102 protein-coding genes, 1 tRNA gene, 1 pseudogene, 1 riboswitch and 1 other annotated feature (1 of these 106 running past the window's edge) are annotated in these 115,343 nt (G+C 51.8%); of the genes and pseudogenes, 47 read left to right on the top strand and 57 right to left on the bottom strand.

From position 1 onward, the window contains the following. The first annotated feature begins 149 nt into the window (after positions 1 to 149). Both FGI04_RS08790 and FGI04_RS08785 read left to right on the top strand, forming a co-directional pair. A complete protein-coding gene (locus FGI04_RS08790) occupies positions 150 to 554 on the top strand; it encodes a hypothetical protein (protein ID WP_038916246.1) in 405 nt (134 codons plus the stop codon). Positions 555 to 817: 263 nt separating this feature from the next. Further along, positions 818 to 1,240, top strand: coding sequence for a hypothetical protein (locus FGI04_RS08785; protein WP_407336578.1), 423 nt, complete (start codon positions 818 to 820; stop codon positions 1,238 to 1,240). Between the two features lie 114 nt (positions 1,241 to 1,354). Here FGI04_RS08785 and pyk read toward each other — a convergent pair whose 3' ends face one another. Beyond that, entirely contained in the window at positions 1,355 to 2,797 is a 1,443-nt protein-coding gene (gene pyk, locus FGI04_RS08780) for a pyruvate kinase (protein ID WP_342700742.1), read from the bottom strand. 184 nt (positions 2,798 to 2,981) lie between these two features. Next, positions 2,982 to 3,851, bottom strand: coding sequence for a MurR/RpiR family transcriptional regulator (locus FGI04_RS08775; protein WP_038904461.1), 870 nt, complete (start codon positions 3,849 to 3,851; stop codon positions 2,982 to 2,984). 365 nt (positions 3,852 to 4,216) lie between these two features. Between FGI04_RS08775 and zwf the strand changes: the two genes are divergently transcribed. Next, positions 4,217 to 5,692, top strand: a complete 1,476-nt coding sequence (gene zwf, locus FGI04_RS08770; protein ID WP_016941258.1) for a glucose-6-phosphate dehydrogenase — start codon at positions 4,217 to 4,219, stop codon at positions 5,690 to 5,692. Positions 5,693 to 5,846: 154 nt separating this feature from the next. Beyond that, complete coding sequence (locus tag FGI04_RS08765; RefSeq protein WP_016941259.1) at positions 5,847 to 6,488, top strand: bifunctional 4-hydroxy-2-oxoglutarate aldolase/2-dehydro-3-deoxy-phosphogluconate aldolase; 642 nt, start codon at positions 5,847 to 5,849, stop codon at positions 6,486 to 6,488. 95 nt (positions 6,489 to 6,583) lie between these two features. Here the strand turns inward: FGI04_RS08765 and purT are convergent, their stop codons facing one another. After that, positions 6,584 to 7,762: a formate-dependent phosphoribosylglycinamide formyltransferase gene (gene purT / locus FGI04_RS08760; RefSeq protein ID WP_342700743.1), complete on the bottom strand. Its 1,179-nt coding sequence runs from the start codon at positions 7,760 to 7,762 to the stop codon at positions 6,584 to 6,586. A gap of 277 nt (positions 7,763 to 8,039) precedes the next feature. Between purT and FGI04_RS08755 the strand changes: the two genes are divergently transcribed. Next, positions 8,040 to 10,085 (top strand): S9 family peptidase, encoded by a 2,046-nt coding sequence (locus FGI04_RS08755; protein WP_407336577.1) that lies wholly within the window; start codon positions 8,040 to 8,042, stop codon positions 10,083 to 10,085. A 543-nt stretch (positions 10,086 to 10,628) separates the two neighbouring features. Here FGI04_RS08755 and FGI04_RS08750 read toward each other — a convergent pair. Continuing rightward, complete coding sequence (locus FGI04_RS08750) at positions 10,629 to 10,859, bottom strand: DNA polymerase III subunit theta (protein ID WP_407273501.1); 231 nt, start codon at positions 10,857 to 10,859, stop codon at positions 10,629 to 10,631. Between the two features lie 161 nt (positions 10,860 to 11,020). Here FGI04_RS08750 and copC point away from each other — a divergent pair, with 161 nt between their 5' ends. The 3 genes from copC to ftnA all read left to right on the top strand — a co-directional run bounded on the left by copC (position 11,021) and on the right by ftnA (position 13,135). Further along, positions 11,021 to 11,401 (top strand): copper homeostasis periplasmic binding protein CopC, encoded by a 381-nt coding sequence (gene copC, locus FGI04_RS08745; protein WP_342700746.1) that lies wholly within the window; start codon positions 11,021 to 11,023, stop codon positions 11,399 to 11,401. 18 nt (positions 11,402 to 11,419) lie between these two features. After that, complete coding sequence (gene copD, locus FGI04_RS08740; protein WP_342700747.1) at positions 11,420 to 12,298, top strand: copper homeostasis membrane protein CopD; 879 nt, start codon at positions 11,420 to 11,422, stop codon at positions 12,296 to 12,298. A 327-nt stretch (positions 12,299 to 12,625) separates the two neighbouring features. Beyond that, a complete protein-coding gene (ftnA, locus tag FGI04_RS08735) occupies positions 12,626 to 13,135 on the top strand; it encodes a non-heme ferritin (protein ID WP_248587645.1) in 510 nt (169 codons plus the stop codon). Positions 13,136 to 13,343: 208 nt separating this feature from the next. Here the strand turns inward: ftnA and FGI04_RS08730 are convergent, their stop codons facing one another. The 6 genes from FGI04_RS08730 to FGI04_RS08705 form a co-directional block, all read right to left on the bottom strand. Continuing rightward, positions 13,344 to 14,615 carry an alanine racemase gene (locus FGI04_RS08730; protein ID WP_407336576.1) on the bottom strand — a complete coding sequence of 424 codons (1,272 nt, stop codon included), beginning with the start codon at positions 14,613 to 14,615 and terminating at the stop codon, positions 13,344 to 13,346. Between the two features lie 11 nt (positions 14,616 to 14,626). Then, positions 14,627 to 15,364, bottom strand: coding sequence for an amino acid ABC transporter ATP-binding protein (locus tag FGI04_RS08725; protein WP_016941268.1), 738 nt, complete (start codon positions 15,362 to 15,364; stop codon positions 14,627 to 14,629). Beyond that, entirely contained in the window at positions 15,361 to 16,005 is a 645-nt protein-coding gene (locus FGI04_RS08720) for an amino acid ABC transporter permease (RefSeq protein WP_407336575.1), read from the bottom strand. The genes FGI04_RS08725 and FGI04_RS08720 overlap by 4 nt, the downstream gene beginning before the upstream one ends. Further along, on the bottom strand, positions 16,002 to 16,742 hold the full coding sequence (locus FGI04_RS08715; protein WP_407273497.1) for an amino acid ABC transporter permease: 741 nt from the start codon (positions 16,740 to 16,742) through the stop codon (positions 16,002 to 16,004). Before FGI04_RS08715 ends, FGI04_RS08720 begins: the two co-directional genes overlap by 4 nt. Before the next feature lie 49 nt (positions 16,743 to 16,791). Then, positions 16,792 to 17,628: an ABC transporter substrate-binding protein gene (locus tag FGI04_RS08710; protein ID WP_016941271.1), complete on the bottom strand. Its 837-nt coding sequence runs from the start codon at positions 17,626 to 17,628 to the stop codon at positions 16,792 to 16,794. Positions 17,629 to 17,782: 154 nt separating this feature from the next. Further along, complete coding sequence (locus tag FGI04_RS08705; protein ID WP_016941272.1) at positions 17,783 to 18,175, bottom strand: RidA family protein; 393 nt, start codon at positions 18,173 to 18,175, stop codon at positions 17,783 to 17,785. 403 nt (positions 18,176 to 18,578) lie between these two features. Between FGI04_RS08705 and FGI04_RS08700 the strand changes: the two genes are divergently transcribed. Then, positions 18,579 to 19,331: an IclR family transcriptional regulator gene (locus FGI04_RS08700; RefSeq protein WP_342700751.1), complete on the top strand. Its 753-nt coding sequence runs from the start codon at positions 18,579 to 18,581 to the stop codon at positions 19,329 to 19,331. Between the two features lie 1,174 nt (positions 19,332 to 20,505). Here FGI04_RS08700 and FGI04_RS08695 read toward each other — a convergent pair. Further along, entirely contained in the window at positions 20,506 to 20,844 is a 339-nt protein-coding gene (locus FGI04_RS08695) for a YebY family protein (protein WP_407321361.1), read from the bottom strand. Between the two features lie 295 nt (positions 20,845 to 21,139). On the opposite strand from FGI04_RS08695, the gene FGI04_RS08690 reads away from it, so the two are divergent. Then, positions 21,140 to 21,535 carry a hypothetical protein gene (locus FGI04_RS08690; protein WP_342700753.1) on the top strand — a complete coding sequence of 132 codons (396 nt, stop codon included), beginning with the start codon at positions 21,140 to 21,142 and terminating at the stop codon, positions 21,533 to 21,535. 109 nt (positions 21,536 to 21,644) lie between these two features. Here the strand turns inward: FGI04_RS08690 and FGI04_RS08685 are convergent, their stop codons facing one another. Together FGI04_RS08685 and yeaG are read right to left on the bottom strand one after the other, a co-directional pair. Further along, complete coding sequence (locus FGI04_RS08685) at positions 21,645 to 22,922, bottom strand: YeaH/YhbH family protein (protein WP_033581676.1); 1,278 nt, start codon at positions 22,920 to 22,922, stop codon at positions 21,645 to 21,647. A 36-nt stretch (positions 22,923 to 22,958) separates the two neighbouring features. Then, positions 22,959 to 24,893, bottom strand: coding sequence for a protein kinase YeaG (gene yeaG / locus FGI04_RS08680; protein ID WP_038904445.1), 1,935 nt, complete (start codon positions 24,891 to 24,893; stop codon positions 22,959 to 22,961). A 449-nt stretch (positions 24,894 to 25,342) separates the two neighbouring features. Between yeaG and FGI04_RS08675 the strand changes: the two genes are divergently transcribed. Next, positions 25,343 to 26,092 (top strand): MipA/OmpV family protein, encoded by a 750-nt coding sequence (locus FGI04_RS08675; protein WP_342700755.1) that lies wholly within the window; start codon positions 25,343 to 25,345, stop codon positions 26,090 to 26,092. A 114-nt stretch (positions 26,093 to 26,206) separates the two neighbouring features. After that, on the top strand, positions 26,207 to 27,058 hold the full coding sequence (locus FGI04_RS08670; protein WP_407336573.1) for an aldo/keto reductase: 852 nt from the start codon (positions 26,207 to 26,209) through the stop codon (positions 27,056 to 27,058). 68 nt (positions 27,059 to 27,126) lie between these two features. Here the strand turns inward: FGI04_RS08670 and FGI04_RS08665 are convergent, their stop codons facing one another. Together FGI04_RS08665 and gapA are read right to left on the bottom strand one after the other, a co-directional pair. Beyond that, positions 27,127 to 27,999: a D-hexose-6-phosphate mutarotase gene (locus FGI04_RS08665; protein WP_407336572.1), complete on the bottom strand. Its 873-nt coding sequence runs from the start codon at positions 27,997 to 27,999 to the stop codon at positions 27,127 to 27,129. A 215-nt stretch (positions 28,000 to 28,214) separates the two neighbouring features. Continuing rightward, positions 28,215 to 29,210 carry a glyceraldehyde-3-phosphate dehydrogenase gene (gene gapA / locus FGI04_RS08660; RefSeq protein ID WP_012884832.1) on the bottom strand — a complete coding sequence of 332 codons (996 nt, stop codon included), beginning with the start codon at positions 29,208 to 29,210 and terminating at the stop codon, positions 28,215 to 28,217. Positions 29,211 to 29,560: 350 nt separating this feature from the next. On the opposite strand from gapA, the gene msrB reads away from it, so the two are divergent. Further along, on the top strand, positions 29,561 to 29,977 hold the full coding sequence (gene msrB, locus FGI04_RS08655; protein WP_342700758.1) for a peptide-methionine (R)-S-oxide reductase MsrB: 417 nt from the start codon (positions 29,561 to 29,563) through the stop codon (positions 29,975 to 29,977). A gap of 65 nt (positions 29,978 to 30,042) precedes the next feature. Further along, entirely contained in the window at positions 30,043 to 30,318 is a 276-nt protein-coding gene (locus FGI04_RS08650; protein WP_407273492.1) for a YeaC family protein, read from the top strand. Between the two features lie 64 nt (positions 30,319 to 30,382). Here the strand turns inward: FGI04_RS08650 and pncA are convergent, their stop codons facing one another. The 3 genes from pncA to sppA form a co-directional block, all read right to left on the bottom strand. Further along, a complete protein-coding gene (gene pncA / locus FGI04_RS08645; RefSeq protein WP_407321365.1) occupies positions 30,383 to 31,021 on the bottom strand; it encodes a bifunctional nicotinamidase/pyrazinamidase in 639 nt (212 codons plus the stop codon). 54 nt (positions 31,022 to 31,075) lie between these two features. Next, on the bottom strand, positions 31,076 to 32,095 hold the full coding sequence (gene ansA, locus FGI04_RS08640; protein ID WP_342700761.1) for an asparaginase: 1,020 nt from the start codon (positions 32,093 to 32,095) through the stop codon (positions 31,076 to 31,078). 118 nt (positions 32,096 to 32,213) lie between these two features. Then, positions 32,214 to 34,064 carry a signal peptide peptidase SppA gene (gene sppA, locus FGI04_RS08635; protein WP_342700762.1) on the bottom strand — a complete coding sequence of 617 codons (1,851 nt, stop codon included), beginning with the start codon at positions 34,062 to 34,064 and terminating at the stop codon, positions 32,214 to 32,216. Positions 34,065 to 34,310: 246 nt separating this feature from the next. Between sppA and FGI04_RS08630 the strand changes: the two genes are divergently transcribed. The 3 genes from FGI04_RS08630 to FGI04_RS08620 all read left to right on the top strand — a co-directional run bounded on the left by FGI04_RS08630 (position 34,311) and on the right by FGI04_RS08620 (position 37,308). After that, the gene (locus tag FGI04_RS08630) at positions 34,311 to 34,862 is read left to right on the top strand and encodes an NAD(P)H nitroreductase (RefSeq protein ID WP_016941286.1); all 552 of its coding nucleotides are present in this window, start codon (positions 34,311 to 34,313) and stop codon (positions 34,860 to 34,862) included. Positions 34,863 to 34,945: 83 nt separating this feature from the next. Then, on the top strand, positions 34,946 to 36,871 hold the full coding sequence (locus FGI04_RS08625) for a DNA topoisomerase III (RefSeq protein WP_407336571.1): 1,926 nt from the start codon (positions 34,946 to 34,948) through the stop codon (positions 36,869 to 36,871). A 152-nt stretch (positions 36,872 to 37,023) separates the two neighbouring features. Next, a complete protein-coding gene (locus tag FGI04_RS08620) occupies positions 37,024 to 37,308 on the top strand; it encodes a DUF1496 domain-containing protein (protein WP_407322234.1) in 285 nt (94 codons plus the stop codon). 36 nt (positions 37,309 to 37,344) lie between these two features. Here the strand turns inward: FGI04_RS08620 and xthA are convergent, their stop codons facing one another. Further along, entirely contained in the window at positions 37,345 to 38,151 is an 807-nt protein-coding gene (gene xthA, locus FGI04_RS08615) for an exodeoxyribonuclease III (protein WP_342700765.1), read from the bottom strand. A gap of 241 nt (positions 38,152 to 38,392) precedes the next feature. Next, positions 38,393 to 38,487, top strand: a riboswitch (glycine riboswitch). Positions 38,488 to 38,508: 21 nt separating this feature from the next. Here xthA and FGI04_RS08610 point away from each other — a divergent pair. Next, on the top strand, positions 38,509 to 39,129 hold the full coding sequence (locus FGI04_RS08610; RefSeq protein ID WP_342700766.1) for a trimeric intracellular cation channel family protein: 621 nt from the start codon (positions 38,509 to 38,511) through the stop codon (positions 39,127 to 39,129). A 197-nt stretch (positions 39,130 to 39,326) separates the two neighbouring features. On the opposite strand, the gene FGI04_RS08605 is transcribed toward FGI04_RS08610, so the two are convergent. From FGI04_RS08605 to FGI04_RS08595, 3 genes are all read right to left on the bottom strand, one after another. Further along, positions 39,327 to 39,411, bottom strand: a tRNA-Tyr gene (locus tag FGI04_RS08605). Between the two features lie 165 nt (positions 39,412 to 39,576). Continuing rightward, on the bottom strand, positions 39,577 to 40,428 hold the full coding sequence (gene purU / locus FGI04_RS08600; protein ID WP_342700767.1) for a formyltetrahydrofolate deformylase: 852 nt from the start codon (positions 40,426 to 40,428) through the stop codon (positions 39,577 to 39,579). Between the two features lie 77 nt (positions 40,429 to 40,505). Further along, positions 40,506 to 40,973, bottom strand: a complete 468-nt coding sequence (locus FGI04_RS08595) for a YchJ family protein (RefSeq protein WP_407321369.1) — start codon at positions 40,971 to 40,973, stop codon at positions 40,506 to 40,508. A 237-nt stretch (positions 40,974 to 41,210) separates the two neighbouring features. On the opposite strand from FGI04_RS08595, the gene rssA reads away from it, so the two are divergent. The 3 genes from rssA (at position 41,211) to galU (ending at position 44,497) form a co-directional block, all read left to right on the top strand. After that, positions 41,211 to 42,113: a patatin-like phospholipase RssA gene (rssA, locus tag FGI04_RS08590; RefSeq protein WP_342700769.1), complete on the top strand. Its 903-nt coding sequence runs from the start codon at positions 41,211 to 41,213 to the stop codon at positions 42,111 to 42,113. 59 nt (positions 42,114 to 42,172) lie between these two features. Then, positions 42,173 to 43,189: a two-component system response regulator RssB gene (gene rssB / locus FGI04_RS08585; protein WP_342700770.1), complete on the top strand. Its 1,017-nt coding sequence runs from the start codon at positions 42,173 to 42,175 to the stop codon at positions 43,187 to 43,189. Positions 43,190 to 43,585: 396 nt separating this feature from the next. After that, positions 43,586 to 44,497, top strand: coding sequence for a UTP--glucose-1-phosphate uridylyltransferase GalU (galU, locus tag FGI04_RS08580; protein WP_342700771.1), 912 nt, complete (start codon positions 43,586 to 43,588; stop codon positions 44,495 to 44,497). A 296-nt stretch (positions 44,498 to 44,793) separates the two neighbouring features. Here galU and hns read toward each other — a convergent pair whose 3' ends face one another. Next, entirely contained in the window at positions 44,794 to 45,201 is a 408-nt protein-coding gene (hns, locus tag FGI04_RS08575) for a histone-like nucleoid-structuring protein H-NS (RefSeq protein ID WP_029456333.1), read from the bottom strand. Between the two features lie 382 nt (positions 45,202 to 45,583). On the opposite strand from hns, the gene FGI04_RS08570 reads away from it, so the two are divergent. Next, on the top strand, positions 45,584 to 46,183 hold the full coding sequence (locus FGI04_RS08570; RefSeq protein ID WP_342700772.1) for a thymidine kinase: 600 nt from the start codon (positions 45,584 to 45,586) through the stop codon (positions 46,181 to 46,183). Between the two features lie 513 nt (positions 46,184 to 46,696). On the opposite strand, the gene adhE is transcribed toward FGI04_RS08570, so the two are convergent. Then, positions 46,697 to 49,390: a bifunctional acetaldehyde-CoA/alcohol dehydrogenase gene (gene adhE, locus FGI04_RS08565; protein ID WP_342700773.1), complete on the bottom strand. Its 2,694-nt coding sequence runs from the start codon at positions 49,388 to 49,390 to the stop codon at positions 46,697 to 46,699. Positions 49,391 to 49,947: 557 nt separating this feature from the next. Here adhE and FGI04_RS08560 point away from each other — a divergent pair. From FGI04_RS08560 to oppF, 6 genes are all read left to right on the top strand, one after another. Then, positions 49,948 to 50,592: a YchE family NAAT transporter gene (locus FGI04_RS08560; RefSeq protein WP_342700774.1), complete on the top strand. Its 645-nt coding sequence runs from the start codon at positions 49,948 to 49,950 to the stop codon at positions 50,590 to 50,592. A gap of 1,148 nt (positions 50,593 to 51,740) precedes the next feature. Further along, positions 51,741 to 53,384 carry an oligopeptide ABC transporter substrate-binding protein OppA gene (gene oppA / locus FGI04_RS08555; RefSeq protein WP_342700775.1) on the top strand — a complete coding sequence of 548 codons (1,644 nt, stop codon included), beginning with the start codon at positions 51,741 to 51,743 and terminating at the stop codon, positions 53,382 to 53,384. Positions 53,385 to 53,484: 100 nt separating this feature from the next. Then, positions 53,485 to 54,405 carry an oligopeptide ABC transporter permease OppB gene (oppB, locus tag FGI04_RS08550; protein ID WP_012884812.1) on the top strand — a complete coding sequence of 307 codons (921 nt, stop codon included), beginning with the start codon at positions 53,485 to 53,487 and terminating at the stop codon, positions 54,403 to 54,405. Positions 54,406 to 54,417: 12 nt separating this feature from the next. After that, positions 54,418 to 55,326, top strand: a complete 909-nt coding sequence (gene oppC / locus FGI04_RS08545) for an oligopeptide ABC transporter permease OppC (protein ID WP_342700776.1) — start codon at positions 54,418 to 54,420, stop codon at positions 55,324 to 55,326. 16 nt (positions 55,327 to 55,342) lie between these two features. Next, positions 55,343 to 56,329 carry an ABC transporter ATP-binding protein gene (locus tag FGI04_RS08540; protein WP_023639746.1) on the top strand — a complete coding sequence of 329 codons (987 nt, stop codon included), beginning with the start codon at positions 55,343 to 55,345 and terminating at the stop codon, positions 56,327 to 56,329. Then, entirely contained in the window at positions 56,326 to 57,330 is a 1,005-nt protein-coding gene (oppF, locus tag FGI04_RS08535) for a murein tripeptide/oligopeptide ABC transporter ATP binding protein OppF (RefSeq protein WP_342700777.1), read from the top strand. Before FGI04_RS08540 ends, oppF begins: the two co-directional genes overlap by 4 nt. Before the next feature lie 109 nt (positions 57,331 to 57,439). On the opposite strand, the gene FGI04_RS08530 is transcribed toward oppF, so the two are convergent. Continuing rightward, the gene (locus FGI04_RS08530) at positions 57,440 to 57,763 is read right to left on the bottom strand and encodes an HI1450 family dsDNA-mimic protein (RefSeq protein WP_012884808.1); all 324 of its coding nucleotides are present in this window, start codon (positions 57,761 to 57,763) and stop codon (positions 57,440 to 57,442) included. Between the two features lie 53 nt (positions 57,764 to 57,816). Beyond that, positions 57,817 to 59,277: a cardiolipin synthase gene (gene cls / locus FGI04_RS08525; RefSeq protein ID WP_407273488.1), complete on the bottom strand. Its 1,461-nt coding sequence runs from the start codon at positions 59,275 to 59,277 to the stop codon at positions 57,817 to 57,819. 207 nt (positions 59,278 to 59,484) lie between these two features. On the opposite strand from cls, the gene FGI04_RS08520 reads away from it, so the two are divergent. Continuing rightward, positions 59,485 to 59,661, top strand: a complete 177-nt coding sequence (locus FGI04_RS08520; RefSeq protein ID WP_012884806.1) for a YciY family protein — start codon at positions 59,485 to 59,487, stop codon at positions 59,659 to 59,661. A gap of 75 nt (positions 59,662 to 59,736) precedes the next feature. Here the strand turns inward: FGI04_RS08520 and FGI04_RS08515 are convergent, their stop codons facing one another. Further along, entirely contained in the window at positions 59,737 to 61,440 is a 1,704-nt protein-coding gene (locus FGI04_RS08515) for a methyl-accepting chemotaxis protein (protein WP_342700779.1), read from the bottom strand. Positions 61,441 to 61,568: 128 nt separating this feature from the next. Further along, a complete protein-coding gene (locus FGI04_RS08510; protein ID WP_342700780.1) occupies positions 61,569 to 61,865 on the bottom strand; it encodes a YciI family protein in 297 nt (98 codons plus the stop codon). Positions 61,866 to 62,040: 175 nt separating this feature from the next. On the opposite strand from FGI04_RS08510, the gene tonB reads away from it, so the two are divergent. Continuing rightward, on the top strand, positions 62,041 to 62,793 hold the full coding sequence (gene tonB / locus FGI04_RS08505; protein WP_342700781.1) for a TonB system transport protein TonB: 753 nt from the start codon (positions 62,041 to 62,043) through the stop codon (positions 62,791 to 62,793). A 78-nt stretch (positions 62,794 to 62,871) separates the two neighbouring features. Here the strand turns inward: tonB and yciA are convergent, their stop codons facing one another. The 4 genes from yciA to FGI04_RS08485 all read right to left on the bottom strand — a co-directional run bounded on the left by yciA (position 62,872) and on the right by FGI04_RS08485 (position 65,338). Beyond that, complete coding sequence (gene yciA, locus FGI04_RS08500; RefSeq protein WP_038908028.1) at positions 62,872 to 63,294, bottom strand: acyl-CoA thioester hydrolase YciA; 423 nt, start codon at positions 63,292 to 63,294, stop codon at positions 62,872 to 62,874. Positions 63,295 to 63,346: 52 nt separating this feature from the next. Continuing rightward, entirely contained in the window at positions 63,347 to 63,907 is a 561-nt protein-coding gene (locus tag FGI04_RS08495) for a septation protein A (protein ID WP_407273486.1), read from the bottom strand. 197 nt (positions 63,908 to 64,104) lie between these two features. Then, positions 64,105 to 64,857, bottom strand: coding sequence for a YciC family protein (locus FGI04_RS08490; RefSeq protein WP_038908025.1), 753 nt, complete (start codon positions 64,855 to 64,857; stop codon positions 64,105 to 64,107). A 112-nt stretch (positions 64,858 to 64,969) separates the two neighbouring features. Then, the gene (locus FGI04_RS08485; RefSeq protein ID WP_342700784.1) at positions 64,970 to 65,338 is read right to left on the bottom strand and encodes a YkgJ family cysteine cluster protein; all 369 of its coding nucleotides are present in this window, start codon (positions 65,336 to 65,338) and stop codon (positions 64,970 to 64,972) included. A 282-nt stretch (positions 65,339 to 65,620) separates the two neighbouring features. On the opposite strand from FGI04_RS08485, the gene ompW reads away from it, so the two are divergent. Beyond that, entirely contained in the window at positions 65,621 to 66,253 is a 633-nt protein-coding gene (gene ompW, locus FGI04_RS08480) for an outer membrane protein OmpW (protein ID WP_342700785.1), read from the top strand. Between the two features lie 70 nt (positions 66,254 to 66,323). On the opposite strand, the gene FGI04_RS08475 is transcribed toward ompW, so the two are convergent. The 6 genes and pseudogenes from FGI04_RS08475 to FGI04_RS08450 form a co-directional block, all read right to left on the bottom strand. Next, entirely contained in the window at positions 66,324 to 67,040 is a 717-nt protein-coding gene (locus FGI04_RS08475) for an oligogalacturonate-specific porin KdgM family protein (protein ID WP_248587622.1), read from the bottom strand. A 538-nt stretch (positions 67,041 to 67,578) separates the two neighbouring features. Then, the gene (trpA, locus tag FGI04_RS08470) at positions 67,579 to 68,388 is read right to left on the bottom strand and encodes a tryptophan synthase subunit alpha (protein WP_342700786.1); all 810 of its coding nucleotides are present in this window, start codon (positions 68,386 to 68,388) and stop codon (positions 67,579 to 67,581) included. Beyond that, entirely contained in the window at positions 68,388 to 69,581 is a 1,194-nt protein-coding gene (gene trpB / locus FGI04_RS08465; RefSeq protein WP_193744085.1) for a tryptophan synthase subunit beta, read from the bottom strand. The genes trpA and trpB overlap by 1 nt, the downstream gene beginning before the upstream one ends. A gap of 15 nt (positions 69,582 to 69,596) precedes the next feature. Then, positions 69,597 to 70,982 (bottom strand): bifunctional indole-3-glycerol-phosphate synthase TrpC/phosphoribosylanthranilate isomerase TrpF, encoded by a 1,386-nt coding sequence (trpCF, locus tag FGI04_RS08460; protein WP_342701284.1) that lies wholly within the window; start codon positions 70,980 to 70,982, stop codon positions 69,597 to 69,599. An 8-nt stretch (positions 70,983 to 70,990) separates the two neighbouring features. Continuing rightward, positions 70,991 to 72,586 (bottom strand): annotated as a pseudogene (gene trpD, locus FGI04_RS08455) (bifunctional anthranilate synthase glutamate amidotransferase component TrpG/anthranilate phosphoribosyltransferase TrpD). After that, positions 72,586 to 74,148: an anthranilate synthase component 1 gene (locus FGI04_RS08450; protein ID WP_342700787.1), complete on the bottom strand. Its 1,563-nt coding sequence runs from the start codon at positions 74,146 to 74,148 to the stop codon at positions 72,586 to 72,588. The pseudogene trpD and the gene FGI04_RS08450 overlap by 1 nt, the downstream one beginning before the upstream one ends. Positions 74,149 to 74,170: 22 nt before the next feature. Further along, positions 74,171 to 74,270, bottom strand: a sequence feature (Trp leader region). Between FGI04_RS08450 and FGI04_RS08445 the strand changes: the two genes are divergently transcribed. The 4 genes from FGI04_RS08445 to rluB all read left to right on the top strand — a co-directional run bounded on the left by FGI04_RS08445 (position 74,208) and on the right by rluB (position 77,321). Beyond that, positions 74,208 to 74,333, top strand: a complete 126-nt coding sequence (locus FGI04_RS08445) for a hypothetical protein (protein WP_268906970.1) — start codon at positions 74,208 to 74,210, stop codon at positions 74,331 to 74,333. (Overlaps the previous feature by 63 nt.) 189 nt (positions 74,334 to 74,522) lie before the next feature. Continuing rightward, on the top strand, positions 74,523 to 75,395 hold the full coding sequence (rnm, locus tag FGI04_RS08440; protein WP_342700788.1) for an RNase RNM: 873 nt from the start codon (positions 74,523 to 74,525) through the stop codon (positions 75,393 to 75,395). 190 nt (positions 75,396 to 75,585) lie between these two features. Further along, positions 75,586 to 76,206 (top strand): L-threonylcarbamoyladenylate synthase, encoded by a 621-nt coding sequence (locus FGI04_RS08435; RefSeq protein WP_342700789.1) that lies wholly within the window; start codon positions 75,586 to 75,588, stop codon positions 76,204 to 76,206. A 224-nt stretch (positions 76,207 to 76,430) separates the two neighbouring features. Then, complete coding sequence (gene rluB / locus FGI04_RS08430) at positions 76,431 to 77,321, top strand: 23S rRNA pseudouridine(2605) synthase RluB (RefSeq protein WP_023639728.1); 891 nt, start codon at positions 76,431 to 76,433, stop codon at positions 77,319 to 77,321. 92 nt (positions 77,322 to 77,413) lie between these two features. On the opposite strand, the gene cobO is transcribed toward rluB, so the two are convergent. Together cobO and FGI04_RS08420 are read right to left on the bottom strand one after the other, a co-directional pair. Beyond that, complete coding sequence (cobO, locus tag FGI04_RS08425; protein WP_407321380.1) at positions 77,414 to 78,004, bottom strand: cob(I)yrinic acid a,c-diamide adenosyltransferase; 591 nt, start codon at positions 78,002 to 78,004, stop codon at positions 77,414 to 77,416. A 33-nt stretch (positions 78,005 to 78,037) separates the two neighbouring features. After that, positions 78,038 to 78,799: a YciK family oxidoreductase gene (locus tag FGI04_RS08420; RefSeq protein WP_342700791.1), complete on the bottom strand. Its 762-nt coding sequence runs from the start codon at positions 78,797 to 78,799 to the stop codon at positions 78,038 to 78,040. 281 nt (positions 78,800 to 79,080) lie between these two features. On the opposite strand from FGI04_RS08420, the gene sohB reads away from it, so the two are divergent. After that, positions 79,081 to 80,127, top strand: coding sequence for a protease SohB (gene sohB / locus FGI04_RS08415; protein ID WP_226101602.1), 1,047 nt, complete (start codon positions 79,081 to 79,083; stop codon positions 80,125 to 80,127). Between the two features lie 471 nt (positions 80,128 to 80,598). Here sohB and FGI04_RS08410 read toward each other — a convergent pair whose 3' ends face one another. Together FGI04_RS08410 and FGI04_RS08405 are read right to left on the bottom strand one after the other, a co-directional pair. Next, positions 80,599 to 81,192, bottom strand: coding sequence for a YolA family protein (locus FGI04_RS08410; RefSeq protein WP_342700792.1), 594 nt, complete (start codon positions 81,190 to 81,192; stop codon positions 80,599 to 80,601). 375 nt (positions 81,193 to 81,567) lie between these two features. Then, positions 81,568 to 81,837, bottom strand: coding sequence for a YciN family protein (locus FGI04_RS08405; protein WP_342700793.1), 270 nt, complete (start codon positions 81,835 to 81,837; stop codon positions 81,568 to 81,570). Positions 81,838 to 82,277: 440 nt separating this feature from the next. On the opposite strand from FGI04_RS08405, the gene topA reads away from it, so the two are divergent. Then, a complete protein-coding gene (topA, locus tag FGI04_RS08400; RefSeq protein WP_342700795.1) occupies positions 82,278 to 84,899 on the top strand; it encodes a type I DNA topoisomerase in 2,622 nt (873 codons plus the stop codon). Between the two features lie 339 nt (positions 84,900 to 85,238). Beyond that, positions 85,239 to 86,213, top strand: a complete 975-nt coding sequence (gene cysB, locus FGI04_RS08395) for an HTH-type transcriptional regulator CysB (RefSeq protein ID WP_019845083.1) — start codon at positions 85,239 to 85,241, stop codon at positions 86,211 to 86,213. Between the two features lie 144 nt (positions 86,214 to 86,357). Here the strand turns inward: cysB and nth are convergent, their stop codons facing one another. From nth to ydgT, 8 genes are all read right to left on the bottom strand, one after another. Next, the gene (gene nth / locus FGI04_RS08390) at positions 86,358 to 86,993 is read right to left on the bottom strand and encodes an endonuclease III (protein ID WP_342700796.1); all 636 of its coding nucleotides are present in this window, start codon (positions 86,991 to 86,993) and stop codon (positions 86,358 to 86,360) included. Between the two features lie 16 nt (positions 86,994 to 87,009). Then, positions 87,010 to 87,705 carry an electron transport complex subunit E gene (locus FGI04_RS08385; protein ID WP_038904394.1) on the bottom strand — a complete coding sequence of 232 codons (696 nt, stop codon included), beginning with the start codon at positions 87,703 to 87,705 and terminating at the stop codon, positions 87,010 to 87,012. Then, positions 87,702 to 88,331 (bottom strand): electron transport complex subunit RsxG, encoded by a 630-nt coding sequence (rsxG, locus tag FGI04_RS08380; protein WP_342701285.1) that lies wholly within the window; start codon positions 88,329 to 88,331, stop codon positions 87,702 to 87,704. Before rsxG ends, FGI04_RS08385 begins: the two co-directional genes overlap by 4 nt. Before the next feature lie 12 nt (positions 88,332 to 88,343). After that, complete coding sequence (rsxD, locus tag FGI04_RS08375) at positions 88,344 to 89,396, bottom strand: electron transport complex subunit RsxD (protein ID WP_407336570.1); 1,053 nt, start codon at positions 89,394 to 89,396, stop codon at positions 88,344 to 88,346. Then, on the bottom strand, positions 89,397 to 91,652 hold the full coding sequence (gene rsxC / locus FGI04_RS08370) for an electron transport complex subunit RsxC (protein WP_407339896.1): 2,256 nt from the start codon (positions 91,650 to 91,652) through the stop codon (positions 89,397 to 89,399). Continuing rightward, complete coding sequence (gene rsxB, locus FGI04_RS08365; protein WP_226510662.1) at positions 91,645 to 92,235, bottom strand: electron transport complex subunit RsxB; 591 nt, start codon at positions 92,233 to 92,235, stop codon at positions 91,645 to 91,647. Before rsxB ends, rsxC begins: the two co-directional genes overlap by 8 nt. Next, entirely contained in the window at positions 92,235 to 92,816 is a 582-nt protein-coding gene (gene rsxA / locus FGI04_RS08360) for an electron transport complex subunit RsxA (protein WP_012884771.1), read from the bottom strand. Before rsxA ends, rsxB begins: the two co-directional genes overlap by 1 nt. Positions 92,817 to 93,213: 397 nt before the next feature. Further along, positions 93,214 to 93,429: a transcription modulator YdgT gene (ydgT, locus tag FGI04_RS08355; protein WP_407274754.1), complete on the bottom strand. Its 216-nt coding sequence runs from the start codon at positions 93,427 to 93,429 to the stop codon at positions 93,214 to 93,216. Positions 93,430 to 94,077: 648 nt separating this feature from the next. Between ydgT and FGI04_RS08350 the strand changes: the two genes are divergently transcribed. Continuing rightward, positions 94,078 to 95,790: a polysaccharide lyase family protein gene (locus tag FGI04_RS08350; RefSeq protein WP_407336569.1), complete on the top strand. Its 1,713-nt coding sequence runs from the start codon at positions 94,078 to 94,080 to the stop codon at positions 95,788 to 95,790. A gap of 145 nt (positions 95,791 to 95,935) precedes the next feature. Here the strand turns inward: FGI04_RS08350 and araA are convergent, their stop codons facing one another. Then, a complete protein-coding gene (araA, locus tag FGI04_RS08345; protein WP_342700800.1) occupies positions 95,936 to 97,447 on the bottom strand; it encodes an L-arabinose isomerase in 1,512 nt (503 codons plus the stop codon). A gap of 54 nt (positions 97,448 to 97,501) precedes the next feature. After that, positions 97,502 to 99,187 (bottom strand): ribulokinase, encoded by a 1,686-nt coding sequence (locus FGI04_RS08340; RefSeq protein WP_342700801.1) that lies wholly within the window; start codon positions 99,185 to 99,187, stop codon positions 97,502 to 97,504. A gap of 382 nt (positions 99,188 to 99,569) precedes the next feature. On the opposite strand from FGI04_RS08340, the gene FGI04_RS08335 reads away from it, so the two are divergent. From FGI04_RS08335 to FGI04_RS08305, 7 genes are all read left to right on the top strand, one after another. After that, complete coding sequence (locus FGI04_RS08335; RefSeq protein ID WP_012884766.1) at positions 99,570 to 100,553, top strand: arabinose ABC transporter substrate-binding protein; 984 nt, start codon at positions 99,570 to 99,572, stop codon at positions 100,551 to 100,553. An 88-nt stretch (positions 100,554 to 100,641) separates the two neighbouring features. Continuing rightward, positions 100,642 to 102,165 (top strand): L-arabinose ABC transporter ATP-binding protein AraG, encoded by a 1,524-nt coding sequence (gene araG, locus FGI04_RS08330; protein WP_038909571.1) that lies wholly within the window; start codon positions 100,642 to 100,644, stop codon positions 102,163 to 102,165. Between the two features lie 18 nt (positions 102,166 to 102,183). Further along, complete coding sequence (gene araH / locus FGI04_RS08325; RefSeq protein ID WP_016941342.1) at positions 102,184 to 103,170, top strand: L-arabinose ABC transporter permease AraH; 987 nt, start codon at positions 102,184 to 102,186, stop codon at positions 103,168 to 103,170. A gap of 69 nt (positions 103,171 to 103,239) precedes the next feature. Then, positions 103,240 to 104,193, top strand: coding sequence for an arabinose operon transcriptional regulator AraC (gene araC, locus FGI04_RS08320; protein WP_342700802.1), 954 nt, complete (start codon positions 103,240 to 103,242; stop codon positions 104,191 to 104,193). Between the two features lie 236 nt (positions 104,194 to 104,429). Next, positions 104,430 to 105,479 (top strand): oxidoreductase, encoded by a 1,050-nt coding sequence (locus tag FGI04_RS08315; RefSeq protein WP_407273478.1) that lies wholly within the window; start codon positions 104,430 to 104,432, stop codon positions 105,477 to 105,479. Positions 105,480 to 105,632: 153 nt separating this feature from the next. Further along, on the top strand, positions 105,633 to 106,628 hold the full coding sequence (locus tag FGI04_RS08310; RefSeq protein WP_342700804.1) for a bile acid:sodium symporter family protein: 996 nt from the start codon (positions 105,633 to 105,635) through the stop codon (positions 106,626 to 106,628). 169 nt (positions 106,629 to 106,797) lie between these two features. Further along, on the top strand, positions 106,798 to 107,256 hold the full coding sequence (locus FGI04_RS08305; RefSeq protein WP_342700805.1) for an SgcJ/EcaC family oxidoreductase: 459 nt from the start codon (positions 106,798 to 106,800) through the stop codon (positions 107,254 to 107,256). A 106-nt stretch (positions 107,257 to 107,362) separates the two neighbouring features. Here FGI04_RS08305 and add read toward each other — a convergent pair whose 3' ends face one another. From add to manA, 3 genes are all read right to left on the bottom strand, one after another. Continuing rightward, positions 107,363 to 108,376: an adenosine deaminase gene (add, locus tag FGI04_RS08300; RefSeq protein WP_342700806.1), complete on the bottom strand. Its 1,014-nt coding sequence runs from the start codon at positions 108,374 to 108,376 to the stop codon at positions 107,363 to 107,365. A gap of 312 nt (positions 108,377 to 108,688) precedes the next feature. Continuing rightward, positions 108,689 to 110,242, bottom strand: coding sequence for a YdgA family protein (locus FGI04_RS08295; RefSeq protein WP_342700807.1), 1,554 nt, complete (start codon positions 110,240 to 110,242; stop codon positions 108,689 to 108,691). A gap of 56 nt (positions 110,243 to 110,298) precedes the next feature. After that, positions 110,299 to 111,483, bottom strand: a complete 1,185-nt coding sequence (manA, locus tag FGI04_RS08290) for a mannose-6-phosphate isomerase (RefSeq protein ID WP_407336568.1) — start codon at positions 111,481 to 111,483, stop codon at positions 110,299 to 110,301. Positions 111,484 to 111,661: 178 nt separating this feature from the next. Between manA and fumC the strand changes: the two genes are divergently transcribed. After that, positions 111,662 to 113,059, top strand: a complete 1,398-nt coding sequence (fumC, locus tag FGI04_RS08285; protein ID WP_407336567.1) for a class II fumarate hydratase — start codon at positions 111,662 to 111,664, stop codon at positions 113,057 to 113,059. 3 nt (positions 113,060 to 113,062) lie between these two features. Here the strand turns inward: fumC and tus are convergent, their stop codons facing one another. After that, a complete protein-coding gene (gene tus, locus FGI04_RS08280) occupies positions 113,063 to 113,989 on the bottom strand; it encodes a DNA replication terminus site-binding protein (RefSeq protein WP_407273474.1) in 927 nt (308 codons plus the stop codon). Positions 113,990 to 114,151: 162 nt separating this feature from the next. After that, positions 114,152 to 115,343 carry the 3' portion of an MFS transporter gene (locus tag FGI04_RS08275; protein ID WP_342701286.1) on the bottom strand. Its footprint extends 53 nt past the window's final position, so the window shows 1,192 of its 1,245 coding nt (coding positions 54-1,245); its start codon lies beyond the right edge, outside the window; its stop codon occupies positions 114,152 to 114,154.

Here is a 115,343-nt window from a genome sequence, read left to right as displayed (position 1 = left end):
ACTATTCCATATTCTTTTTATTATCGCTTTTGATTTAATAACCCCCGAAGCCGCTCTGTTATGACTTCAACCGTTAGCCACCATAAATAATGCGAGATTGCTTATTTAATTCCGGCTAATAAAAAAATTTCTGCTGAAGGATTTCAACCATGAATCTGAAACCACTGTTTTTAGGCGTTTTACTGGCAACGACTTATGTAACTGCCAACGCAGCGACCACCACGGTGGAAAAAAGCGCAACTAACGCCACGGCAGCCAGTACGACACCCGCATCGGCGGAGTCTTCACTGGGTAAGGCGGTGGATAAAGCCAATACGGACGCAGCCAAACGGGCAGAGCTTGACGCATCGGCCGTGAAAGCGAATGCCAGTGGGGATGCAACCATAAAACCTGAAAAGGCCACGGCACAAACACAAACGAAAGCTGAAGAGAAGTCAGCGAAGAAGGTGGTGAAAAAACATCATACTGATAGCGCTAATACCAGGGAAAAAACGAAAGCCAGCACCGGAGAAAAGCAGGACGATATAAAAAATACCACCACGAATGCCCAATAAACCGTCCGTTAGTCAATAAACAATAAGATGAACGTCGCGCGATAATAAAAGAAACAGTAGTATTCGTGCAGATGGCAATAATTACCGGACAGGAAATAGCGATAGGTGTTATGGCAATGAAGTCCATTTGCCAGATAACCAGAACGCTATTCCTGACCGGCGTTATACCCAAAATAATTCGAGTAGTGCAGTCAACACACCTGCAACTCGATGTATGAAGGGTATATAACGGTATATCCCTTTTGGATGAAAGGTTGGGTTTTATGAATAAATCACTTTTATGTCTTGCATTACTGACTGCACATATTCCTTTTTCCCTGGCGGAGAGTTGCCGCGCCAATCTGTCCGGTGGTCAGGACTGTCGCTATAACGACGGCTCTACATCGACCAGTCGTACTAATCTATTGGGGGGATTTGATACCCACTACAGTGATGGGCGAAGTAGTACCAGCCGGGCTAATCTGGCGGGTGGCTACGATACTCACTTTAGTGACGGGACCAGTAGCACCAGTCGTGTAAACCGGTCCGGCGGGTTGGATACCCACTACAGTGATGGTTCAAGCAGTACCAGTCGTACCAATCTTTCCGGGGGTTATGACGTGTATTACAGCAATGGACAGGTCAAACGTAGCCGAGCCAATCTATCTGGTGGGCTGGATAGCGAGCCTGTGGCGGGGGCGCGTTAACCCGACAGAGTCAGGCAAGTGCTACTGATGAGTAAACAAATGAGGCAGCGTCAGCTGCCTCATTTGTTACTACCCAGGATGCACGATAGTGTGATTACCAGGTATCACCGGCGGTTATTCAACCCGCAGTACACGCACAGTATTGGTAGTACCGATCGTTCCCATCACGTCCCCTTGGGTCACGATAACCAGATCGCCGGAGACCAGGAAACCTTTATCACGCAGCAACAGTACCGCATCATTAGCCGCGGCGACGCCATCGGTATAGCTGGTGAACTGCACCGGAGTGACACCACGGTACAAGGCTGTCAGGTTAAGGGTATGCTCATGACGCGACATAGCGAAAATCGGCAGGCCTGAACTGATACGAGACATCATTAGTGCGGTGCGGCCGGATTCGGTCATGGCGATAATCGCGGTAACGCCGTTAAGGTGGTTGGCCGCATACATAGCGGACATGGCGATCGACTCTTCTACGTTATCGAACTGCACGTCAAGGCGATGTTTGGAGACATTGATGCTGGGGATCTTTTCTGCACCCAGACACACTTTAGCCATAGCGGCAACCGTCTCGGCTGGGTACTGACCCGCAGCGGTTTCTGCAGAGAGCATCACAGCATCGGTGCCGTCGAGTACGGCATTGGCGACGTCCATCACTTCCGCGCGGGTTGGCATCGGATTGGTGATCATCGACTCCATCATCTGCGTTGCTGTAATAACGGCACGGTTCAACTGACGAGCACGGCGAATCAGTTTTTTCTGGATACCGACCAGTTCCGGGTCACCGATTTCGACGCCCAGATCACCACGAGCAACCATGACCACATCAGAAGCAAGGATAATGTCGTCCATCGCTTCATCCGTTGATACGGCTTCTGCACGTTCTACTTTCGACACAATTTTGGCGTTGCTGCCAGCTTCGCGAGCCAGACGACGAGCATAGTGCAGATCTTCGCCAGTACGAGGGAAGGAGACCGCCAGGAAATCTACACCGATTTTGGCTGCGGTAACGATGTCCGCTTTATCTTTTTCTGTTAGCGCTTCCGCTGACAGGCCGCCACCGAGTTTGTTGATGCCTTTGTTATTAGACAACGGGCCGCCAACAGTGACTTCGGTGAACACTTTCATGCCATCGACTGCCAGTACTTTTAACTGCACACGGCCATCATCCAGCAGCAGAATATCACCTGGAACCACATCGTTGGGTAATCCTTTATAGTCGATACCCACCCTCTCTTTGTCGCCTTCGCCTTTTTCCAGGTTGGCATCCAGCAGGAACTTGTCGCCGACATTCAGGAAAATTTTCCCTTCTTTGAAGGTCGATACACGAATCTTGGGCCCCTGAAGATCACCCAGAATGGCAACATGGCGGCCAAGTTTAGCTGCGATTTCGCGAACTTTGTCAGCCCGCAGAAGATGGTCTTCTGGCGTACCGTGAGAAAAGTTCAGGCGGACTACGTTTGCGCCTGCGGCAATGATCTTTTCCAGATTATTGTCGCGGTCCGTAGCCGGCCCCAGCGTGGTAACGATTTTGGTTCTTCTGAGCCGTCTGGACATGTATAACTCCGTTGACTGGTGAAGCTGTTGTAATGTGGTAATGCCGTCAGGCGAGGGCACGGTATAGCGCCGTCTTTGCCTCTCTGCACTGTCCGGATGCCGCGCCTGTAGTTATGATTGGGAGACAGGTTGGTTTTATCATCGATATCACATCTTGCCACCCGATGTTGATGTTATAGCATAATTAGTTGAACGGGTTGCTGAATCGTTCTTCCTTATCAAATCTCGATTCGCGTAATGCTTCCTTGACCCGCTTCAAGTTATCGCGGAATTTTGCACCGCGCCGCAGAGTAAAGCCGGTTGCCAGCACATCGATCAGTGTCAACTGTGCGATACGCGACACCATCGGCATATAAACATCGGTATCTTCCGGGACATCAACCTGCAAGACCAGTGAGGCCTCGCGAGAAAGCGGGGAACCTTCCGAGGTAATGGCGATCACGGTCGCGTCGTTTTCCCGCGCCAGCCGTGCCATCTCCACCAGGCTTTTCGTGCGACCGGTGTGTGAAATCAGCACCACCACGTCGCCTTCGCCAGAGTTCATGCAGCTCATGCGCTGCATAACCAGGTCGTCAAAGTAAACCACGGGAATATTGAAGCGAAAAAACTTGTTCATGGCATCGTGGGCTACCGCCGCCGAGGCACCAAACCCGAAGAAGGAAATTTTGCGCGCCTGGGTAAGCAGATCTACCGCGCGGTTGATGGCCTGGATATCCAGAGATGATTTCACCTGTTCCAGCGCAGCCATGGTGGATTCGAAAATCTTGCTGGTGTAAGACTCTACTGAGTCGTCTTCCTCTACGTTGCGATTCACGTAAGGCGTACCATTAGCCAGACTTTGCGCCAGATGCAGTTTAAAATCGGGAAAGCCTTTGGTGTCCAGACGACGGCAGAAGCGGTTAACGGTAGGCTCGCTGACCTCAGCCACACCGGCCAGAGTGGCGATACTGGAGTGGATGGCTGTCTGTGGTGAGGCAAGAATGACCTCCGCCACCTTTCGTTCTGACTTGCTCAACAGCTCCAGATGACTCTGGATTTTTTCCAGCATATTCATATGACAACGACCATCTATGGTATTTTGGATTTCAGCCAAAGGTGAAACCGATGCGGATTTTGTGAAATATACTACGAGCCCGCTACGGTTGGCAGAGGTGGACACACCCAGTCATCGGCTTTTTTTGTCAGAACATGATGTGTGTCTAACTTTCAGAACGGTAACTGGCTGTCAGAAACGATGGAAAATTTCTCTTTTAGGCGGATGCCAGACTCGTTTCCTTCATCGGCACAACAGCTTCTGAGGCCTGATGGTATCAGAATCAGTCGATCATGTGGTTTTCTTACGGGTTTACTGGCTTGCGTCAAAAAGAGTACATTATTGATGTAATAAAATTACAGCGTCCTGCAATGAGGAGATTGAAAATGGCGGTAACGTCAACAGCCCAGGCGTGTGACCTGGTTATTTTCGGTGCGAAGGGCGATCTTGCGCGCCGTAAATTGCTGCCTTCACTGTATCAACTGGAAAAAGCAGGCCATATTCATCCAGAAACCCGCATCATCGGTGTCGGGCGTGCGGCGTGGGACCGCGACACGTATGTCGGCGTGGTGCGCGAAGCGCTGGAAACCTTTCTCAAAGAGCCGCTTGATGCTGCGTTATGGGCAACATTGAGCAGCCGCCTCGACTTCTGCAACCTTGATGTAGAAGACACCGAGGGGTTCAGTCGGCTGGGAACGATGCTAGATCAGCAAAATCGTACCACCATCAACTATTTCGCTATGCCGCCCAGCACATTTGGCGCCATCTGCCGTGGTTTGGGGAAAGCTGGTCTTAACAAAGAACCCGCCCGTGTGGTGATGGAAAAGCCGCTGGGTACCGATCTGGCATCCTCCCGGGTTATCAATAACCAGGTGGCGGAATTCTTCAACGAGTGCCAGGTCTACCGTATCGACCACTACCTTGGCAAAGAAACCGTGCTGAATTTGCTGGCGCTGCGTTTTGCCAACTCCCTGTTCGCCAACAACTGGGATAACCGCACTATCGATCACGTACAGATTACTGTGGCGGAAGAAGTGGGGATTGAAGGGCGCTGGGGGTATTTCGACAAGGCAGGGCAGATGCGTGACATGATCCAAAACCATCTGCTGCAAATTCTGACCATGATTGCCATGTCGCCGCCAGCGGACCTGAGCACTGATCGTATCCGCGATGAAAAGGTGAAAGTACTGCGCTCATTACGCCGTATCGATCGCTCCAATGTGCATGACTTAACCGTGCGTGGTCAGTACACCAGCGGCTTTGTGCAGGGCAAAAAAGTACCTGGTTACCTGGAAGAAGAGGGTGCTAACAAGGCTAGCAATACCGAAACGTTTGTCGCGATTCGTGTTGATATCGACGACTGGCGTTGGTCCGGCGTACCGTTCTATTTGCGCACCGGCAAGCGGTTGCCATCGAAATGTTCGGAAGTGGTGGTTTACTTTAAAAACCCGGCACTCAATTTGTTCCATGACTCCTACCAGCAGTTACCACAGAACAAATTGATCATTCGCCTGCAGCCGGATGAAGGGGTCGAAATTCAGATCCTCAACAAGATCCCGGGGTTGGATCACAAGCATCGGTTGCAGACCACCAAGCTCGACCTGAGTTTCTCCGAAACCTTTAATCAGCAGCATCTGGCGGATGCCTATGAGCGGTTGTTGCTGGAAAGCATGCGCGGTATTCAGGCGCTGTTTGTGCGTCGTGACGAGGTGGAAGAAGCCTGGAAATGGGTGGATTCCATTATGGATGCCTGGGCAATGGATAATGATTCTCCCAAGCCTTATCAGGCCGGGACCTGGGGACCGGTGGCATCTGTCGCCATGATTACCCGTGATGGGCGTTCCTGGAACGAAGTGGAATAACGCGGTTTTGCACTGCCGAAAGGCGGAGTGAGGCCGTTAGCATTTTTTTGGCTGACGGTGCGGTCGGACATCCGTGGGTAACTGCGGATCCCTGTGGCAGGGGCGCGCCAGATATTAATCAATGCCCGTTGGGCATGACTGGAGATTACCCTCGATGAAAAACTGGAAAACCAGTGCGGAACAGATTCTGACAGCCGGTCCGGTTGTTCCTGTTATTGTGATTAACAAACTGGAACACGCGGTACCGATGGCGAAAGCCCTGGTAGCGGGTGGCATTCGTGTCCTGGAGTTGACGTTGCGTACCGACTGCGCGGTAGAGGCTATCCGCCTGATCGCACAGGAAGTGCCGGACGCTATCGTTGGCGCAGGTACCGTTACCAACCCACAGCAGCTGGCGGAAGTGACCGCAGCGGGTGCGCAGTTTGCCATCAGTCCCGGCCTGACCGAACCGTTATTGAAAGCAGCAACAGAAGGCACTATTCCGTTGATCCCTGGGATCAGCACCGTGTCTGAGCTGATGTTGGGTATGGACTACGGATTACGTGAGTTTAAATTCTTCCCGGCTGAAGCGAATGGCGGTGTGAAGGCATTGCAGGCGATTGCCGGTCCGTTTGGCAAAATTCGCTTCTGCCCAACCGGTGGTATCTCACTGAAGAATTATCGTGAATATCTGGCGCTGAAAAGCGTGCTGTGTGTTGGTGGCTCCTGGCTGGTGCCTGCTGACGCGTTGGAAAGCGGTGATTACGACCGTATCACCGCGCTGGCGCGTGAAGCCGTTGCTGGCGCAACAGCCTGATAGCGTTATCCCTTTCTTCATATCAAAAAGCCCGCATTGCGGGCTTTTTTTGCATTCTGAATCGACGGGCTGACAGACTTGCCTTATTGCAGGTCTCAGCCGCTTACACTGACGGCGGATGCGCAGGATTTCGCCAGGTCTACCGCTGTGTCTGTACTGTCGGCTGTCGCCAGCGCGACCCCCATACGGCGGCGCCCGCTGATGTCTGGCTTGCCGAAGAGGCGAATCTGGGTATGCGGTTTCAGAGCCTGTTCCAGACCTTGATAGCGCACATCGCTGCTGGTCAGTTCCGGCAGGATAACCGCCGAAGCGGATGGCCCATACTGGCGGATGGCACCGATCGGCAAGCCGAGAAAAGCGCGGACATGCAAAGCGAACTCGGACAGATCTTGTGAAATAAGCGTCACCATACCGGTATCATGCGGGCGTGGCGAAACTTCACTGAAAATGACGTCATCGCCGCAAATAAACAGCTCCACGCCAAACAAACCGAACCCGCCCAGCGCTTTTACTACGTTGCCGGCAATCTCTTTAGCGCGCGCCAACGCCACGTTGCTCATGTGTTGCGGCTGCCAGGATTCACGGTAATCGCCGTCTTCCTGACGGTGGCCGATAGGGTCACAGAAGTGCAGGCCGTCGGCGGCATGGATGGTCAATAATGTGATTTCGAAATCGAACTTCACCAGACCTTCGACAATCACTTTTCCACCACCGGCTCGGCCGCCTTCCTGAGCGTAGCGCCAGGCGTGATCCAATTGTTCCGGTGAACGGATAAGGCTCTGGCCTTTCCCTGAGGAACTCATGACGGGTTTGACGATGCAGGGAAAACCTAGCTCCTCTGCGGCCTGACGAAATGCCGCTTCGTCGGCGGCAAAGCGATAGCTGGATGTGGGTAACCCCAGCGTTTCCGCTGCCAACCGACGGATACCTTCACGATTCATGGTCAGACGGGTGGCTTCAGCGCAAGGCACAACTCGCTGCCCTTGCTGTTCCAGAGCGACCAGCATATCGGTAGCGATAGCTTCGATCTCCGGCACGATATAGTCCGGGCGTTCCTGTAACACCAGCTGTTTTAATGCGTCGCCGTCCAGCATATTGATGACATGGCTGCGGTGAGCGACTTGCATCGCCGGGGCATCAGCATAGCGATCAACCGCAATCACCTCGATTCCCAAACGCTGACACTCAATCGCTACTTCTTTTCCCAGTTCACCGGAACCTAGCAGCATAACGCGAGTGGCGCCGGGACGCAGGGCTGTTCCCATTGTTAACATAACCTGATACCTGATGGTGTTGTGAAAAGAGGGGGTAAAAACGGGCGGACTATGGCCCGAACGTGGCCGCAGTATAAACGAAAACGTTTGCGTTTGGCATCACTCGCGTACTGGTACGCAAAAGCGAGTGAAAATCCGTGCAGATCTCGGTACGAGCTGGATTCCCCTGCTGATTCATGACAGGCTTTGGGCATTTGCTGTTGCCCCATGGCTGGCGTGCCAGTGTGGGGCAGCGGTAAGGCAGAGTCTGACAAATGAATGGAAAGGAGTGATGTGCATGAGCGCGCCGCAAGCCGAAAAACGCCCGCATAAGATGACAATGCATGGCGATACCCGTATCGATAACTACTATTGGCTGCGGGATGATGAACGCAACAATCCGGATGTGCTGGCCTGGTTACAGCAAGAGAATCGCTATTGCGAACAGGTGATGGCACCTCATGAGGCTCTGCGTCGAACGTTGTACGAGGAGATGGTGGCGCGTATCCCCGGTGAAGATGTCTCGGTGCCTTATGTCAAACGTGGCTACCGCTACCAAAGTCGTTATGAACCCGGCAAAGATTACGCTATCTATCAGCGTCAGGCTGAGCAGGAAACGGGGCCCGATACCTGGCAGGTCTTGCTGGATGGCAATCAACGGGCGGCTGGCAGCGAGTTCTATAGCCTTGGCGCATTGGGGGTGAGCCCGGATAATCGACTGATGAGTGTGGCAGAAGATCTGCTCTCCCGTCGGCAGTATGTGGTGACGTTTCAGGATCTGACCACCGGTGAGTGGCTGGATGATCGGCTGGATAATGTGTCCGCCGGTAGTGAATGGGCGGCAGACTCCCACACCCTCTATTATGTGCGTAAACATCCGCAGACGTTGCTGCCTTATCAGGTGTATCGCCATCGTCTGGGGGATGATCCGCAGCAGGATGAGCTGGTGTATGAAGAAACAGATGACACATTTTATCTCAGCCTGGATAAAACTACCTCCGAGCGCTATATCTTGCTCTATCTGGATAGTACTACCAGTACTGAAATTCTGTTGCTGGATGCGACTGACCCACAGGCAAAACCGCAGGTGTTTTTACCACGACGGGCGGACCACGAGTATGTGATTGACCATTTTCGTGATGATTTTTACGTTCGTTCCAACAAAGACGGCAAAACCTTCGGCTTTTATCGTGCGCATGATGCCAGCGAATCCACATGGCAGCCATTGATCAGCCCACGTACTGACTGTGTGCTGGAAGGGTTTGCACTGTTTGATGGCTGGTACGTAGTTGAAGAACGTGAACGTGGGTTGACCCAGATTCGCTATATTCACTGGCAGACGGCAGCTTCTCGCCAGATTGCGTTTAATGACCCAGCCTACGTGAGCTGGCTGAGTTATAACCCAACGCCCGAGAGCACACAACTGCGGTACGGTTACTCTTCAATGACCACGCCGATGACCATCTATGAACTGGATATGGCAACCGATGTGCAGGTGGTACTCAAACAATCCGCGGTAAAAAATTTTGATGCCGACAATTACCGCAGCGAACGAGTCTGGATAACCGCCCGTGATGGTGAATCGGTACCGGTATCGTTGGTGTATCACAAAGACTGCCAACTGGCGCAAAGTCCATTGCTGGTTTACGGCTATGGTGCTTATGGCAGCAGTATGGATCCAGAGTTCAGTAGCAGTCGTTTAAGCTTGCTGGATCGCGGCTTCGTGTATGCGCTGGCGCATATTCGCGGCGGGGGAGAATTGGGGCAGCAATGGCACGATCAGGGACGGCTATTCAACAAGATGAATACCTTTACCGATTTCATCGATGTCACGCAGGCGTTGCTGGCTCAAGGTTATGGAGACCCGAAAAAAACCTTCGCGATGGGGGGCAGCGCCGGTGGGTTACTGATGGGGGCCGTCATAAACATGGCACCTTCACTGTTTTATGGGGTGGTGGCGCAGGTGCCGTTTGTCGATGTTCTCACGACCATGTTGGATGAGTCCATTCCGCTTACTACTGGCGAATATGATGAATGGGGCAATCCGAATAACGCGGCTGATTACCAGTACATCAAGCAATATAGTCCTTATGACCGAGTCTCGGCGCAGAGTTATCCCCACTTGCTGGTGACGACTGGCCTGCACGACTCACAAGTTCAGTATTGGGAACCGGCCAAATGGGTAGCGAAACTGCGTGAACTGAAAACCGACGAGCATCTGTTGTTGTTACACACCGATATGGGGGCTGGTCATGGTGGTAAATCTGGTCGCTTGGCCCAGTTTGAAGACATTGCCCAAGAATTTACCTTCCTGTTACTGGTGCTTGAAGGTAATGGTGCTTGAAGGCCAGTCACTGCAGGGGTAGCACTCCAGATCGGTGTAGCGACGGAGAAAAACGAGCGGCCAGGAGAGAACTGGAACTGCGATCACCGGGTGTCAGGAGGCAGAGGGTGATCGCAGAATGTTGCCTGACGCGGATGTTACCTGAATAATGCAGCGTTCGGCGAGCAGCCAAACCTAGGCAACGTAGTTAGTTTCAGTTGGTTTCAGGCTGCGGTTGCGCCCGTTTAGCCCGCTTTTCCGCCCGTTTTTGCGCGGCGGTTTTCAGCGGTTTTTTCTTGGCGTTTTTCTTGCTGTCCATTCCTTTACTCATCTTGTGCCTCGCTTGGTAAAAGGTTGGTATGCCTGTTTATTAACCTCCTGTTTGTGAAGAGATGCAAGTGAAAAAGTGCTTTTTTGGCCAGTAGAACGACAGCGAAGAATTGAGCAGACAAGGGCGAGCCGAATAGAGAAGCGACGGCGAAAATCGGTATAGGGTGGGTAATCAGGCGCTATCCGTTGGTATTGGATAGCGTCGTGGTGAACGTGTACTGATGAACGGAGCCGTTATTTACTGTTTGGGTCATACGGTAAGGTGGAGAACTGGTGGGAGATTCCCCGGTAGTAACTGACCCTTTCGCGAAAATAGAGACGCAGATGTGCGGGTTGTTGCTGTTCGATTTCATCCATGATCACCGGCATATTATAGCGTTCGCGAAACGCCACGCCGGATGCCGCCAAATCCACATTGACCTTTTCCATTTCTTCATAGGGCAGGTCGGCCAGATTGTATCCCATGATTGCCTCCTCTGTGTTGCGCCACAAAAGTAAAGCAGAAGTGCGGAATTGGCAAATTCTGTTACTCTCCAGACCCTCGACAAGGCAGTGGGTGGCTCGTATCCTTGCCGTGGTTTTGCGTTAACTGAACGTAACAGGAAACTATTAGAAAGGGTAAGACCATGTTGAAGCGTACATTTTTTCCGGCGATGAAGGCAGTACTGTTCATGGGAAGCCTGCTTATCTCTCAGGCTGCACTGGCGCATGCCCATCTCAAAAGTCAGACTCCGGCGGCAGACACGGTGATTGCGGCACAAACAGCACCGTCTTCTCTGACGCTGCTGTTTTCAGAAGATATCGAGCCTGCGTTTAGTGGTGTGGAATTGACGCTAGCGGGGCAGGCTGTGTCGATAGGCAAGGTGACGGTAGAAAATGATCATCATAATGTAATGGTGGTACCGATTGAAAAGCCGTTAACCAGGGGTAGCTATCAGGTTTCCTGGCATGTGTTGTCTGTCGATGGTCATAAAACGCAGGGAAGCTATCGTTTTGACGTCAAATAATACGGCAGTGATTGGCTGATGCTGCTGGAGGCGGTATACGCTGGATTGCGTATCGGACATTTTTCCAGCCTCATGTTGCTGGTGGGGACAGCCTGTTATTGTCGGTTACTGTCACCCCGTACCTATCGGGCGCAGTTGGCGTCGAGGATGTATGGTGTGATGGTGATCGGCAGCGCTGTAGCCATGTTGACCGCTGTTGGCATTCTGGCGGCTCAGACCGGATTAATGAGCGGTGACTGGCGTAATATCGGTGATGTGAGTACCTGGTATGCCGTACTGGGTACCCGTTTCGGAATGTTGTGGGTCTGGCAGCCGGTGCTGGCGTTAATCACGTGCGCGATGGTGTTCTGGCGCAGCGGTGGGTGGCTCACGGGCATGCTGGTGTCTGGCGTAGCCCAGCTCTGTGGCATGGCGTGGGTAGGTCACGCAGCGATGCTGGAAGGATGGCCCGGGATAGTGCATGGCCTGAGCCAGACGGTGCACTTGCTGTCGGTAACATTTTGGGGCGGCGGGCTTGTGCCTTTACTGCCAGTATTGCGGGATGCGCAGCGGGTGTCGGCACGCGAGGATGCCATCCTGACGATGATGCGCTTTTCTCGTTTCGGTCATTTGGCCGTTGCGCTGGCAATTCTGACCGGTCTGATGAATGCTCGATTGATTCTCGGCTGGCCGCTGCCACCGTTCGGGGTGTATAGCATTTTGCTGACGGTGAAGGTTTTGCTGGTCGCCGCTATGGTGCTGTTGGCGTTGTTCAATCGCTACTGGGTAGTGCCGCGCTTTCAGCTTGCTGGGCATGCTGCTTACGGTTATTTTTTTCGGTTGACGATTGCAGAACTGTCGTTGTCTGTTCTGGTGGTTGGGCTGGTTAGTGTTCTGGCGACATTGTCTCCGGCATGAGTGCACCGGCAGGTGAAGGGGAATATGCTTGTGTCGGGCATATTATGCAGACAAGCATACTGACTTTATTTTTAATAAACCCGGATTTTTAATAACCCCAGATTTTTAATAAGACCAGAGTGTTTAATGAAATCAGGCAATGAAAATAATTATCAAAGCCATTCTCTAATCATACGGAATAATGAAAATTATTCTCATAACTAAATGATAATACATTGAAGTTATAAGGAATTTATTTCAATTTTGTGTTAATGGAATGTTTTAAATCCCACCCTTTACAGGCATAATATGAAAATCAGTCACCTGCCAGTAAAATAAGGAACGGCCATGTTAAAGAAAGAAATGATTCAGAAGCTGAATGAACAGCTTAATCTTGAATTTTACTCCGCCAATTTATATCTGCAGATGAGCGCCTGGTGTGGCGATAAAGGTTTTGAAGGTGCGTCAGTTTTCCTGAAATCACATTCCCGTGAAGAGATGGATCATATGCAACGCCTGTTCGATTATCTGAACGACACCGGCAGCATGCCGCAATTGGGCGCGATTGCCGCACCGCCGATCGAGTTTGATTCGTTGCAGGATGTCTTCAAACTGACCTATGAGCACGAGCAGTTGATTACCCAAAAAATCAATGAACTGGCTCATGCCGCTATGACGTTGCAGGACTATTCCACCTTTAATTTCCTGCAGTGGTATGTGGCGGAACAGCACGAAGAAGAAAAACTATTCAAGTCCATTCTCGACAAGCTGGGTATGGTGAATGCACAGGAAGGTGGCTTGTTCTTTATTGATCAGGATTTGAAAAAAATGGCGGCCTCGGTAACCCCATCTGCCTGATATGAGTCGGGTAATAGTATTTCTATTACCCGTTCCTTTTTTACCCATTCCCCTTGCGATGCTCTTACCAGACTCTCCTCCTACCACGTCAAATCAAATACGCTATAACACCTGTTGTGTTTAAGGTCTTATCGACGTGGTGTTTGTCGTTCAGTCGTTTTCAACCGTCATAATGGTATAACCCATCCGTGGGGCCGAGGTTAGCGTCTTAAAATACGGTTTCCAGTGAATCGGTTACACAATAATGATCATCCACCAATGGCAGGTAGCGCCATTTATCAAATGCCGTACAAGGATGGGAAATGCCGCATCCCACCCAGTCTCCAGGTTGTAACCGTTCTGCGTCTGGCAGACTAAGGTACGCGTGCTGATCGTTCACTTCCGTGATGCGCAATTGTGTCGCCGTGCGGGGGGCACTACCGTTTGCCTGGCGGATCCATAACGGAATAGGTAAATCTTGATCGAATGGCACATCACGCCGTCCAAAATCGAGAAATGCCAGTCCAGGCTCCGGACGCGATAACACGCGTCCCCAGATTTCCAGTGCGGCAGTGAAATGATAGTGGCTACCGGGCTGGGCGAATGGCGCGATACGTGCATAGAGACCGTTGTCATGCGCCATGTAGGCACCGGAGCGGATCAAGGGGATAACCGGTAATGGTAAGCGGGCGCTAGTTAAACAGTCAGTGACCACATCAAACCAGGCCCCGCCACCGGCGCTAAGAATAATACTGTCGCTGCTGAATAAGTGCTTCTCCGCCAGTTGTGTCGCGGTGGCGATCAACATGTCGCAATAGTCTTTCACTCGTGCGATACCGTGAGCATCCCGTCCGGCACCCAATGCCCCTTCATACCCCGATACACCAACCAACTGCAACGATGGGCTTGCCGCGATGGCATCGGCAATCATCACTGCGTCCTGGAGTGATCGACAACCGGTGCGACCGCCGCTGACTGACATCTCCAGCAACACCGAGATACGGCTATGACCAAGGTGCTGTTCCAGCAGCTTTACTCCGTGCAGTGAATCGACGTAGCAGAGAAAACCATGATCGGGGTGCTGTTGTTGCCATTGCGCTATCCAGCGGATACCTGCAGGGTCAACCAATTGATTAGCGAGAAAAACGTTACGAATGCCGAAGTGACGCAGTGCACGCACTTGCGCAGGCGTCGCAGCGCTAATGCCCCACGCGCCACCTTCGGTAATCGCCCGGCGCAAAACAGTCGCAGACATGGATGTCTTACCGTGGGCTGCCAGCATAACGCCCTGCTCGCGGCAGAAAGTCGCCAACTGGCGCAAGTTGTTCTCCAGTGCGGACTGCTTCATCAACATCAACGGAGAGAACACCGTTTCACTGCTCAACACCGGTGTTCCGACAGGTAAGTATTCCGTACCGCTACCGGCAACAGATTTAAAACGCGGTGCGGTGTGCGGCGCATCCAGTAAGCCATCTGCCTGCAGCGGAAAGTGAATCGACATGGCGCCTCCTGTTAATGTTCAAGTACGCGGGATAAAAACTGTTGAGTCCGTGGATTTTGCGGATGCACGAAAATTTGTTCGGGTGAGCCTTGCTCGGCGATTATGCCTTGATCCATAAACACCACACGATCAGCCGTTTTGCGTGCGAAGCCCATTTCGTGGGTTACCACCACCATCGTCATGCCATCACGTGCCAGACTGCGCATGACTTCCATTACTTCGCCGACTAGCTCAGGGTCGAGTGCGGAAGTGGCTTCATCAAAGAACATAATTCTGGGTTCAACAGCCAATGCCCGGGCGATGGCAACCCGCTGCTGTTGCCCACCGGATAACTGCGCAGGATAGTGGTGCGCGCGTTCCGCCAGCCCGACACGTTCCAGTGCCGCCATACCGCGTTTAGTGGCCTCGGCTTCAGACAGTTTTTGAGCCTTTATTAGCGCTAAGGTCACGTTGCCGAGCGCCGTTTTGTGTGGGAAAAGATTAAATTGCTGGAATACCATACCAACATGGCCGCAGATTTCATGGCTGCGGTTGGCATCGTGCAGTGGCACGTCATTGACCCAAATCTCGCCGCTGTCGGCACTTTCCAGGCCGCTCATAATGCGCAATACGGTGCTTTTGCCGGAACCGGACGCGCCAATCAGCACCAAAACTTCACCTGGCGAGACGTCAAGACTGATGGCTTTCAACACCTGGGTGGTGCCAAATGATTTGGAAATACGGCTCAGTGTAATGGCGGATTTGCTCATGATAACTGGCTCCTGGCCTGGTGATGTTGAACCCAACGGGAAAGCGGAAAACAAACAGCGAAATAGAGCAGGGCGACCAGCCCATAAATGATGACCGGCTGGCCGATGCGATCGACAATCGCCTGCCCCTGATGCATCAGCTCTGACATGCCAATCATGCTGACTATTGAGGTATCTTTAATCAGCGACAGGTATTGCCCGGTTAGAGGGGGCAGCACAATGCCACGTGTCTGGGGCAGGATCACACTGAGAAAGGTCTGGCGCTTGGATAAACCTAAAATCCACGACACTTCCCATTGCCCTTTGGGCACCGCTTCAATGCCAGCGCGAAACACTCCCGCGATATAAGCACCTTGATAAATACTCAGCCCCAGGATCCCGGCGGCGAACAAGTTAATGTCGTATCCAAAATACGCTACACCAAAGTAGATAAACATCAGCGTAATGAGTACGGGGGTACCGCGAAACAGCTCGATGTACAACAGGGCGAGTTGTCGGGCGATAGGCAATCGGCTGGTGCGTAGCACCGCTGCCAGCAGGCCAAGCAACGTACTACCAATAATTGCGGCCACCGAGAGCACCAGCGTGGTACCAAGACCGGTTAACAGCAACGGCAGAGCACTGATGATGATGTCGTTCATAGCGCATTCTCCCGTTTCGGCAGCGAATTAATCAGCCATCGTCTTATCAGCCCGGCGGCGGGCTTTTTTACCGGTGTGACCAGCGGCGGGGTAAACAGACGCCGTCCTGCCAGATGGCCTAGCCATGAAAACAGATTGCTGAGCAGTAAATAAATCACCGTCACGATGCTGAAGGTCTGGATATACAGCAATGTGCGGGCGTTGATGACGGTTGCCGTACCCGTCAGCTCCGGCAGGGCAATGGCGGATAACAACGAAGTGCCTAACAGCAATTGGATCAGGTTGTTGATAATAGCGGGCCATACAGCGCGTGTGGCTTGGGGCAGAATCACGTTCAGGAAAATGTGTCGACGCGAAATACCCAAGATCCAGGCAGCTTCCAATTGGCCTTTAGGCACCGATTGAATGCCGGCCCGAAAGGTTTCTGATAAATAGGCACCGACATTAATGCCTAATGCCAGAATCCCTGCTGTTGTTGCACTCATGGTGATGCCGAGTGAGGGCAGGCCGAAGAAAATAATGAAAATTTGTAATAGTACTGGCGTGTTACGAATGAATTCCACATAACAGTGGCTCAGCCAGCGTACCAGCGTCAGCGATGAGGCTTTTGCCAGCGCCGCTAATAGCCCAAGCGCTACCGCCAGTGCAAAAGCCAGCAGGGTGACCTGCAGTGTTAGCCAGGTGGCCGTAAGAAACGTACCACCGTAGTGCCACAGGGTTAGCCATTGATAATTCATGGGTCTACTCCTTTGAGTGGCGCAACAGTGGATGTTGCGCCACGCGCGGTCAATATTGTGGGTTCAGTGGGTAGCGGGGTTTACTGCCAAACCATTTCTGATATAGCGCGGCGTTTTGGCCGGACGCATTAATCTCAAACAGGAATTCATTCAGGTAATTCAGCCAGACCTGATCGCCTTGCTTCACGCCGAATGCGTTGTATTCCAGCGGAACCAATGCTTCATTGGTGACCGTCAGTGTCGAGTCGAGCTTGCTTTGATAGGCGAGGAAATTATTATCTTCGATCATCGCATCAGCCTGACCTTGTTTTACCGCCAGAATGGCCGCCTGGGATGAGTCGTATTCCTGAATCTTGACATCGATACCGAGATTACGCACTTCGTCGCCGTTTGTTGACCCTTTCACTGTGGCGATGGTTTTGCCAGCCATATCATGAGCGGACTGAATACCGCTGTTCTTACGCACCAGCATGGCTTCGCTTGCCACGACATACGGGGCGGTGAAACTGATTTCTTTGGCTCGCTCCAGGTTGCGGGTGAAGTTACAAAACACGACATCCACTTTATTGGTCTGCAGGTTAGGAATGCGGTTCGCACTGGTGGTGTTGACCATCTCCAGCTTGACACCCATCGCTTTTGCCAGTGCTTTGGCCAAATCCACATCGTACCCATCAGGATTACCCGCCTGGTCATAAAAGCCGAATGGCGCAAAGCTCAGACAATCACCGACGCGTAGCGTCCCGCGTTGCAAAACGGTTTGAAGGGCAGACTGCGGTGCAGCGTTGTCAGCCTTCTTCTCATCGGTAGGCGTGCAGCCTGCCAGGGTCAACAACACCAGCGCGCTGGCAAAGAGCCTGGTGTTTATTTTTAGCGATGTTGTATTCATTTTATGCTCTCTTATTGAATGGAGATGATATGAAAACCGTTATTTTGCAGAAAAGTGGAAAACGCTTATTAATAACAGGCTACCCTGGTTTTGACACATAAAATGAAAATAATTAGCCTGTTTTCAGCGTGGACTTAATTACTTGCGAACAGCATTACTTGCGATCGGCACGAAAGCATTTCATATCCACTTCCACTTTGCAGTCGACGACCAAATCCTGCACGCTACAAATCCGTGCAGGAGGATGGCCGTTAAATATTTCACTGAATACTTTATTAAATGAACTGAAGTAACGGGCATCGGTTAATACTGCTGTTACGTGGACGACATCTTCCACACGGTAACCCGCTTCACGCATGATAGTCAGGCAATTATCGAACGCTAACTGCGTTTGCTCGATGATGCCACCTTCCACCACTTCGCCATTGCGCATGGGTGTTTGACCGGAGATATACAGCCATCCATCGGCTTCGACGGCCCGTGCGAATGGCAGTTTTTGCCCGCCAGTCCCCGTCCCACCCTCAATGCCGTAGCGTTTGATCGTCATGCCACCTGCTCCTTATTCGTGATAACTCAGGTATTGTGTTGTTTGTATCTTTGTCCAATATACCAGACTTAAATCTGCAATACCGGATAGCGCAAGATTTGCACAGGATTTTTATTTTTGCAATATAGGGATCCGTATTTAATTTTTAATCCTGCCGACGGGATCTCAAAAATAAGAGAAACGAATATCAGTTTTAGGGATAAAAACATCGGCTGTATTGATATTTTTAACCCTGTCATTATTTATTGCGCCAATATGGGGCACTAAAATAGAGCGCGGGTATTATCGGTATCCAGAGTAAAAAATTATTTTATCGAGATGGGTTAACGAGGGCTGGCAGTGTATGATGCTTTCTTTTTTCAGCGTATTTATCATTGCATGATTGCAACAGGAGAATGTGCCTATGTCTGACGAGAAAACGTCACGGGCGCGCGGTGTGGACCGGGTCGTCGAGATTTTTCGCCAACTGCATATTTCCAGAAAACCCATGGCCATGCGTGATTTGATTGACGCGACAGGAGCTCCCCGTTCCAGTGTTTATGAACTGGTGAACCTGCTCAGTGAGGCTGGTTTGCTGGAGCTGGATGCTGATGGTGCCGTGTTCTTTGGGCGTGAGATGCACTACTATGGTGCGGACTACATGGCGCACAATGATTTGATTCGTCGGGCGCACCAGCTCATGGTGGAACTCGTTGCGCGTCATGGTGAAACCGTGCAGCTCTGCATGCTGGAAGGTAATAAATACACCGTAGTGCTATCGGAAAGTAACGCGCATCCCTTCAAGATAACCTCGGATATCGGTGTACGCGTTCCCATTCCGTGGACGGCGACTGGACGGTTGCTACTGAGCAATTGGTCAGACAGTGCCATTCTTGAGTTGATCCCTGAAGAGGATTATCGCCTGGCGAATGGAACCGTTCTGGATAAACAGGCGTTCCTTGATGATATTCATCGGGCTGGGCTGCAAGGGTATTGCCAGACGGAAGGGTTATCGGAAAGTTTTACCTGTTGCATGGCCGCACCGATTCGCTCACGTAGTGGGCAGGCGGTAGCGGCTGTCTGCTTTATGATTAGCCGTGATACACCGCAAGATCGCCGTAAAATGTTATTGGAAGAGTTGATTGTTTCCGGGCAGAAGCTATCTGATTTCACCTGATATGATTTACTGGGATGAGGTAGTTATGGCGTAGTGGTAATCTCCGCGTGTGGGAAGAGTGAGTACTATTACTGCAGGCATTCATTAAATGCCTGCAGTAAAATAGTAGCTCTATAGCTTGATATTGTAATAATAAAAAATAGCGAAAAATCAGCCTGTGTCTGGTTCACTTAGCTATGTGTTCATGTATCAGTTAGCTGTATCGGTGTGGAATTCAGACTAATAGTAATATTGTGGTTATGTATTTTTAGTTTATCACTAAACATATTTTTCCTGAATACTGTTGTTGAGAAGTTTTTATTTCTGCTGTGTATACTCGTCTTGTTTGGAAATGGGTATGAAATACCCCCCCCCCCCCGAAAGTTGGACATCCAACAAGTAAGGGAAGCGCGTCAATCGGCAATAAATTACATCTTACGATCGGTTATAGCGATCAATTCTGAATAATTGATCTATAAAAACGTCTATAAAACAATCTATTTAGGTGCCATTATGATTACGCTTAAAACGCTAATTGAAACGCCAGGGAAGCGGCCCACTGAGTAATCAGTGGGTTTTTAGCGGCCCCATACCGTATGGCGCTCATTTCATCGAGCAGTCGACCATGGTTTCACACGGTTCTGTATGCAATGGTATGGCGATACCAGGTAATACTTTGACTGCCAGATGCCAATATCCTCAAAAACCGCATAAGCCCCATGCGGACATTCGGTTAGCATTTCGTTATTTTCGAGTACACAAATTATATTTCCATGGTGGCCGATAGTTCTCATTTTTTATTACATCCTTGTTATTTAAAGGTCTATTCTGCGGCAGATAATAGTGATTATCTAGCTAATTGCAATTTACACCGGGTACGGGTTTTCGGACAAATTTCGGACATTGTCGGACATTGAAAAATAAACCAATACATATCAATGAGTTAAAAAAAGACCGAACACGATTCCTGTGCCCGGTCTAGGGAAATGGCTCTTGGGAGAGAGCCGTGCGCTAAAAGTTGGCATTTGTTGCAAGTTGCATCACAACCTGCTCTTTAAGCGTAGACGACCCCTCTCTGTTTTCCAGTCTGGCACGCGCTTTGGCGGTCAATTCCGAAACAATCTGTACACTTTGTGACAACCAACGCAAACCTGCATATTGACGATCCACTCGCTTTTCTGTCGTGCTATATGTGCTACTGGCAGAGGCGTTGTGCCCGGTCAATAAAGGGTTGCAGACTCATTTTTTGCCCCGGATTTTTCGGGTCATCCAGAAGGATGGTTTCCAACGGGCTGGCGTTTACCTTACCTGTGCTGACTTGTTCACGAGCGATGTCGTTAAGCGGATACTGTACCAGCGTGCTGGGGTTAATCACGTACGTCGCGTGGTCAGCCCGGCAGATCAACTGAACCTCTTCACGGTTAAATGCCCAATTTGCGCCATATTCCAGCTTACTTAAATTTGCCAATTGCGGTGCGGCTAATGCCTGCGCCGACAGGACCGAGATAATCAGTGGCAGTACTACTTTTTTCATCGTGATATTCCATGTAAAGCGCACCCTGACCGGAGGTCACCTCAGGCATACTGTCGGGTGCTGGATTCGCTATGGTTAAGGCGTGAGATAAACCAGTATGACTGAAACCGCGATCATAACGGCCTGCTTTGATGAAGTCGAGCTAGCGGCGTAGCGAATGCAACTGATGCGAAGGTAAGCGCCAGGTTGCTCAAGATTAAGGATAAAATGTGGAGACCGAGTAGCGGTTAAGGTGCCGTTGAGGTCACTCCTGAGATGTTGCAATGGGAAACAACCATCAACGGGATTACACATAATGAAAAAAATCATTGCCGCGGCGGCGCTGTCGGTCGTGTTGGTTGGCTGTGCGAATCAGTCAGCATCTATGCGGATGGCCGCTGAAACGGCGGATTATGGAACATTACCGGCAGATTACAAAAAACAGATTTACAGATATTGCAGCTTTGCGCTGAAAGACCCGTATAGCGCGCATTATTCGTTCATGACGCCATACAAAGGTTATTTGGAAAATGATTCATTCACATCAAAGAATAAAGTCACATTTGGCTGGGTGGTCCCGGTGGTGATCAATGCGAAGAATGGGTTCGGTGCCTATATGGGAAAACATAAAATGTTGTTTGTGTTCTCTGAGGGGAAAATTAAAGACTCTTCATTTAACAAATCGTTCGGCAAGGTGGTACCGGTTATTTAAGTTTTTTCTGGGTTGGTGAAATATCAGGCCGTACAGCAGCAAAGGGTAAGGGAAGAAAAAGGTAAGTGAAAACGGCCAGCGTGTAACACGCTGGCTGGTGTAGGTCTGGTTAATTGTTGACGGTTTGTTTGTGAAAGATTTCGCGAAAGACGGGATAAATATCGTCCTGATCGCGAATATGCTGCATGGCAAAATTATCAAAACTCTCCCGCAGCACTTCATATTCCCGCCACAGCGTTTGGTGCGAGCGGCGGGTTATCTCTATATAGCTGTAGTAACGTACCACCGGCAGCAGGCGGGTGGCCAGTAACTCACGACAGAGCGGCGAATCGTCCGCCCAGTTATCGCCATCGGAGGCCTGCGCGGCATAAATATTCCACTGCGCGGGGTTATAACGTTCTTTGACGACATCCTCCATTAATTTCAGGGCGCTGGAGACAATCGTGCCACCGGTTTCCTGAGAGTAGAAGAATTCCTGCTCATCCACTTCCTTGGCCTGTGTATGGTGGCGGATGTACACCACCTCTACATTTTTGTAGGTTCGACTCAGGAACAGATACAACAGGATGTAAAAACGTTTGGCGATGTCCTTGGTGGCCTGGTCCATAGAACCAGAGACATCCATCAGACAGAACATCACCGCCTGGCTCGACGGTTCCGGTCGGCGTTCGTAATTCTTGTAACGCAGATCGAAGGTGTCGATAAACGGCACACTGGCAATACGCTGGCGTAACTCGGCGATTTCCTGACGCAGCCGCTCCTCCTCCAGTAGCTGAGCCGGTTCCGTGTTTTCCAGCAATGCCAGGTCTTCCTCTCGCTGGTGAAGCTCGCGCCGTTTACCGGCGGTCATCGCCATGCGTCGAGCCAGCGAGTTTTGCAGTGAGCGCACAACACTGATATTGGCGGGGACACCATTGGCGGTATACCCTGCACGATGGGTTTTGTACTCGTTCAGTTGCCGATGCTCGGTTTTTTTCAGGTTCGGTAGCGCCAGATCTTCGAACAGTAGGTCAAGATATTCATCTTTGGATATCTGGAACACGAAATCATCCTGACCTTCACCGTCCTGCCCGGCATCCCCCTGGCCTGAGCCGCTACCGCCGCCGCCACCCTGAGGGCGCTCGATCTTGTCGTTCTCGACAAAGTGATCGTTACCGGGGTGCACCCGGTGACGAACCCCGCCACGCCCCTGATGGAACATCGGTTCACTGATATCCGCGTTGGGGATCGAGATAGACTCCCCATTTTCCACGTCGGTGACCGAACGCTTGTTGATGGCCCCGGCAATCGACTGCTTTATTTGCGACTTGTAACGGCGCAAAAAACGCTGGCGGTTAACCGCGCTTTTGTTCTTGCCGTTCAAGCGCCGATCAATGAAATAGGCCATGTTTCCCCCAAACGACATGCCTGTCGATGTCCGGCATCAGGATGACTTCCTCACGCGCAGGTACCATTCGCACAGCAAACGCACCTGTTTGCGGGTATAGCCTTTTTCCATCATGCGATCGACAAAGTCGTCGTGTTTTTTCTGCTCTTCCGTCGATGTTTTGGTGTTAAACGAAATCACCGGCAGCAGTTCTTCGGTATTGGAGAACATCTTTTTCTCAATGACCGTGCGCAGTTTTTCATAGCTGGTCCAGTTCGGATTACGGCCGCTGTTGCTGGCGCGGGCGCGTAATACAAAGTTGACGATCTCGTTGCGGAAGTCTTTCGGGTTACTGATACCCGCCGGTTTTTCGATTTTCTCCAGTTCAGCGTTAAGTGATTCACGATCAAACAACTGACCGGTATCCGGGTCACGGTATTCCTGATCCTGAATCCAGAAGTCGGCATAGGTCACATAGCGATCAAAGATGTTTTGACCGTATTCCGAGTAGGACTCAAGGTAGGCCGTCTGTATTTCCTTACCGATGAATTCGGCGTACTTCGGAATCAGGTAGCCTTTCAGGTGTTCCAGGTATTTCTCCGCGATATCCTGTGGGAACTGTTCCCGCTCAATTTGCTGTTCCAGCACATAGAACAGGTGAACCGGGTTGGCCGCTACTTCGCTGTGATCAAAGTTGAACACGCGCGAGAGGATCTTAAAGGCAAAACGGGTGGAAAGCCCTTTCATGCCTTCATCAACACCTGCGTAATCACGGTACTCCTGATACGACTTGGCTTTCGGATCGGTATCCTTCAGGCTTTCACCATCGTATACCCGCATTTTTGAGTAGATACTGGAGTTTTCTGGATCTTTGAGCCGCGACAAAATGGAGAAGCGGGCCAGTGTTTCCAGCGTGCCGGGGGCGCAGGGGGCGCGACTCAGCTCACTGTTTACCAACAACTTGTCATAAATTCTGACTTCTTCGGAAACCCGCAGGCAGTAAGGCACTTTGACGATGTAGACACGGTCGAGAAAGGCCTCGTTATTTTTGTTGTTACGGAATTGCACCCATTCAGATTCGTTGGAGTGCGCGAGGATAATCCCGTTAAACGGCAGTGCGGCAATACCTTCGGTACCGTTATAGTTGCCTTCCTGCGTGGCGGTCAGTAAAGGGTGAAGCACTTTGATCGGTGCTTTAAACATTTCCACGAATTCCATCACGCCCTGGTTGGCACGGCACAGTGCGCCGGAGTAGCCATAAGCGTCCGGGTCGTTTTGTGCGAAATGCTCCAGCTTGCGGATGTCCACTTTACCGACCAGCGCTGAAATGTCCTGGTTGTTTTCATCACCCGGCTCGGTTTTGGCGATAGCCAGTTGGGCCAGGATAGAAGGCCAGACTTTGACGACACGGAACTTGGTGATGTCACCACCGAATTCCTGCAGGCGTTTGGCCGCCCAGGGAGACATTATAGTGCCCAGATAGCGGCGTGGAACGCCGTATTCTTTCTCCAGAATTGACGCGTCTTCTTGCGGATTGAACAAGCACAGCGGATGGTCGTTGACCGGGCTACGCTCGCCGTTGGCGCTCAGGATATAAATAGGAACACGCTGCATCAGTGCTTTCAGTCGTTCAGCCAGCGAGGATTTACCGCCGCCGACCGGGCCCAGCAGATAGAGGATTTGTTTCTTCTCTTCAAGCCCTTGCGCGGCATGCTTCAGATAGGAAACGATTTGTTCTATGGCTTCTTCCATGCCATAGAACTCTTCGAACGCAGGGTAGCGGGCAATTACCCGGTTGGAAAACAAACGAGACAGACGTGGTTCCTGGGCGGTGTCTACCATAACCGGTTCACCGATAGCCATTAACAATCGCTCAGCGGCGTTCGCATACGCACTGCGGTCTTGCTGGCAGATGGTAAGGAACTCTTGCAGAGTGAACTCTTCGTCTTTGGCAGCGTCGTAACGCTGACGATAATGATCAAATATGTTCATAGCGTTGCCCGTCCTTCGTCGATTAACACAGAGTAAGAGAGCGAATGGTATGTATAAAGCCTATGTAATGGATGGCTCTCCCGGAAGAAGACCTCATACTGGAATACAGCAACCCTTATGCCAACTTGGCTGGCAATGGGTCAGGGGATAACTGGTACCCGGCTGTAGTCAGCGGAAATCCTCTGCCTTGTTTAAAGCGTAGTTTGCATCCATAAATTTGCCTCTATTCTTGCGTCGCATTTTTAAGATATTTCAATGACTCACTTCGGCATGAAGGCGTAAAGCTGGCTTTTTTATCCGCCAACACAGACCCGATGCGGGGTGATGGTTGGCAGACGAAATCGTTATAACTTATGTATCTTTCACATTAATGTGATGTATGTAGGACTCCAGCGCTGCTATGCTGCCGAATGCGATCAAATATGTAACATCGAAGGGGCGCGACGACCGTGAAAAAACACGTATTCACTTTCTTAACGGCGACACTGGCTGGCGCTGTTACGACTGACACCGCACTGGCGGACGAGTTCTCGCTAGGCGTGGGTGCGGTTGGCGGAACGGCACTATACCGTGGCGATAGCGGGCATGTTTATCCTTTCCCAATGGTGAACTATGACGGCGAGAATTTTTATCTGCGTGGTCTGCAAGGCGGGTATTACCTGTGGAATGACGCACAGAACAAGCTATCACTAACCGCCTATTACAACCCTTTCGGCTTTAGACCGGGAGACAGCGATGACAGTCAGATGAAGCAGCTCGACCGGCGACGTGGCACGTTGATGGCGGGGCTGGCTTATCGTTACGACGCGCAGTGGGGGACGTTGCGCACGGTTTTCGCTGGCGACACGTTAGACTACAGCAACGGTCTGGTGTGGGATTCCGCCTACCTCTATCGCTTCAATGACGGCAACTGGAGCCTGACGCCGGGAATAGGGATTACCTGGTCGAGCGAGAACCAGAACCGCTACTACTATGGTGTGACGGGCGATGAAGCGGCACGTTCTGGATTACGCAATTACCAACCGAACGATGGCTGGTCGCCCTACGTCGAGTTGAGTGCGGGTTATCAAATCAATTCCAATTGGAGTTCCTGGGTGAGCGGGCGTTATATCCGCTTGTCTGATGACGTGAAAGACAGCCCGATGGTCGATAAAAGCTATAACCTGATGCTGGGCGGTGGTGTCAGTTATCGTTTCTGACATGATGTGCTCGCGTATTGTGCATTAGCTGCACAAAAATGGGGTGTGTTCACCCCATTTGCACATTAATGGCGCAGCCAGGGTTTGTTACCCTGAGCGCAGGAGGGTAAGAACATGCTAAAGCAGGTGGTATTCCCAGAGGGGAGAACGGTTCCCGCGATAGGTCAGGGAACGTGGTTTATGGGCGAGAGTGCACAACGACGACGTGCGGAAGTCAGTGCGCTACAGGCGGGTATTGATCTGGGTATGACGCTGATCGATACGGCGGAAATGTATGCGGATGGTGGCGCGGAAGAGGTGGTCGGGGAGGCGCTGCGTGGCCGTCGTGATCAGGTTTATCTGGTTTCCAAGGTGTATCCGCATAATGCCGGTGGTGAGCGGGCGATTGCCGCTTGCGAACGCAGTCTGAAACGTTTGAAAACTGATTATATCGACCTGTATTTACTGCACTGGCGTGGCGGGATTCCGTTGACCGATACCATTACCGCGATGGAGCGCTTGCAACAGGCTGGCAAAATTGGGCGCTGGGGTGTCTCTAATCTGGATACGCGGGATATGGATGTACTGTGGTCATGTCAGGGAGGCAATCAGTGCCAGACTAATCAGGTGTTGTATCATCTGGCTTCCCGCGGTATCGAATATGATTTACTGCCCTGGTGTCAGCAGCGTCAACTTCCGGTGATGGCGTACTGCCCGTTGGCTCAGGCCGGGCAATTACGACATGATTTATTGGCTCATCCGGCGGTCGTGCAGGTTGCTCACCAGCAGGCGCTGACACCCGCGCAGGTGTTGCTGGCCTGGGTAGTTCGCCAGTCTGGCGTTATTGCTATTCCCAAAGCCAGTACATTGGCGCATGTCAAAGAAAACGCCATTGCACTTGATGTGACGTTGTCACTTGAGCAGATAGCTATCCTCGATGAGGCTTATCCGGCGCCTCGTCACAAACAACCGCTGGATGTCGTATAAGCGGGATAACAAAAGCATGACTGGCTTTCGCCAGCCATGCTCAGTAGAAACAAGAACAACAGTAAAGATTACTTACGCAGACGAATCGTGGAGGTCAGGCGGGCGGGGGCTTGCGTGGTTGCCATAGCCGGTTGCGTCACGCGTGCCGTTTCAACACAAACAAACGTCTGATAGCCGTCATCCGTCATATCGCTGATGGTGCGAGACAACTCTGCACCTGGGTTCCAGGCCACAACATCGCTGTGATGGGCGTGATGCACTTCAATGGTGCGTTGCAGTACCGGGTCTTCAATCAGGCTGACTGATGCCGGATGGGTATAGATACGATCGGTACGGGTGGCAAAGGTCAGGTTGCCTTTCTGGGTATCGGTTTTACCGTCGTTAACCTTATCGATGAAGGTCTCGCCCAGGCCGCTAATCTGAATTTTGCTGATGTCACCAATCTGGAAGTAGGTATGCAGTGCCGTGGTCAGGCTGTAGTCACCGTGGCATTCAAGTTCCATGCGGCATTCTTGAGCCGTCAAATGGAAGCGAGCCAGAACGGTAAACGTATGTGGCCAGGCGGCGCGTGTCTGTTCGGAGTCACGTAACGTAAAGGCGAGGGTCACGCCATGCGTGTCTTCACTGTGCGAGGTGAATTCCCAGGCCAGCAGACGACCGAAGCCATGATTGGGCTGCGCAGCCGGACCAAACCAAGGGAAGCAAATAGGCACACCGCCGCGAATGGCCACACCGTTTTCAAATGGCGTGTTCTCGCTTAACCACAGCACCGGCTGTTCACCAGTAGGCTGCCAGCTCAGCAGGTGAGCACCCTGTAAGGCAACGGCAGCGCGAACCTGCGGATGGTCGACCACAATCACCGGCAGTTGGCCCAGTTGACGTTGGCTTAGATGAGTGGTGATCGCATGAGTGATGGGAAGTGAATAAATGTTGTTGTTCATGGTATTGGTTTTGCCTTAGTGGTCTTGTTGTATACCCCAAATAATTCGGGTTGCAAGAAAAGGCGGCAATCGAGCGAGTCCCCAGGAGCTTACATAAGTAAGTGATTGGGGTGAGCGAGGGCAGCCAACGCACCTGCAACTTGAAGTATGACGGGTATATACCCAATAAAAAAGGGCGACTCACGTCGCCCTCTTATCATCTGTTCATCGCCACATTACTTGGAGATGTGAGCGATCAGATCCAGAACCTTGTTAGAGTAGCCAGTTTCGTTGTCATACCAGGAAACCAGTTTCACGAAGGTGTCGCTCAGTGCGATACCGGCTTTGGCATCGAACACAGAGGTCAGTTTTTCGCCGTTGAAATCGGTGGATACCACGTCATCTTCGGTGTAACCCAGAACGCCTTTCAGTTCACCTTCAGAAGCGGCTTTGATAGCGGCACAAATTTCTTTGTACGTTGCCGGTTTTTCCAGACGCGCAGTCAGGTCAACAACAGATACGTTCGGGGTCGGTACACGGAACGCCATACCAGTCAGTTTACCGTTCAGTGCCGGAATAACTTTACCCACAGCTTTAGCTGCGCCGGTAGAAGACGGGATGATGTTCTGAGCTGCGCCGCGGCCGCCGCGCCAGTCTTTGTGAGACGGGCCGTCAACGGTTTTCTGAGTAGCAGTGGTAGCGTGAACAGTGGTCATCAGTGCTTCAACGATACCGAATTTGTCATTGATAACTTTAGCCAGCGGTGCCAGGCAGTTGGTGGTACAAGACGCGTTAGACACGATATCCTGACCAGCGTAGGAAGCGTGGTTAACACCCATAACGAACATCGGAGTGTCGTCTTTAGACGGGCCAGTCAGAACCACTTTTTTAGCGCCAGCCTGGATGTGTTTACGAGCGGTTTCGTCGGTCAGGAAGATACCGGTTGCTTCAGCAACAACGTCAACACCGACTTCGTTCCACTTCAGGTTAGCCGGATCTTTCTCAGCGGTAACACGGATGGTTTTGCCGTTAACAACCAGGTGACCGTCTTTAACTTCAACAGTACCTTTGAAGCGGCCATGGGTGGAGTCATACTTCAGCATGTATGCCATGTATTCCGCATCCAGCAAATCGTTGATGGCAACGATTTCGATGTCAGAGCGTTCCTGTGCAGCGCGGAAAACGATACGGCCAATACGGCCAAACCCGTTGATACCTACTTTGATAGTCATATATTCCACCAGCTATTGGTTTGTGAATAAAAGGTTGGTTGTAAAATTACAAAAACCTTACTGAGCGTCAAGCGGAATCGTGTCAATCGTTGCGGTAAGTCAAAAGTCCGCTCAACAGTTGCACGATAAACAGCTATCAGCCTAACTAAAGGGCATAACCCAATCATATGAGGAATGCACAGGCATGAAAACACCTGCCATAGGTGTAATTGTGATAGTGATCACAATTAAATGTGCCATTACTGCGTGGGGATAAGTGTAGGCCAAAATAGGCTGTGGTGGTGTTAACTTTTTGTTAGAATTATGCAGCATCGTTCTGGTGAAAAAAATCGTGTTTCAGTGAGCATCTGATGACCAAGACAACTGTTTTTCAACGCAATCTGGATGAGTTAACCGACTTGCAACGACACGTGACACAGCAACGGGGGACGGAAAGCCCCTATACCGGCAAGCTGTTGCATAACAAGCGCACGGGGGTTTATCACTGCCTGTGCTGCCATCAGCCGTTGTTTTATTCCGATAGCAAGTATGATTCCGGCTGCGGCTGGCCGAGTTTTGATCGCCCGGTGAATGAGCAGGCTATCCGCTATCTTGAGGATCATTCCCACCATATGCATCGTATCGAGATCCGTTGTGGTCAATGTGACGCTCATCTGGGGCATGTCTTTCCGGATGGCCCACAGGAGACGACTGGCGAGCGTTATTGTGTAAATTCTGTGTCACTCAGCTTTATTGATGCGGAAAATGGTCAGCAGACGGATGGTTAGCCTGGCTAATACAATAGATTGACTTGAAACGTTTCAGCTAAATTTGACTTCAGACAGAAAAAAACATGCAATTAGATGATTTAATAAACAGCATGACGCCGGAGATTTATCAGCGTCTGACGACGGCGGTGGAGCTGGGAAAGTGGCCAGATGGCGTGACCCTGACGGCGGAACAAAAAGAAAACGCACTACAGATGGTGATGCTATGGCAGGCGCGTAATAACACCGAGGCTGACCATATGACGATCAACACCCGTGGTGAAATCGAAATGAAGAGTAAGCAGGAATTAAAACAGCGCTTTGTTGGTGATACGATCACCACGCTGAAACCACAAGACTAAGCATTAGCGATGTCGGTGGCTTGGCACGCCAGCGCTGACCGCTGGCGTGATGAGAAGGGCGTTATTAACTCAGTGACGCAATAAACGTTGCCAGAGAAACCTGGATGGCACCGTGTTTTACCATCACGTCTATCGCCAGCTGGCTGTCGTTGGGTTGCAGGTTAACGCCTCTGCAGCCCTCTGCCAGCACCTCGGTTTGATACCCTAGCGCCAGCGCATCTAATACAGTGTATTTGACGCAATAATCGGTTGCCAGACCCATGATGGTCAAACGGGTAATGTTTCTGGCTTTCAGCCAGTCGTTCAGGTCGGTGCGGGTGCGGTGACCGTTATCGAAAAATGCGCTGTAGCTGTCGATAAAAGGGTGCGTCCCCTTACGCACTACCCAGTCGATGGCACGCTGATTCAGCCTGGGGTGTAGGTCGGCACCCGGTGAGCCCTGTACGCAATGCACTGGCCACCAAATTTGTGGCAGGCCATCCAGTTCGCCTTGTTCACCCACATGGGTGCCGGAATTAATGGCGAAACTGCGGTGATCCGCCGGATGCCAGTCCTGACAGGCCACCACCATGACGCCGGCCGACTTGCAGGCCGCGATAGCCTGATTGGCGATCGCGACCACACTATCCCCGTCCGAGACAGCCAGTGCGCCCCCAGCACAGAAGTCATTTTGGATATCCACCAGCAAGAGTGCTCTGTTCATCGTCTCTTCTTCTCATTGATGTTGTCTACCCTTAATACATCGGCTGCGGGTGATTTAATCTTTATCGCTTAATTCTCCGCGCAGGTTTTGCTGCATGAGTTGGCGAATTTGCTCAGGGGAGAGATCGTTTCGGCTTAACAGGTAATGCAGTTTCGTCAGCGCGGCCTCAACCGTCATATCAAACCCGCTGATAACGCCCGCTTGTGCCAGTGCATTACCAGTCGCGTAACCATCCATATTGACCCGGCCGGAGATACATTGCGTCAGGTTAACCACTACGATACCGCGTTCAGATGCGCGGCGTAGTTCATCCAGCAAACCTGAACTTTGTGGCGCATTACCGACACCATAGGAGCGCAGAATCAGTGCCTTGACTGGCTGGCGCAGGAAATTACTCACCACATCGGCAGAAATGCCGGGATAGATGGTCACCACGCCGATAGGTTGTGGCGTGATGGCATGGACAATCAGTGATCCGTCGAGTGGTTCGGGATTAGCGGGTGTTAAGCGGCGAATGTGGATACCGGCTTCCAGCAAGGGAGGAAAGTTCGGGGACGCGAAAGCATCAAAACCATCGGCATGTGCTTTGGTCGTCCGGTTGCCACGCAACAATTTGTTGTTGAAGAACAGGCTAACCTCATTGACCGGATGATTGGCTGCCACGTACAGCGCATTGAGCAGGTTGGTTTGCCCATCGGAGCGCAACTCCGCCAGCGGAATTTGTGACCCTGTCACGATAACCGGCTTGGCGAGATTCTCCAACATGAACGACAACGCGGAGGCGGTAAACGCCATGGTATCGGTACCATGCAGGATGACGAAGCCATCGTATTGGTCATAGTTTTGCTGAATATCATTGGCGATGGATTGCCAGTCCGAGGGTGTCATATCGGAAGAGTCAATCAGCGGTGTATATTCATGAATCGTGAATGCCGGCATCTCCGGGCGATGGAATTCCGGCATTTGTGCCAATTGCTGTTGCAGGTGACCAGAAACCGGGACGTACCCGTGGGCGGAGCGCTGCATACCGATAGTGCCACCCGTATAGGCGACGTAGATGGATTTCTTTTGCATGGGTGTTATGGTCGGGACTCGATTGGTTATAGGAAGGGTTAGCCCTGAAATGCTGCGATTATAAAAAGGTTTCAGTGGTAAAGACAGCCCGACGCGAGTCGGGCTGTGTAAGGGAGTGTTATCGTAAATCGCCGCAGTTCAGGCAAAGCGCGTAGCGATTCTGTGGATCGTTCAGTGCGTCCAGAATCGAGGTCTGGGCACGAACGGTTTGCGCCAGTTGAGCTACCGGTGCCGGTACTAACGCCTGCACGGCGGAAGGCAGCAGAGCATAGACCGAACTTCTGACCTGGCTGAACATCACGTTGAGCAGGTCCGGCTCTTCTGTGTACCAGCTCAACTGATACTGTTCCAGTTTGGCAAGCTCAGCGGCTTTCTTCACCGCATCGTCGAAGTCGCCCAATTGATCCACCAGGCCATTGGCTTTGGCGTCACTGCCGACCCAGACATGGCCCTGGGCTATCGCATCGACTTCCTGCGGTGTCTTCTGGCGTGACTGGGCTACCAGAGAAACAAAGTTTTGGTAACCGCGTTCGATGCTAATTTGCATCAGTTGGCTTACTTGCGGTGGCAAGGTCTTGGTTTGAGACAAATCAGCCAGCGGCGAAGTGGCAACACCATCGGTATGCACACCAATGCTATCCAGCGCGTTTTCAAACGTGGTCACCACGCCGAAAATCCCAATCGAACCGGTCAGGGTACTGGGGCTGGCGATGATGGTGTTAGCTGGCGTAGAAATCCAGTAACCGCCAGATGCTGCCATCCCGCCCATGGAGACGATAACCGGTTTACCTGCCTGGCGTGCAGCCATCAGCTCAGAGCGAATCAGCTCAGACGCCGTCACGCTGCCGCCGGGGCTGTTAACCCGCAGGATAATGGCCTTCACTTTCGGGTCCAGCCGCGCATCACGAATTTGTGCGGCGGTGGTATCGCCACCAACGTACCCGGGGGTTTCTTTACCATCAATAATGGTGCCGCTGGCAAACACGACCGCTATCTCATTGCCGCTCGTGGCCGGTGGCGTTGGGCTGTAATCATAAATGCTGGTGAAATTGAAGTTTTTGGTTTTGGCATCCCACCCAAAGGCTTTGATAAGCGATTGCTCGATCGCTGAATGGGGAGCCACTTCATCCACCAGTTTATTTTCCAGTGCGTAACGCGCGGTATCACCATCCATCTTCTGCAGACCCGCGAGGATAGCATCAGCACCGGGGAACAATTGCTGCGGGGTAATTTGACGGTTAGCCGCGACGGTATCGAGATAGTGCTGCCACAGGGTGGAAATCCAACGATTGTCGGCTTCACGGGCATCGGGCGACATGTCATCGCGGATAAACGGCTCGACGGCGGATTTGTACGTGCCCACGCGGAAAATGTGCGCGGTGACTTTCAGCTTATCCAACAGCGTCTTGTAGTAGAGGTTATTGGTGGCAAAGCCATGCAGGTCAACATTTCCCTGTGGGGTCAGGTAGATTTTGTTGGCAAAGCTGGCCAGATAATATTGCGTCTGGTTGAAATTGTCGCCGACGGCAAAAATCGGTTTGCCAGCGTCACGGAATTCGCGCAGCGCTTTACCGATGTATTGCAGTGAAGGCTGGTCAGCGCCGACAAAGTCAGACAAATCCATCACCATGCCGGTAATATTGCTGTCGTTTTTGGCCTGTCGAATACTTTCAACAATATCAAACAGCGAATTTTCCTGATGGCGGCTTGCCGACGCACCGAAAAATTCGCGGCCAAACTGGCGCAGCTTGTTATTAACGGACGGCTTATCCACCACCACCCCTGTCAGATCCAGCAACAATGCCCCTCGCACAGGTTCGGCCGGCGGGGCTTTGAACTGGCTGTAGATCCCGATAGCGACCAGGATCAGGCAAACCAGAAAGAGGTTGAGGATAAATTCGCGGATGAAATTCAGCAGGCGCCATCCCCATCTGAATATTCCACTGAAAATTCGCCACATTGTGCGCATGTCCACTCCGTCAAAAGAAAACTGGGTTTAAGCTGTGCTTCGGGTTAGCGGTGATATCTGCGTGAACGCATCCGAACGCGAGCACTGCGGTATCCTAATGAGCGACAGAATAAAAGTCAGCTATTTATCTTGCCGCACGGTCAGTAGCAGGGCGCTAACTTGTAACAAATCTTCTACCTGTGCTACCGTGGCGCGCAACCGGATTTTATTCACCGACAGCAGATTTTTCATGACAGGAGAGATGTGATGGATGCTCTGGAATTGCTACTGAATCGCCGTTCGGCGTCGCGTCTGGCAGCCCCTGCGCCGACAGGCGAGGTGCTGGACAATATCCTGCGAGCGGGTTTACGGGCTCCTGATCATGGCGCACTACAACCCTGGCGTTTTTCTATTATCCAGGATGATGGGTTATCCCGTTTTAGTGAATTGCTGGTTAGAGCGGCATTGCAGGATAAGCAGGATGAGGCGGCCGTCGAAAAAGCGCGTCAGGCACCGTTTCGTGCGCCGATGATCATTACCGTGGTAGCACACTGTGTGGATAATCCGAAGGTTCCCCATTGGGAGCAGGTGGTCTCAGCAGGATGTGCGGTGCAGGCGATGCAAATGGCCGCGCTGGCACAAGGTTTCAACGGTATCTGGCGTAGTGGTGCCTGGACTCATCATCCGCTGGTTCGTGATGCTTTCGGTTGCCGTGCGTCGGATGAAATTGTCGGTTTCCTCTATCTGGGGACTCCGCAGCTTAAAGCCTCCGCCGCTGTCGCGTCCGTTGATAGCACGAAGTTTGTCAGCTATTTCTAATCCTGTATTGACGATGTTTCCCTTATTTCACCGGCCTGACGGGCAGTGAAATAAGGGATATCCGTTCTGTTGTGCGGTGTAACATGCGACTGTTTATTGCGGAAAAACCCAGTCTTGCCAGAGCGATTGCCGATGTTTTGCCTAAACCGCACCGGCGGGGCGATGGCTTCATTGCCTGTGGCGAACAGGATATGGTGACCTGGTGTGTGGGGCACCTGCTGGAACAGGCACAACCAGACGTTTACGATGCCCGCTACGCGCGCTGGTCGCTCGCTGACTTGCCGATCGTGCCACAAAAATGGCTGCTCCAGCCGCGGCCATCGGTGAGCAAGCAACTGAATGTGATCAAAAAACTGCTGACGCAGGCTGATGAAGTGATCCATGCCGGTGACCCGGACCGGGAAGGGCAGTTGCTGGTCGATGAGGTGCTGGAGTATCTGGCGCTGCCTGAGGCGAAACGCCAGCAGGTACGCCGTTGTCTCATCAACGACCTGAACCCGCAGGCGGTGGAGCGTGCCGTATCGCGCCTGCGTGAAAACCGGGAGTTTGTTCCGCTGTGTGTTTCAGCACTGGCGCGTTCACGTGCTGACTGGTTATATGGCATCAATATGACCCGTGCCTATACCTTACTGGGGAAAAATGCCGGGTATGAAGGTGTATTGTCAGTCGGTCGGGTACAGACGCCAGTATTGGGGCTGGTGGTTCGTCGTGATGAAGAAATAGATAATTTTGTGCCACGCGACTATTTCGAGGTTAAGGCCCACATTGTTACCCCCGCCAATGAGCGGTTTGTCGCATTGTGGCAGCCAAGTGAGTCGTGTGAACCGTATCAGGACGAAGAAGGGCGCTTGCTACACCGTCCGCTGGCTGAGCACGTTGTTAAACGCATTGAGGGACAACCTGCACAGGTCACGGCCTATAATGATAAACGGGAATCGGAAACCGCACCGTTGCCGTATTCTCTTTCCGCTTTGCAAATTGAAGCGGCTAAACGCTTTGGGTTGAGCGCCCAACAAGTGCTGGATATTTGCCAGCGGTTGTATGAGACGCACAAGTTGATCACCTACCCGCGTTCGGATTGCCGGTATCTTCCGGAAGAGCATTTCGCCGGGCGACACGCGGTTCTGAACGCGATTGCCGCACATCAGCCGGATTTATTGCCGCAGCCTGTGGTGGATCCTGAACGCCGTAATCGCTGTTGGGATGACAGCAAGGTTGACGCACACCACGCCATTATTCCCACCGCGCGTAGCACCCGCACGTCGCTAACCGAGCAGGAAAATCAGGTTTATGGGTTGGTTGCCCGGCAGTACCTGATGCAGTTTTGCGCCGATGCCGTGTTTCGTAAATGTGTTATCGAGCTGGATATCGCGGGCGGCAAGTTTGTGGCGAAAGCCCGTTTTTTGGCAGAGGCGGGGTGGCGCACGTTGCTCGGCCATAAAGAGCGGGACGAGGAAAACGAGGGAATGCCATTGCCGGTGGTGGCGAAAGGCGATGAATTGCTGTGTGAGAGGGGCGAGGTGGTAGAGCGACAGACTCAGCCTCCCCGGCCGTTTACCGACGCGACGTTGCTATCTGCCATGACCGGGATTGCCCGCTTCGTGCAGGATAAGGCGCTGAAGAAGATCTTACGTGAGACAGATGGATTGGGCACCGAAGCTACGCGCGCAGGCATTATCGAACTGTTGTTTAAACGCGCGTTTTTGATAAAGAAAGGGCGCTATATTCACTCGACTGATGCAGGTAAGGCGTTGATTCATGCGCTACCACCGATCGCCGCGCACCCAGATATGACGGCGCACTGGGAAGCGACGTTGACGCAGATTAGTGAAAAACGTTGCCGCTATCAGGATTTCATGCAGCCGTTGACGCAATCGTTGTACGAACTGATTCAGCAGGCACGACAAAGTGGTAATATCTCGGCGTTCAGAGGGTTACCGCCCGTTAAGAGCACTTCGCCCGAGAAGCGCAAACGTCGTCAGTCACGTTCAGCCAGCACCAAGGAGTAACGCAGATGAAAGCATGGGGCACCTTCCTGATGGCAACCGGCTTGTTGCTATCTTCCGCTACGCAGGCGGCGACGCAAACCACGGTGGTGACGCAGGGGCATCCCGTCATTTTGCCGGGAAATAATGTCGCAACCCGGGGTACGGTATCCGGCATGCCGGGTGCTATTAACACGCAGGGGACTACCAACGGTACTACCAACACAGACGTGGTGGTGCCTGTGCCGCCACAGGTCGTGTGGGGTAATGGTGGTAATGCTGGTGGCAATGTTCAGCGAGAAGCTCAGGTTAATTGCATGAGTTGCTGTATTTATCAAAACAGAAGCTACTCTGAAGGCTCGGTCGTCAGGGCGGAAGGGGTGTTACTGCAATGCCAGCGAGATAAAGGCAACCTGGGCACCAATAATCTGGTGTGGCGGATCCTCAAAGATCAGCAATAAACAGCGATAACGGGGCGATGTAGCCCCGTTGTTCTTTCAGAGAGTGAATTCCGCCCATACCGGTGCATGGTCAGAGGGTTTCTCCATTGCCCGAATGGTGTAATCAATACCGGTGGCGGCGCAGCGGCTAGCCAGCGGTGAGGTCGCCATGATCAGATCGATACGCAGTCCACGGTTATCATCAAACCCTGATGAACGGTAGTCAAACCACGAGAACTTATCCTGACATTCGGGATTGGCAGCCCGGAACGTATCGACCAGCCCCCAGCTTTTCAGCCGTTCCATCCATTCGCGCTCTTCTGGCAGGAATGAGCACTTCCCGGTGCGCAGCCAGCGTTTACGGTTATCTTCTCCAATACCGATATCCAGATCGGTCGGGCTGATGTTCATGTCACCCATGATAAGCACCGGCTGGTCCGCCTGATGGTGCTGCTCAAGATAATGCTGCAAATCCTGGTAAAAACGGGTTTTGGCAGGAAATTTGACCGGGTGGTCGCGGCTTTCGCCCTGCGGGAAGTAGCCATTCACCACGGTCAGTGTGCCGAGCGGCGTTGCCAGATCCGCCATAATGATACGGCGCTGGGCGTCGTCGTCGTCGGTGGGAAAACCGCGCCGAACCGCCAATGGTTCAGCTTTGGTCAGCAGCGCAACACCGTAATGGCCTTTCTGTCCATGATAGAAAACGTGGTAACCGAACTGTTTTACATCGTCGAGTGGAAACATGTCGTCATGGACTTTGGTTTCCTGTAAGCCGATTACGTCAGGCTGGTGTTGTTCGATGACTGCGGCCAGTTGATGGGGACGGGCTCGCAGCCCATTGATATTGAAAGAAACAAACTTCATGTTCGCTGCCGTTGTTAAAAAAACGTGCTCTGATGTTAGCAGAAAGGCGGCAGAGGAGTCACGGTGGGATACGATCGTGTCAACAGTCATAACTATCGGTGATGGCTGGTTGAACCGGTTCACAATAGCCCGTATACTCCGCGCCTTGCAGGAGAGCGGAAGGCACGACATACCACGACACGCCTTCCCGCCGAAGGCGCAAACTCCCATAATCGCTCAGGCCACCTTACTGCACATTTCAATGACGCCAACTGGAGAGCGGTTGCGAGACAACCCACCGAAGGGGCAAGCGGTATCACCGCGTAAACTCTCAGGTAAAAGGACAGAGGGAGGGGCACATTTCACAAGGGTACATGTGTGCTGACCTATATCTACCTGATCGCTATTACTGCTGAAGGCATGTCCGGTGCGCTGGCCGCTGGCCGTCGTAACATGGATATTTTTGGTGTTTCGATGATCGCCTTTATTACCGCGTTGGGTGGCGGTACGGTGCGCGATATCATGCTAGGCAATTATCCCATCGCCTGGACGCAACACCCTGCCTATATCTATCTCACCATCGGTGCGGGTCTTCTGGCCGTGCTGGCATCACGTGTGATGCATCACTTGCATCGGCTGTTTTTAGTGCTGGATGCCATGGGGTTGGTGGCATTTACCATCATCGGTTGCAATGTGGCTATCGAGCTGGGTTATTCACCCACCGTGGTGGTGATGGCTGGCATCACCACCGGTATCTTTGGCGGCATCTTGCGGGATATTTTTTGCAACCGCACGCCCATGGTGTTGCGTAAGGAGCTCTATGCTTGCGTGTCACTGCTGGTGGCACTGGTGTACCTGAGCTTGCGTGAAATCGGCATAAACCACGACATCAATCAGCTTGTCTCTTTTTCTATCGGGCTGGCGCTCCGTCTGGCGGCCATTTTCTGGTCCTGGCAGTTGCCGGTATTCAGTTATATGCCGGAACGCTGGAAAGAGTGATGGTTCTTCCATCGGACACGATGGCACTGACAATTACGTCGCTGTAGGACATCACGGACGCGATAACGCCTACAGGCCGCATCGGTTTTGCTGCGACATATCGTTATCTGGCGATTTATTAGTTTTTCGTACGAGTGAGTGTATCGATGAATAACAACTTTATGGGTTTCAGCGAGTCGCGGTAAACGCGGTAGAGATGGTGGTGGGGGAAGGATTCGAACCTTCGAAGTCTGTGACGGCAGATTTACAGTCTGCTCCCTTTGGCCGCTCGGGAACCCCACCACTGGCCTGATTGCTCTTTCGTGTCGAGCGGGGCGCATCATATCAAATGCCGCGCCTCTGTAAAGGCTGAAAAAACAAAAACAAGTTCGTTTGCCGTTTTTTTATGCCGCCCGATGCAATTGTAGGCAAAGGGCGGCGAAGTGCTAATCAACCCAGGATAGCTAGTCAACGCAGGATAATAGTGCGGTTGCCGTATACGAACACGCGCTGGGCCAGAACATGATAGAGCGCCTGGCTCAGGACGTTTTTCTCTACGTCGCGGCCAGCACGCATCATGTCGTCAGCGGTGTAGGTGTGGTCAACATTAATCACGTCCTGCATGATGATGGGGCCTTCATCCAGATTGTCATTCACGTAATGGGCGGTTGCACCGATGATTTTCACGCCTCGCTCGTAAGCCTGGTGATACGGGCGTGCACCGATGAAGGCTGGCAGGAACGAGTGATGAATGTTAATAACCCGGTTAGGGTAGTTCTGGACAAATGCGGGGGTTAAGACTCGCATATACTTCGCCAGTACCACGTAATCCGGTTTGTATTGGTCTATCTGCGCGACCATTTTCAGGTCGTGCTCTTCGCGTGTCAGGCCGTCATGGCTGACCAGATGGAACGGAATATCGAAGCGTTCTACCAGAGTGCGCAGCGTGTCGTGGTTACCGATCACGGCAGCGATTTCAACATCGAGACCGCCGTAGGTGCTTTTCATCAGCAGATCGCCAAGGCAATGCGCTTCTTTGGTCACCAGAATGACGACACGGCGACGCCCGGCGCTGCTCAGTTCGCGCACGGAACCTTCCGGTAAGGCGCTGTCCATATCGGCCAGCAGCGTAGTGTCATTGAAAATGCCTTCCAATTCCGTACGCATGAAGAAACGACCGGTACGGTGATCAACGTATTCCGAATTCTGCACAATATTCAGTTCGTGCTTGTAACAGATGTTGGTGATCTTGGCGATAAGCCCTTTTGCATCAGGGCAGATTGTCCGTAAAATTTTTCGTTGGATATTCTGGGATTGCATGGAGTTGGGATCCTGTCCAAAACATAAATCAAGTATTGCTGTTACGCGATGCCGGAATCACCGCCGTAATCAAGGTGTCATTGTCCGCAGCACTTTTTGTATTTTTTGCCGGAGCCGCACGGACAGCTATCGTTCCTGCCGGTTTGCAAGTGAACGCCGTCGACATAGTACCAGCGATCGTGACAGCGAAGGAAGCGAGAACGCTCTCTCATCAATACCCGGCAGTCCGGATGGTCGGCTGTGCTATAGCTGGCAGCGAACTCAACATACCCTTCGTCTGCTGTTTTTCCCGGGGTAACATCCAGTATTCGTAGACCGAGCCAATGGGTATCAGCGCAGCTGGCGGCAATATCGGTTCGCCAGTTTTCCGCGTGACAGTCTGGATGCCAGGTGGCGACCAGATAGTCAACGTCTTGTTTGACGTAAGCGGTATACCGTGAACGCATCAGCAACTCAGGCCGAGGCGCCTGATTGTCATGACGCAGGTAAGGCTGACAACAGCGTTCATACGGCTGGGCACTACCGCATGGGCAATATTCGGACACAATATCTCCTGCAAAATTCTGCAATAACGTTAATTAATTAAGACACCATCGATAAGACGTGGGGTATGTTACCTAATACGGTTTGTCGGCCGCAATCATCTGGTCTCGCAGGGACGTCACGACGATATCGCAACCAGTCGGTACTCGTAGCGGAATGACCATCAGCAACTGTCACACACGATAACTGTCACACACGATTGTGTGACACCGCCTAGAATAAGACATAGGAGGAACACCATGCGGAAGGTAAAAATAGGTCTGGCATTGGGTTCTGGGGCTGCAAAGGGATGGGCGCATATCGGCGTGCTGAATGCACTGGAGGAGTTGGGGATTTTTCCTGATGTTGTTGCCGGATGTTCGGTGGGCGCACTAGTTGGTGCGGCCTATGCCACACACCGACTGGATAACATGGCGCATTGGGTGAACGGTTTTCGCTACTGGGATGTCATCCGATTGATGGATTTTTCCTGGCGTCGTGGTGGATTATTGCGGGGCGATCGTGTTTTCAACCACGTAAAGCATTTGCTACTTACGCAACATATTGAAGAGTGTGCTATCAAATATGGTGCTGTAGCAACTAACCTGAGTACAGGAAGGGAACTATGGCTCACACAAGGCGATTTGCACTTAGCTATTCGTGCCTCTTGCAGCATGCCGGGGTTATTGGCACCAGTTCAACTGAATGGGTACTGGCTGGTGGATGGTGCTGTGGTGAATCCCGTGCCGGTCTCATTGACGCGGGCGATGGGAGCGGATGTGGTGATTGCGGTGGATTTGCAACACGATGCCAGCTTGCAGCAACATAATCTGTTGTCCGGTAAAATGGCTCCAGTGCAAGAAATGACGACTCCGCGTAGCTGGCGTGAGCGCATTCGTCATCGTTTATCTCATCGCTTTCGTCAACAGACGGAGGTGACGCCCACCGCGATGGAGATAATGAGTACCTCTATACAGATATTGGAGAATCGCCTGAAAATGAACCGTATGGCGGGTGATCCCCCTGATGTATTGATTCAACCTTATTGTCCGCAAATTGCCACGCTGGATTTTCATCGGGCGGGAGAGGCTATTGAGTCTGGCAGGGCGGCAGTAGAAAAACAGCGGGAGTTATTGTTGCCGCTGGTCAACCGGGTCAACTAAGGAAGTTTTCGATTTAGGATTCGGCAACGAATGATAATAAGCGTTTCAAGGGGTCGCAGATGGCACAACCATTGACGGGAAAACACATTTTAGTGGTTGAGGATGAGGCTGTTTTCCGTTCTGTGCTGGCTGGTTATCTGACATCTCTGGGCGCTGATGTGCACGAGGCGGGTAACGGCAAAGAGGCGCTGGAAAAAATGGCCGTTCAGCCACCCGATCTGATTATTTGCGATCTCAATATGCCCATGATGGGCGGTTTTGAATTCGTCGAACGCTTGCGCCTGCACGATACTACAACGCCGGTACTGGTGGTGTCCGCCACCAGTCATCTGGCGGATGTCGCCAGAATATTACGTCTTGGCGTACAGGATGTTCTGCTCAAACCCCTGCACGATTACACGCGTTTGCGTGAGTCGGTTATGGCGTGTCTATATCCGACGATGTTTACTTCACAGGCGAATGAAGTGGAACAACTGATGCGTGATTTGGATACATTAAACCAGTCCCCAGGGGCTGCATTGAAACTTCTGGAGCAATTGCAGCCACCGGTCCAGCAGACGCTGGCTCGCTGTCGTATCAACTATCGGCAATTGATGGCGGTAGACCGACCAGGACTAGTGCTTGATATCGCGGCATTATCTGAGGATGAGCTGGCATTCTACTGTCTCGATGTGACGCAGGCTGCGAATAATCATGGCGTATTGGCGGCATTACTGTTGCGTGCGTTATTCAACAGTCTTTTGCAGGAGCATCTGGCACATCAGCAGCGCCGCTTACCTGAATTATCGGTATTGCTTAATCAGGTCAACCAACTATTGCGTCAGGCGAATCTGCAAGGACAATTTCCTTTGTTGGTGGGGTATTACCATCGCGAATTGAAACGGCTGATTCTGATTTCTGCTGGTCTGCATGCCACGTTAAGTGTTGAAGATCATAATATCGGGCTGAATAACGGCGTACCGTTAGGCACATTAGATGGTGCTTATCTCAATCAGATGAGTTACCTGTGCGAAGCATGGCAGTGTCAGATGTGGGGGAGTGGCGGTCGTCTGCGCCTGATGTTGTCTACAGACTAATCCGATAGCGGCGAGTCTCCCCGCACTTCAGACTCTGTGTATCTATCGTAATTATTCTTTATCCCCTACTATACCCAAAATAATTCGAGTTGCAGGACAAAACGCGTTGCGTTTTGAACAACGCAAAGCGTTGGCCCTCAGGGCAAGACTCATAATGAGTCTTGTAATGCGGCAAGAGAGGGAGTCCCGATGAGCTTACTTAAGTAAGAGATTCGGGTGAGCGAACGCAGCTAACACACCTGCAACTTGAAGTATGACGGGTATATGTGGCCTATGATTTTTCTCATCACACATCCAGATTGGACGAGCATCACGCATTGAACCTGATATACTTTCGCGGTTTTATGCGCCGGACAAATAAAGCTCATTATTTGAACGATATATACGAGGCTGTTTATGTCAACTGTTAATAAAAAAGTAAAAAAAGCGGTCATTCCAGTGGCCGGGTTGGGAACACGTATGTTGCCTGCTACTAAGGCCATTCCCAAAGAAATGTTGCCGCTGGTCGATAAGCCGTTAATCCAGTATGTAGTCAATGAATGTATTGCTGCCGGTATCAATGAAATAATTTTGGTTACACATTCCTCCAAGAATTCAATAGAAAACCATTTTGATACCAGCTTTGAACTGGAAGCTATGCTGGAAAAACGTGTTAAGCGTCAGTTGCTGAAAGAAGTTCAAGCTATTTGTCCAGAGCATGTCACTATTATGCAGGTTCGTCAGGGGCTGGCGAAAGGATTAGGACACGCGGTGCTGTGTGCACACCCTTTAGTGGGTGATGAACCGGTAGCGGTTATTTTGCCGGACGTAATTATCGATGAATACGAATCTGATCTGAAAAAAGATAACCTCAGTGAAATGTTGCAACGTTTTTATAGCACGGGTCATAGCCAGATTATGGTGGAGCCGGTGGAAAACGTCAGCAGCTACGGTGTGGTGGATTGCAAAGGCGTAGAATTAAAGCCGGGCGACAGTGCACCTATGGTTGGGGTTGTGGAAAAACCAAAAGCGTCAGAAGCGCCGTCTAATTTGGCTGTGGTTGGCCGTTATGTGTTGTCTGCGCAGATCTGGGATCTACTGAAGAAAACAGAACCCGGCGCGGGTAATGAAATTCAGCTGACAGATGCTATTGCCATGCTGATGGAAAAAGAAACTGTTGAGGCTTACCACCTGAAAGGAGTAAGTCACGATTGCGGTAATAAACTAGGATACATGGCTGCATTTGTAGAATATGGTATTCGTCATGACGCATTGGGTGAGGACTTTACCCAGTGGCTGAAAGAAGCGATAGAAGAAGGCGCTAATTAATCCTCCTCTTTCTCTCTGAGCCGTAACGTCACACGCAACACCGCATATCCTCAGTCGTTTACACGGTTAAACGGCTGAGGGTGTCTAAAACTGGGGGAGAGCATTTGCTAGTGTAGTGCACCGCCAGAAAGCCAGGTCTATTTATAGAGTGGTAAAGGTGAGGTGGGTAAAAAGCCTGCGGGCCTGTCGTTGCGAAGTATAGCGAGAGTATCAGTTGGGAGAGCGTTGGTTGTGCTAACCAGAGATAAAAAAACACCCCATTAATGAGGTGTTTTTATTTATTCTTAAACTAAGAATTACAGCAGGAAGTCATCCAGGGATTTGCCCTGTTCTTCGATGGCTTTCTTGATAACTGCAGGTGTACGGCCCTGGCCAGTCCAGGTTTTCAGTTCGCCGTTTTCGTCAGTGTATTGATATTTAGCCGGACGTGCAGCACGTTTAGCTTTACCCGCTACTTTGCTTGCACCCAGAGATTGCAGTAATTCGTTAGGATCAATGCCATCAGCAATAAGCATTTCACGATACTGCTGTAATTTGCGTGTGCGTTCTTCAATTTCAGCCTGAGCCTGGTTTTCTTCTTCACGACGTTCGTTAACCACGACTTCCAGCTTTTCCAGCATTTCTTCCAGTGTTTCGAGGCTGCATTCTCTTGCCTGGGCACGCAGAGTGCGGATGTTGTTTAGAATCTTAAGTGCTTCGCTCATTGGATTAATCTCAAAATAAATATTATCGGTGACAGTACAGAGATAATAGAGTGCTGTTTTATTTTCTGCAATAGGCAAAATTGTCAGGTTGTTAAAATTTAGCAAATTTAAATCGAAAATCACGTATCAGACGAGCAATATAAATTCCTAACAAACCAGCTAATACATTCTGTTAGCGTGCTCTGTAGCGGAAATAGCCATGCACAGGTGTAGCGATAGTTTCTTTGGGCACCACGATGGCGCAGTCAATATTACTTAAACCACAGAATGATTGTGGTACTGACAACGCCGGCGGCATGACTAAACCCTCGTCAGCATCAATACCTATGTTACAATAAATTTTAACGATTACTGACCGGTGAATGCCGTTGAACGAGGAGCCATGGCGCAGCTTTATTTTTATTATTCCGCGATGAATGCAGGGAAATCTACCGCACTGTTGCAGTCTTCATATAACTATCAGGAGCGGGGAATGCGCACGCTGGTGTTTACGGCTGAAATAGATGATCGCTCCGGCAGAAGCGGCGTCGTCAGTTCTCGTATCGGCCTCTCTTCACCCGCGTTATTGTTTAACGAGCAGACAGATTTATTCCGGGTTCTTGAACAGGCTCATCGTCAGCAAACTATTCACTGTGTGCTAATTGATGAAAGTCAGTTTTTGACGCGTGAGCAAGTGAATGCGTTGTGTGATGTTGTCGATCAATTAGACATCCCGGTTCTTTGCTATGGCCTGCGCACCGATTTCCGTGGGGAATTGTTTAGTGGCAGTCATTATTTATTGGCTTGGGCTGACAAACTGGTTGAACTTAAAACCGTCTGCCATTGTGGGCGTAAGGCGAATCACGTATTGCGAGTAGACTCGCATGGCAAGCCTGTCATTGAGGGCGCTCAGGTTGTGATTGGTGGAAATGAAAGTTATGTATCGGTATGCCGTAAGCATTATAAAATCGCACTGGGGCTGACGCGGACCGAGGTGGAATAATCCATATCAATAATAGGTTAAGTATTTAGCCTGCCTTATTAATAACCGGGGCGTAGCACGTCGGTCCGGTTATAGCCCTCGGTAAATATTGCTAATAAAGATTAAATATTCGTTACTTTGTGTGTATGGATTCGCGCGTTAGGTTGCCAAAAAGTCGGCAGTAAGATTTCCCATGTCATAATGATTATTCTAAAAGGCGTGCGCGTGGTGTTGCCTAAAATGCGGTGGTTTTGTCCTGAAAGGGGAATCGTTGCTGGCAGGCTCATCACGCTTTTCTTTTGTTTACCCAGGCCCCTCTTCAGCATCCTGAATTTCAGGCTTACAACCTGTGTTTATGGCCTTGATTCTCGTTTTCTTACGGCAGGTTGAGGCATACAGATACATAGCGTTATGCAAGCCTATAGGAGCCCCAGCTCGCGACGGTTAGGAAGAGTGCGGCAATATCATGACTGGATAAAAAAAAGCCCTGTGCGCTATGCACAGGGCCTGATAGCCATTGTGGGTTAACGGCTATTAGTTAACGGCTTTCTTTTCTTTCTTTTCCGCTTTGGCTGGTGCGCTGGCGGTTACCGCGGTGGCTTTGGTGTCCGTCACGGTATGCTCGACAAACGGGCGGCCATAAAACGAATCCAGCAGGATTTGTTTGAGTTCGGCAATCAGCGGATAACGTGGGTTAGCACCGGTGCACTGATCGTCAAAGGCATCTTCAGAAAGCTTATCCACTTTGGCCAGGAAATCGGCTTCCTGCACGCCCGCTTCACGAATAGACGCCGGGATCCCGAGTTCTTTCTTCATGCTTTCCAGCCAGGCCAGCAGTTTTTCAATTTTCTGAGCTGTACGGTCACCGACGGCACTCAAGCCTAAATGATCGGCGACTTCGGCATAACGACGGCGCGCCTGCGGACGATCGTACTGACTGAATGCCGTCTGTTTGGTCGGGTTATCGTTAGCGTTGTAACGAATCACGTTGCTGATCAGTAAGGCATTAGCCAGGCCATGTGGGATATGGAATTCAGACCCCAATTTGTGTGCCATTGAGTGGCAGACACCCAGGAAGGCGTTGGCAAAAGCGATACCGGCGATGGTGGCCGCGTTGTGGACGCGTTCACGAGCTACCGGATTTTTGGCACCTTCGTGGTAGCTGGCTGGCAGGTTGTCTTTCAGCAGTTTCAGTGCCTGCAACGCCTGTCCGTCGGAGTATTCATTTGCCAGCACTGAAACGTAGGCTTCCAGCGAGTGGGTGACGGCATCCAGACCGCCGAAAGCACACAGCGATTTCGGCATGTTCATCACCAGATTCGCATCGACAATCGCCATATCCGGTGTTAGCGCGTAGTCTGCCAGCGGGTATTTCTGGCCGGTGGTATCATCGGTTACTACGGCAAACGGTGTGACTTCAGAACCTGTCCCTGAGGTGGTTGTGACGGCAATCAGTTTTGCTTTCACACCCATTTTCGGGAACTTGTAGATGCGTTTGCGAATATCCATGAAACGCAGCGCCAGCTCTTCGAAATGGGTATCCGGATGTTCGTACATGACCCACATGATCTTGGCGGCATCCATCGGCGAGCCACCACCCAGTGCGATGATGACGTCAGGTTTAAACGCGTTCATCTGTTCCGCACCTTTGCGAACGATGCTGAGTGTCGGATCCGCTTCCACCTCGAAGAAAACATCGGTATCCAAACCTTGCTGTTTCAGTACGGAGGTAATCTGGTCTACATAGCCGTTATTAAACAGGAAACGGTCGGTTACGATAAAGGCGCGTTTGGCACCATCAGTCGCCACTTCTTCCAGTGCGATCGGCAGTGAACCGCGACGGAAATAGATAGATTTAGGAAGTTTATGCCACAGCATGTTTTCAGCTCGCTTAGCAACGGTTTTACGGTTGATCAGGTGCTTCGGTCCGACGTTTTCAGAGATAGAGTTACCGCCCCATGAGCCACAACCCAGCGTCAACGATGGTGCCAGCTTAAAGTTGTACAGATCACCGATCCCACCTTGAGAAGCTGGGGTATTGATCAGAATACGGGCAGTTTTCATCTTGTCGCCAAAATGGTTCACACGCTGCGGCTGATTATCCTGATCGGTATACAGACATGAGGTATGGCCGATCCCGCCCATTGCAACCAGTTTTTCCGCTTTCTCAACGGCCTCTTCAAAATCTTTCGCCCGGTACATGGCCAGTGTCGGAGAGAGTTTTTCGTGTGCAAACGGTTCAGACTCGTCAGCATGGATGACTTCACCGATCAATACCTTAGTACTGGCTGGGACTGTAATACCGGCCATTTCGGCGATCTTGATGGCGGGCTGGCCGACGATAGCGGCATTGAGCGCGCCGTTTTTCAAAATAATCGCCTGTACTGCCTGCAACTCTTTACCTTTAAGCAGGTAACCGCCGTGCGTAGAGAAACGTTCACGTACAGCGTCATAGATTTTATCAACAACGATGACCGACTGTTCGGACGCACAAATCACGCCATTATCAAAGGTTTTTGACATCAGAATCGATGCGACGGCACGCTTGATATCAGCGGTTTCGTCAATCACGACAGGGGTGTTGCCTGCGCCTACGCCAATAGCCGGTTTACCCGAGCTATAAGCTGCTTTCACCATGCCTGGGCCGCCGGTTGCCAGGATCAGGTTGATATCCGGGTGGTGCATCAACTGGTTGGACAGTTCGACTGAGGGTTCATCAATCCAGCCGATGATGTCTTTCGGGGCACCTGCAGCAATCGCTGCCTGCAGCACGATATCGGCTGCTTTGTTGGTGGCATTTTTAGCGCGTGGATGAGGAGAGAAAATAATACCGTTACGTGTTTTCAGGCTGATCAGTGCCTTGAAGATAGCGGTAGACGTCGGGTTGGTGGTCGGGACGATACCGCAGATAAGACCGATAGGTTCGGCAATCGTGATGGTGCCGAACGTGTCGTCGACGGACAATACGCCACAGGTCTGTTCGTCTTTGTAAGCGTTATAGATGTATTCGGAAGCAAAGTGGTTCTTGATGACTTTATCTTCGATGATCCCCATGCCTGATTCTGCAACCGCCATTTTTGCCAGCGGAATACGCGCATCTGCGGCAGCCAGTGCTGCCGCACGGAAGATCTTATCAACCTGCTCTTGCGAGAAGTTTGCGAATTCATGCTGCGCTTTTTTGACGCGCTCGACCAAAGCGTTAAGTTCAGCAACGTTTGTTACGGCCATAATGCTCTCCTGTAATGTTAAGCTCTTTCAGTCAATGGTCCATCGATAAATAAGCAGTATAGATAATGGTTGAGGTACCTGATAATTTGGCTCTTACGATTATCCATTGGCTCAAAGCGCTCGATTAATCTTCTGATGCGTGTCATCGCCTTGTTTACGGCCAGAAACCATGGTTTCTCAATGTTTTTCCTAAAACTGCTGCCGATATAAAGGCAATGTTCGCTGCTTTAGGTGTTGTTCTTTTCTCTGAAGTCAGAATACCCCGTTACTGGTCGGTTTTTTGTGATCTCACTCGCTAAATTGCCATGCTGACACCATTCAGCATGGTGTTATTGAGAATGAGTATCATCTTTTTCTGAGGTTTGTTAAAAATAAATGACCATTCCATGTGCTTTTCTGGATGAATTTGTATCGAAAATTGGCGTGGTGACAGAGAATAATCGTCAGATGAAAGAGTGGAGGCACGCTGTACTTTACATTACTGTAGGCGATGTCACGGTGTGTGCCGTCGATCGCCAAAGACGCCTGGCGTTGACAATAATCTTCAGAGGTGAAAAGTGATTCAGCCTGTCCTGGATTTCTCTGGTTATATCAAGTTTTTTATTGGGCTGTTTGCGTTGATAAACCCGGTAGGTATTCTGCCTATCTTCATTAGTATGACCAACTACCAGGCAGGGGAAGGGCGGGCGAGAACCAACCTGACTGCCAATGTTTCTGTGGTGATTATCCTTTGGGTAGCGCTATTTTTTGGTGACGCTATCTTGCGGCTGTTTGGCATCTCGATTGATTCATTTCGCATTGCTGGCGGTATTCTGATTACCGCCATCGCGATGTCGATGATCAGCGGCAAACTGGGTGAGGACAAACAGAATAAGCAGGAGAAGACAGAAACAGCCAATCGAGAAAGTATTGGCGTGGTGCCGCTGGCATTACCATTAATGGCGGGGCCGGGAGCCATTAGCTCCACCATTGTCTGGAGTTCCCGCTATCACGGTTGGCAAAATTTATTAGGGCTGTCGTTGGCGATTGCCGTTTTTTCATTTTGTTGCTGGTTGTTGTTTCGGGCCGCACCCGCGTTAGTCAGGTTGCTGGGACAAACCGGCATCAACGTCGTGACACGTATTATGGGGCTGTTGCTGATGTCGCTCGGTATTGAGTTTATCGTGACAGGCATTCGCGCGTTATTTCCAGGATTGTCCTGATAACGAGAGTGTCTTGGCTTAGGTTTCGATATGTGATGTCTGAGCCGTGTTGCCTTTATTTATGGATTTATACTCTGCTGCTGGGCCGCTGGTGAACCTGCCTGAGAGCGGGACTTTGCTCAATCCGGCTCCGGCGGCATTGCTATGTCGGCGACGCTAAAGTGGGAGACCAACGATAAGTTAATGTGCTACCTGCCTCATCTTCCAATCCTCCCATATCTTACAATCTACCCAGATCTTACAATGCACCAAGACCCTCCATTGCGTGCATTCCGTTCATCTGACTCGCCTTATTTTTATTAATATTTTTTTCTTATGCCATTTCCCGGTAATCATCAGCAGAAAAAGGCGTATTCCCTACTATTATTTATCACACGAGGTGGCATAACTTATTTTTATGTTATGTGAATGCCTTAGATAAGCTAATGCATATGGCGTAAAACACAGCAGATGTTTTGTTGCAATGCACATGAGATTTCACTGTTAATTTATTCACATGTAGAGGGCCTGGTGTCGGAAAGTCATTGACGGTGGTGAAAGTGTTTTATCGTGCATTTTTTGTCCTTGATTATGGTTAATTCTTCTATGCTTGCCACTTGTTGGACAATCTGCTGCCGGGGGCGCTTTTGCCATAGTTGATACCATGCACGGGGCTTTTGTGTCCATTTACACATACTGGTTTTTTTGTGACTTCCCGGGATTGAAAAGAAATTTAAGTAACAGCCTGCAAAATCTATTGGCGAAGACGGATTCTTCTGATACGTTCGGCATCACGCTATTCTCCCAAGCCGTTACGGATAAGTTAATTTTATTAGAACGTTATCCCCGACGACTTTTTGTGGAATTTGGGGAGGGCGTACCATCAGGGAAGAGTGGAAATGGCGACAGACTGCCGGTCCTGGGAAAGGACAGCGGCGGTTTTTGGGTTGCTGATATGTGCTGTTTTTATCTCTGTTGATTTTTCCAACACGTTGTTGCGGCATTAAGCGCATCAAGTCGTGCGGCGTGGATAAAACAATTTTGATGTGATTAAGCGGCCATGTTGCCAGAGTCGTTCCTCTGGCGACGGTATTGTCTGTCCGCGTAATACGTAAAAAACGTTATATGCCTGATTGGGTGATAACAGTAGAACAGGAGCAAGGTAAATAATGGTAAACAACACTATTAAAAAAAGACTGGCAGTGAGCATTTTCGCTGCGATCACGGCTTCCGCGGGCGTTTCTGCCTGGGCTGCTACGGTGCCTGCTGGTGTGCAACTGGCTGAGAAGCAGGAGCTGGTGCGTAATAACGGTGCTGAAGTCGCTTCCCTCGACCCGCATAAAATGGAAGGCGTTCCGGAATCTAACGTCGCGCGTGATCTGCTGGAAGGGCTGCTGGTTACCTCTCCGGATGGCCACCCGGCACCAGGTGTTGCAGAAAGCTGGGATAACAAAGATTTCAAAGTATGGACCTTCCACTTGCGTAAAGACGCTAAATGGTCCAATGGTGAGCCGGTTACTGCACAGGATTTCGTTTATAGCTGGCGTCGTGTTACCGATCCGAAAACAGCCTCTCCTTATGCCAGCTACCTGCAATTCGGTCATATCGTTAACATTGATGATATTGTCGACGGTAAAAAATCCCCGGATACGTTGGGTGTGAAAGCCATTGACGATCATACGCTGGAAGTCACGCTGAGTGAGCCGGTTCCGTACTTCTATAAGCTGTTGGTTCACCCCTCCACCTTCCCGGTGAATCAGAAAGCCGTTGAAAAATACGGTGAAAAATGGACCCAGCCAGCAAACTGGGTCGGCAACGGCGCTTATACGCTGAAAGAGTGGGTTGTAAACGAGAAAATCGTTCTGGAGCGCAACCCGAATTACTGGGATAACGCCCATACCATCATCAACAAAGTGACCTATCTGCCGATTTCTTCTGAAGTGACGGATGTTAACCGTTACCGTAGCGGCGAAATCGACATGACCTATAACAACCTGCCTATCGAGTTGTTCCAGAAGTTGAAGAAAGAGATCCCCAACGAAGTGAAGGCGGATCCGTATCTGTGTACCTATTACTACGAGATCAACAACCAGAAAGCACCGTTTAACGATGCGCGCGTACGCCAGGCGTTAGTGCTGGGTCTGGATCAAGACATTCTGGTTAACAAGGTGAAAGCGCAGGGCGATACCCCGGCGTTTGGTTTCACCCCGCCGTACATCGATGGTCTGGATGGCAAACTGACTCCGCCAGAGTGGGTGAGCTGGTCGCGTGAGAAACGTAACGCCGAAGCGAAGAAACTGCTGGCTGAAGCCGGTTTCACGCCGGAAAAACCGCTGACCTTTAACCTGCTATACAATACGTCCGATCTGCATAAAAAACTGGCGATCGCAGCGTCATCTATCTGGAAAAACAACATCGGTGTGGACGCAAAACTGGAAAACCAGGAGTGGAAAACATTCCTGGATAGCCGTCATCAGGGCACATTCGATGTCGCTCGTGCTGGCTGGTGTGCGGATTACAACGAACCGACCACGTTCCTGAATACCATGATTTCCAACAGCAGCAGCAACACCGCACATTATAAGAGCGCGGATTTCGACAAATTGATGGCAAAAGCATTGGCTGCCACCAATGAAGAAGCGCGTGCGGATGTTTACAAGCAGGCTGAGATGCTGCTGGAAAAAGACGCTGTCGTGGTTCCTGTGTATTACTATGCCAACACCCGTTTGGTTAAACCGTATGTGGGTGGCATTACAGGTAAAGATCCACTGGATAACCTGAACGTTAAAAACCTTTATATTATCAAGCATTAATGATGACAGGGCTGTGTGTCTGGCACACAGCCCTTATTCGGTTTAATAAAGTGTGATAAATAGAAGCGAAAATTTCAGACCGGTTTTATAGGTAAGGTCAATGTTAAAATTTATTTTCCGTCGTTGCCTGGAAGCAATCCCGACGCTGTTCATCCTGATCACGATCTCGTTTTTCATGATGAGGCTGGCCCCGGGAAGTCCGTTCACGGGAGAACGTAATCTTCCCCCTGAAGTGATGGCGAACATCGAAGCCAAATACCATCTGAATGATCCGATGATCAAACAGTATGGCAATTATCTGGTGCAGTTGCTGAAGGGTGACTTTGGTCCCTCTTTCAAATACAAAGATTATTCAGTCAACGATTTGGTTGCCCAGGCTTTCCCTGTGTCGGCCAAGTTGGGGATTGCTGCTTTTCTGCTGGCGGTAGTGCTGGGGGTGACCTCCGGCGTGATTGCCGCGTTGAATCAGAACAGTAAATGGGATTACACCGTCATGGGGTTTGCCATGACCGGAGTGGTGATCCCCAGTTTTGTTGTGGCACCACTGTTGGTGCTGATATTCGCGATAACCCTGCACTGGTTGCCGGGGGGCGGTTGGAATGGCGGTGCGCCAAAATACATCATTCTGCCGATGGTCGCGCTCTCGTTATCGTATATCGCCAGCATTGCGCGTATTACCCGTGGTTCCATGATTGAAGTGCTGCATTCAAACTTTATCCGCACTGCGCGTGCCAAAGGGCTGCCGTTGCGTCGGATCATTTTGCGCCATGCACTCAAGCCTGCGTTGTTGCCAGTGTTGTCCTACATGGGGCCTGCCTTCGTAGGGATTATCACCGGCTCTATGGTGATTGAAACCATCTTTGGTTTACCTGGTATTGGTCAGTTATTTGTTAACGGTGCGCTTAACCGTGACTATTCGCTGGTGCTGAGCCTGACTATTTTAGTGGGTGCGCTGACCATTCTGTTTAATGCGGTCATCGATGTACTGTATGCGGTCATCGATCCGAAGATCCGTTACTAAGGTAAATCACTGATGTTCTGGAATAAACGTAACCGTGAAGCGCTGGATAACTTCAGCGAGAAACTAGAAGTGGAAGGGCGTAGCCTGTGGCAGGATGCGCGCCGTCGCTTCATGCACAACCGTGCTGCGCTGGCCAGTCTGTTTGTCCTGACGCTGATTACGCTGTTTGTTGTTATCGGCCCGATGGTGGCACCGTTCAATTATGCGGACACCGACTGGAATATGATGTCCAGTGCACCGGATATGGTGTCTAAGCACTACTTTGGTACCGATTCTTCCGGTCGCGACCTGTTGGTGCGAGTGGCTATCGGCGGGCGCATTTCGCTGATGGTCGGTGTTGCTGCAGCCCTGGTGGCGGTCATTGTCGGTACACTGTATGGTGCGGCGTCGGGATATCTGGGTGGCAAAGTCGACTCAGTGATGATGCGTCTTTTGGAGATCCTCAACTCCTTCCCGTTCATGTTTTTCGTGATTTTGCTGGTCACCCTGTTCGGACAGAATATTCTGTTGATCTTTGTGGCTATCGGCATGGTGTCCTGGCTGGATATGGCGCGTATCGTGCGCGGTCAGACGCTGAGCCTGAAACGTAAAGAGTTTATTGAAGCAGCGCTGGTATGCGGTGTCTCTACCCGTAGCATCGTGTTGCGTCATGTGGTACCAAACGTGCTGGGTGTGGTGGTGGTGTACGCATCGCTGTTGGTGCCGAGCATGATCCTGTTTGAATCCTTCTTGAGTTTCCTTGGCCTGGGTACCCAGGAACCGCTGAGCAGTTGGGGGGCATTATTAAACGATGGTGCTAACTCAATGGAAGTGGCGCCATGGTTGTTGCTTTATCCCGCCGGTTTCCTGGTGGTAACCCTGTTCTGTTTCAACTTTATCGGCGATGGCTTGCGTGACGCCCTCGACCCGAAAGACCGCTAAGGAGACGCTTCATATCATGATGAATACGTCAGAAACCCACGCCTTGCTTGATGTTAAAGACTTGCGCGTGACTTTCAGTACGCCTGATGGTGATGTCACGGCGGTAAACGATCTTAATTTTTCGCTCAGTGCCGGTGAAACACTGGGTATTGTGGGTGAGTCCGGCTCCGGTAAATCCCAGACGGCATTTGCGCTGATGGGGCTGCTGGCTGCCAATGGCCACATTGGTGGTTCGGCACGTTTCAACGGGCGTGAGATTCTCAATCTGCCGGAGCGTGAGCTTAATCGCCTGCGAGCAGAAGAGATCGCCATGATTTTTCAGGACCCGATGACCTCACTGAACCCGTACATGCGTGTTGGCGATCAGTTGATGGAAGTGCTGATGCAGCACAAGAAATTGGGTAAAAGCGATGCGTTTGAAGAGTCAGTACGCATGCTGGACGCGGTAAAAATGCCGGAAGCCAGAAAACGGATGCGCATGTATCCGCATGAGTTTTCTGGTGGGATGCGCCAGCGCGTGATGATTGCCATGGCGTTGTTGTGTCGCCCTAAATTACTGATCGCTGACGAGCCGACCACCGCGCTTGATGTGACGGTGCAGGCGCAGATCATGACGCTGCTCAATGACCTGAAGCGTGAGTTCAATACCGCCATTATCATGATTACCCATGACCTGGGAGTGGTCGCCGGTATTTGCGACAAAGTCCTAGTCATGTACGCCGGACGTACTATGGAGTACGGCAGTGCGCGCGAGATTTTCTATGAACCGACCCATCCATACTCTCTGGGCCTGCTAAAAGCGATTCCTCGTCTTGATGAAGAGAATGCTGAGTTGGCTACTATTCCGGGGAATCCACCTAACCTGTTGCGCCTGCCGAAAGGATGTCCTTTCCAGCCGCGTTGCCCGTATGCACAGGAACAATGCCAGCATGCACCTGAATTGAAGCCGTTTGGTGAAGGTCGTCTGCGTGCCTGTTTCCGGAGTGTGGGGGAATTAGTATGAATGAGCTGGAAAACAAAAAAGTCTTACTTGAAGTGGATGAACTCAAGGTCCACTTTGATATCCGTGATGACAAACAATGGTTTTGGCAACCAGCTAAAAAGCTGAAAGCGGTAGATGGTGTTACCCTGCGTCTGTACGAAGGGGAAACCCTGGGCGTGGTCGGGGAGTCGGGGTGTGGTAAATCCACACTGGCTCGCGCCATTATCGGTCTGGTAAAAGCGACAAGCGGGCGCATTAGCTGGCTGGGGAAAGATCTGCTGGGTATGCGTGACACTGAATGGCGTGATGTTCGTAGCGATATTCAGATGATTTTTCAGGATCCGCTGGCATCGCTTAACCCGCGTATGACCATTGGTGAAATTATTGCCGAGCCGTTGCGTACCTACCATCCGAATATGTCGCGTCAGGAAGTAAAAGACCGCGTCAAAACCATGATGATGAAGGTTGGCTTGCTGCCGAACCTGATTAACCGTTACCCGCATGAGTTTTCTGGCGGCCAGTGTCAGCGTATCGGTATCGCCCGTGCACTGATTCTGGAACCGAAACTGATTATCTGTGACGAACCGGTTTCTGCATTGGACGTGTCGATTCAGGCTCAGGTGGTGAACCTGCTGCAACAGTTGCAGCGTGAGATGGGGCTGTCATTGATCTTTATCGCCCATGATTTGTCGGTGGTAAAACACATTTCTGACCGTGTTCTGGTGATGTATCTGGGGCATGCGGTGGAACTGGGGACCTATGATGAGCTGTACCATAATCCACAGCATCCTTACACCCGCGCACTGATGTCGGCGGTGCCGATTCCGGATCCAGACAAGGAACGCAACAAGCAGATTCAACTGCTGGAAGGCGATCTCCCTTCGCCGATTAACCCACCGTCAGGCTGTGTATTCTGCACCCGTTGCCCGGTTGTGGGGCCGGAGTGCACCCAAACCCGGCCAGTACTGGAAGGTAGCTTCAGACATGCCGTATCCTGCCTGAAGGTCGATCCATTACCGTGATTTACTGATACACCTGGTATCCTATCACCTAAAAGAAACGCCCCTGACACGGGGCGTTTTGCGTTTTATGGCAGGCGGTTGACCACCAGTCAGGCCGTGTCCGAGAGTGTTACTCTTTCCACAGGATGTGGCACAGCTTGTGGTCTTTTTCCCGGCAGATGAGAATACGGGCGAAAATATCCGTAATTTCTTCACCGTCCTGCTCGGCCAGCCCAATCACCACTTCGGCGAAAAAATCCGGATTCAGGTCGAAATCCACGTGCTCTTGCCAGTCTTCCGCCGGGTCAAACAGTTCCGCACCGCCGCGCTCTTCAAACTGCAAGTTGAACAGCAAAATATCTGCTGGATCCAGATTATCCGGCGCCAGTTCCAGAAAGATATCGTAAGCCTGTTCCAGAGCTTCATCTTCTGTCAGGCGGTTATTTAAATCCATACAACATTCCTGTTAAAACGTGATGGGGTATTAGAGCATGAAGGGCGGTGTGATTACAGCAGTGGGCTGAAAAAGTAAAACAGTCGTTCGACAATGCGTTGCCAATAAGGGCGGGTTAACCACTCTTTGGTATTCAACAGTCGTGAGCGGGACATGTAGTCCTCCTGCACACAGGCCAGATCGCTACCAAAACCGTCATCGTCAATCACCAGCGTGATTTCAAAGTTCAGCCAGAGGCTACGCATGTCCAGGTTAACCGTACCGACCAGGCTAAGCTGCCCATCGACCAGCACGCTTTTGGTATGCAATAAACCGCCTTCGAACTGGTAGATCCTGACCCCCGCCGCCAGTAACTCGGTGAAAAAGGCTTTACAGGCCCAACCCACCATCATTGAGTCATTTTTATACGGTACGATAATACTGACCTCTACGCCACGCTGGGCTGCGGTACAGATGGCGTGCTGCAGGTCATCACTCGGTACAAAATAAGGGGTGGTCATGATGAGCTGGTGCCGTGCAGAGTAAACCGCTGTCAGCAATGCCTGATGAATCATCTCCTCGGGGTAGCCGGGGCCGGAGGCGATAACCTGCACTGTATGGCCGCGCTCTTGCTCGAATGGCATGATATTGACGTCCGGCGGCGGCGGTGGCAGGCGCTGACCGGTTTCCATTTCCCAATCGAGACTATAAATCACGCCCATGGTCGTGGTTACCGGGCCTTCGATGCGTACCATCAGATCCACCCACTGACCAACACCAGAGTCCTGCTTGAAATAACGTGGATCCACCATATTCATGCTGCCGGTGTAGGCGATGCGGTTGTCTATCAGGATGACCTTGCGGTGCTGACGCAAATCCATACGGCGCAGGAAGGCGCGTAACAGATTCACCTGTAGCGCGTCCACCACGGTAATGCCAGCAGTACGCATCATTTCCGGGTAGGTACTGTGAAAAAACTGTACGCTACCTGCCGAATCGAGCAGGATTCGACACTTGACCCCACGGCGTGATGCTAAGAGCAGGGCGTTCATCACTTGATCCACCAAACCGCCCGCCTGCCAGATATAGAACACCATCTCAATATTATTTTGTGCCAGTTCGATATCGCGGATTAACGTTTTGATGGTGTCGTCAAAGGAGGTTAGCAATTGCAACTGATTGCCCTTGATACCACCAATTCCCTGGCGACGTTCACACAGTTGAAATAATGAGCGGGCGACCTCGCTGTTCTCGGTGGCGAAAATGCGGCGGTATTCCTTCAAGTCACGCAGCCATTGGGCTGTTACCGGCCACATTTGTCGGGCGCGCTCCGCCCGGCGTTTTCCCAAATGTAGCTCGCCGAACAACAGATAGGCGACGATACCGACCAACGGCAGAATATAAATTACCAATAGCCAGGCCATCGCAGAAGGGACGGCCCGCCTTTTCATCAGAATACGCAGCGTAATACTGGCAACAAGCAGCCAGTAACTGAAAACCAGTAATCCGCTAAGTACAGTATAAAATGCTGTCATAGTAACAATGTACGGTTCCCTGCTGCGAAATGTCCACCAGCTCAAGTGTATGCATAGTTCCCCTGAGGGGAAAGTCCTTTACTCTGAATACTATAGCGTATGGTTGGCAAGCATGCGGATTCGGGAAAATCCCGCTTTCTCTCTTGGCGCGCGAAAACAGGGAGATATAATAGACGCGCCCATCATGCTTATCATAAGAGTCGTGCCATGAAACGCAGCCGGAATGAAGTCAGCCGCTGGCGTATGCAACGTCAGGTGCAGCGCCGTCGGAGTCGCTGGCTTGAGGCCCAGTCGCGCAGTTACCGACATATCCATCACGTACGTTATCTGTGCCAGAAACAGCAGCGCCGTGCGTTATTGTATGCCGTAGCTTACGAGTGGTAGTCGCCGGGTAGTGAGTGTCAGGCCCAATAACCATCAGGTTGTTGGGCTTTTTTATCCAATCAGATTATCTGAAGACTACAATGCGGGTGAATGCTGCGGCAGGGCGACGTAGCTTTTGGCGACCTGAATCGGTGTTGTCCGCTGGGCATTGGTCTCCACCGGTGTGTCTTCTATCGCGGGCAAATGGAACAGTGATACCGACAGATTGAGCTGTTCTGCCTGTTCAAGGAGTTGAAGACAGGTTCGGGCCGATACTTCCACCTGCAGGGCGTTTTGCTTCACGGTATCATTGAGTGAACGGATTCGGTTGGTAACCTCATGAATGCTCTGATTCTGTTGTTGCGAGATGTCAGTGATTTCATTGAGGAAGGTACTGGTACCTTTGGCGGCCTGAATGATTTCCTGCAAGCTGTCATTGAGGCGAACAACCAGTTTGGCACCGGTGGCAACACTGCTGTCTGATTCGTGAATCAAGGCATTAATGTTGTGCGCCGACTGGCTGCTTTGTGAGGCCAGCGTACCGACTTCCCGCGCCACGACCGAAAATCCTTTGCCCATTTCTCCGGCCCGTGCGGCTTCAATCGCTGCATTCAGTGACAGGATATGCGTCTGGAAGGCGACGTTTTCTATCAGTGAGATCACTTCCGTCATTTCTTTACTGCGACTGGAAATATTCTGCATCGCGTTTCTGACGTCACTCATCATGCCTTCGCCTTGTTCGGCGATATGACTGGTTTCTTTTGCATGATGGCTGGCTTTTTCTGTGTACCGAGCATTCTGTTCCAGATGTTGGCTAATCTGAATGATATGCTCTGTGGTGACTTTCAGTTCCGCGGATTGCAGGCTTGCCTGCTCTGATAACTGGCGGTTGTCGCTGGTGACGTGGCTTACCTGCTGCATCATGGTTTCCATGCCCTGACGAACCTGGCTTATCAGCGCGACCAGACCGCTTTGCATCTGGACTACACTGTTGTTCAGTACGGTGATTTCACGGGTTGCTCGTTTTTCTATGGCGATGTCGTGTGACAAATCGCCGGATGCGATCAATTTCAGGTGATCGGTGATGCGTTTAAGTGGATGAACGATCACCTTGTTGACGCCAATCCAGACCAGCACCGAAATGACCAGCAGTAATCCCAGAATCACGATAAACAGGGTGTGCGCAGCATCGAGGTTATTCAACAACTGTTGGGCATGCTGTTTCTGACGGGCATCGTTTTCCTGCAGGAAATGGGAATACTTCTGGGTGAACTGCGTCTGGTAAGCCTGAATAGGCACGGCAAAGAAAATGTCGATTTCGTTTGTTCTTTTAATACCCTGGGCAAGTTCAACCAACCCGTTATAAAGCTGCTGATAGCTGTTTTTGAGGTCGGTGAAAACGGCATCATTACGTGCGGAGCCAGAGAAACGCTCCAATTTTTGGTAAGCCCCTTGTGCGTTGGCTAATGAGGTTTCTGCTTCCGACATCAGGCTATTCCAACTGCCGACAGAGCCGGTTTCCTTATCAAACATCAGGTAGATGCCCGCGCGATTGAGCTTATCGCTGGCGTTCATGACCTCCATTCGTGCCTGGTCCATCAGTGCCTGCTGCTGGCGCAGTGCCTCGTTGGCGGCGCTATCCTGACGCACCTCGGTCATGGTTTTCGAGATCATGCCTACAGACAACAACTGTAATAAGGAAAAGAGTCCGATGATCAACAATAAACCGGAAAGGAAACTCAGGCGGTACTGGCGTAATTTGCCCAGAAAACCGGAGCGTAGCGGGGTGGATGTTGACATGACAATTTACTCGCTAAAGAAAACTGCCGCCAACATAACATCATTAAATGAATAAAATATTTCAGATATTTGGGGTGAAAATGGAGGTCATATTTATTGAAAATTCCATAACCTCCATCAAGTTTAGATTAAAAAACTTTTTTGAAGGGTTTAACGCTGACAGCGTCGTAAACACCAGCGGCGACATAAGGATCGTCGTTCGCCCACTGACGAGCATCTTCCAGCGATGGGAATTCGGCAATGACGGTGGAACCAGTGAATCCGGCGGCACCGGGGTCTTCACTGTCAATGGCTGGCAGCGGACCTGCCGTTAACAAACGGCCCTGATCGCGTAATGTTTGCAATCGTTCAAGATGTGCCGGACGGGCAGCAAGACGCTTTTCCAGTGAACCGGGAACATCGGTGGCATAAATCACATACAGCATGGTAAACCTCATTGTGTCATATCGTTATGAGATGAACCGTCATCATACGCTATGATGCTGATAGGCCGAAACCGGATAAATCGTGACGTCGTTTATGACAGGAATTGAAGCGATGCTATTGAATATGATTGTCATTTGCATTTAAACTTGAGCGGTGAGAGGACATCATATAACTATGCCGCAGAAAACATTTTTCCTGACCCACCGATACTCATGGCCTGTATTGGTTTCCGTCGTATTCCATGGTTCATTGATAGCCGGATTGCTGTTTGCTTCTTTTAATACATCAGTCACACTGCCGACCGCGCCGCAACCGATCCAGGTCATGATGGTTAACACCGCACCGCAGGAAGCCGCACCCGCACCGACCGCCGAGCCAGAGCCAACACATGAACCCGAGCCGGTGCCTGAACCACAGGTTCAACCTGAGCCGCCGCCGTTGCCAAAACCGGTTCCGATTCCGTTACCGGAACCAAAACCCCAGCCGAAACCCAAACCTAAGCCGGAACCAAAGCCCAAACCGGTGAAAAAGCTGGAGCCGCAAAAGGACAAACCCCATGAAAGTGTGCCTGAGCCGAATGCCGCCCCTGCATCCAGCCAGACCGTGAGCCATAATCCGGCACCGGTTAGTCAGGCACCGGTTGCCAGCGCCCAGCCTGCTGGTCCAAAACCGGTAAATCGGGCTCAGCCGGAATATCCTGCCCGTGCGTTAGCCCTGCATATTGAAGGTAGGGTTAAAGTACAGTTCGATGTTGATGAGTCGGGTCGTGTAGGTAATGTCCGAGTGTTGTCAGCTGAACCGCAAAACCTGTTCGAGCGAGATATCAGGCAGGCGATGCGTAAGTGGCGTTATGAAGAGAATCGACCAGGGAAAGACCTGGTGGTGACGATTATTTTCAAAGTCAATGGCGCGACGGCGATGGAATAAGCCAGGCAAGTGTCGCACGAATGAATAAGGCACCGCTTGCGGTGCCTTATTGTTGTGCTTCCAGAATGGTTAAGGTGATTATTGTTCTGGCGCGAAGTGGCTTTTCCCTTGCGGCAATTCTCGTGGACGACCCTCTTCATCGACAGCGACATAAGTAAACAGGGCTTCAGTCGCACGATAACGCTGGCCAATGGGGTCTGTTGATACTTTTTTCACCCACACTTCCACATTGACTGTCATTGAACTACGTCCGGTACGAACGCAACGGGCGTAGCAACAAACCACATCACCAACTGCAACGGGCTTGAGAAAGGTCATGCCGTCGACGCGAACGGTGACAACACGGCCTTCTGCAATCTCTTTTGCCAGAATCGCACCACCGATATCCATTTGTGACATTAGCCAGCCGCCAAAGATATCGCCATTGGCATTGGTATCCGCCGGCATGGCCAGGGTGCGCAGCACCAACTCGCCGTGAGGTAATACATCTTGTTTGCTCATAGGATCAACGAATCCGCTTGTGAGTAGTCAATAATCAGTCTGTGGCGGTAGCTTATTTATCGCCTTCATTTTCCGTCTTCTCCGGTTCGCCCGGCAGGTGACGGTAAATGTAAACGCCGCACAGTAATGTAAATACCAGAGTCAGGCCGGTGAGGCCAAATACTTTAAAGTCGACCCAAACGCTTTGTGGCAACCAGAAGGCAATATAGATGTTTGCCAGTCCGCACAGTAGGAAAAAGATAGCCCAGGCTATGTTCAGTTTTGCCCACACCATTTCCGGTAAGATTAGCTCTTTGCCGAGCATGCGCTGAATCAGCGGTTTTTTCATGACAAACTGGCTGAACAGCAATGCGGTAGCGAACAGTGTGTAAATGATGGTGACTTTCCATTTAATGAATTGATCGTTATGGAAGACCAACGTCAGGGTGCCGAATACGGCCACCATCAGGAAGGTCAGCAGCATCATTTTTTCTATCTTGCGGTAAATGAACCAGCTAAACAGTAATGCGGCTGCTGTTGCTGCGATCAATGCACCCGAAGCGACATAAATATCATACAGTTTATAACAAACAAAAAAGACAATAAGAGGAATAAAATCAATAATTTGCTTCATTATGTTAATCCGTCACGTATCCGGTGTGGGGCCGTGTATACCAAAAAAGGGTGAACTCTCTGCGAATTATTATCGCTGTTTATGCGGCACGATTCCCGATTTATCGTAACAATTTGCAGAAAATTACGTTGTCACCGTTATAACGGCAGGTTGAGAGGGAGCGGCGCTAGCGCCACTCCCGTTCAGGATAGGCCGCATTAACCGCGTACCAGCATGTACAGACGAAACACGTAGACCAGCAACATGGCAGAGATAATGTTGCTGATGGCATTTAATATCACCGCCATCGCGGTTGGCGACACCATCGGCAAACGGGCGATCAGTAGCAGTAGTGCGACTTTGACCAGTAACCATAACATGACAGCTGGTGCTGTCTGGCGGAAATGGGCGAATGCCAGCTTGCTGCTAGCCCGCATGGCAGCGAACACGCCGCGCTTTTCCGTTACGGCGATCACCGGTGACAGGCTAAAGGCGATGGATAATAAGATCCCCGGTACCACCACCAGTAGCATGCCTAACTGAATTAACAAGGTACAAACCAGTACCAGCAGAAGCAGGCGGGGTAACAGCGGTGCAGAAGCGGCAATGGCCCGCAGCGCGCTGGTCCGGTGGCCTGCGGAGACCAACTGGATCAGCATAAGGATACCGCCAGTTAACAGGGCATTACCTACCAGCGTCGCAAAAGTACCTGCGGCAGACGCCTTCAACAGAACGAGTTGTTGCTCAGGGGAGAGCTGCGCAATGATATCGCTGATGCCTGGCTGCTCAATGGAGGATAAATCCACATTGCTGTTACTGAGTAGTTGTAGTTGATCGCTATCGGGAGTAAAGACGTGCCCAAGGACGACGGTGATCAATGACGTCAGCAGCGCCAGCATGAGAATGCTGAAAAACTGGTTACGCGTAAAATTCAAGGTGTCACGGTACAACCTGCTGGCCGTGATAGGCATGAAAACTCCTTGGCAAAAGTTAGCAATAGGCATAGCTGGCTATTGTAACCCGTTCAGGTGTTCCGTGGCACCCCGACATCGATTTCATCTATCTGCTTATTTTTGCTCTGATTTATGAGCACGGCTGCGGTAAGCGGGCAGGGATGAGCGGCGGTAAGCCATAGGCCGCACGTGCCCGATCACAGGCATCGTTATGCTGACCATCTCCACCCGATTGCGCAAATTCGTGGCATGGCGATGGGCGTTGAGCATAAATGCGACAACTGACCGACTCGCCGATGTTACCTTCCAGCGCGCAGCAACGGATCGGTTTGCTGTTTGTGCCTGCCATACAGCGCAGAAACGGCGTGACAGGCTCAGTCAGCTCAACGGGTACCGTGCCGCCCCCGTCATTCGCTTCTGACCAGTAAAACGATACCCGGAAATAACCGCAGCATGCGCCGCATTCCATACAAGGGTTAACGTGACTGTGATGACTCATAATTGATTACCCACCGGCCTCACTCGGCGTTGAATCTCAGATGAAAAAATAACATTACGCCGGAATATCTGGCGGCGCAGCTTCTTTTTTGTGCTTGTGGGAGATTTGCTTTTCCTGTGCTTTTTGATTTGGATCAATTCTATGTTTTTTAGTGACTTGGAGTGATTTGATTGAGGTCGTTTTGCCGCAAAAATCCTGTCAGGATGTGATCTAGATTCAAACAAAGCTACCCCTTAGTGGGTATAGTTCGCACGGATATTAACCTTATAAATGGAGTGGATAATGAAAAAGGTTGCTTTATTGATGGTAGCAGCGGCGATGGTACCTGCATTGGCAGAAGCCCATCAGGCAGGGGATATTATTGTTCGTGCTGGAACCGCAACAGTACGCCCTAATGCTGGATCTGATAATGTGTTGGGGTTAGGGTCATTCAATGTGGATAACAATACCCAACTGGGCCTCACCTTCGGCTACATGGCGACGGATAATATTGGTGTCGAACTGCTGGCAGCGACACCATTCCAACATAAAGTAGGAGTTGGGGGCGTAGGTCAGATTGCGGAAGTGAAACATTTACCGCCAACACTGATGGCGCAGTACTACTTTGGGCAGAGCACAGATAAATTGCGTCCTTATCTGGGGGTTGGCCTGAACTACACCACATTCTTTGATGAGAAATTCAACCAGACAGGTAAGGATGCCGGGTTAACCGATCTGAACCTGAAAAGCTCCTGGGGTGTAGCCGCACAGGCTGGTTTGGATTACAACCTGAATAAAAACTGGTTGTTGAATATGTCGGTATGGTGGATGGATATCGATACTACCGTAAAATTCAAGGCAGCCGGTCAGGATCAGAGCATCAAAACCCGTCTGGATCCTTGGGTATTTATGTTTGGCTTCGGTTACAAGTTCTGATAAACGACGTAACAAGCAAAAAAAGGCGGAACCCCGGTTTCCGCCTTTTTTATAACCGCGATAACGGTTATCAGAAGTTGTACTGCACACCAACACGGTAGCGAGTCTGACGTTCGTCAGTTGTTTTGCTGCCTTCGACATTGGCAAGCTGAATGTAAGGTGTCCAGTTTTTGTCGATCTTGTAGGCCAGCTTCACGTCGTGAGTGAAGTTGTCATTATCCTGGTCAGCAATGTAACCGAATGCACCGGCTTTAGTATTTTTATTGTATTCCAGTTCGTATTCAATGGTGAAATTGTTCAGGAATTTGTACCCCAGTGTGCTGGTAATCGTGTAGCCCTTCATGGTGGTGTCGGTGCTGCCGATATTACCGCTATACCGCTTGTAGAAAGGGCGGTAACGCAGGAAGTAATACAGATCGTTCGTTATATTGACCCCGCCTTTGATATAAGGACGGTAGTTGCTGTACGTGCTGCCGGAGACCAGGTTGAAGCCGCTTTCCAGGCTGAATGTCTTATCGAATTTATACAGATAACTGGCAGTAACTTCGGTCTCGTTGCTGACAGGCTCATTATATGGCTTGTTTGGGGTTGTATCTTTATCGCTTTGTTTCCACTTCACTTCAGAAGACAGACCAAATCCATTGTCAAAACGATGCGAAATCAGCAGTCGATCTTTGTGATCGGCGTTTTTGGTATCAAACATCTCATGGCGATAATCAAACGTTACTGCCATTGAACTCATACTTACCAAAGATGCAACCATCACTGTCAGAATTTTAAATTTCATTGTTATAACCCTCTCAGAGATCATTTTTTATAAGTGTTGTGTCGCCAATGTGGCGCAGCACGATGCCGATTTTTATTTATCTCTGCTTACAAATGTGTGATCAGGAACATCAAATTGAAAAAAATGAAAAGCCATTTCATTGTGTGATGTTCGTCTATTTACATAGCGGGAAATCTATGCCTATAGAAATAAAACCACGTTTCAACAAAATAGAATTAAATTATTTCATTTATATTTTATTTGTTACATATAAATGTTTTTATAGATTTTATTTTTATTGACTTTTTTGTTTGTTTATTAATTTTTAACAATTTATTTTCTTCTTAATAAATTCATATTTGTGAGCATATTTATCATTTTGTGACGTTAATCCTGTTTGTGAGTGAGGGTGAATGTAGTGGTAGGGGGACATAACTAAACAATAAGATACCGAGCAAGGCAGGCGTCAGTGTCGCTGTGGGTAAGATCTGGAGTGATTGACAAGAAAAACGCCATAGCCGGTCAAAGCTATGGCGTCAAAACGAAGGGGGGAGATAAATCAGCGAGTGCGGGTGGCCGCTTTCATCGTGCTGACGAATTCGCTCAGTTTTGCCAGCATCGTATCTGGTTGCTCATGGTACTGCTCAATGATTTTGACAATCGCTGAACCTGAAATCGCCCCGGCTGCGCCAGATGTTAACGCCTGCTGCACCTGAGTCGGCTCAGAAATACCGAAACCGAGTAACGGTGGAGCCGCATGGTATTCCTGCAATCTTTCCAGTAAATGATGTAACGGTAGCTGAGCACGTGTTTCTGCACCGGTTACCCCGGCCCGAGAGAGCAGGTAGGTGTAACCGCGACCAAAGGAAGCGATTTCACGCAATAACTCGTCATCGGCATTCGGCGGACAGATAAAGATAGGCGCAACACCATGCTTCATTGCAGCAGTACGAAACTGTGCTGATTCTTCCACAGGTACATCGGCGACCAACACAGAGTCAACGCCGGTTTGCGCACAACGCTGATAAAAGGCATCAACACCGTTGCTGAAAACCAGGTTGGCATACATCAGCAACCCAATCGGCAGGTCAGGGTATTTCTGACGGATAGTGGCCAGCATTTCAAAACACTGGGCTGGGGTTACACCTGCGGCGAACGCGCGCAGTGTGGCATTCTGAATGGTTGGGCCATCTGCCAGCGGATCAGAGAAAGGGATACCCAATTCTACTGCGTCGGCTCCGGCGGCGACCAGCGTGTCGATTATCTGCAATGACAGAGCCGGGGAAGGGTCACCCAGGGTGACAAACGGCACGAACGCCCCTTCCTGCTTTTCCGATAACCGTTTAAACAAAGCGTGGTAGCGTTCCATCAGATTTCTCCCCGGGATTTCAGAATGTCGTGAACCGTAAAAATGTCTTTATCGCCGCGCCCGGACAGATTCACCACCAGAATTTGTTCTTTTTCCGGCTCAGCGCTGATCATTTTCAGCGCATGTGCCAACGCATGGGATGACTCCAGCGCCGGAATGATACCTTCATGACGAGACAACTCCCGAAAGGCGTTCAGCGCTTCATCGTCGGTTACCGACACGTACTCAGCTCGCCCGATACTGTTTAGATGTGCATGCTGCGGACCGACTGAAGGGAAGTCCAGACCAGCTGAAATCGAGTATGATTCTTCGATCTGCCCGTCATCAGTCTGCATCATCGGTGATTTCATCCCGAAGTAAATACCGGTGCGGCCATGCTTCAGTGGTGCGCCGTGGTGCCCGGTTTCGATCCCGAGTCCCGCCGGTTCTACACCGATTAAGCGTACAGAAGGCTCATCGATGAAATCGGCGAACATGCCAATCGCATTGGATCCGCCACCGACGCAAGCCAGCACTGCATCCGGCAGGCGACCTTCTTTTTCTTTCACCTGGGCTTTCGTTTCTTCCCCGATCATGCGCTGAAATTCCCGCACAATAGTGGGGTAAGGGTGGGGGCCAGCGGCGGTACCCAGCAGATAGTGTGCCGTTTCATAACTACCGGACCAGTCACGCAGCGCCTCGTTACATGCATCTTTCAGCGTGGCAGAACCGCTGTGTACCGGGATGACTTCTGCGCCCATCAACCGCATACGAAATACATTCGGCGACTGACGTTCTACATCCTTGGCACCCATGTAGACCCGGCATTTCAATCCTAACAGCGCACACGCCAGCGCCGTGGCAACGCCATGTTGGCCCGCACCGGTTTCGGCGATAATTTCTGTTTTACCCATCCGTTTTGCCAGCAACGCCTGACCCAATACCTGGTTGGTTTTGTGGGCACCACCGTGCAACAGGTCTTCACGTTTCAGGTAGAGTGTGGTGCGAGTGCCTGCCGTCAGGTTTTTACACCGTGTCAACGCGGTCGGGCGACCGGCATAATTCTTCAGTAAATCGCTGAACTCAGACTGAAACGCGGGATCACGCTGTGCGCTAACAAACGCCTCTTCCAACTGACGCAAGGCGGGCATCAGAATCTGTGGTACATACTGACCACCAAATTCGCCAAAATAAGGGTTAAGTAATGTCATAATCAGCCTGTACCTTTTTTATGCATGAGAGGTGCGGCGGGATTGCGCCGCACGCAGCGTTTGAAATACCGCCGCAATTTTTTGTGAATCTTTGATGCCGGGTTGCGATTCAACGCCGGAGTTAACATCCAGTCCTGCCGCCCCGAATTTGGCCGCCTGCGCGATGTTGTCCGGGGTGAGACCACCGGCCAGCAGCACCCGTTGTAACGATTGTCCTTGCAGCAACGACCAGTTGAACGATTGACCACTGCCACCCTGACCGTTGTCGAGCAGTATCCGATCAACCTGTGGCAGTGCCAGAGGGGGCAGCGTATCGCCGACCGCTTGGGCTTTCCATATCTGGCAGGTTGCAGGTAGTTGTTCCCGCAGGGCAGCAACGGTGGCATCGTCTTCATGGCCATGTAATTGAACTGCTGCCAGTTGAAGCGATGATGCCGTTTCAACGATCTCAGCCAGTGGCGCGTCACGGAATACCCCGACATAGCGCAACGGGGCACCGGCCATGACGGTACGTGCTTGTGACGTTGTCACGTAGCGAGGTGAGCTGGCAACAAAAATCAGTCCGCCATACACCGCACCGGCCTGGAACGCGGCAGCGGCATCTTCAGGCCGAGTCAGCCCACAGACTTTGTTTTCGCCCAAAATAACCCGACGCACCGCCATGGACAGGTCGTCTTCCTCCATCAGCGAACTGCCGATCAGAAAGCCGTTGGCATACTGACTCAATTCCTGAATATGGGCATAGCGGCTGATACCGGATTCGCTGATGACCGTGACGCTGGCGGGTAATTGTGGTGCCAGTGTGCGGGTACGGTTCAAATCGATGGAGAGATCGCGCAAATCGCGGTTATTAATACCGACAACGCGCGCCTCCAGAGCGATGGCACGCGCCAGTTCGGCTTCATTGCTCACTTCAGTCAGAATGCCCATATCCAGACTGTGTGCCACCTGTGCCAACTGGCGATACTGGTCATCATCCAGCACTGAGAGCATCAGCAGGATGGCATCTGCCTGATAGTAACGGGCCAGGTAAATCTGATACGGGTCGATAATAAAATCTTTGCACAGAACCGGCTGGGCAACCGCAGCGCTCACCTGGGTCAGAAAGGTGAAGTCGCCTTGAAAGTACTTCTCGTCAGTCAACACGGAAATGGCGGAGGCGTAATCCTGATAAACCCTCGCGATAGACGCCGGGTCAAAGTCAGCCCGAATCAATCCCTTGGAGGGCGAGGCTTTTTTACATTCCAGAATAAATGCCGGGCTGGCCTTTTTCAGCGACTGATAAAAATGGCGTGAACTGGGCGTGACCTGCGACTGAAAGCTGTCGAGCGGCTGTCGTTGTTTACGTTCGGCTATCCACAGCGCCTTGTCGCGCACGATTTTGGTTAATACGGTTTCCTGCATGTTCATCATCATCCTCTGGTTGCCAGTTCCAACACCCGCTGGTAAGCCTGACCGCTATGAATCACGTCCAGTGCTTGTTGGGCATTCTGCCGCAGATCTTCCTGTCCGAACAGTTTTAACAAGAGCGCCACATTAGCCGCGACGGCGGCATCGTGCGCGGGTTGCCCTTTACCCTGAAGCAATCGGGCCAGAATATCACGGTTTTCTTCCGGTGAGCCGCCCAGTAAATCGTCCAGCGAGAAGGAGTCCAGCCCGAAATCATGGGGGGTCAACTGATAGGTGGTTACCTGCCCGTCACGCAGTTCCGCCACGTGCGTTGGGGCATGAATGGCGACTTCATCCATACCGCCGCCGTGTACCACCGCGGCACGCTGATACCCCAGTACTTTCAGTGTTTCAGCAATCGGTGCGACCAACTCGGGCCGGTAGACGCCAATCAGCGCCAGCGGCGGACGAGCCGGGTTAATCAGCGGACCTAACACGTTGAACAAGGTGCGGGTTTTTAACTGTTGGCGCACTGGCATCGCGTGACGAAAACCGGTGTGATATTGCGGCGCAAACAGAAAACACACCCCCAGATCGTCCAGTGCCTGACGGGATAGCTCTGCCGACATATCGAGTTTGATGCCGAAGGCCGATAATAAATCAGACGATCCTGAACGGCTGGAAACGCTACGGTTGCCGTGTTTGGCGACTTTTACTCCGCAAGCTGCCGCAACAAAGGCACTGGCGGTAGAAATGTTGATGCTGTTGGAGCCATCACCGCCGGTGCCGACAATATCAGCAAACAGGTAGTCCGGACGTGGGAATGGTTTGGCATCGGCCAGCAGCGCCGTCGCAGCACCCGCGATTTCATCAGGGTGTTCACCGCGAACTTTCATGCTGATGAGTGCCGCCGCCAATTGTGTCGGCTCCAGTTCGCCCTGAATAATAGCCGCAAACAGTTGCTGGCTTTCTGCCTGACTCAGAATGTCGGCACGGTACAATTTCTCAAGAATCTGTTGCATTCGTGTGTCTCCTTCCATTCAAGCCAAAGCCCAGTCCAGCGTTTGATTCAGCAAACGCGCACCCTGCGTCGTCAGAATCGATTCCGGGTGGAACTGGAAACCGCAGACACGGTGTTCATCGTGGCGTACCGCCATCACCATGCCGTTAAAACTGGCGTTAATCACCAGTTCAGCCGGGATGTTGCTTCCCACCAGCGAGTGATAGCGTGCTACTGGCAACGGGCTGGGTAACCCGATAAACATGGCCTGACCATCGTGTTCAACGCTGGAGGCTTTACCGTGTAGGATCTCGCCGGCCTGACCCACATGACCGCCGTAGGCTTCGACGATGGCCTGATGTCCCAGACAAATCCCGATGATCGGCAGTTGGCCGCGTAAGCGTTGCAACAGTACCGGCATGCACCCGGCTTCAGCGGGGGTGCCGGGCCCGGGCGAAAGCATCAACACCGGTTTTTCCATCTGCTGCAGACGTTCGATGATCACATCCGCAGGCAATTGGTTGCGGTACACCACGACGTTGTGGCCGCTGGCACGCAGTTGATCGACCAGGTTATAGGTAAAAGAATCAATGTTATCGAGTAACAGGATATCGGCCATCAGAACACCTCCCGGGCATGATGCGCGCTGGCAATCGCGCGCAGAACCGCGCGGGCTTTGTTACGGGTTTCGTCGGCTTCGGCTTGCGGCTGGGAATCCAGCACGACGCCAGCGCCAGCCTGCACGGTAGCGATGCCATCTTCCACATAGGCGGAACGAATGACGATGCAGGTGTCGAGGTCGCCACGTGCGGTGAAGTAACCCACCGCACCGCCGTAGCTGCCGCGGCGTGTTTTCTCACTTTCCGCGATTAACTGCATCGCCCGGACTTTGGGCGCGCCGCTGAGCGTCCCCATGTTCATACAAGCGCGGTAAGCGTGCAGGACATCCAGATCGTGACGCAGCGTGCCAACCACCCGAGAAACCAGATGCATGACGAAGGAGTAGCGGTCCACTTTGGTCAGGTCAGCCACATAGCGGCTACCGGGTTCGCAGATCCGCGCCAAATCGTTGCGAGCCAGGTCGACCAGCATCAGATGCTCGGCCAGTTCTTTATGGTCGGTGCGCATTTCCAGTTCGATACGGCTGTCCAGATCCCGGTCCAGCGAACCATCTGCGCGACGTCCACGTGGGCGAGTGCCTGCGATAGGGTAGATTTCAATCTGGCGGCTGATGGCGTCGTATTTGAGCGAGCTTTCCGGCGAGGCACCGAACAGGGTGAAATCCTGATCTTGCATGTAAAACATGTAAGGACTCGGATTGTTGTCTTTCAGCGTCTGGTAGGCGGCCAGCGGTGACGGGCACGGCAGCGAGAAACGACGAGATGGGACGACCTGGAAGATCTCACCGATGCGGATTGCCTGCTGCATCTGGCTGACGACGGCACCATAGTCTTCATCGCTTTGATTGCAGTTCAGGGTCATGGTGTCCACTGTCTGGTACGGCAACGCTGGCGCAGGCTGGCGTAACTGGTGTTGTAACTGCTCCAGACGCTGCTGCAGACGCAGACGCTCAGTGGCATCAGGTGTAAACAGGCTGGCCTGCAGATGGGTGACCCGTTTTTGGTGATCCACAATCAGCAGTGTTTCGGCCAGATAAAAACAGTAATCCGGGCAGCGCTGTTGCTGGCTGAGTGGCGGCAGGCTCTCAAAGCCGGCTACCAGATCGTAGGCGAACAGGCCACCGAAGAACATCGCTTCACGTTCGTCTGGCGGACAGGTCACCAGTGTCAGCATCTGGCGTAGCGCATCGAATACCGACAGCGAGCGCAGGCGTGCGTCTTCATCTAACAGGTCGTCGATGCCAGGAAAGGTCAGTTCGCGGCCGTTTGGACGCACATCGACCGTTACATCGCTCGGTAGTGCCTGGTCCAGCAACGGTAACAGCGAGGCACCGTTAGCTGTTAATGCCTGAATGGATACCTGCGAGCCGAGGGCGGTAATGCGCAATGCACTGTCGACAATCAGCAAGCTCTGCAGATTCTGCTTGCTATCGATCTCGGCGGACTCCAGCAACAGCGTTGCCGGACGAGCGCCGCATAATTGGTGGAACGTGGCGCTGGGATCGTTACGGTATTCGGCTTCGACGCGCAACAGCTCTAGTTCAGGTTGTGGTGTGTGCATGATGTTTACTCGTATTTTGTCCATAAAAAAACCCGCTACCAGCGGGTTTCAGGATAGGCATGTCGGAAAATGGCTATGCGTTATCACTTCACCCGCAACAGGGAGAAGCGCCACCAACCAGCATGATTTTTCAGGGGCAGGGTTGTTACCGTCATCGCCATATCCTCACTTATCGCTACGCTTGAACTTGTGTACTAGTTAACTGGAACGCAGAAAGGAAGTCAATAACATTTAACCGGATTTTTTCGGGGTAATGTCTGGTGGCTGATGGCAGGATGGTGAGAGCAGGCAGCACGGACCGATCTTTTTTCCTTTTTGGTCAGGTTGATGGCATCATGCCGCCTGAAATTTCCTGAAACAGCGAGATACCCGACGTGCCAGATGAGTTACCCGCATCACCTGCATTTCCCCTGTATGACTTGCACAGCCATACCACGGCGTCTGACGGATTACTGACGCCTGCTGAGTTGGTGCAGCGAGCGGTGAGTATGCGCGTCAGCGTGCTGGCAATTACCGATCACGACACCACGGCGGCATTGGCGCAGGCGCAGACGGCTATTGTGCAGCAGGCATTACCATTACGGCTGATTGCTGGTGTTGAGATTTCCACGGTCTGGGAAAATCACGAAATTCATATCGTCGGACTAGGGATGGATTGTGACCATCCCGCCTTGACCTCGTTGCTGCAACAGCAAGTGCAGTACCGTCAGCAACGGGCCGAACAGATAGCACTGCGGCTGGAAAAATCGCTTATCCCTGATGCGCTGGCTGGCGCATCGCGGCTGGCGGAGGGCGGCATGATCACCCGCGGGCATTTTGCGCGCTATCTGGTCGAGCAGGGAAAAGCCGACACGGTCGCCCAGGTGTTTAAAAAATATCTGGCTAAAGGGAAAACCGGCTATGTACCGCCACAGTGGTGTACAATACAACAAGCCGTGGACGCTATCCGTCAGTCGGGTGGAGTGGCGGTGCTGGCGCATCCTGGCCGTTATGACCTGACCACCAAATGGCTCAAACGCCTGATCGGGCATGTTGCTGATTGTGGTGGGGAAGCGATGGAAGTCGCCCAATGTCAGCAGGCACCGGATGAGCGTTCACAACTGGCGCGTTATGCGCAGGACTATCATTTGCTGGGGTCACAGGGGTCGGACTTTCATCAACCCTGTGCCTGGATAGAGTTGGGGCGAAAATTGTGGTTGCCTGCGGGCGTGGAGCCAGTCTGGCAGCACCCGGCGTTAGCAGGCTAAGTCACGACGGTATGACGCGGGATAGGTTCATTTCATTTACTCGTTGCTGTTACCAGGTCATCGTGATGGTGCTGGTATACCGGTTTCGCCTTTACCCCGCTCGCTATTCATACAGCATTTTGTCGCGTGTCACTTCCGTTGTGGCGGCTTGCCTGAGAGTGACGCGTTTTCAGAAGACAGAGGATGTAGCATGAGTCAGTTTTTCTATATTCATCCGCAGAACCCGCAACCGCGTCTGCTTAACCAGACGGTGGAGATCCTGCGTAAAAGCGGTGTTATCGTTTATCCCACCGATTCAGGGTACGCACTGGGGTGCATGCTGGAAGACAAAGCAGCGATGGAGCGCATTTGCCGTATTCGCGAACTGGATCAAAACCATAATTTCACGCTGATGTGTCGCGACCTGTCAGAGTTGTCCTCCTATGCGTATGTGGATAACGCCGCGTTTCGCTTGATCAAAAATAATACACCGGGTAATTACACCTTTATTCTCAAAGCAACTAAGGAAGTGCCACGTCGCCTGATGAACGATAAGCGCAAAACTATTGGTATGCGTGTGCCGTCTAACCCGATTGCGCTGGAATTACTGTCGGTGCTGAATGAGCCGTTAATGTCAACCACGCTGATGCTGCCGGGTAACGATTTTGCCGAGTCTGACCCGGAAGAAATTCAGGAACAGCTGGGTAAACGGGTAGATTTGATTATTCATGGTGGCTTTTTGGGACAACAACCCACCACGGTTATTGACCTGACCGAAGATGTGCCGGTGGTGGTACGTGAAGGTACGGGTGATGTGACACCGTTTTTGTAATCCGCCTCCTGTTTGTCATTTGTTATTCTTGCAATAAGCCTTACGGTCAGGCGAGGTTTACCGCACAAAGCCCATTGCCGCTAACATTTGGCATACAAATGGGTTGAATCAAGGTATAATCGCACCATTCTGCGTTAACTCTTTATTTTTAATGAGTTAACGCATTTCTGGTCATCAATGACATTCCCCCCGACGCCTGTGAAGGCGACATCAGAGGTTGCTCAATGAGCGAAAAGCTACAGAAAGTGCTGGCGCGTGCAGGGCACGGTTCACGCCGCGAAATTGAAAGTATGATTGAAGCCGGGCGCATTAGCGTTGACGGCAAGATTGCCACGCTGGGGGATCGCGTTGAGGTTACCCGGGCGACCAAAATTCGTATCGACGGACATGTGGTGTCAGTTCGTGAAACTGAAGAAGCTGTATGCCGTGTATTAATGTATTACAAACCGGAGGGGGAACTCTGTACCCGCAGCGACCCGGAAGGCCGACCGACGGTGTTTGATCGTCTGCCGCGCATTCAGGGATACCGTTGGGTGGCAGTAGGGCGTCTTGACGTGAATACCTCTGGCCTGTTGCTGTTTACAACGGATGGTGAGCTGGCTAACCGTCTGATGCACCCCAGCCGTGAAGTCGAGCGTGAGTATGCTGTACGCGTCTTTGGTGAAGTGGGTGATGATAAAATTCGTCAATTGAGTAAGGGTGTTCAACTGGAAGATGGCCCGGCGGCATTTCGCGCGATTCGTTATCAAGGTGGCGAAGGGCTGAATCAATGGTACAACGTCACCCTGACGGAAGGCCGTAACCGCGAAGTTCGCCGTTTGTGGGAAGCGGTGGGCGTACAGGTTAGTCGTCTGATCCGTGTGCGTTACGGCGATATTCAGTTACCTAAAGGGTTACCCCGTGGTGGCTGGACGGAGATGCCGCTGGCCGACGTTAACTACCTGCGTGAGCTGGTGCAACTGACGCCAGAAACGGTCAGTAAACTGCCCGTGGAGCGCGAGCGCCGTCGGGTGAAGGCTAACCAGATACGCCGTGCGGTAAAACGCCATGGGCAGACGGGCGCGGCGAGTCGTCCTGCTGGCAACCGTCGCAGTGCGCCGAAGCGTAACGGCTGATTGATTTGTCTGAGGCTGTGCCGACTGGCGCAGCCTCTTCTCTTTCGTCTCCAGGGTGTCTATCTACTCTCGCGGTTGTTCTTGCCTGATAGCTACCAGTCAATCCCTTGCTGGGCTTGGATCCCGGCATCAAAGGCATGTTTCACCGGCCGCATTTCCGTTACGGTATCCGCCATTTCCAGCAGGTCGCGATGGCAACCCCGGCCGGTAATGATCACGCTTTGGTGCGCTGGCCTCTGCTGTAGTGCGCTCATAACATCGTTCAGCGGCAGGTAATCGTAGCTCAGCATATAGGTCAGTTCATCCAGCACCACCAGATCGAGCGAATCATCGGCCAGCATACGCAGGCCATGTTGCCACACGCGCTGGGCGGCTTCGGTGTCTGTCTGACGGTTTTGTGTATTCCAGGTAAAGCCGGTCGCCATCACCTGAAACTCCACACCATGCTGTTGTAGTAGATTCTTTTCGCCGTTCGGCCATTCACCTTTAATGAACTGGATGACGCCTGCTTTCAGTCCGTGTCCGACGGCCCGGGTCACCGTGCCGAAGGCTGCCGTGGTTTTTCCTTTACCGTTACCGGTGAATACCATCAGAATGCCACGTATGTCTGTGGCGGCGGCGATGCGGGCGTCGACTTTCTCTTTAAGTCGCTGTTGACGTTGCTGGTGACGATCATCACTCATAAGCGGGTACCCTTTGTTCCGTCGTGTATTGCATCATTCGGCCGGGCCGGGTTTGCGATCGGGTTGTGCGTCAAAGCTCATGCCGGTCTTACGACGGCTATCATCCCCCATTAGATAGAGGTAAAGCGGCATAATATCCGCCGGTGTTTTAAGCTTGTTCGGGTCTTCGTTGGGGAACGCGGCTGCGCGCATCGGGGTACGGGTACCACCAGGATTGATGCAGTTGACCCGCAGGTTGCGGTTGCGATACTCCTCGGCCAGTACCTGCATCATGCCTTCGGTCGCAAACTTGGAGACTGAATAAGCCCCCCAGTTAGCACGCCCCTGACGGCCAACACTGGAACTGGTGAAAATGAGCGACGGACTGGCGGATTTCAGCAGCAACGGCAATAACGCCTGTGTCAGCATAAAGGTCGCGTTAACGTTAACCTGCATGACCTGGTGCCAGACGGTAGCGGATTGTTCAGCCATCGGCACAATGTCACCCAGCAGACCGGCATTGTGCAGCACGCCATCCAGCCGTGGTAGCGCCTGACCAATCTGCCCGGCTATCTGCATAAAGTCATGTTGACTGGCGGTCAGCATATCGCAGGGGATGAGATAACTGTGGGTCCCACACTCTTGCAGTATTTGTTGTTCCACGTCCCGCAGTTTACTCTCGGTACGTCCCAGCAACACCAAGCTTGCGCCATGGCGTGCATAGGTCAGTGCGGCCTCGCGCCCAATGCCGTCACCGGCACCCGTGACCAGAATAATACGGTGTTGCAACAAGTCTTTTTTCGGTTGGTAATGCAAAACAGTGTCCTCTGGCTGCCATCATTCGTGGATGATGCGGTGTTTCTAAAAAGCCATCATGGTTTTTTATGCCTGAAACAATAGGTGTTTTCAATCAGAAGGTCCGGCTTTCTCACAGACTGCGCAGCAAAAAGCAGCGGAAAGTTCAATTTATATATAAAGATCATCGCCATCACGCGTGTCATACGTTAGGTTAGAAGCTCGGCGCCTCGCGCTGTAAACCGTAATGGTTGTTGTAGAATCAACGTCATATATCACATTGGTCAATGAAGGCGGTATTTGTGGAATTACTTTCTCAGTATGGTTTATTCCTGGCAAAAGTCGTCACCCTTGTCGTCGCGATCGGCGCATTGGTGGTGCTGACAGTCGGTATGACGCAGCGTAAACGCCATCGTAAAGGCGAACTGCAAGTGATTAATCTGGGCGAACAATACCGTGAAATGCGGCAGGAGATGCGGTCTGCCGCTATGAGCGACACCGAGCGCAACCTGCTGGAGAAAAAACAAAAAAAAGAAGACAAGGAAACCGCCAGACAGGAAAAGAAACGTGCCAAACGTGGCGAGGAGAAATCCGCTCGCCCGTGCTTATATGTACTCGATTTTAACGGCAGCATGGATGCCGGCGAGGTCAGTTCGCTGCGTGAAGAGGTATCGGCGGTGTTGGCGGTGGCGCGTCCGGAAGATGAAGTGTTACTGCGACTGGAAAGCCCCGGTGGTGTGGTGCATGGCTACGGGCTGGCTGCGTCCCAGTTACAGCGCATCCGGCAGCGGGGGATTCGCCTGACAGTGGCAGTGGATAAAGTGGCGGCCAGTGGCGGCTATATGATGGCATGTGTGGCGGATCGTATTGTGGCTGCACCGTTCGCTATTGTCGGGTCGATTGGCGTGGTAGCGCAAATTCCTAACTTCAACCGGTTATTGAAAAATAAAGATATTGATGTGGAGTTGCATACGGCAGGCCAGTACAAACGCACACTGACGCTGTTCGGTGAAAACACGGATGAAGGACGGGAAAAATTCCGTCAGGAATTAAATGAAACGCATCTGCTATTTAAACAGTTTGTCAGCGAGATGCGTCCATCGTTGGATATTGAATCAGTTGCGACCGGTGAGCACTGGTTTGGTACGCAGGCGAAGGACATGGGGCTGGTGGATGCCATTGGCACCAGTGACGACCTGCTGATTGCTGAAATGGAAAACCACGAAGTATTGGCAGTACGCTATACCCGCCGCAAGCGTCTGTTGGACCGGTTAACCGGCAGTACTAGCGATGCGCTGGAACGTCTGATGCTGCGCTGGTGGCAGCGAGGAAATCATCCCCAACTGTAAGTCAATTGTTTGACCTGCCTGTCTGTGCATTGCCTTTGTATCAATACCATCAGTGTATTGTGGCGTGCCGGATAGGTGGGCTCCTCCCTGTTATTTATACCCGTCATACTTCAAGTTGCAGGTGTGTTGGCTTTATTACTCGGCCCATCCCTGGGCCTCGCCCTACGGGCCGCAGCGAGCTGCGTTCAAATCTGCTCCCGGCAGATTTGTCGCTCACCCCAGTCACTTACTTGTGTAAGCTCCAGGGGATTCGCTGCGTCGCCGCCTGCCTGCAACTCGAATTATTTAGGGTATATATTCTGGTTTCGGTATAAATATCTTGTGGCGATTTTTAATCGTTTATTCATTCATGAATTATTTTATTTTCCTGATGGTCGATGATTTTATTTGTATAGTTCATGGCTGTTATTCAAAATAAAAACAAGGTGGCCTTGATGAATGAACGGCCCATTGGGCCGTTCATGTGACGAATTATCGAATAGTTATCTGTGTAGATAACGTATTTCTTGGCGCATTCGTTGATGTATCCTGGAATTGGAATTGGCCACCTTCATTTCCATCCAGATTATAATAACGCATCCAACCTACAACGGTATAACCGGCCGGACAAGGGAAGGTATATTGTCCCCCGACATTACAAATAGTGTCGGTTTGATAATTAGCGCTGCGGGGTAATAGGCCGCTGTTCATCCAGGCCACTGGATTACTGCCGTAACCAATTTCCTGTACCGCGACCCTAAGTTGTGAGCCACCGTGGTCACAGGTGGTTGAAAATTGCCCCAGAGAGGTCATGAGTTCCCAACCACAGTTAGACGAACCTACAGCATAGACTGCCACGCGTGATAGCGCAGGGGCCGGAGCTCGCAAGGGACCAGAAGATGACGAACGGGGGGTATCTCTGGCTACAGAAAGCGGGCCGTTGCTTTCCAGTGGTTGGAACGTTGTTAGGCCTGATTCAATCGGCAGGCCTGCCTCATCGGTATTATTGAGGGTTTGAGAATAACTGCCATGACTAAAAACTGCTGCGAGTGACAATAACAAAGGCAATCCAAATTGCTTTTTCATAACACTCTCCATAAATGATTTTTAATGGATGCCGATAAGGCATCGCTCGATAGTATAAGTAATGATTTCTGTTGTGTAAATAAATAGCAATATTTGTTGTGAAATGTTTTCTATTTTTTAAAAAAGGATCTTATTTAAATAATATCTTTTTAAATTAAGTCTATTATATTTATTTTTTAATTATTTGGGTGTTGTTAATGGTAGCGTTACCATTTTTCATGGTAACCATATAAAAATGTGGTTATAGCATAACGGATGGCTGGTAACCGGGAATATATAAAAGGAATATCGGTGAATGCCAAACGACACGTGAATCGGGAAGGGTAAAAACACCGCGAAGGCACCGGGCGGTGTGTTCCCGGTGCAAGGTTGGCATTAATCGATGAGTTGGTATTTTTCTGATAAGACGTGCGCCAGATGCTTGAACATGTTGAACACGGCTGTGGTTTTGTTTGTGGGGAGCCCGTCGCTATCGAGAAAGTACTCGCCGCGGAACACCAGCACACCATTCTTCTGTTCGACCGCATTGGCGATCATACCATGCAGATAATCTTCGTGATTTTGAATCAGCGCATTGGCTTCCTGTAACAGGGCTTCACGGCTAATCGGTGTTTTTTCTTCATTTATGTGTATAAAACCAGGCATGGTCTTTCTCTCCTGCTAGTAACCCTAGTTTTTCTGGCGCTATTGTAGCGTCTGAGCGGGATTTAGCGCAAATTGACTGATTTTTAGTCACTCCTTTGCCGATAAACACAAGAGTAATGATTGGCGAAAACAGGTTTTACATGCTAATTAGGTTGCGTGGTGCTATTTATCAGGTAGAGTGTGGGATTTTGCATCGTCGGGCGGAAAAATTGCGTTACACCGGGATAGAATCGGTTGCCGATGAGTGCGATGCAGTAAAGAATAATCCTGATTGATCATAGGGTTGCGGCGCAGTGAATGCGTGCGGCGCACCATCGCCGCGTTAAAAAAACGATTTTCCCGCAACCGTGATAGTTCAGGCTACGCCGGCTGGAAAGCCAGAGCGAATAACTGAGAAAATTTTTTCTTTTTTCAAAGAATTCAGTAGGTAACAATATATTATGGGTAAAGCTCTCGTTATCGTCGAGTCCCCGGCAAAGGCCAAAACGATTAATAAGTACCTTGGCAATGACTACGTGGTGAAGTCCAGCGTAGGGCATGTACGTGACTTGCCGACCAGCGGTTCGGGTTCCGCGAGCAAGAAGGGCGCTGAAGGCACTGCCGAGAAAGCCAAAAGTGGTGAGAAAGCCAAGAAAGCGGTCAAAAAAGATGAAAAAACCGCACTGGTTAATCGCATGGGCGTTGATCCGTACCATGGCTGGCAAGCCCATTATGAGATCCTGCCCGGCAAGGAAAAAGTGGTCTCAGAGTTAAAAACGCTGGCACAGAATGCTGACCACATTTACCTCGCAACCGACCTTGACCGCGAGGGGGAAGCCATTGCGTGGCACCTGCGGGAAATTATCGGTGGTGATGATAAGCGTTTTAGCCGTGTGGTGTTTAACGAAATCACCAAAAATGCCATTCGCCAGGCGTTTGAAAAACCAGGCGAACTGAATATCAACCGTGTTAATGCCCAGCAGGCACGCCGTTTTATGGATCGCGTGGTGGGGTACATGGTCTCGCCGCTGCTGTGGAAGAAGATTGCCCGCGGATTATCTGCCGGACGTGTGCAGTCAGTGGCGGTGCGTCTGGTAGTAGAGCGCGAGCGTGAAATCAAAGCGTTTGTGCCGGAAGAATACTGGGAATTGCATGCTGATTTGCTAGCGAATGCCGAGACAGCATTGCAGATGCAGGTAACGCATCATCAGGGTAAACCCTTCCGTCCGGTAAATCAGGCACAGACACAGGCGGCGCTCAGCCTGCTGGAAAAAGCCAGTTATGTGGTCGCTGAACGGGAAGACAAACCGACCAGCAGCAAACCGGGCGCTCCTTTTATTACGTCTACGCTGCAACAAGCCGCCAGTACCCGCCTGGGCTTTGGCGTGAAAAAAACCATGATGATGGCGCAGCGACTGTATGAAGCCGGTCACATCACCTATATGCGTACCGACTCCACGAACCTGAGTCAGGATGCGCTGGTGATGGCACGTGATTATATCCAGGGTGAATTTGGTAAACGCTATCTGCCCGATGCCGCTAACCTGTACACCAGCAAGGAAAATTCACAGGAAGCGCATGAAGCGATCCGTCCTTCTGATGTTAAGGTGCTGGCTGACCAGCTTAAAGATATGGAAGCTGATGCACAAAAGCTGTACCAGCTGATTTGGCGGCAGTTCGTGGCGTGCCAGATGACCCCGGCCCAGTATGACTCCACGACACTGGTGGTCAGTGCCGGGGATTATCAACTGCGCGCCAAGGGGCGTACCCTGCGTTTTGATGGCTGGACCAAAGTGATGCCGGCATTGCGTAAGAGCGATGAAGACCGGACGTTGCCAGCGGTTGAGGTAGGACAAGCGTTGTCGTTGGAAAAATTGTTGCCAAGTCAGCATTTTACCAAGCCACCGGCACGTTACAGCGAGGCTTCACTGGTTAAGGAACTGGAAAAACGTGGTATCGGCCGTCCTTCTACCTATGCGGCTATTATTTCTACGATTCAGGATCGTGGTTATGTGCGGGTAGAAAATCGTCGTTTTTATGCGGAAAAAATGGGGGAAATCGTCACTGACCGGTTGGAAGATAACTTCCGCGAGTTGATGAATTATGATTTCACCGCGCGTATGGAAAACAGCCTTGACCTGGTCGCCAACAGCCAGGCTGAATGGAAAGCGGTGCTGGACGAATTCTTCGCCGAATTCAGTAAGCAACTGGAAACCGCCGAACTGGAACCGGATGAAGGCGGGATGAAGCCGAACCAGATGGTGCTCACCAGCATTGATTGCCCGACGTGTAGTCGTCAGATGGGCATTCGAACCGCCAGTACCGGGGTGTTTCTGGGGTGTTCTGGTTATGCGTTGCCGCCGAAAGAGCGCTGCAAAACTACCATTAACCTGATCCCGGAAGCAGAAGTGCTGAATGTGCTGGAAGGTGATGAGGCTGAGACTAATGCACTACGTGCTCGTCGCCGTTGTCCGAAATGTGGTACGGCGATGGACAGTTATCTCATCGACAATCAGCGTAAGCTGCATGTGTGCGGTAACAACCCATCCTGCGATGGCTATGAGATTGAACACGGCGAGTTCCGGCTGAAAGGGTATGATGGCCCGGTCGTTGAGTGCGAGAAGTGTGGTTCGGAAATGCACCTGAAGATGGGGCGTTTTGGCAAGTACATGGCCTGTACCAACGAAAGCTGCGGTAATACCCGTAAAATTCTGCGTAACGGTGAAGTGGCACCGCCGAAAGAAGACCCGGTTCCCCTGCCGGAGTTGGCGTGTGAAAAATCCGACGCGTATTTTGTGCTGCGCGACGGCGCTGCCGGTGTGTTCCTGGCGGCCAATACGTTCCCTAAATCACGGGAAACCCGTGCGCCATTGGTGGAAGAGCTGGTGCGCTTCCGTGATCGCCTGCCGGAAAAGCTGCGTTATCTGGCCGACGCGCCGGTAACCGACCCGGAAGGCAATAAAACGCTGGTGCGGTTTAGCCGTAAGACCAAGCAACAGTATGTTTCTTCTGAAAAAGAAGGAAAGGCAACGGGATGGTCGGCGTTCTATGTTGACGGCAAGTGGGCAGAGGCCTCGCGTTAATTGTGCCGATAGTTGATTAAAACCGCATTTTTTCCCAGTGGTTACGGTTACATTACCTTAAGCCAGCCTGCACAGGCTGGCTTTTTTGATCCATGAACCATGAATATCATCCGCAGGCAGCCGATAACAAAAAAGGAAATAAAAACCCGTTTTCCAGTGTCAGTACTGTCTAACTAATATGGAAAATGGTTATATAAAATATTTTTTTATGATTAAATGGCATTTATCACATGGCGGGAATCTATACCGTTGTATTGAGCTGTCACCACCTTGTCAACGCAGATAACGTCAATAATACAGATGCCGCCGCGCATGACATATTACGGAATGGGATAACTTATGAAACTGCAACAGCTTCGTTATATCGTTGAAGTTGTTAATCACAATCTGAACGTTTCCTCCACGGCCGAGGGGTTGTACACCTCGCAGCCAGGGATTAGTAAACAAGTTCGGATGTTGGAAGATGAACTGGGTATTCAGATTTTTGCACGCAGCGGAAAACATTTAACGCAAGTGACACCCGCCGGACAAGAAATCATCCGTATTGCCCGAGAAGTCCTGTCCAAGGTCGATGCCATCAAGGCTGTTGCTGGTGAGCATACCTATCCGGATAAAGGGTCGCTGTATGTTGCAACGACTCATACTCAGGCGCGTTATGCTCTGCCTGATGTGATTAAAGGGTTTATCGAGCGTTATCCACGCGTATCGCTGCACATGCACCAGGGCTCGCCCATGCAAATTGCTGAAGCAGTGGCGAAAGGTACGGCGGATTTCGCCATTGCCACTGAAGCGCTGCATTTGTATGAAGACCTGATCATGCTGCCGTGCTATCACTGGAACCGTGCGGTGGTTGTGAAACCCGATCATCCGTTGGCGGGAAAATCCCAGATCAGTATTGAGGAGCTGGCCGCTTACCCGATTGTTACCTATACCTTTGGTTTTACTGGTCGTTCAGAACTGGATACCGCATTCAATCGGGCTGGGCTAACGCCGCGCATTGTGTTCACCGCCACCGATGCTGATGTGATTAAAACCTATGTCCGCCTGGGGCTGGGCGTTGGCGTTATCGCCAACATGGCAGTCACGCCAGCCAGTGATCCGGATCTGGTGGCGATCAACGCCGATAACCTGTTTAGCTATAGCACGACAAAAATCGGGTTCCGCCGCAGCACGTTCCTGCGCAGCTACATGTACGATTTTATCCATCGTTTTGCACCGCACCTGACACGGGATGTGGTCGATACCGCGATTTCGCTGCGCTCCAATGAAGAAATCGAAGCCATGTTCAAGGATGTGACGTTACCGATAAAATAAAACCGCTGATGATTTGCGTGATTGCCACTCAGGGCCACGGCAATACTGCAAAGCACAACAGGATATGACACAACACTCGATGACAAAAAATATAAGGGCAGGTAATAACCTGCCCTTATCATGATAGGAAACGGCTGTTGTCGGTCAAATATCGACTTTTTCTTTATATTCGCACAAGTCTTCTATCAGACATGCGCCGCAGCGTGGTTTACGGGCAACACAGGTATAGCGACCGTGGAGAATCAGCCAGTGGTGGCAGTCGACTTTAAATTCAGCCGGGACGTATTTCAGTAATTTTTCTTCTACCTGCTCGACATTTTTGCCCGGTGCGAAATTGGTGCGATTGCAGACACGAAAAATGTGCGTGTCGACTGCGATGGTGGGCCAGCCAAAGGCCGTATTCAATACGACATTGGCGGTTTTGCGCCCCACACCTGGCAGGGCTTCCAGCGCGGCACGATCTTCCGGCACCTGACCCTGATGTTTTTCCAGCAGAATGCGGCAGGTTTTGATGATGTTCTCCGCCTTGCTGTTGAATAACCCGATAGTCTTGATATACGCCTTCACACCTTCCACGCCCAAGTCCAGCATGGCCTGTGGCGTATTCGCTACCGGATAGAGTTTTTCCGTTGCTTTGTTGACGCTCACATCGGTTGCCTGTGCGGACAGCAGTACCGAAATGAGCAACTCAAACGGCGAGTTGAATGTTAGTTCGGTAGTCGGGTGGGGATTGTTGTCCCGCAAGCGACTAAGAATGGCAATCCGTTTCTCTTTGTTCATGTTGTCCCGCGTTCTGTTATTCCGCTAACGTCTGTGATGAACCGATGACGGTGGGGCGTACCGCACGGGCCTGGCGCTGTTTCCGTTTCTCGTCGATAAGGTACTTACCGGCCAGCATCATTCCCAGCCCAATAAACGCGCCGGGTGGCAGAATCATCAGCAGGAACGGCGAATCCATGTGTACCACCTCAACGCGAAGTACCCGTGCCCAACTGCCCAGCAGCAGGTCAGCGCCATCAAACAAGGTACCGTTGCCAAGAATTTCTCGTATCGCCCCCAACACAAACAGCGCACTGGTGGCACCGAGCCCCATGAACAAGCCATCCAGCGCGGACAGTATCACCGTATTTTTGGATGCGAAGGCTTCCGCCCGCCCAATGACGATGCAATTGGTCACGATCAACGGGATAAAAATGCCCAGCGACTGATACAGCCCATAGGCGTAAGCATTGATCAGCATTTGCACAATGGTCACTACCGAGGCGATAAGCATGACGTAAATCGGTATGCGAATTTCGCCTGGCACCCAGCGGCGCAACGCTGAAACGGCAATATTAGTGCAGGCCAGTACCAGTGTGGTCGCAAGCCCAAGTCCGAGTGCGTTCGTGGCAGTTGAGGTGACAGCTAGCAGCGGGCAGAGCCCCAGCAGTTGTACCAGTGCAGAGTTGTTTTTCCACAATCCCTGCAAGGCCAGTTCCTTCGTCTGGTTCATGGTTTCTCTCCACATGGCGTCAGGCTGGATAAACGCGGCGGCAAGGTCTGCAAAAACAACACGCTGCGTTTCACTGCATTCACCACAGCTCGTGGGGTAATGGTGGCACCGGTAAATTGGTCAAACTGGCCGCCGTCTTTTTTCACCGCCCAGCGGCTGTCCTGCGGGCCAGTTATCGTCTGGCCGGTAAAACCGGTTATCCAATTGGAAATACGAATGTCGATCTTATCCCCCAGTCCAGGGGTTTCATGATGTTCGGTAACACGTGTTCCCAGCACGTTACCATGAAAGTCCGCGCCAATCAGCAGGTGGATTGCGCCGGAATAACCGTCTGGCGCGGTACTTTCCAGTGCGGCAGCCACGGGGGTACCGTCGAGGCGTGCTATGTACACGCGGTGCGGCGAGGTGGAACCCAACACAGGGTCAGTCACCAGATAACATTCGCTAAGCAGATTGTTGTTATACCGACTGGCAGGCAGTACCTGATCAAGCAGGGCGCGCTGTTGCGCGATGACCTGCTGTGAAATGGTGCTTTCGGTCAGATAGTTGACCAGCGCCGTCAATCCGGTGGTGAAGGCGGCAAACAAAGCCAGTGTAGTCGCATGGCGACGCATTGTGGTCAGCAACATAATCCGTCCTTAGCGATGGCCATAAGCGCGCGGTTTGGTGAAATAATCAATCAACGGTACGGTAATGTTGGCCAGTAATACCGCGAAGGCTACACCATCGGGATAACCGCCATAGGTACGAATCGTCCATACCAGTATGCCGATCAGCGCACCGAATATCAGTCGACCTTTGGGGGTGGTCGACGCCGTTACTGGATCGGTCGCGATGAAGAACGCGCCCAGCATCGTGGCACCGGAAAACAGATGGAGCAGCGGCGGGGCGCTGATCTCCGGATGAAGATGCCAGCCAGCCAACGCACACAAGGACAACGCAAGCAGGAAGCTCAACGGGATCTGCCAGTGAATGATCCGCAGCAACAGCATAAACAGACCACCAGCCAGAAAAGCCAGATTAATCCATTGCCAGCCTAACCCACCCAATACACCGCTGAATAACGGCTGCTGCAACAACACATCGGGTTGATGGCCGCTGCGCAAGCCGGTTTTGAAGGCATCAAGCGGTGTCGCCTGACTAATACCATCGACACCCTGGATCAGTTGCTGGATAGTCTGGCCAACTGTGCCATGGCCGGTAAAAATAGCCATCAGCGCATCCTGAAAACCGACAGGAGATGCTTGTAACCCTTGTGGCGGTAGCCAACTGGTCATTTGCACCGGAAATGAAATCAACAGAACCACATAACCTATCATCGCGGGGTTAAACGGGTTCTGCCCCAGTCCGCCATACAATTGCTTGGCGATAATAATCGCGAAGGTTGTTCCCAATACCACCATCCACCAGGGGGTAAAGGGTGGCAAGCTGACAGCCAGTAATACCGCGGTTAACAGCGCGGAGCTGTCCAGCAGTGTTTCCAGCACCGGGCGTTTTCGCAATGCTAAGATGACCGCCTCGGTAAAAAGCGCGGTGATGCTGGCGAGTGCCAATTGAATCAGGTTGCCGTACCCGAAAAACCAGACTTGCGCTACGATGCCGGGCACGCAGGCGAGCAAGACCCAACGCATAATCGCGCGGGTGGACTGGCGGTTATGGGTAAACGGTGAGGGTGCGATTCTAAAAGCCATTTAATCCTCTTGCGATGCCGACAATGCGGCGGCTTTACGTGCTTTAACCCGGGCGATAGCGGCGGCGACCGCGGCTTTGCGCGGGTCGAGGCTGTCGTTCTGGGTGGCGTCGCCCGATGCAGCCGAGAGACTACTGTCGGGGGTGGTGACTGCCATTAGTGGGGATGTTTCAGGTGACGTTGTCACGTTCTCTATATTGTCGGTCTGTACGGGGCTATCAGATAGCGCCGCTTTACGTGCTTTAACCCGAGCGATAGCGGCGGCGACGGCGGCTTTACGTGGGTCGAGGCTGTCGTTCTGGGTGGCATCGCCCGGTGCAGCCGAGAGACTACTGTCGGGGGCGGTGACTGCCGTTAATGGGGATGTTTCAGGTGACGTTGTCACGTCCTCTGTATTGCTGGCCTGTTCAGTGCTATCAGATAGTGCCGTTTTACGGGCTTTTACCCGGGCAATGGCTGCCGCGACCGCCGCTTTACGCGGGTCAGCCTTGTCGCTTGTTACCGCATCAGCTGTTGTCATATCAGCGGTTGTAACGCGGATAGCTTCAGCCTGACGGGCTTGCACGCGCGCGATAGCGGCTGCTACGGCAGATTTGGGGGGGGCGTCGTGCGTGGTATCCAGCGCTTTTTCTGCCTGCCGTTCACGTAGTTGCGCTTTGCGCGCCTCGCGGGCGGCAATAACGGTACTGTTATCCGGCAACTGTCCTGGTTCAATGCGAATATCGGGTTTCACGGCGGCGGCCTGTTTATTCCGCACTCTTTCCAGCGCTGCCATCACGGCGCTTTTATCGGTAGCCGCGACACTGGCCGCAGCCTGTTTATGTCGTTCTTCACGCGAGCGCTTTTCGCGCTCCAACCGTGCCTGACGTGCATCAAAACGCGCTTTCGCTTCAGCGGCTTTGCGGGATTCCTGATCCAGCTCCTGAATCTCGGCTTTTTCCTGGCGGTAATATTGCACTAGTGGGATATTGCTTGGGCAAACGTAGGCGCAGGCACCGCATTCGATACAGTCGAACAGGTGGTGCTGGCGCGCTTTCTCGTGCTCTTGTCCCCGGCTAAACCAGTAGAGTTGCTGCGGTAGCAGCCCGGCTGGGCAGGCATCGGCACACTTGCCGCAACGAATACAAGCCTGCTCCTCTTCCGGCGGCTGAATTTCATCGCGGGCAGGGGCCAGAATACAGTTACTGGTCTTGATGATCGGTACATCCAGTGCTGGCAGGGTGAACCCCATCAGCGGCCCGCCCATAATGACCATCGGCTGCGTCGTGGTGACGTGATAACCGGCATGACGCAGCAAATGACGTACCGGCGTCCCCAGCCGCGCCCAGACGTTACCCGGTTGGCGTAACGCATCACCGGTGAGGGTGACGACACGTTCGGTTAACGGTTCGCCATCAATAACGGCGCGTTTGATAGCATAGGCGGTGCCGACGTTTTGCATCAGCACGCCAATAGACGCTGAATGCTTGCCGAATGGCACTTCTTTGCCCGTCAGAATTCGGGTTAGCTGTTTGGCGCCGCCAGAGGGGTATTTGGTGGGAATGACGCGCATTTGAATGCGTGGGTAATCCACCAGTGCAACACGCAGCGCTGTGATGGCTTCCGGCTTGTTGTCTTCAATACCCAGCAGGATACGTTGCGGTTGTAGCAGGTGGTCAAGAATATCGACCCCTTGTGCAATTTCCTGTGCGCACTCTTGCATCAGCCGGTCGTCGGCGGTGATATAGGGCTCGCACTCAGCGGCATTGATGATCAGCGTCTCGATGCCGCGCAGACCGCCCTGTAATTTGGCGGCGGTGGGGAAACCTGCGCCACCCAGCCCGGCGATACCGGCTTGATGTAGATGTTCTACCAGCTCAGATGCTGTTGCCTGACGATAGTCGACCCACTTACGGCGTTCACACCAGCGGTCTAATCCATCTGGGATAATAATGATGCTCAGTTCTGTCAACCCGGAGGGATGGTTGCTCATATGCTGACGGATGGCATGTACTGTGCCGGAGGTCGGCGCATGCACTGGCAGCATACGGCCAAAGCCGCGCGTCAACGGTTGCCCACGGAGCACCGGATCACCGACTTTGACACACAGGTCGCCTTCCGGACCAAGATGTTGCTTGAGCGGAATAATCAGATAGTCAGGCATAGGAACCTGCCGCAGCGGTACCTGACTGGATTGGGTTTTCATTTCCGGAGGGTGAATCCCGCCCGCAAAATCCCAGATTCTGTCTTTTCTAAAGGCGGCGAACAGCTTAAACATGGTTTTCGATCACACGGTTTTCCGCCTGGATGACACGCACCGGAATGGCGTCGAGATTCCATTTCCAGTTGGCGGTGGTCGGCGCTAAAGGTCTTAATTCAATACAATCCGTCGGGCAGGGGGCCACACACAGGTTGCAACCGGTGCACAGATCACGGATGACGGTATGAACGGCCCGCGTGGAACCGATAATGGCGTCGACTGGGCAGGCCTGAATACATTTGGTACAACCGATGCAGTTCGCTTCGTCTATCCAGGCGACCTGCGGTTCCGGCTTCTGCGGCGTATCGGCATCCAGCGGTTGCGGCTCGATATTCAGGCGCTCCGCCAGCTTAAGCATGAGCGGTTCTCCGCCCGGCACGCATTTGTTGATGAGCTCGCCATTGAGGGCGATAGCTTCGGCATAAGGTCGGCAACCCGGATAGCCACACTGACCACACTGACTCTGTGGCAGCATCGCTTCCAGATGTTCTACTACCGGATCGGCTTCCACGCGAAAGCGTCGGGAGGCGAACCCCAGAATGAGCCCGGACACTATCGCCAGCGCGCTGAGAGCGACAATAGCCATGCCGATAGTGTTCATCACAGTTTCACCAACCCAGTAAAGCCCATAAAGGCCAGCGACATTAGCCCTGCTGTCACCAGTGCAATGGATGATCCGCGAAACGGTGCCGGGACATCGGCGACCGCAAGGCGCTCACGCAGTGCAGCAAATAACACCAATACCAGTGAAAAGCCAACAGCTGCACTGAATCCATAAATGGTCGATTGCAGGAAATTGTGCGACTGATTAACGCTTAACAATGCCACCCCAAGGACGGCGCAATTGGTGGTGATCAGTGGCAGAAAGATACCCAGTAAGCGGTAGAGTGCCGGGCTGGTTTTCCGCACCGCCAGTTCGGTGAATTGCACTACGACGGCAAACACCAGAATGAAAGCCAGCGTGCGCAGGTAGAGCAGGTTCAGCGGCAGCAAGACATAGGTGTTGACCAGCCAGGAAAATACCGACCCTATCGTCATCACAAATGTGGTGGCAAAACCCATGCCGATAGCGGCTTCCAGCTTTTTGGATACACCCATGAATGGGCATAGCCCCAGGAATTTCACCAGTACGAAGTTGTTGACCAGAATCGTGCCAACAAACAGTAATACATATTCGCTCATTACAGTGCCTACACAATAAAACCGGCGTATTATCGGGTATTGTCAGGCGTTCGGCAACTTACCCTCTGTGGGGTTATTCAGCAATCACGCGGGGTAAGCGGGAAAAAGACAAGCTAACCGGCGTTAGCCGTCATCCGTTACGTTGCAGGATGGCGTTACAAGGCACTAACGAGCCTTGTCCTAAAGGGCCAACGCGTGGCGTTGTTCAACACGCGAGCGTGTTGTCCTGCTACTCGAATTATTTTGGGTATAAATAGTAAGAAAATATAAAACGGTGCGGAAATCCACTGAGCAGCGCGTGGGGTTCGGGCACTGGCTACCATGTGGTAAAGGTTATCCATGCAGTCTGTGAGGTTAGCGTACCTCTCAGACCACAACTCTTTCAGGACATAAAATGTCAGACCACAAAATGCCAGACGGATTTCGGCACCTGGCCAATATCAAACAGCTTTCCGCCCACCGCTAATTCCGCCCGCCGATGGTCAGCGGCACGGTACATATTAATAATCTCATGATCATCAGTCAGAGAATAATTCAGGTGATCAAATAGTTTCTCAAGGCTTTCTGGTGAATTCACTTTTCTGAACTTTAACAAATATTCGTAAACGCTCATTTGCGCAAAATTATCAATAGTAGTGATTTTAGGGGATTCAGTATATTCGTCATAGCATTTCTGTCCAGCATTGAATTCAAAAATATACACTTTACACATTATGGTTAATAAAAATATTCGTCAGGAGACGTCATCAAGTATCAATACGTCGTTGCGGGTTTAATTAACACGTCATTTCGTAAAACCGCGAGTAATGAGCTTGCGACTGATAAATAAAAGGATGAATAGTGCTTTCACTGGTTTTCTATACCTGCTGACATTCGTATTCTAGAAGAAAACACTGCTGTGACGATAGGCATTATATCTTGTGTCTCAGGGGAAATAGCGTGCATTACGGGAACGTCGGCAGCGTGTTCTGGACACCGTAAAAAGACCGTGTGCCAGGGGCGACAGGATGGTCAGCACACCGTAACCTGAAAATGCGAAAGTGGTCAGGTATATCTTCGTTTCTTTGCCACCATCCTGACTGTCAGGGCAATAGCAAAAAGGTGGGGATATCATCGGTTGCACAGAATAGGACTCCGCACAGGTGGTGAAAGCGCGGGGGAATCCGCATGTTGACGAAGGAGCGTTGGTCATGACGTCCAATCGGTTTCTTTCCGTTGATTTCGGGTCATGTCGATGATGTAGAGAAAAGGGAAAACGTATATGCAAAGCAGAAAAATGCTTATCGCAATCAGTATACTGGGTTCCTCACTGGCGCAGGCGGCATCACCGTCTGATGTCAGTGTGGGGCTTTCCGGCATGAAAGCACAAATAGATAACGGATTGGTTTCCGTCGCGATTGGCAGCGATGGCAGTATCGGCACACTGTCAAACGGTAGCAAAAATCTTATCGATAAAGCGAATAGCCAGGTTAACGCGTTGGGTAAAAGCAGTACCGGTTATCTGGATTATTATTCAGGTGCATTTCTGAAGTTTAAACCACAGCAGATTTCTGTGATTGAAAACACGAAAGACATTGTACATATTGCTTATGTCGATAATGAAACCAGCGCGTTGAGTCTGGAATACCACTTTATCGTACGGCGTGGTGTCAGCGGGATTTATAGCTATGCCGTGGCACGGAATGATACGTCATCCAATCTCACGGTGAGTGAATTACGCGGGGTGTACCGGTTTAATCCTTTTCTGCTGGATCATATCTCCAATGGTATTCATACCACCAAACCCTACCTCTACTCCCAGCTCAATAACTTTGAGAAGATTCAGGATGAAACCTGGAAATTACCAGATGGTAGTTATTACTCCAAATACGACTTCGCCGGTTATATGCGCAAAACCCCGGTCTGGGGCGTATACGGCAACAATATTGGTGCATGGATAGTCCCGGGCAGTACTGAATATATGTCGGGTGACGACACCAAGCAGGATTTGATGGTGCATCAGGACGGGCTGGCGATCATGTATATGACGGGTTCGCATTTCGGTACGCCGGACTTGATAGCCCCGCCTGGCTGGCAAAAGCTGTATGGCCCCTGGTTGTTGTATGTGAACGCCGGTACCGATGCGCAGATGTACAGTGACGCGCTGGCGCGTAGTCGGCAGGAGATCGCTTCATGGCCATATAATTGGGTGAACGACAGTCGTTTCTCGGTGGATCGCGCCAGCGTAACCGGTAGCGTGAATACCACCGTCCCGTTGAACGTGACGCTATCGTCTTCGCTTAATGAAGCGTCAGATGTACAGACCTTAGGCTATGCCTTCACTACTAATACCGACAGTCAGGGAAATTTTCGCTTCGATAAGGTGCGCAAAGGGAAATATACCCTGACGATTTACGCCAATGGTGGCAGCAGGCCGGGCGTGCTCTACAGCGATGTTGTGAATGTCACCGGTAACACGCCGATACCCGCTATCCAGTTAGCTCAAGCGGCACCGGTGGTGTGGGCTATTGGCCAGAGTGATCGGCTGGCGTCGGAATTCCGGTTTGGCGACCAACTGCGCAATTATCACTGGCAGAATGATGTTCCGGCCAATCTGACTTATACCATCGGCGAGTCGAGTCCGGCACAGGATTGGTATTACGCCCAGACCAATCCCGGTAGCTGGAATGTGAATTATATCGATCGTGCCGATGGCAGTGGTCGGGTACTGAATGTGGCATTTGCCGCGGCCAGTAATCGGGGAATGACTAACCCGACGACGCCGTCGCTGTCGGTATTGGTCAACGGCACTAAAGTCAAAGACATTCAGTATGACAACGATAAATCCGTGTACCGAGGGGCGCTTAATAGCGGTAAGTATCACTACGAGCGTATTCCTATCGACAGTGGTTTACTGCGCGACGGTACCAACACCATTACGTTTACACTCAATGGTGGCACCTTTATGTACGACGTTGTGACATTGACAAAATAGCGACCGTCGCAGGTACGTTTGGGATAACTGGCTGGCCATAGACTTGCTGATCTATAGAAAGAAACAAAGCCGACATATTGTGTCGGCTTTGTTGTTTATAACGTTGTCTGTTTACCGTGTTACTGACCGGTGAGCAGTGATCAGGTCAGGCCCGATGTCCGCACAGCTTGTAATACAGGTCGTTCCACCGCAACCCGTCTTTGAAGGCTGGCAGGGTGGTATGCTGGTCGATGACTGTCAACTCGATGTTATGCAGGTCGGCGTACAACCGTAAATAATCCAGATCAAGCGACTGCGTGAAGACAGTATGGTGTGCACCACCCGCCAGAATCCAGGCTTCGGCCGCAGTTTCCAGTGATGGCTGCGCCTGCCACAGAGCGCGGGCAACCGGCAGTTTCGGTAATGGGTGCGGTTGCGCGACGGCATCGACCTGATTCACCAGCAGGCGGAAACGATCACCCAGATCGATAACGCTGACATTCAGTGCTGATCCGGCCGGTGCGGAGAAGATCAACCGCACCGGATCCGCTTTACCGCCGATCCCGAGGTATTGCGCATCCACCAACGGTTTGGCTTCGCTGGCAATGCTCGGACAGACTTCCAGCATGTGTGCGCCCAGCACCAGATTGTTACCGGGTGCAAAATGGTAGGTGTAATCCTCCATGAAGGAGGTACCACCGGGTAAACCCTGCGCCATCACCTTCATGACACGCAGCAGTGCGGCTGTCTTCCAGTCGCCTTCAGCGCCAAAACCATACCCTTGTTGCATCAACCGTTGTACCGCTATGCCGGGGAGTTGTTTCAGGCCGTAGAGGTTTTCAAAGTTGGTGGTAAAGGCTTTAAAGTTACCCTGATCGAGAAAACGCTTCAGACCGAGTTCGATGCGAGCGGCATCCAGCAAATTCTGCCGTTTGGGACCGTGCAGTTTGACGGCGTCGCTGAGTGTATAGGTCGCTTCGTACTCTTCAATCAGCGCCTCCACATCGCCCTGGCCGATATCGTCCACCACACCAACCAGGTCTCCCAACCCCCAGGCACTGACGGCGTAGCCAAACTGAATTTGCGCACTGACTTTATCACCTTCGGTGACCGCCACTTCTCGCATGTTGTCGCCAAATCGTGCCACTTTGAGCTGGCGGCTTTCCTGTAACGCGGCGGCTACCCGCATCCATTTGGCAATGCGTTCATGGGCATGGCGATCCTGCCAGTGGCCCACCACCACCTGATGTGCCTGACGCATGCGTGCGCCGATAAACCCAAACTCACGCCCACCGTGGGCCGTTTGGTTCAGGTTCATAAAGTCCATATCCATGCTGTCCCACGGAATATCGGCATTGAACTGGGTATGGAACTGCAACAACGGCTTATTCAGGATGCTCAGGCCACCAATCCACATTTTGGCGGGTGAGAAAGTATGCAGCCAGGTCAGCAAGCCGATGCAGTTGTCCTGATAATTGGCATCGCGGCACAGCGCGGTAATTTCATCCGGCGTTTTGACCAGCGGTTTGAGTACCAGCCGCACTGGCAGATTGGCGTCACGATTAAGGCCATTCACCACTTTTTCGGCATTTTCTTTTACCTGACGCAGTGCTTCCGGGCCGTACAGATGCTGACTGCCAATCACAAACCAGACTTCGAGCGGCTTAAATTGTTCCATGATGACTCCTGTTTGGGTTCCCAAAGGGATGTAAAAGTGATGTTCGGCAAACACTTAATGGTCTGCCCCGGCGTGGGGGCTGTAGGCGGGTTCCGCCAGCCGACACCACTGCTGATAACGTTCGTAGAGCTGTTGATAGCGGGCGACACGCTCTGGGTCCGGCATCAACGTGCGTTCGATTCCACAGGCCATGTGCTGTTGCGCAGAAGGAATATCCGGATGTGCCCCGGCGGCGACAGCGGCGAAGATAGCCGCACCCAGCGCGCAGCATTGGTCCGAGGCCACGATTTGCATCGGGCGGTTCATCACGTCGGTACACACTTGCATGATGGTGGCGGATTTACGGGCGATCCCACCGAGCGCCAGCAGGTTTTCCACCGGGATCTGCTGAGATTCGAAGCACGCCATGATGGCGCGTGCGCCAAACGCGGTGGCGGCAATCAATCCACCAAACAGCGCCGGTGCGTCGGTACCGAGATTGAGGTCAGCAATCACACCTTTGAGCCGCTGGTTGGCAAACGGTGTGCGACGGCCATTAAACCAGTCGAGCACCACCGGAAGGTGATCGAGTGAGGGGGAATCGGCCCAGGCTTGTGTCAGTTGTGTCAACAGGCTGGATTGCAGTTGATCCAATTGTGATTGCCACTCGGGGTGTTCGCTGGCGGCCAGTTGCAGCGGCCAGCCCAGCACACGGCCAAACCAGGCGTACATATCGCCGAAGGCGGATTGACCCGCTTCCAGCCCGATATAGCCAGGGACGACGCTACCATCCACCTGACCACAGATCCCAGCGATCGTTTTATCGCCAACACGATCCGCGTCCGCTATCAGAATGTCACAGGTTGAGGTGCCGATGACCTTAACCAGTGTGTAGGGCTTAGCCCCTGCACCGACTGCACCCATGTGGCAATCGAAAGCGCCGCCGGATATTACGACATTGTCAGGCAAACCTAATCGCTGTGCCCATTGTGGCGTCAGCATGCCGACCGGGTGATCGGCCGTCCAGGTCTCGGTAAAGAGTGGGTAGTGCAGTTTTTCTGTCAGGCAGGGGTCGAGCGCCTGTAAGAAATCTTTTGGCGGCAAGCCACCCCAATCCGGGTGCCACAGTGATTTGTGCCCGGCGCTGCAACGGCCGCGACGAATTGCGCCCGGCGCCGTGGTGCCGGAGAGCAGGGCGGGTACCCAGTCACACAGTTCTATCCAGGAGACCGCCGCCTGACGTACTGCCGCATCCTGCCGGGTGATATGGAGAATTTTGGCCCAGAACCATTCCGATGAGTACACGCCACCGATGTAGCGGGTGTAATCCGGGAATTGGCCGCTGCGGCATAGCTGATTGATGGCTTCAGCTTCATCAATAGCGGTGTGATCTTTCCATAGCACAAACATGGCGTTGGGGTTATCCGCAAACTCCGGACGTAGCGCCAGCACGTTGCCTTGTTCATCGATTGGCGCAGGCGTTGAACCGGTGGAATCGACGCCAATGCCGGTTATCTGCTGGCGCTGTTCGGGAGTCAATCGTGCGACCACAGTACGAATCGCTAATTCCAGTGATTCGATGTAATCCAATGGATGGTGGCGAAACTGGTTGCTGGCGGGGTGACAATACTGTCCCTGACGCCAGCGCGGATAATAGACCACTTCTGTTTCCAATTCCTGCCCGCTGTGGCAATCCACCGCCAGCGCACGGACAGAATCGCTGCCAAAATCAAGACCAAGAGTAATGGCGCCCGCACTCATCGTTGCTGCTCCTGTTAATCGTAGGGATCACGCTGTTTACGATAGACAGGCCGATTTAACGCCGTGAGGAGTCATTAGCTGGAAGTATGTACTTTTCTGTCACGCTCAGGGGTTTTGTGATGGCGGTCATAAGTTAATGGCAGGTTAAATTTGCTGAATCTATGTACGAATCAGCTGTAGTTTCTGAATGTGATTGCGCTCTCTCTTCGTGGTGAAAATACCCGCTACAACTTACGCGTCTGAAGGTAAACGGAGAATGGAATCAAAATAACTTATTGTTTTTCCATTATTCCATAAAAAAGCATTTTACTGAGAGCGTTTACATACGTGATGGCACCTCCGGTTGCCATCGTGGTAAAGATAACAATGAGCGGAGAAAACCATGCATAAATTCACTAAGGTTCTGGCGGCGATTGGCCTGGCTGCGGTTATGTCACAATCGGCTATCGCAGAAAATATGAAGCTGGGCTTTCTGGTTAAACAACCGGAAGAGCCCTGGTTCCAGACTGAATGGCGGTTCGCCGACAAAGCCGGTAAAGACCTGGGATTTGACGTTATCAAGATAGCCGTGCCCGATGGCGAGAAAACCCTCAATGCTATCGACAGCCTTGCTGCCAGCGGTGCCAAAGGTTTCGTTATCTGTACACCTGATCCGAAACTGGGGTCAGCTATCGTTGCCAAAGCGCGCAGTTATAACCTGAAAGTGATTGCGGTAGATGACCAGTTCGTGAATGCCAAAGGGCAACCAATGGACACCGTACCGCTGGTGATGATGGCCGCCACCAAGATTGGCGAACGTCAGGGCCAGGAATTATGGAAAGAGATGCAGAAACGTGGCTGGAAACTGCAAGACACCGCGGTGATGGCGATCACCGCCAATGAGCTGGATACCGCTCGCCGCCGCACATCGGGATCGATGGAGGCACTAAAAGCCGCTGGATTCCCGGAAAAACAGATCTATCAGGTTCCAACCAAGTCTAACGATATCCCCGGCGCATTTGATGCCGCTAACTCGCTGCTGGTGCAACACCCTAACGTGAAAAACTGGCTGATCGTCGGTATGAACGACAACACCGTACTGGGTGGCGTGCGTGCGACCGAAGGTCAGGGATTCAAGGCCGCTAATGTCATCGGTATCGGTATCAATGGGGTCGATGCGGTCAGCGAACTGTCCAAAGCACAACCGACCGGTTTCTACGGCTCACTGCTGCCAAGCCCGGACGTGCATGGCTACAAGAGCATCCAGATGCTGCATGACTGGGTAACAAAAGGCGTTGAACCGCAGAAATTCACCGAGGTGACGGATGTGGTGCTGATTACCCGCGATAACTTTAAAACTGAACTGCAGAAAAAAGGCTTGATGTAATGACCTTTGCCCGTCCGTGCTGGTAGCCGCGCGGGCAAAACACTGGCCGCGCCGTCATCCGACGGCGCAGACCATTGAGGATGCTGAAATGACCGTACAGTCACCTTATTTATCCTTCCGGGGGATCGGCAAAGTGTTTCCCGGCGTCAAGGCACTGGATGACATCAGTTTTGACTGTCATGCCGGGCAAATCCACGCGTTGATGGGAGAAAACGGCGCGGGGAAATCCACCTTGCTGAAAATTTTGAGCGGCAATTACACGCCGTCGCAGGGAGAAATTCATATTAAAGGGCAGCCAGTGCGCTTTGCCAATACGATGGACGCGCTGAATGCCGGTGTGGCGATCATCTATCAGGAACTGCATCTGGTGCCGGAAATGACGGTAGCGGAAAACATCTATCTGGGGCAGTTACCGCATAAAGGTGGGTTGGTAAACCAATCACTACTGCGTTACGAGGCCGGCTTACAACTGGAACACCTTGGATTGGATATCGACCCGGATACGCCGTTGAAATACCTGTCCATTGGGCAATGGCAGATGGTTGAAATCGCTAAGGCGCTGGCACGCAACGCCAAGATTATCGCCTTTGACGAACCAACAAGCTCGTTGTCGGCACGTGAGATTGAACAACTTTTCCGGGTGATTCGTGAATTACGCAGCGAAGGGCGGGTGATTCTGTACGTCTCACACCGTATGGAGGAAATCTTTGCACTCAGCGATGCCATCACCGTGTTTAAAGATGGACGCTATGTGAAAACCTTCTCCGATATGCAGCAGGTTGACCATGCGCAACTGGTGCAAGCAATGGTGGGCCGCAATCTGGGTGATATTTACGGTTATCAGCCACGTCCACATGGCGAACCGCGGCTGGAACTGCACGAAGTCAAAGCTGTCGGTGTGAAATCGCCGGTGTCGTTATCAGTACGCAGTGGCGAAATTGTCGGCCTGTTCGGGTTGGTGGGCGCCGGGCGTAGTGAACTGATGAAGGCGCTGTTCGGCGCGACCGGCATTACCAGCGGCGAGGTGCGGCTGGATGGGCAACCACTGCGTGCCAGAACCCCCGGTGATGCGATTCGTAGCGGGCTGATGCTGTGCCCGGAGGACCGTAAAGCTGACGGTATCATTCCGGTGCACTCGGTGCGGGATAACATCAATATCAGCGCCCGTCGCAAACACATCAAAAACGGTTTCATCATCAATGAAGCCTGGGAGGAGGAAAACGCCGATCACCACATTCAGGCGCTGAATATCAAAACACCATCGCCAGAGCAACTGATCATGAACCTGTCCGGTGGTAATCAGCAGAAAGCGATCCTCGGGCGCTGGCTGTCAGAGGAAATGAAAGTGATCATGCTGGATGAACCGACCCGAGGCATTGACGTCGGTGCCAAGCATGAGATTTACCACGTGATTTATGAGCTGGCCCGGCAGGGTATTGCCGTGTTGTTTGCGTCCAGCGACCTGCCCGAAGTGCTGGGGCTGGCGGACCGCATCGTGGTGATGCGCGAAGGTGCCATTTCCGGCGAAGTGCTGCACGACGAAGCCAGCGAGCAGCAGGTCCTGAGTCTGGCGATGTTAAAAACGACTGCTACTGAACCCGCGGTTGCCTGACCGCCAAGGAGTTGATGAATGTCTACGGTTAGTTCCCCTTCTCATGCCGGTAAATCTCATGGCTTCAGCCTGTCCCGTATCTGGGATAATTACGGCATGCTGGTCGTGTTTGCGGCACTGTTTCTGGCCTGCACGCTGTTCGTGCCCAATTTCGCTACCTTCGTCAACATGAAAGGGCTGGGGCTGGCGATTTCCATGTCGGGCATGGTGGCGTGTGGCATGTTGTTTTGTCTGGCCTCCGGCGATTTTGACCTGTCGGTCGCCTCGGTGATTGCCTGTGCGGGGGTCACTACCGCCGTGGTGATCAACATCAGCGAGAGTCTGTGGCTGGGCGTTGCCGCGGGCTTACTGCTTGGTGTGGCGTTCGGTTTACTCAACGGCTTTGTCATCGCGCGACTGAAAATCAACGCGCTGATCACCACACTGGCGACCATGCAGATTGTGCGCGGGTTGGCGTACATCATTTCTGATGGCAAGGCGGTTGGTATCGAAGATGAACGCTTCTTCACACTGGGGTATGCCAACTGGCTGGGATTGCCGGCACCGATCTGGCTGACGGTCATTTGCATGGTGTTGTTCGGTTTGCTGCTCAATAAAACCACATTTGGTCGCAACACGCTGGCGATTGGCGGTAACGAAGAGGCAGCCCGCCTGGCCGGGGTGCCGGTAGTACGGACCAAAATCATCATTTTCGGTCTGTCCGGGCTGGTTTCTGCAGCAGCGGGTATCATTCTGGCATCTCGTATGACCAGTGGACAGCCGATGACATCCATCGGTTATGAATTGATTGTGATTTCAGCGTGCGTACTGGGCGGTGTGTCACTGAAAGGCGGTATCGGCAAGATATCCTATGTAGTGGCTGGGGTGCTTATCCTGGGGACGGTGGAAAACGCCATGAACCTGCTGAATATTTCGCCCTTTGCTCAATATGTGGTGCGTGGTCTGATTCTGCTGGCCGCAGTGATCTTTGACCGCTACAAACAATTGTCGAAGAAAACGGTGTGATAGCCGGATAGCGCCAGCCTGTGCTGGCGCTATCCATAACGAGACGAGAATCTCTTTTCAGGAGGCCGCATGTATCACCGTATGGCGCATGAGTCCCAGCCTAACCCGTTGCTGCCCGGTTATGCGTTTAACGCCTATCTGGTGGCGGGACTGACGCCGATTCTGGCTGGCGGACCGCTGGATTTCTTCATTGATCGTCCAGATGGTATGAAGGGATACATCATTAACCTGACCATCAAAGGTCAGGGGAAGGTGTTGGATGGCGATGATACGTTTTTCTGTAACCCTGGCGACCTGCTGCTGTTTCCACCCCGGTCGCGTCACTATTATGGCCGTGCGCCCGGTAGCGACTGTTGGTATCACCGCTGGGTCTATTTCCGCCCTCGTGCCTACTGGGCCGACTGGCTGGAGTGGCACAGTAAAGGCTGTGATGTGGGGCGGTTGACGCTCTCCAGTCCCGGGCTGTTGCAGGAGTTTGACAAGTTATTCGCCAATATTGAGCAGACCCACCGTTCCGGGCGGCGTTTTGCTGAGGAGCTGGCGATGAACTTGCTAGAGCGCCTGTTATTGCGCGCTATGGAAGAAGATCCACAGAGCCCGCAGCGCATTATGGACCCGCGCGTGATCGAGGCGTGCCAGTTTATTACCGGTAATCTGGCCGGAGAACTGCGCATTGATGAGGTGGCTCGCCATGTTTGTCTGTCGCCGTCGCGGCTGGCCCATCTGTTTCGTGAACAGGTAGGCGTGAACATCCTGCGCTGGCGCGAAGACCAACGTGTCATCCGCGCCAAGCTGTTGTTACAGACCACACAGGAGTCGATAGCCGCTGTTGGTCGTGTGGTTGGTTATGACGATCAGCTCTACTTTTCCCGTGTTTTCCGCAAGCGGGTAGGTGTTAGCCCCAGCGATTTCAGGCGGCGTAACAGCGAAATCCATCATCCGGTGATAGAGAAACCGGTAGAGGTTTCTCCCTGGCGAGGTGAATCGCTCGCGCCGCCTCATCCCTGGGTCGTGACGCCGTAATTGTCTGTCAGCATACCCCGGCTATGACTGTCACTGGTGGTCATAGCCGGAGCGCTATGATTACTATCATCTCAGTGCTGTCTCAGTACTGCCATCTCAGCACTGTCCTATAATCATCGTTTTCCCCGGTGCTATACTAGGCTGTGTTCCGCCAGCGGTGAGCTGAAGGTGGGACGCCGCCTAATTGCACTAGGACAACGGGCCCGATCTGCAGGCCTGCCAATGAGGGGAAATATATGACGGAGACCATCCGTGTTGGTCTGTTAGGTTATGGTTATGCCAGTAAGACGTTTCATGCACCACTGATTGCAGCCACGTCAGGAATGAAGCTGGCGGCAGTGTCGAGCCGCGATGCTGGAAAAGTTCAGGCTGACTGGCCCTCAATGCATGTCGTGCCCGAACCGCAGGCGCTGTTCAATGATCCCGATATCGATCTGATTGTCATCCCCACCCCGAATGACACCCATTTCCCACTGGCTCGCCAGGCGTTGCTGGCCGGTAAGCATGTGGTGGTGGACAAACCGTTTACCGTGACACTGTCACAAGCGCGTGAGCTGAACCAACTGGCAGAACATGCGGGTAAACTCCTTTCCGTATTCCATAACCGGCGCTGGGACAGTGATTTCCTGACATTACAGCAATTGCTGAAAGCCGGTGCGCTGGGCGATGTGGTGTATATGGAATCGCATTTTGACCGCTATCGTCCGCAAGTACGTCAACGCTGGCGTGAAGACGGCAGCGAAGGGAGTGGCATTTGGTATGATCTGGCGCCACATCTGATTGATCAGGTGTTGCAGTTGTTCGGTTTGCCGGTGGCGATTCAGGCGGATATGGCGCAGCTCCGTCCCGGCAGTAAAGCCGCCGATTACTTCCACGCGACGTTGATTTACCCCCAGCGACGTGTTGTGGTGCACAGTTCTATGCTGGCGGCGGCACCCAGCGCCCGTTACATCGTGCATGGCACTCAGGGTAGCTATGTGAAGTTTGGCGTTGACCCGCAGGAAGACCGCTTGAAAGCGGGCGAAAAACCACAAGCACATGATGATTGGGGGCAGGATAACCATGACGGTATTCTGACTTTGCACCGTGATGGTGTACTGGCGGACCAACCGGTGCCGACCATCCCTGGGCATTATCTATCTTATTATGCCGGTATCCGTGATGCGCTGCGGGGGCGGGGCGACAACCCGGTACCTGTCGGACAGGCGATTAACGTGATGGAGCTGATCGAGCTGGGGCTAACCTCGTATGAACAGAAAAAAACAATGACACTGAAGAGCAGTTAGCCGGTAACCGTCATGATTTGTGACGTAAATCCCTGAACGCGAGGCGGGTTTCTGTCTTGCATTATGGGTATTTATTGCTGATAGTGGGGCATTGTTTAAGCAGGCGATCTTAGGATCGCCTGTATTTTTTATGTCTGAGGATGCAAACACACTATGGCATGGTTACAACGCTTGAAAATTGACAAATTTTTGCTGGTTTTAATTGCGGTCGTTATTACCGCGTCCATTTTCCCGTGTGAGGGCACGGCCAAGGTTTTTTTCGAAAACCTGACCACCGCCGCCATCGCACTGCTGTTTTTCATGCATGGCGCCAAGCTATCTCGTGATGCGATTACGGCCGGTATGGGCCACTGGCGGCTGCATCTGGTGGTGTTTGCCAGTACCTTTATTCTGTTCCCATTACTGGGGATTGGCATGGCGTTCCTGTCGCCACAAGTGTTAACCCCCGGACTGTATCTGGGGTTCCTGTATCTGTGTGCATTGCCCGCGACGGTGCAATCCGCCATAGCTTTCACCTCGATGGCTCGCGGTAACGTCGCTGCCGCGATTTGCAGCGCTTCAGCATCCAGTATTCTCGGGGTTTTCCTGTCGCCGATCCTGGTCGGTTTGCTGATGCATACGCAGGGTGGGCAAACCGATACGCTGCATGCGATCGGCTCCATTATCATGCAACTGATGGTGCCGTTCGTCATTGGTCATCTGTCCCGTCCGTTGATTGCTCACTGGGTCGATCGTCATCGTAAACTGATCAATATCACTGACCGGTCATCTATTCTGTTAGTGGTATACGTGGCGTTCAGCGAGGCGGTGGTGCAGGGGATTTGGCACCAGATTAACGGGTGGTCGCTGCTGGCAGTTGTTATCTGTTCGCTGGTGCTGCTGGGGATTGTGCTGGTCTGTACCACGCTGGCAGCCCGCAAATTGGGGTTCAGTACCCCGGATGAAATCACCATCGTATTCTGTGGTTCTAAAAAGAGTCTGGCCAACGGTATCCCGATGGCTAACGTACTATTTCCTGCCGCTGCCGTTGGGGCAATGGTGTTGCCGTTGATGATTTTCCACCAGATTCAGTTGATGGTGTGTGCGACGCTGGCGCAGCGTTATGCGAAACGATCTACATCGCCGGATGAAGAGAAAGCGGGAAAATAACGCATCCTATACGACAGGGTTAAACCACGTTTCCTGATGTCGATCGTTTCCTTGCGAAATGGTCAACCGAGAGCACATTGACTATAGTGTTAATCTGTGAGGCTTTTTGAGGCCTCGCAGCAATTAAGGATAGAGAAAGTAATCATTACTTAATTTATAAGGAATAGACATGTATAAGAAAGTGCTGCTCTCGCTGAGTTTCCTCAGCGTCATTACCGCATCTCAGGCTTATGCCGCGACAACGGAAACCTGTGTCAAGACCGATGAAAGCGCTATCGCCAGTTTGTTTGATCGCTGGAATGCATCGTTACAGACTGGGGATGCGAAGAAGGTCAACGCCAATTATGAGACCGACGCGGTGTTATTGCCGACGCTGTCTGGAAAAATGCGTACGACAGATGCTGAGCGCATTGACTATTTTGAGCATTTTCTGGTGAAAAAGCCTGTAGGTAACATTGATAACCGTGTTATCAAAATTGGTTGTAACGAAGCGCTGGATATTGGCAATTACACCTTCACATTTGGTGATAAATCACAGGTCAAAGCGCGTTACACCTATACTTATGCCTTCAAAGACGGTAAATGGTTGATCTCCAGCCACCATTCGTCCGTACAACCGAAAGACTAATTGGGCCGGGATGGGATGCTGTCGACCATGTTATCGACAGGTCACCTCCGGTATGAAAAAAGCGGATACCTTGTGGTATCCGCTTTTTTTGTCTGATTCAGCCTGATTACGCTTGTCGCTGTTGAGCGCGCTGGCGCAACAGCTGTTTTTCCTGTTCGGAGATAAACGCCATACGCAGACCGTTTTCTTGTGCCTGTCGGATATCTTCCGGCAACAGGCCAGCTAATGGTGCCGCTATCTCGTATTCATGGCGAATATCGATCCCTTGCACAGCCGGGTCGTCGGTGTTAATCGTCGCCGGAATACCGTGACGCAGGAAATGCACCAGTGGGTGCTCATGCATCGCTTTTACCGTGCTGGTTTGCAGATTAGAGGTCAGGCAGGATTCAATGCCAATCTGGTGCTCGGCCATATATTCCATCAGCGTACTGTCGACGATCGCCGTAACACCGTGGCCGATACGCTCAGCGCCTAGCTGCTGTATCGCCTGCCAGATACTTTCCGGACCGGCGGCTTCGCCTGCATGGGCGGTGATACGCCAGCCCGCATCGCGCGCTCGGGTAAAGTGGCTAGTGAAGAGCTCACCGGGGAAGCCAAGTTCATCGCCCGCCAGGTCGATAGCGATAATGCCGTCTTTGTGTGCCAGCAACGCGTCAAGTTCTTGCTCGCAGGCGTGGGTACCAAAGGTACGACTCATGATGCCGATAAGACGCACCATCACTGCGTGATTATGGTCGCGACAACCAGCGGTAATACCATCGATCACGGCTTCAACCACGCCTTCCAGCGGTAACTGGTGACTGAGAGCCATGTAGTAAGGCGAAAAGCGTAGCTCGGTGTAATCCAGTCCGGCGCGGATCGCATCTTCCACGTTTTCGTAAGCCACACGGCGGCAGGCATCCAGCGATCCCAGTACGGCCACACCCCAGTCCAGCTTTTGCAGGAAGCTTATCAAATCGGGTTCGTGGTCGATTATCTGTACGTGGGGACGCAGGGACTCGAGGTCATGGCCGGGCAAATCGATAGAAAACTGGCGGCCTAAGTCAAGGATGGTTTGGGGGCGGATATTACCATCAAGATGGCGATGGATATCCGTCAACGGAATGTACGGATCAATCATGTTGTATGTTGTACTCGTTTTTTATTAAAAAAATCCATCAGCAGGCGGTATTCCTTGTGACGTTGGACATCGCCACCGTACCACAAGGGACAGAGTCTGATAACTCGGTGTGCAGTATAAGAATAAACCCAGACAATTTACCATTGATTGATAAAAAGAAGTTTATATATCAATGCGGACATAATACAAATTGAGCATAAGCGCTTGATGCCAGCTTGTGTAAGCAGTCTTGTAATACTCTGTACGGCATACTAAAACGTGACTTTTTTGTCGTGTGAAAGAAACCGGCGCCTGAGTGGCGCCGGTAAACGATTACGGACTGACTGATGCATCCGGTTGGTTGTCTTCTGGTGCATCATCGCCTTGCTCGGGCACATTTTCCGACGGCTGGGTGATAAACGGCGCGATGAACTCAGCCAACGGGATCTTACGTCCGTTGAAGGTTACGGTGCCATCGCTGTACTGCAATGAGCTGGTGATGGCGTTGTCTTTGGTGACGGTGACCTGGCTCATCTGGCCAATATTGGCCATCAATTGCGTTTGCTGACGCGCCATCTGGTCCAGTTGCTTTTTCTCTTCATCCGTGGTGGCTTTTGGCGCTATCTGCACCATCAGTTCGGTAAGCATATCCATCGGCACGTTGAGGCGTGCGTCCAGACTTTTAACAGACTGGCGGATAATCGCTTCTTCGTCAGAGAGATTAGCAGTTGGCGCGGCACTCTTTTGCAGCGGATCGGTTAAATCCAGCGCCAGTGTGAAAGTACTCTCGCCTTTCGCGTTTTTCCAGCTTAATGGCGCTACCTTGACACTCGGGTTACCTTTCAATAATTGCGGCAGATTATGCAGAACCAGTGCGGCTAACTGCTGGTCATAAACTTCCGGGGTCACTTGGTCGATGTTTTGCAGCAGTGACTGCAGGTTTTTCTGGTACTCCGTCACGAACTGGCGAGTACCTTTACCATCCAGCCCGGAGAAGGCGAAGTTGATGTTCCACGACCCCAGATTTTGATCGCGAAATAGCGCCGACCCCAGCGACAGCGTCATCTGTCCTGCCAGGTTAGTGTCATCTTCTGAACTGTGATTGACCAGCGAGAAATCGTTCAATACCAGGTTATCGCCGCTCTGCACATCCAGCGCCAGTTTCTTCAGCGTGATTTTGGCGTCGCCGACATTGAGATCGAATTTACCTTTGTGGGTGTCACTGTTAAGCGCTAGATCCTGCAACGTCAGTTTTTCATTCTGTCCTTGCAGGTTGGGTTTCTCCATCGTCAGGTTAGCCACATTGCCGACCACTTTGCCTGCGCGCAGATTACCCGCTATATCGACCAACAGTGTTGTACCGCTGAAATTAACCTTCGTGTCCTGACTCTTAACGTCCAGCGCTTCCAGCGTGACGGCGGAGTGAGTATCGCCGCTATAATCAATGCGGCTATCCGCGGTGATGAACGGTTTATTCTTCGTCAGATCAAACAGTGCTTTTACCGATTCAGTGTTGGCCAGTTCGCCGTGTACGGCGGCCAATGCTGGTTTCAGGCTAAACTGACTGGCGGTCAGCGGGAAGGGGCCGTGGAATACCGTGGCGTTAAACACCACTTCTTCATTGGCACCTAACAGGCGCTGCCGGGCATCAGTACCGTCAGACTGTAACACCAACGCGAGCTGGCTTTTGAACAGACCACGGTGATAATCCCGGTAGGCGACCTTGATACCTGATTGTGGGTACGCGTTTTTCAACTCGTTGTTCAGATTGTCAGTGACGTCCCCAATATGCTGTTCAATCTGCTTGCCGGTATACCAGGAGGCTCCTCCCCAGGCTACGGCGAGCGCAATAACAACCCCAGCGGCTACAACTGTTTTTTTTGCCACGTTATATTTCCTTGTTGATTCAATGTGTTGTATTCCTCATCAGGGAATACATGGCGTTATACCAGTAAAGGCCGGTTATAAACACGGGCAATCTGACCTTTCCCCTGGATTTGTACCGGTGATTCACAGGCGGGGATAAAGCATGATTCGCCTGGCAGCAAGCTGACTTGCTGTGCACCGCGCACCAACACTGCCTGACCTTCGACACAAAAGATAATAGCTGCACTTTGCTGACTCAGCATCTGCGGTACATCGGTAAGATAATGCAGTGAAAAGGCAAAGTCATCGACCGGAATAGGAAAACTCAGTTCGTTAGCCGCTTTTACCGGCGAGGTCAGCAAGGTGTCAGCTGGTTTCGATTCAAAACGGACGTTGGCGAGCAACTCAGGGATATCAATGTACTTGGGTGTCAGACCGGCGCGCAGAACGTTGTCCGAATTGGCCATCACTTCCAGCGCTACCCCCTGAAGATAGGCGTGCGGGGTTTCGGCATACAAAAACATGGCTTCGCCCGGCTGCAATGTGACGACATTCAGCAGTAACGGAGAAAACAGACCTCCGTCATCAGGGTAAAACTGTGCAATAAAGCGAATGGTATCCCAGGGTTCACCGTGTCGATGGTTCAAAACACGTTTCAGTTCAGCGATAGCGGAGGCTTTCTGCTCGCCTTCCATGCTCAACAGGCTGGAGAACAAGGTACTGAGCGTTGTGCTATCCGGGGATGACAAAAATGCGGCGATCGCTGGATGGGCGTTGGCTAGCGGTTGCAACAAATCGGCGATCGCCGTCAGTTCGCGAAAGCCATTCATCGCCAGATAAGAGGTGAGGGCAAAGACCAATTCCGGTTTGTGGTTAGCGTCTTTGTAATTGCGTTGTGGGGAGTCAAGTGCAATACCGGCGGCATTTTCCCGCGCAAACCCGACTTCGGCCGCAGATTTACTGGGGTGAACCTGAATCGACAACGGTTGTTCAGCACATAACACCTTGAAAAGGAAAGGTAACTCACCAAAATGTTTTGCTACTGCTGTACCCAAAAAAGCGGACGGGTCTTTATTGATCAGATCACGCAGGCTTTGTGCCTGACCCTGCTCATCAAGTAATAGAGAGCTACTTTTCGGGTGTGCCCCCATCCACAGTTCTGCCATTGGCTGATTGCTTGGGTTTTCAATCCCATACAGTTCGGTTAGCGCGTGTTTACTGCCCCAGGCATAATGCTGCACACTGTTGCGCATTTTTTGCATAATATTTTCCCGCTAGTAGATAGATTGTTAATTTCCATGGCAATAACGGCGGATAGCCATGCCTGCAAAGGCCGTTCCGTCTTAATGCCCGCTATGCTAATGCTTTATATGCCATGATTCCAGAAGGGTAATAATTCGCAGTCATCTGAAAATGACGTGTTTCGCAAAGGAGAAAACCATGTCAGACACGCGTATTGAGAAAGATTCCATGGGGCCGATTGCCGTGCCGGCAACACATTTGTGGGGGGCTCAGACCCAGCGTTCACTGGAGCACTTTCGTATTTCGGAAGAAAAAATGCCGGGCGCGCTGATCATGGCGCTGGCACAGACCAAACGTGCGGCAGCGCGCGTCAATATGGATTTGGGGTTATTAGCCGACAGTAAAGGTGATGCCATTATTCAGGCTGCAGACGAAGTCCTAAATGGTCAGCACGTCGGTGAATTCCCGCTGGCTATCTGGCAGACGGGCTCTGGCACGCAGACCAACATGAATATGAACGAGGTACTGGCGAATCGGGCCAGCGAATTGTTGGGGGGAGAGCGGGGTAATGATCGGCTGGTGCACCCTAATGATGATGTTAATAAAAGCCAGAGTTCTAACGATGTTTTTCCTACGGCTATGCACGTTGCGGCAGTGACCGTGCTGCGTGAATATCTGATTCCTGAATTGAACGTGTTACAACAGACCCTTGCGGATAAGGCGACGCAATTTGCCGATATCGTCAAGATTGGCCGAACGCACCTGCAGGATGCGACGCCGCTGACGTTAGGACAGGAGATTTCTGGCTGGGTGGCAATGCTGTCGCATAATGTGCGCCATATCGAAAATAGTATTCCTCACCTGTGTGAGCTGGCGTTAGGCGGCACGGCTGTCGGCACCGGGTTGAATACACACCCTGAATACGCGGTGCGGGTGGCGGCGGAACTGGCGGCGCTGACTGGGCATCCCTTTGTGAGTGCGCCGAACAAATTTGAGGCCCTGGCCACCTGTGACGCGCTGGTGCATGCGCATGGCGCACTGAAAGGCCTGGCTGCGTCATTGATGAAGATTGCGAATGATGTGCGCTGGCTGTCCTCCGGACCGCGTTGCGGCATTGGCGAGATTGCTATTCCGGAAAATGAACCCGGTAGCTCGATTATGCCGGGTAAGGTTAACCCGACACAGTGTGAAGCGATGACCATGTTATGTTGCCAGGTGATGGGGAATGATGTGGCGGTTAATTTTGGCGGCGCATCCGGTAACTTTGAGCTGAATGTCTTTCGGCCGATGGTGATTCACAATTTCCTGCAATCCGTTCGGTTATTGGCTGATGGTATGAAGAGCTTTAACGAGCATTGCGCGGTGGGCATTGAACCTAATCGCGAGCGGATTAACCAATTGCTGAATGAGTCGCTGATGCTGGTGACCGCGCTCAATCCGCATATTGGTTATGACAAGGCCGCTGAAATCGCCAAAAAAGCGCATAAAGAAGGGATGACACTGAAGGCATCAGCCTTGAAACTGGGCTATCTCACCGAGGAACAATTTACGCAGTGGGTTCGCCCAGAGGACATGGTCGGCAGCATGAAACCGTGATACTCAGGCACCGTCATCGGTATACAGATGCAAGCGCGGGATTAACAACCGTAGCGGCTTGGCTTTGGGCCGATGGCGGTGCTGAATGTTGTCGGCATCGTAGTCATTGAGGTCACCCATAACCGGCATCGTATCCTGATGACACAGTGCCAGCAGCGGTGACGGGCAAGGGTGCTGTACTTGTTTCTGCTGTTCCTGATACCAGACCCGTGCAATCGGCTGTACTTTCACGGGCCGCTTGATTTTTAGCAACGCCTGTTCCGGCAGGCGCTTCACATCACGGATTTCCTGCTCCAGTAACGATGCCCATTGCTCCTTACTATAAGGGGCCTGGCTGCGTCCTGCCTGCAGACTTTTCTTCAGTTTTTCCAGTAAGGCATCACGGGTAATGTTGTTGATGATGTTCTTATTCGCCCAGCCGAATCTCACCGAGGCCGGGTCAGGTAGCAGGGTAATGGTGCGATAGGCGCTCAGTGTTATCAGCCCTTTGAGGTGGGTATGGACAAAATCGAAGCGCTGCTCGGGTTCCAGTCCAGACTCCACCGTGATGATGTGCTCCAGCTCCTTTTTCCGGGCGTTTATGTTCGTCACTAACTGGCGAGCCTGTCGTGATTCTGCGTTGTTAACCCGAAAACACAGCACGCCAGGCAGGCGGATTGCCGCTTTGCTACTGATAGTCTCCGCGTAGTGGTGAATAAATAAATGACGAAAATGCTGTAAACCGATATCGCGGGCTTCTGCACCAGCGACAGGCGTAACCTGAATATGTGTTATAGGGTCATGCTCGGTGCCTTTTTCTACGGGGGGAAGGGTAAACAAACGCCCGCCGGTAAAGTGAAAGGTGAGAAATAATTGATGCATTTCAGCCAGATGTGCTTCCAGCGAGGTAAAGCAATGGTTCATCCGTTCAATCAGGTCGTAGGCGGGCATAATCAATACCATATTAGTTACAACATACTATTGATTTTATCTTAAAAGCCCAGTTCAACAACACGTATTTTTATTCGCTTGATAGTATGAAAAAGCGCCGTACCCACCGATTCTGAACGTTCAGAGCCGGTGGGTAGCAGGGGGAGATAAGTAACTGTTAGTTCAGTTTTTCAGGGATTTCAGCTTGAATCCAAAGCCGATAGCCAACATCAGCAAGCATGACAGAAACAGTACTAGCCCTGTCCAGCCATAGTGATACCAAAAGAAGCCACCTGACGTGCCCGCGAGACTCGACCCCAGATAATAACAGAACAGATACTGCGATGAAGCCTGGCCTTTAGCACGTAATGCACGCAAGCCGATCCAACTGCTGGCAACCGAGTGGGCGGCAAAGAAGCCGGCGGTAAAGAGCATCATCCCCAAAAACATCATCAGCAGCGAACTGAACAGGGTCAATAGAAGGCCTGATAACATCAGCATAATACTGCCGACCAACACGGGACCCCGGCCGAAACGAGCAATCATTGCTCCGGCGCGTGGTGATGCATAGCTACCAGTGAGGAAGACCACTGACAGCAATCCCACCACCGTTTGACTCAGGTTGTAGGGAGCATCCAGCAAGCGATAACCAATATAGTTGAACAGCGTCACAAAGGAGCCCATCAACAGGAACCCTTCGGCAAAGAGTAGCGGTAGGCCTGCATCACGCCAGTGTAAGCGGGTATTGATCCACAGGGTTTTGGGGCGCAGCGAACCCGCACGAAAGTGACGAGAATCCGGCAGTATGCGCCAAAACGTCAGGGAGGCCAGCAGGGCAACGATGCCGATACAGGTGATGGATACTCGCCAGCCGAAAAAATCAGCAATTACCCCAGTTAACAGGCGGCCGCTCATCCCGCCAATTGAGTTACCGCTGATGTACAACCCCATAGAGAATGCCACCACACTGGGATGGATTTCTTCACTCAGATAGGTCATTGCCACCGCGCCCACACCGCTGAGCGATAAGCCAACCAGGGCGCGCATAACCAGCAGGCCAACCCAGTTGGTCATCATGCAACCTATCAGGGTAAATACCGACGCCAGCAGTAGCGATACCACCATGACATTTTTGCGGCCAATGGTGTCTGACAGCGGGCCGGTAAATAACAATCCGACAGCCATCGTCATCGTGGAAACGGAAAGCGACAGACTGCTGGTTGCCGGGGATACGCCAAAAGCCTGCGACAGTATCGGCAATATGGGCTGTACGCAGTACAGCAGGGCAAAGGTCGCCAGACCGGCAGAAAACAAGGCGAGCGTAACGCGAATGAACGGTGGCGTGCCTCGGCAAATAAATGGATTCTTGTAAACA

It is taken from the genome of Dickeya ananatis, from assembly GCF_019464615.1.
GTDB lineage: Bacteria > Pseudomonadota > Gammaproteobacteria > Enterobacterales > Enterobacteriaceae > Dickeya > Dickeya oryzae.
The sequence above is the reverse complement of the archived record's forward strand: the minus strand, read 5'-3'. Positions and strand labels throughout refer to the sequence as shown.

Bases quoted from the DNA above. Each gene is read 5' to 3' on its own strand.
- FGI04_RS08790 (WP_038916246.1), top strand. From the start codon at position 150: ATGAATCTGAAACCACTGTTTTTAGGCGTTTTACTGGCAACGACTTAT.
- FGI04_RS08785 (WP_407336578.1), top strand. From the start codon at position 818: ATGAATAAATCACTTTTATGTCTTGCATTACTGACTGCACATATTCCT.
- pyk (WP_342700742.1), bottom strand. From the start codon at position 2,797: ATGTCCAGACGGCTCAGAAGAACCAAAATCGTTACCACGCTGGGGCCG.
- FGI04_RS08775 (WP_038904461.1), bottom strand. From the start codon at position 3,851: ATGAATATGCTGGAAAAAATCCAGAGTCATCTGGAGCTGTTGAGCAAG.
- zwf (WP_016941258.1), top strand. From the start codon at position 4,217: ATGGCGGTAACGTCAACAGCCCAGGCGTGTGACCTGGTTATTTTCGGT.
- FGI04_RS08765 (WP_016941259.1), top strand. From the start codon at position 5,847: ATGAAAAACTGGAAAACCAGTGCGGAACAGATTCTGACAGCCGGTCCG.
- purT (WP_342700743.1), bottom strand. From the start codon at position 7,762: ATGTTAACAATGGGAACAGCCCTGCGTCCCGGCGCCACTCGCGTTATG.
- FGI04_RS08755 (WP_407336577.1), top strand. From the start codon at position 8,040: ATGAGCGCGCCGCAAGCCGAAAAACGCCCGCATAAGATGACAATGCAT.
- FGI04_RS08750 (WP_407273501.1), bottom strand. From the start codon at position 10,859: ATGGGATACAATCTGGCCGACCTGCCCTATGAAGAAATGGAAAAGGTC.
- copC (WP_342700746.1), top strand. From the start codon at position 11,021: ATGTTGAAGCGTACATTTTTTCCGGCGATGAAGGCAGTACTGTTCATG.
- copD (WP_342700747.1), top strand. From the start codon at position 11,420: ATGCTGCTGGAGGCGGTATACGCTGGATTGCGTATCGGACATTTTTCC.
- ftnA (WP_248587645.1), top strand. From the start codon at position 12,626: ATGTTAAAGAAAGAAATGATTCAGAAGCTGAATGAACAGCTTAATCTT.
- FGI04_RS08730 (WP_407336576.1), bottom strand. From the start codon at position 14,615: ATGTCGATTCACTTTCCGCTGCAGGCAGATGGCTTACTGGATGCGCCG.
- FGI04_RS08725 (WP_016941268.1), bottom strand. From the start codon at position 15,364: ATGAGCAAATCCGCCATTACACTGAGCCGTATTTCCAAATCATTTGGC.
- FGI04_RS08720 (WP_407336575.1), bottom strand. From the start codon at position 16,005: ATGAACGACATCATCATCAGTGCTCTGCCGTTGCTGTTAACCGGTCTT.
- FGI04_RS08715 (WP_407273497.1), bottom strand. From the start codon at position 16,742: ATGAATTATCAATGGCTAACCCTGTGGCACTACGGTGGTACGTTTCTT.
- FGI04_RS08710 (WP_016941271.1), bottom strand. From the start codon at position 17,628: ATGAATACAACATCGCTAAAAATAAACACCAGGCTCTTTGCCAGCGCG.
- FGI04_RS08705 (WP_016941272.1), bottom strand. From the start codon at position 18,175: ATGACGATCAAACGCTACGGCATTGAGGGTGGGACGGGGACTGGCGGG.
- FGI04_RS08700 (WP_342700751.1), top strand. From the start codon at position 18,579: ATGTCTGACGAGAAAACGTCACGGGCGCGCGGTGTGGACCGGGTCGTC.
- FGI04_RS08695 (WP_407321361.1), bottom strand. From the start codon at position 20,844: ATGAAAAAAGTAGTACTGCCACTGATTATCTCGGTCCTGTCGGCGCAG.
- FGI04_RS08690 (WP_342700753.1), top strand. From the start codon at position 21,140: ATGAAAAAAATCATTGCCGCGGCGGCGCTGTCGGTCGTGTTGGTTGGC.
- FGI04_RS08685 (WP_033581676.1), bottom strand. From the start codon at position 22,922: ATGGCCTATTTCATTGATCGGCGCTTGAACGGCAAGAACAAAAGCGCG.
- yeaG (WP_038904445.1), bottom strand. From the start codon at position 24,893: ATGAACATATTTGATCATTATCGTCAGCGTTACGACGCTGCCAAAGAC.
- FGI04_RS08670 (WP_407336573.1), top strand. From the start codon at position 26,207: ATGCTAAAGCAGGTGGTATTCCCAGAGGGGAGAACGGTTCCCGCGATA.
- FGI04_RS08665 (WP_407336572.1), bottom strand. From the start codon at position 27,999: ATGAACAACAACATTTATTCACTTCCCATCACTCATGCGATCACCACT.
- gapA (WP_012884832.1), bottom strand. From the start codon at position 29,210: ATGACTATCAAAGTAGGTATCAACGGGTTTGGCCGTATTGGCCGTATC.
- msrB (WP_342700758.1), top strand. From the start codon at position 29,561: ATGACCAAGACAACTGTTTTTCAACGCAATCTGGATGAGTTAACCGAC.
- FGI04_RS08650 (WP_407273492.1), top strand. From the start codon at position 30,043: ATGCAATTAGATGATTTAATAAACAGCATGACGCCGGAGATTTATCAG.
- pncA (WP_407321365.1), bottom strand. From the start codon at position 31,021: ATGAACAGAGCACTCTTGCTGGTGGATATCCAAAATGACTTCTGTGCT.
- ansA (WP_342700761.1), bottom strand. From the start codon at position 32,095: ATGCAAAAGAAATCCATCTACGTCGCCTATACGGGTGGCACTATCGGT.
- sppA (WP_342700762.1), bottom strand. From the start codon at position 34,064: ATGCGCACAATGTGGCGAATTTTCAGTGGAATATTCAGATGGGGATGG.
- FGI04_RS08630 (WP_016941286.1), top strand. From the start codon at position 34,311: ATGGATGCTCTGGAATTGCTACTGAATCGCCGTTCGGCGTCGCGTCTG.
- FGI04_RS08625 (WP_407336571.1), top strand. From the start codon at position 34,946: ATGCGACTGTTTATTGCGGAAAAACCCAGTCTTGCCAGAGCGATTGCC.
- FGI04_RS08620 (WP_407322234.1), top strand. From the start codon at position 37,024: ATGCCGGGTGCTATTAACACGCAGGGGACTACCAACGGTACTACCAAC.
- xthA (WP_342700765.1), bottom strand. From the start codon at position 38,151: ATGAAGTTTGTTTCTTTCAATATCAATGGGCTGCGAGCCCGTCCCCAT.
- purU (WP_342700767.1), bottom strand. From the start codon at position 40,428: ATGCAATCCCAGAATATCCAACGAAAAATTTTACGGACAATCTGCCCT.
- rssA (WP_342700769.1), top strand. From the start codon at position 41,211: ATGCGGAAGGTAAAAATAGGTCTGGCATTGGGTTCTGGGGCTGCAAAG.
- rssB (WP_342700770.1), top strand. From the start codon at position 42,173: ATGGCACAACCATTGACGGGAAAACACATTTTAGTGGTTGAGGATGAG.
- galU (WP_342700771.1), top strand. From the start codon at position 43,586: ATGTCAACTGTTAATAAAAAAGTAAAAAAAGCGGTCATTCCAGTGGCC.
- hns (WP_029456333.1), bottom strand. From the start codon at position 45,201: ATGAGCGAAGCACTTAAGATTCTAAACAACATCCGCACTCTGCGTGCC.
- FGI04_RS08570 (WP_342700772.1), top strand. From the start codon at position 45,584: ATGGCGCAGCTTTATTTTTATTATTCCGCGATGAATGCAGGGAAATCT.
- adhE (WP_342700773.1), bottom strand. From the start codon at position 49,390: ATGGCCGTAACAAACGTTGCTGAACTTAACGCTTTGGTCGAGCGCGTC.
- oppA (WP_342700775.1), top strand. From the start codon at position 51,741: ATGGTAAACAACACTATTAAAAAAAGACTGGCAGTGAGCATTTTCGCT.
- oppB (WP_012884812.1), top strand. From the start codon at position 53,485: ATGTTAAAATTTATTTTCCGTCGTTGCCTGGAAGCAATCCCGACGCTG.
- oppC (WP_342700776.1), top strand. From the start codon at position 54,418: ATGTTCTGGAATAAACGTAACCGTGAAGCGCTGGATAACTTCAGCGAG.
- FGI04_RS08540 (WP_023639746.1), top strand. From the start codon at position 55,343: ATGATGAATACGTCAGAAACCCACGCCTTGCTTGATGTTAAAGACTTG.
- oppF (WP_342700777.1), top strand. From the start codon at position 56,326: ATGAATGAGCTGGAAAACAAAAAAGTCTTACTTGAAGTGGATGAACTC.
- FGI04_RS08530 (WP_012884808.1), bottom strand. From the start codon at position 57,763: ATGGATTTAAATAACCGCCTGACAGAAGATGAAGCTCTGGAACAGGCT.
- cls (WP_407273488.1), bottom strand. From the start codon at position 59,277: ATGACAGCATTTTATACTGTACTTAGCGGATTACTGGTTTTCAGTTAC.
- FGI04_RS08520 (WP_012884806.1), top strand. From the start codon at position 59,485: ATGAAACGCAGCCGGAATGAAGTCAGCCGCTGGCGTATGCAACGTCAG.
- FGI04_RS08515 (WP_342700779.1), bottom strand. From the start codon at position 61,440: ATGTCAACATCCACCCCGCTACGCTCCGGTTTTCTGGGCAAATTACGC.
- FGI04_RS08510 (WP_342700780.1), bottom strand. From the start codon at position 61,865: ATGCTGTATGTGATTTATGCCACCGATGTTCCCGGTTCACTGGAAAAG.
- tonB (WP_342700781.1), top strand. From the start codon at position 62,041: ATGCCGCAGAAAACATTTTTCCTGACCCACCGATACTCATGGCCTGTA.
- yciA (WP_038908028.1), bottom strand. From the start codon at position 63,294: ATGAGCAAACAAGATGTATTACCTCACGGCGAGTTGGTGCTGCGCACC.
- FGI04_RS08495 (WP_407273486.1), bottom strand. From the start codon at position 63,907: ATGAAGCAAATTATTGATTTTATTCCTCTTATTGTCTTTTTTGTTTGT.
- FGI04_RS08490 (WP_038908025.1), bottom strand. From the start codon at position 64,857: ATGCCTATCACGGCCAGCAGGTTGTACCGTGACACCTTGAATTTTACG.
- FGI04_RS08485 (WP_342700784.1), bottom strand. From the start codon at position 65,338: ATGAGTCATCACAGTCACGTTAACCCTTGTATGGAATGCGGCGCATGC.
- ompW (WP_342700785.1), top strand. From the start codon at position 65,621: ATGAAAAAGGTTGCTTTATTGATGGTAGCAGCGGCGATGGTACCTGCA.
- FGI04_RS08475 (WP_248587622.1), bottom strand. From the start codon at position 67,040: ATGAAATTTAAAATTCTGACAGTGATGGTTGCATCTTTGGTAAGTATG.
- trpA (WP_342700786.1), bottom strand. From the start codon at position 68,388: ATGGAACGCTACCACGCTTTGTTTAAACGGTTATCGGAAAAGCAGGAA.
- trpCF (WP_342701284.1), bottom strand. From the start codon at position 70,982: ATGCAGGAAACCGTATTAACCAAAATCGTGCGCGACAAGGCGCTGTGG.
- FGI04_RS08450 (WP_342700787.1), bottom strand. From the start codon at position 74,148: ATGCACACACCACAACCTGAACTAGAGCTGTTGCGCGTCGAAGCCGAA.
- FGI04_RS08445 (WP_268906970.1), top strand. From the start codon at position 74,208: ATGTCGGAAAATGGCTATGCGTTATCACTTCACCCGCAACAGGGAGAA.
- FGI04_RS08435 (WP_342700789.1), top strand. From the start codon at position 75,586: ATGAGTCAGTTTTTCTATATTCATCCGCAGAACCCGCAACCGCGTCTG.
- rluB (WP_023639728.1), top strand. From the start codon at position 76,431: ATGAGCGAAAAGCTACAGAAAGTGCTGGCGCGTGCAGGGCACGGTTCA.
- cobO (WP_407321380.1), bottom strand. From the start codon at position 78,004: ATGAGTGATGATCGTCACCAGCAACGTCAACAGCGACTTAAAGAGAAA.
- FGI04_RS08410 (WP_342700792.1), bottom strand. From the start codon at position 81,192: ATGAAAAAGCAATTTGGATTGCCTTTGTTATTGTCACTCGCAGCAGTT.
- FGI04_RS08405 (WP_342700793.1), bottom strand. From the start codon at position 81,837: ATGCCTGGTTTTATACACATAAATGAAGAAAAAACACCGATTAGCCGT.
- topA (WP_342700795.1), top strand. From the start codon at position 82,278: ATGGGTAAAGCTCTCGTTATCGTCGAGTCCCCGGCAAAGGCCAAAACG.
- cysB (WP_019845083.1), top strand. From the start codon at position 85,239: ATGAAACTGCAACAGCTTCGTTATATCGTTGAAGTTGTTAATCACAAT.
- nth (WP_342700796.1), bottom strand. From the start codon at position 86,993: ATGAACAAAGAGAAACGGATTGCCATTCTTAGTCGCTTGCGGGACAAC.
- FGI04_RS08385 (WP_038904394.1), bottom strand. From the start codon at position 87,705: ATGAACCAGACGAAGGAACTGGCCTTGCAGGGATTGTGGAAAAACAAC.
- rsxD (WP_407336570.1), bottom strand. From the start codon at position 89,396: ATGGCTTTTAGAATCGCACCCTCACCGTTTACCCATAACCGCCAGTCC.
- rsxC (WP_407339896.1), bottom strand. From the start codon at position 91,652: ATGTTTAAGCTGTTCGCCGCCTTTAGAAAAGACAGAATCTGGGATTTT.
- rsxB (WP_226510662.1), bottom strand. From the start codon at position 92,235: ATGAACACTATCGGCATGGCTATTGTCGCTCTCAGCGCGCTGGCGATA.
- rsxA (WP_012884771.1), bottom strand. From the start codon at position 92,816: ATGAGCGAATATGTATTACTGTTTGTTGGCACGATTCTGGTCAACAAC.
- ydgT (WP_407274754.1), bottom strand. From the start codon at position 93,429: ATGAGCGTTTACGAATATTTGTTAAAGTTCAGAAAAGTGAATTCACCA.
- FGI04_RS08350 (WP_407336569.1), top strand. From the start codon at position 94,078: ATGCAAAGCAGAAAAATGCTTATCGCAATCAGTATACTGGGTTCCTCA.
- araA (WP_342700800.1), bottom strand. From the start codon at position 97,447: ATGGAACAATTTAAGCCGCTCGAAGTCTGGTTTGTGATTGGCAGTCAG.
- FGI04_RS08340 (WP_342700801.1), bottom strand. From the start codon at position 99,187: ATGAGTGCGGGCGCCATTACTCTTGGTCTTGATTTTGGCAGCGATTCT.
- FGI04_RS08335 (WP_012884766.1), top strand. From the start codon at position 99,570: ATGCATAAATTCACTAAGGTTCTGGCGGCGATTGGCCTGGCTGCGGTT.
- araG (WP_038909571.1), top strand. From the start codon at position 100,642: ATGACCGTACAGTCACCTTATTTATCCTTCCGGGGGATCGGCAAAGTG.
- araH (WP_016941342.1), top strand. From the start codon at position 102,184: ATGTCTACGGTTAGTTCCCCTTCTCATGCCGGTAAATCTCATGGCTTC.
- araC (WP_342700802.1), top strand. From the start codon at position 103,240: ATGTATCACCGTATGGCGCATGAGTCCCAGCCTAACCCGTTGCTGCCC.
- FGI04_RS08315 (WP_407273478.1), top strand. From the start codon at position 104,430: ATGACGGAGACCATCCGTGTTGGTCTGTTAGGTTATGGTTATGCCAGT.
- FGI04_RS08310 (WP_342700804.1), top strand. From the start codon at position 105,633: ATGGCATGGTTACAACGCTTGAAAATTGACAAATTTTTGCTGGTTTTA.
- FGI04_RS08305 (WP_342700805.1), top strand. From the start codon at position 106,798: ATGTATAAGAAAGTGCTGCTCTCGCTGAGTTTCCTCAGCGTCATTACC.
- add (WP_342700806.1), bottom strand. From the start codon at position 108,376: ATGATTGATCCGTACATTCCGTTGACGGATATCCATCGCCATCTTGAT.
- manA (WP_407336568.1), bottom strand. From the start codon at position 111,483: ATGCAAAAAATGCGCAACAGTGTGCAGCATTATGCCTGGGGCAGTAAA.
- fumC (WP_407336567.1), top strand. From the start codon at position 111,662: ATGTCAGACACGCGTATTGAGAAAGATTCCATGGGGCCGATTGCCGTG.
- tus (WP_407273474.1), bottom strand. From the start codon at position 113,989: ATGCCCGCCTACGACCTGATTGAACGGATGAACCATTGCTTTACCTCG.